Here is a 114,983-nt window from a genome sequence, read left to right on the forward strand (position 1 = left end):
GGACCGATCACACGGTGATCATCGACGCGATTGCGGCTAGCGGCGGGCGGTATCGCGGAATCGGCGTGATCGATGCCACGACCACTGATGCGCAGCTCCAGCAGCTGCACGACGGCGGCATTCGCGGCATTCGCTTCAATCTGATGGGTCATCTGCCTGGCAGCCGCGATCCCGTGGCGCTGCGCCGGACAGCCGAGCGCGTTCACAGCCTCGGCTGGCACGTCCTGGTGCATGGCGAAATGCCGGTGCTGATCCCCGTGCTCGAGCAATGGACGACCCTGGCGACGCCGTTGGTGATCGACCACATGGCGCGGCCCGATCTGACCCGTCCGGTGGATCAGGCTCAGCTTGCCGCGCTGGTCGCGCAGCTGCGCCACCCCGGCCGCTGGATCAAGCTGTCGGGCGTCGATCGCGCGATGCAGGGTGCCGCCACGCCGTGGCCGCAGGCAATCGGGCACGCTCGGATGCTGCTGGAAGCTGCGCCAGATCGCGCGATATGGGGGACTGACTGGCCCCATCCGAACATCAAGGGTGCCGCACCGGACGACGCTGCCTTGCTCGCGTTCATCCTCGACGTCTGTGCGACCGACACACGGGCGCAGGCGGTCCTGGTCGATAATCCGGGCCGGTTGTACGCCTGATGTCGGCCGCCTTCGCCACAAGCATTGCCCCCCCCGTTCGCGTGCCCGACCCTGCGGTCCGGGTGATCGATCCGCGGTTCGAACGGTATCGACTGCCGCATGCGCGGGTCGAGCGGCTCGCGGGTGGGATGCGCTGGGCGGAGGGACCGGCGTGGATTGCCGACGGACGCTATCTGCTCGTCACCGATCTGCCTGAGGACCGCATTCTGCGCTGGGACGAGACGACGGGCACGATGTCGGTGTTTCGGCAGCCGGCGGGTCAGGCGAACGGCCTGACGCGCGATCGCAACGGGCGGCTGATCGCGTGCGAACATGCCGGTCGTCGCGTGACACGGACGAACCATGACGGCAGCGTCGACGTGATCGCTGAGCGCTTCAAAGGGCAGCTGCTCAACTCCCCTAACGATGTGGTGGTCGCGCGCGACGGCGGTGTCTGGTTTACGGATCCGCCGTTCGGTTTGGCAAGCGATTACATGGGGCGTCGGGGCGGGGCTGAGCTGCCCGCCAATGTCTACCGTATCGACCCGGTGAAGGGTGCGCTGACCTGCGTTGCCGAGGATTTGGCTGGGCCCAACGGACTGGCCTTCTCGCCCGACGAACGCGCGCTTTACATCGTTGAGTCCCGCGCACGACCACCGCGCATTGTCGCCTATGCGGTGGCATCCGACGCGACGCTTTCGGACCGCCGCGTTCTTATCGACGCCGGCGAGGGGACCCCCGACGGTCTGCGCGTCGATGTGGACGGCAATCTTTGGTGTGGCTGGGGTGCGGGGACCGCGGAGCTCGACGGGGTGCGCATCTTCGCGCCCGACGGCACCGCGATTGGCCACATCGACCTGCCCGAACGCTGCGCCAACCTCTGCTTCGGCGGAGCGCGGCGCAACCGGCTTTTCATGGCCGCGACCGGGTCCCTTTACGCACTCTACGTCAACACCGCCGGGGCCGCTTAAGAGCCCCAAGGAGAGGAATAATGAAACCATTCTCGACACTGCGCGGTCTCGCGATCGTCTCTGCACTTGCGCTGCCGCCCACCGCAGCCTCCGCCGAAGTCATCGACATCGTCGCCACCGGTGCATTGCAGGGCGCGATGCAGAAGCTGAAGCCTGCCTATGAGAAGGCGTCCGGCAACACCTTGCGCATCGTCTGGGGGCCATCGTTCGGCCCGTCGCCGGAATCGATTCCGAGCAGGCTGAAGGCGAAGGCGCCGATGGACCTAACGATCGGCAGCGTCGAGATGATCGAGACGCTATCGGCCGATGGCTATTTTGCAGTGGCATCGCAGCGGCCGATTGCGGAATCTCGGATCGGCGTTGGCGTCCCTGCCGGCAAGCCCAAGCCCGATATCCGGACGGTAGAGGCAGTGAAGCAGGCGCTCCTGAAGGCCAACAAGATCGCGTATTCTCAAGGGGCAAGCGGGGTCTTCATCGGCGGTACGCTGCTACCCAAGCTCGGAATCGCCGATGCGGTCAAGGCCAAGACCGTCATTGCAGAGGGCAAGCAATTGGTCGGTACGCTGCTCGCCCGTGGCGATGCCGATCTGGGGATGCAGCAGGTCAGCGAACTGCGTGTGACGCCCGGCGTCGACTATGTCGGTCCGCTGCCCGAAGCGATCCAGAAGGTAAGCACGTTTTCGGCGGTCCTCGCCGCCCAGGCGCCGCATGAAGCCGCAGCGCGATCATTCCTAACCTTTCTAACGAGCGCGGAAGCCAGGCCGTTGCTGACGGCGAGCGGGCTCGAACCCGTCAAACCGCAACGCAAATAACAAGAAAATCGGAGAGAGATCATGAAAAGCATCACCCGTCATTTCGCCCCGATCGCGATCGTCGCGATGGCCGTTGCGCAGCCGGCCGCGGCACAGCGCCTTGGTCACGAACTCGTTCGACACGATGACGTCCAGATCGATGTCACCACCCAGGGCAAGGGGCCGGTGATCGTCATGCTGCCATCGCTCGGTCGGTCCGGCCGCGACTATGACAAGGTTGCGGCGCGGCTCCAGCAATCGGGCTTCCGGGTCCTTCGGCCGGAGCCGCGTGGCATTGGCCGCAGCAAGGGGCCGATGGAGAAGCTGACGGTCCACGACTTTGCGCGCGACGTCGCAGCTGTGGTCGGACATGAGAAGGCGGGCCCGGTCGTTGTCGTAGGCCACGCCTGGGGGAACTTCCCCGCGCGCCAGCTCGCGACCGATCGTCCCGATCTGGTGCGCGGCGTGGTGCTCGTGGCTGCGTCCGCGGGCAAGGTACCGCCGGGGTCAGGCGAGAAGCCCATCAATGCGGAAATGCGCGAGGCGATCGACGGACCGAGCCATACCGAACTTCCGGAAGCCAAGAGGCTGGAATATCTTCGAAAAGCATTCTTTGCTCCAGGCAACGATCCGCGCGTCTGGCTCGGCGGATGGCACAAGGAAACCCACGACGCACAGGGGTACGCGCGCAACAACACGCCCGTGGATGACTATTTCGCCGCTGGCACCGCGCCGATCCTCGATCTCCAGGCGCAATATGACACGGTCGCACCACGGCGGTTCTCGGGCGTGTTGAAGAGCATGCTCGGCGACCGGGTCACGGTGCAGGTCATCCCCAATGCGGGGCATGCCATGGCGCCTGAACAGCCCAAGGCCATGGCCGACGCGATCGCCGGGTTCGCCCGCAAGGTCTACGCCAAGTAGCGTTCCTGCTGCCCCGGCCTGACCAGCAGGCGGGGGCAGCTCCTCAGCTGAAAGTTTCGGTCATGATCGACCATCGCGTCCTCAAGCGGGCGGCGATTACCCTGCCGCTTGTCTTTTTCCCATCCGTCAGCGCTGCTCAGACTAGCGCCGTGCCTCCCGCCAGATCGGTTCCCCAAGGCGACCTCGAGGCTCTCGTTCGAGCGCAGGCCGCCAAGATCGAAGGTTTGGAAACTCGCCTCCGTCTTCTCGAAACAGCTTCGAGCCAGGGCTCGGCCGCGGCAGTGGCGACGACGCCGATCACCGCGCCCCCTCTGGGAATACAGCCGCCACCCGCAGTCTTGGCGTCATCGCAATCGGCAGAGACCGATCAGACGACAGCGAAGCCTTCGGGCCGCACCTACCGCTTCGCACATGCCGACGCAGCGCCTCCCGCAGCGGATCCGAGCAAAACTGCCGTCAAGTTCGTCAACGGTCTTCCACGGATCGCATCTGCAGATGGGAAGGTATGGTTTCGCCCCAGGGGGCGACTGTTCTTCGATGGATCGGCCACCGACGGATCTGATCAGGGCCGCGACATCAGTGGTACGAGCCTGAGTTCGGTACGTCTCGGCTTTGAAGGTGCCGTCAGTAAAATGTCTTGGGCCCTGGAGGGCGATTTCGCACGCAACCGCGTGGTATGGAAATCTGCGTTCGTGACCTTCCGCCACTCGCTCCTCGGGCTCGACGCCGAGACGAGCCTCGGCAACCGGTTCAATGACCGGACGATGGACGGCTCGGCTGGCGTCGGTGCCGCGCAGTTCCGCAACTTTAACGCGGTGGCGGGGCAGATCCTGCCGCAGCGCGGCTATTGGGGTGTGGGTGTGCAGGAGCGCGTCTACGGATCGAACTGGCATGCTTCGCTGCAGGCAACTGGCGAGGATCCGAACAATATCGGCGATAACAATGACAGCTTCACGATCCTCAGTCGTGCACACTGGAATCCGGTCAAATCAGAGGCAGCTACGCTCCATTTGGGGGCGTGGGGCTTCCGTGAAGGCCTGCCCGCTGGAGCCACCGGTGTCGTTCGCAACGCATCGATCGCAGGGGACTTCAACACGCTCGTCCGGGTCCTTCCCGGGACTCCGGGGGCAGTCCGGAGCGACGTCGGGTACGGTCTCGAACTCGCATTGGTCGCAGGCCGATTCTGGACGCAAAACGAATGGGGTCGTCGCGTGCTATACCGGGACGCGGGCAATCTCAGTCACAGCGCGTACAGTATCGATGTCGGCGCATTCCTGTTTGGCGGCAGGCCACCGTATGATGCCAGGCGGGGCGTGTGGGGCCGTACCGTCGTTGATCGGCCAGTCCTGGAAGGTGGACCAGGCGCGGTTTCGCTGCAGGCGCGCTATGAGAATATCGACTATAGCAATTTGCCCTTGGGAGGGCGTGGCCAGGCTCTCACGCTCGGCGGAAATTGGTATCTTAGCAGCATCGCGCGCATCATGCTCGACGTAACCAACTGGGATCTCGACAACCGGGCGGGGACCACGCCTGGCAAGGATGACGGCCACACATTGAATGCCCGGTTCCAGCTTCAATTCTAGCAAGACTGCTTGGGCGCCGGTTTCGTTCTTCACGGCGTAGCGATAGGCTGGCGGGCATGACCATACCGCCAGCCGATCCTCGCTATATGCTCTCGCTCGCGCGCGGCCTTGCCGTCTTCGAGGCGCTGGCCGAACTCGGGCCAGGACAAAGTGTCGCCCGGATTGCGGAGGCCACCGGCCTCGCACGCGCGGTCTGTACGCGGTGCCTCTTCACGCTGGAGGAGGAGGGGTATGTGGAAAGCCGCGACCGGCGCTATGCCCTGCGGCCCAGCGTGTTGCGTTTAGCGGCGGGATATATGGGAGAACACTCCCTGCCGGCATTGGCGCAGCCCTTACTGGATCGGCTGCGCGACGCGGTGGGCGAGAGTGCGTCGCTCGGGGTGATTGATCGTAGCGAGGTCCTCTATCTGGCACGGGCTTCGCGTGACCGTATCATGGCGGTTGGCCTACACGTCGGTAGCCGATTGCCTCTCGCCAATAGCTCCATGGGGCGTGTCTTGCTCGCCCAGCTTCCAGATGAAGACCGCACCAGGATGCTGAGCGATCGGCCGCCGGTTGCGCATACGCCGCGCACGCTGACTAACACCAATGCGGTGATGGAGGAGCTGACCCGCGTGAAGCACGACGGATATGCACTGGTCGACCAGGAGCTGGACCTTGGCCTCCGCTCGATCGCGGTACCGGTTCGTGCGCGCGATGGTCGGGTCGTAGCGGCAATGAACGTCGGGGCACATGCGCTGCGGGTCTCCATGGCCGACATGACCGGCACGATCCTTCCCCAACTCACCGCAACTGCGCGCGAGCTGGGCGCGCAGCTTTCTTAAAGCGCTTGCCGACATCCCCCGCTTAACGTATTTTGATAATCGAACATAAGGTTCGTTAATCGAACAACGGAGAGGGTATGGCCCGCAAGATCTTTGATACGCCAGCCGCGGCGCTGGACGGATTACTCTTCGATGGCATGACGATCATGTCGGGCGGTTTCGGCTTGTCGGGCAATCCGGAAAGCCTGATCCCCGAAATTCGCGTGAGCGGCGTGACCGGGCTGACGGTGATCTCGAACAACGCCGGCGCCGATGGGTTCGGGCTATGGATGCTGCTGGAAAGCCGTCAGATCTCCAAGATGATCTCTAGCTACGTCGGCGAGAACAAACTGTTCGAGCAGCAGTATCTGTCAGGCGAATTGGCGCTCGAACTGACCCCGCAGGGCACGCTGGCGGAACGGATCAGGGCTGGCGGTGCAGGCATCCCCGCCTTTTTCACCAAGACGGGCGTCGGCACCGTCGTTGCCGACGGCAAGCCCGTCGAGACTTTCGACGGCGAAGAGTATGTTCGCGAAACCTGGCTGCGTGCCGATGTCTCGATCATCAAGGCTTGGCGCGCCGATCCAGCGGGCAACCTCATGTTCCGCAAGACCGCACGCAACTTCAACCCGAACATGGCGACCGCGGGAACGGTCACGGTCGTTGAGGTCGAGGAGATCGTCCCGGCAGGCACGTTCGACCCCGACTGCATCCACACGCCCGGCATCTATGTCGATCGGGTCGTGCTCAGCACCATCAATGAAAAGCGGATCGAAAAGCTGACGACCCGCGCGAGGGAGACCGTCTGATGGCATGGACACGTGACCAAATGGCCGCGCGGGCGGCAGCTGAACTCAAGGACGGCTATTACGTCAATCTGGGGATCGGCATTCCAACGCTCGTCGCGAACCATATCCCCAACGGGATCGACGTGACGCTCCAGTCGGAAAACGGCATGCTCGGGATGGGCCCGTTCCCGTTCGACGGCGAAGCGGATCCCGACCTGATCAACGCCGGCAAGCAGACGATCACGCAGCTGCCCACGTCGAGCTTCTTCTCGTCCGCCGACAGCTTCGCAATGATCCGCGGGGGCCATATCGATCTCACCGTACTCGGCGCGATGGAGGTGTCCGCCAATGGCGACATCGCCAACTGGACGATTCCCGGCAAGATGGTGAAGGGCATGGGCGGCGCGATGGATCTGGTTGCCGGGGTGAAACGCGTCGTGGTGGTTATGGATCACGTCAGCAAGAACGGCACGCCTAAGATCCTGCCCGAATGCAGTTTGCCACTCACCGGCAAGGCGTGCGTCGATCTGATCATCACTGATCTCGCGGTGATCGCCTGCGACCGGCCTGGCCTTCGGCTGATCGAATGCGCACCCGGAACGAGCGTCGATGAAGTCCGTGCAAAAACCGGCGCGCTCCTCACGGTCGCGCAAGGGTTCGCGGCATGACGGACGCATTTATCTGCGACGCGATCCGTACCCCGATCGGGCGGCTCAACGGTGCCTTGTCGAGCGTGCGGGCAGACGATCTTGCCGCGATCCCTATCCGGGCTCTGATGGCGCGCAATCCGCACGTCGACTGGCAAGCGGTCGATGACACGATCCTCGGCTGTGCCAACCAGGCGGGCGAAGACAACCGCAACGTCGCGCGGATGGCGGTGTTGCTCGCGGGGCTTCCCGAACAGGTTTCGGCCTCGACGATCAACCGGCTGTGTGGCTCCGGTCTCGATGCGGTCGGGTCCGCCGCTCGGGCCATCCGCAGCGGGGATGCCGACCTCATGATCGCGGGCGGTGTCGAGAGCATGACGAGAGCACCGTACGTGCTGGGCAAGGCGGGCAGCGCGTTCGATCGATCGCAAAAGATCGAAGACACCACGCTCGGCTGGCGCTTCGTCAACCCGGCAATGCAGGCCGCCTATGGCGTGGATACGATGCCGCAGACCGCTGAAAACGTCGCCGACGACTGGCGCGTGAGCCGAGAGGATCAGGATGCCTTCGCCCTCGCCAGCCAGCAGAAGACCGCTGCTGCTCAGCAGAACGGCCGCCTCGCTGCCGAGATCGTCCCGGTCGCGATCCCCCAGCGCAAGGGGGACCCGATCGTGTTCGATGCTGACGAACATCCCCGCGCCACGAGTCTGGAAGCACTGGCCAAACTGCGGCCTGTCGTCCGCCCCGACGGTACCGTCACCGCAGGAAACGCGTCGGGTCTAAACGATGGAGCCGCAGCGATGTTGGTTGCATCGGCTGCGGCAGCAGAGCGGCACGGTCTCACGCCGCGCGCGCGCGTGATCGGCATGGCGGCCCACGGTGTTGCACCTCGGGTGATGGGCGTAGGCCCGATCGAGGCAGCACGCCGGCTATTGGCCCGTACAGGTATCGAGCTCGATCAGATCGACGTTATCGAACTGAACGAGGCCTTTGCCGCGCAGGCGATTGCGACGTTGCGCGACCTCGGCGTCGATCCGGCGGATCCACGCGTCAATCCGAACGGTGGGGCGATAGCGCTTGGTCATCCTCTGGGTATGTCGGGGGCGCGCATTACGATGTCGGCAGTCGAGGAATTGCACCGTACGGGAGGGCGTTACGCGCTTGCATTCATGTGTATTGGGGTCGGGCAGGGGATCGCATTGCTCGTCGAACGCGTCTGAGCCCTGGTCGTATCGCTGAAAGGCATAGGACAATATGCCAATATAGTATTTGTTTCGATCCTACTGATCCGTACTCTCTTTTCCGAGAATAAGAATAGAAAATTGGAACGGAGAGTATGGCCATGAACAACAATTACAGATTTGCTGCATTGGCGGTTGTTGCGTGCTTCTCTGCAAACGCGAGTGCGGCGCGTACGTCGGACGTGACGCGAGGCATCGTCAAGAAGGGTCCTGTTCAAATAGAGGTTCTTGAACAGGGAAAAGGGAAAGCCGTTGTTATTCTGCCGTCGCTTGGGCGATCGGCCGAGGATTACGACATGGTGGCCCAACATCTCGCCAAGGATGGTTTCAGGGTGATCCGGCCCGAGCCGCGCGGCATAAAGAATAGCAAGGGTCCTATGGCGGATCTTACGCTGCATGATTTCGCAGCGGATGTCGCAATGGTGTTGGACGACCGCAAAACGGGACCCGCCATCATCGTAGGGCACGCATGGGGAAGCCAGCCAGCGCGGATGCTGGCTGTCGATAGGCCGGATCTGGTGCGCGGCGTCGTCATGGCTGCGGCCTCGGTTGGCAAGCTACCGCCAGGTTCGACCGAAAAGCCATATGGGCGGCTACGCGAAGCGATCGACGGATCGGGCAACCCCAAGCTACCACGTGAGCAACGGCTGACGTACCTGAAGCAGGCCTTTTTCGCTCCGGGCAACGACCCAAGCCCCTGGCTGGGCGGCTGGTATCATGAGACGCACGATGCCCAGGCCCACGCCCGTAATGTGACTCCGATCGATACGTATTTTTCTGCGGGCAAGACGGTGCCAATCCTCGACTTGCAGGGGGAGCATGATGCCGTCGTCGTGAAAAACGTGTTGCAAGCCCTTGTCGGAGACAGGGTTGAGACGAAGGTTATTACGGCTAGCGGCCATGCAATGGCCCCCGAACAACCGAAGCAGATGGCGGACGCCATCGCGGCATTCGCCAACCGCATTTACGCAAAGCCGGCCAAGCTAGCGGTTCGCTGAATCGGGAGGTGAGCGGCGCCCGTCCGTTTAGCGGCGGGCGCCTAATTCTAGTACATGCTCCGGAACCTACTGGTCGAAGTCATTTTTCGCAGGGTCGGTGCCATTAAGACGTGCCCAAGAGGCCTGCGTTCCGTGTTGCTGTGCCCTGTTCACAAATTGGGACGCTACCAGCCACCCTTTGATAGGTCGAAGTGGAAGCAGGGTACCAAGTACCATCACGGGGAGGGAGGTCAACAGGTGTACCCACCATGGCGGATCGAAGGTGACCTGTATCCACACAACGAAAAAGGCCAGCGGGAAGGCGGCAATGCAAAGCGAAAAAAACGCGGGGCCATCATCAGGCGCCGCAAACCTGTAATCGAGATCACAAGAGTCGCATTTATCCGAAACCTCAAGCCACGACTTAAACATCTGGCCTTGTCCACAGCGAGGGCATAGGCCTTTCCACCCGCATTTCATTATCCAACGAAATGCTCCATCGCTTGGTGGTGGCAATTGCATTTTTTGTTGATGCGTCATGATAAATATATGGCGTTCTGTGAGACATGTTAACACTGGACTAATTGTCCCACATGCAAGTCGCCCCGATCGTCAGGCCGACGACTATTCGGTTTCGGGCAAAGCAGCGCTCGAAATGCCGTCCTGACCAGCATGACGACCGAGAGCACAAGGCTTTCCCGCAAAGGATAAGGAACCCTCAAAATGCAGGCACATACTTGGTATTGAGATTTAGCTGAGTTGCTCTTCCAAGCAACGGGTCCGTGAGGTCACCTCGTCACCGGTATGTTTGGTCTCGGCGGGCTCGATCAGCAACACCCAGCATTCTTCCCGCGCCACAGGGTTATGGCGAACGCCGCTTGGCACCGTCAGAAATTCTCCCTTTTCAAGATCAACAACATGATCCTCAAACTCCATTCGTAGTGAGCCTTTGACAATGTAGAATAGCTCATCTTGACCATCATGCGCGTGCCAGACGAGTTCTCCCTTTAGCTTCGCGGCCTTAAGTAGTTGATCATTGACCTGGCCGATCACCTTTGGCGACCAATGATCGGTTACCCGATCAAACGCGGTCAAAAGCGTTGTAGGGGACAGCATTAATACCTCCAGCAGGTGCGACGTAACACGATAAGTTCGAGATAGCCGAAGCCGTGAGCGATGGCGACTATCGCGGGGCATTCGCTTCTTGAACCGTGTTCCAGATTTCTCTTTCCAGAAATTGTCGCTGGCAGAACGGGAAACGGGAGTGATCGGGCTGAACGAATGGCTGTTTTCGGGAGGGCGGGTGGCGATAGCCGACCTTGGGCGGCTGCCGCCCTTCCCACAAAGGATGGTGAATCGGGAATCTGAGATAAAAGGGGAAAACCAGCCTAGCGCCATCCTCTGCCACCTTCGACATTGTGCATCACTGAGTGGGCTTCTAGACGCATCCAATGAAACGCCGGGCTCGCCCACTCTCCAAGATATTGCATTCCATGGCGTTTTTCGTCCTGGCGGTGATGTTGCTGGTCCGGCTTGGCCCGCTCTGCGAGACGATGGCGATGGCCGCGCCTCCGGCTGCGTCCGCTATGATGGACTGCGCCAGCAAATCAGCAGGCGCTCCCATCAAAAAGGCCCCTGCGTCGGCCTGCGCCATACCGTGCGTTGCGGTTGCCGGCGAAACCGTAGAGCATGTCGGGCTGGTTCCGTCCTCCCGTCTATCGCCTTGGCCGGCTCCACAGACCGGCCTTTTGGGCATGGCATACGCTCCGGCCACACCCCCTCCGCAAACCGTGTGACGTCGAACACCATCACACGTAAATTTCGGAGAATATCATGACCAAGTTCAAGCTCATCAGCGCTGCCTTCGCCCTCACCCTGTCGACTGGCGCATTCGCCGCTGTCGCCAATTGCTGCGCCGACATGGCGTGCTGCAAGGACGGTGCGGACTGCTGCAAGGATGGCGCAAAAGCCAAGGCTGCTGACTGCTGCGATCATGCCAAGGGCGGCATGAAGCACGGCTAAAAGCTAGATAGGGGCGGGCAACCGCCCCTATCTATTAGACGGCTGCGATACGCCGCCACGCCACGGCTACTGATCGACTACATAGCTATCCAAGAATGGAACGGGCCGCTTACCAGCGCGTCCGTAAACGATTAAAAAATGGGAACACCCAAGCATCCCAAGCCGCGTCGCACGCGTCATGAGAGAAATATTTATCCTCGTTCAACCGTGGCATTAGTTGGGCACGGCAGTAATCGCTTCCATTACCCGGCAGTCGGCGATGCGTCCGCCATCGCAGGATCGTGTTGCAGCACTCAATGCGTCGCGAAGCGCGACAAGGCGTGTGATACGATCCTCCACGCTGGCGAGATGCCGACGGGCGATGGCGCCGGCCTGGTTGCAGTCCTGATCGGGATCGGCAGACAGGGCAATAAGCGATCGGATTTCATCTACTGAAAATCCTAGTTCCCGGGCATGGCGGATGAAGCCAAGCTGGCGAACCTGCCCCTCTCCATAGGTGCGACGGCCTCCAGACGTGCGGAGCGCTTCGGGCATGAGGCCGATTTCCTCATAGAATCGGATGGTGTTGATTTTGGTCCCTGTCCGCTTTGCCAAATCGCCGATCATCAACACGTTGCCACTCCACTAGAAACCGCTTGCTCCTACAGTGACTGTAGATCGTAGAGGCACGATATGAGTGCAAGTGAATCCTCTTCATGCGGTTGTTCCGGTGATACCAAACGAGCGGAGCGCGATCCCGCATATCGGCGCGCATTGTGGATCGTCGTTCTGCTTAATCTGGGCTTTGGTCTGGCTGAAATCGTCGGGGGGTTCCTTGCCGACAGCCAGGCATTGAAGGCCGATGCCCTCGATTTCATCGGGGACGGCAGCATCTCGCTCCTCGGATTGATTGCGCTGGGATGGACCGCTCGTGCCCGTTCTCAGGTTGCGCTTACACAGGGCATATTCCTTGGCGCGCTCGGGATAGGTGTCATCGCCTTCGCCCTTTGGCGTGCGATGAATGCAATTGCGCCAGAAGCCGAATTGATGGGCGCTATCGGGATCGTTGCGCTCATAGTGAACGTGACGGCTGCACTAGTTCTATCGCGATTTCGCGAAGGGGATGCGAACGTCACCGCTATTTGGTTGTTCAGCCGTAACGACGCGATTGCCAATGTTGCGGTGATCATCGCAGCCGCCCTTGTTGGCTGGACCGGTGCGGCTTGGCCCGATCTGGTCGTTGCCGGCGTCATCGCGCTCCTGTTCCTGCATTCGGCCTACGAAATTATCCGCAATGCGCGGCGCGAACTCCAATCAACGGCAAGGCCGTCGTCATAATGACTTACCCTATGAAGCTCCGGCACCGGTTGCCCTTCGTCCTGATCGCGGTCGTCGCCGTCGTTCCGTGCGTAGCGCACGCCCAATCGCAAACCGGTTTCGAAGCGACGGTCACCCCGGTACTGACGCTAGAAAAAATACTGGCGTTGGCGGAAGCGTCAGCACCGTCGCTAGAAGCAGCGCAGGCCGGCGTTCGGGCAACAGGTGCGGCGCGCGATGTAGCGGGGCTGCGCCCTAACCCTACGCTGAATGGCGGTCTGGAATATTTTGGGGGTTCGGGGGCATATCGCGGTCTTCGTAGCGCGGAAGCTACAGTCGGTGTTGCTCTACCTATCGAGCTTGGCGGCAAGCGTTCCGCGCGGGTCGGTGTTGCCAACGCACAAGGGGAGCAAGCTCGGCTCGCCCTGGTTATTGCTACGGCCGATATTCGGCTCGCTGTAACACAGGCGTATATCGAAGCCGTAGCAGCCGAGCGTCGCATCACGACTGCGCGCGAGCAAGCCGGCATTGCCGGGGAGGCGGCCCGCGCGGCGGGCATTCGGGTACGCGCGGGCAGGGCATCGCCGCTAGAGCAACAGCGTGCCGACGTGTTGCGCATCAATGCCGAAGCTGCGGTTGAACGTGCGCAGCGCCTGACGGAAGTCGCGCGGGGCAATCTCGCCCGGCGTATTGGTCAGCCCGTAACCGGCCCGCTCGACGTTGCCTGGTTCGATCGCGTGCAAGGTTACGGCCCCTCGATCGCGGCCAGTCCGGGCGGCACGCTGGCATTGTCTGCGGCGCGAGCCGCAGTGACGACGGCAGATGCGCAAGTGCGGCTTGCTCGCTCCCAACGCATCCCCGACGTGACCGTCAATGCCGGCGCACGCCGGCTCGATGCGTCGAACGATATGGCTGCGGTCGTCGGCCTCTCGATACCGCTTCCACTGTTCAACAACGGCCGGGCGTCGGTCGTTCAGGCGCGGGCGCAACGCGATCAGGCGGACGCGATGCGACGCGCGGCTGAGCTGGATGCGGGGCAGTCGATAGCCAGCGCGGAAGCGGAAGTGGCAAATGCCGCGACGACCGCTAGAACCACGGGTGGGCCGGTCCTGGCAGCAGCGACGGAAGCCGCGCGCATTGCCCGCATCGGCTACCGTGAAGGCAAGTTCGGCCAACTCGATCTTCTCGACGCCGAACGCACCCTGTCTGAAACCCGCACGGCCGCGATCGATGCGCTGGCGACCTACCATGATGCAAAGGCCCGGCTTGAGCGGCTGACCGCTGCCGCTCCCGAACTGGCGAAGGACCAATGATGACGAAGACCGGCGCGCGGGTCGTACTATCCGCTCTGCTTCCCCTGACGCTGCTTGCCTGTGGCGGGGGCGGGGAAAAGAAGGCCGACAACATGGCCGGCATGGAAGGGATGGAAAAGGGCGAAGGCGAGAAAGGCGAAGCCGGCAAACCTGCCGATAAAGACGCCGTAAGCCTTTCGGCCCAGCAAATCGCGGATGCCGGGATCGAAGTTGGTCGGCCTGCGATTGGCGGCGTTGCCGGCGCAATCGAGCTGCCGGCCTTGGTTCAGGGTGATCCGCAAGGGGTGCAGGTCGTATCCGCGACGATCGGCGGTCGTGTCGTCTCCCTTACCCGTAACCTCGGGCAATCGGTGCGCCGTGGCGATGCGCTTGCGATCATTGAAAGTCGCGAGGCCGCCTCATTAAACGCCGAGATTGAAGCCGCGCGCGCGCGCTCTGCGCTCGCACAATCGAACCTGCGCCGTGAGCAACGTCTGTTTGCTGAACGCGTCTCGCCGGAACAGGATCTCATCGCCGCTCGAACTGCTGCCACCGAAGCCAACATTGCGGTCCGCCTCGCCCAACAGCAGCTCTCGGCCACAGGCGGGAGCGGGGGTGCGCTGAACCGTGTGGCGATCCGCTCGCCCCTTTCCGGTCAGATCATCGCTCGATCGGCGACGCTCGGTCAGACGGTTGCGGCAGACGGCGAGCTGTACCGGGTCGCCAACCTCTCGCGCGTGACCATCGCTGCGTCACTCTCACCGGCTGACGCCGGCAAGGTAAAGCCTGGAACACGCGTTGAAGTCACCTCGGCCGGCCGCAGGCAGGAAGGTCGCGTGACCTTCGTGTCGCCCGCTCTCGATGAAACCACGCGGCTTGTTCAGGTTATCGCTTCCCTCGATAATGCGGGCGGCACTTGGCGGGTAGGGGAGCCCGTCACGGCCTCGATCCTGCTGCCCTCGATCGGGGATCACAGTATCACTGTGCCGTCCACGGCGGTCCAATCGGTAGAGAATAAGATGGTCGTGTTCGTGCGCACGCCTAGCGGCTTCAAGGCCGTTCCGGTGCAGGCAGGGCGTCGCAACGGCGATCAGGTCGTCATCACCTCTGGCCTGACCGGCAGCGAGCGTATCGCAACCACCAATAGCTTCACGCTCAAAGCCGAACTCGGCAAGGGCGGCGAAATGGACATGGATTGATCCAATGATCGGCCGTCTTGTAACTTTCGCGGTCGAGCGCCGCTGGCTCGTCCTGCTTTTCACCGGGATCGCGGCCCTGGTGGGTGCTCTGGCGCTGCAACGCCTTCCGATCGATGCCGTCCCTGACATCACGAACAATCAGGTTCAGGTCAACGTGATGGCCCCCTCTCTGTCGCCCGATCAGATCGAGCGGCAAGTATCATTTACGATCGAAACCTCGCTCGCTGGCATACCGGGTCTGGAATATACGCGCTCGCTCAACCGGAACGGCTTTGCGCAAATTACCGCCGTATTTTCCGATGCCACTGATATCTATTTTGCCCGCCAACAGGTGGCCGAACGGCTGCGTTCAGCGGAGGAACGCCTACCCCAAGGCATCATGCCGGAAATGGGGCCTATCGCTACCGGCCTTGGCGATATTTTCATGTGGACGGTCGAGCTTCGCGAGTTGGACAAGGTCCGGCATCGCGACGGGGAACCGGGGCTGCAACGTGATGGCAGCTATATCACGCCGGAAGGCGAGCACTTGGTCAGCGAAGATGACAAGGCCACTTACCTGCATACGGTTCAGGAATGGATCGTTGCTCCCCAACTTCGGGGTACGGCCGGCGTCGCCGGCATCGACTCCCTTGGGGGGTTCGATCGCCAGTATCTCGTCATGCCCGACCTTCAACGCCTAGCCGCGCTGCGCCTCACGATACAGGACCTCGCGACCGCATTGGAGCGCAGCAATAGCAGCATCGGCGCGGGCATCGTGGACAGTAACGGCGCGGGCCTTTTCGTCCGCTCCGACGCGCGCGTGCGAACCGCGAACGAACTGGCGCGGACGGTCGTGGCGACCCGCGAAAACGTCCCCATCACGCTCGATCAGGTCGCGACCGTCAAAGCAGGCCACGGCATTCGCACCGGCTCCGCTTCCGAAAACGGTCACGAGGTCGTGGTCGGCACAGCTGTCATGCGCATCGGCGAGAATAGCCGCACCGTCGCCACGGCTGTGTCCGATCGCCTGAAAACAATCAGCCGCTCGCTTCCGGCCGATATCATCGTGAAGCCGGTGCTGGATCGCACCAACCTCGTGAACTCCACGATCGCGACTGTCGGCCGCAACCTTGCGGAGGGCGCGGTGCTGGTCATCGTCGTGCTGTTCCTGCTGCTCGGCAATATCCGGGCGGCATTGATCGCGGCCCTGGTTATTCCTGTCACGGTGCTGCTGACCAGCGCCGGCATGCTACGTGCCGGGGTGTCGGCCAATCTAATGAGCCTCGGCGCGCTCGATTTCGGCCTGATTGTCGATGGCGCAGTCATCATTGTAGAAAATGCCCTGCGCCGCTTAGCGGAACGCCAACACGAGCTGGGCGAACGCCTTTCGCTAGAGGAGCGGCTTGCGATCGTCGCCGCGTCCGCGCGCGAAATGATCCGCCCATCGGTGTACGGGCAGGCGATCATCATCCTTGTCTATGCCCCGCTGCTCACCTTCTCGGGCGTCGAAGGCAAGATGTTCGAGCCGATGGCGCTTACCGTCATCATCGCGCTCGTGTTCGCCTTCATCCTGTCCCTGACATTCGTCCCTGCCGCCATCGCGGCATGGATTGGCGGACGCGTGGATGAGAAGGAAAGCCGGGTCATCGCAGTGCTGAAACAGCGCTACGAACCCGGCCTGGATGCCGCCATGCGACGCCCGAGCATAACGATCGGCGCTGCGGTTGTGGCTGTGGTAGCAGCTGTCCTGGCCTTCTCGACGCTGGGCCAAGAGTTTTTGCCTCAGCTTGATGAAGGCAACATCCTTGTTCAGGCGTGGCGGCCTGCGGGCACCTCTGTCAATCAGAGCCAGAAGATGCAGTTTGCAGTCGAGAAGATGATCGCTCGCGAGCCGGAAATTCGCTTCGCGTTCTCGCGTACCGGCACGTCCGAAATCGCCTCCGATCCGATGCCGCCCAATGCGACGGACACGTTCGTGATCCTCAAGCCACGCGACGAATGGCCTGATTCCAGCCTGCCTAAGACTGAGCTGGTCGAGCGCCTTGAAAAGAAGCTCAAGACCATTCCCGGCAATGGCTACGAGATCACGCAGCCTATCCAGATGCGCTTCAACGAGCTGATCGCGGGCGTCCGTGGAGACTTGGCGGTCAAGGTGTTTGGGGATGACTTCGGGCAGATGAACGCGACCGCCAATCAAATTGCGGCAGTCCTCCGCAAGATCCGTGGTGCGGCTGATGTGCAAGTTGAGCAAACCGAGGGCCTGCCGCTGCTCGATATTCGGCCGAACCGCGATGCGATGGCGCGTGTTGGTGTCACTGCCGGCGACGTGCAAGATACCGTTGCCGCGACGATTGGCGGTCGTGAGGCGGGCATGATCTTCGAGGGCGATCGGCGCTTCCCGGTCGTGATCCGCCTGGCGGAAACCGCACGGGCTGACCTACAGGCGATCGGGCAGATACCTATTCCTACGCCCAACGGCTCCTACGTCCCTCTGGGGAGCGTCGCGGACGTTGCTGTCGGGGATGGTCCAAACCAAATCAGCCGCGAGAACGGCAAGCGCCGCGTCGTGGTGCAGGCCAATGTCCGCGGTCGCGACGTTGCTGGCGTGGTGGCTGACGCGCAGGCCGCGATCGACGCGCAAGTCACGCTCCCTCCCGGCACCTACCTCCAGTGGGGTGGTCAGTTTCAGAATCTGGCTGCGGCGCGCGAGCGGCTGACGATCGTCGTCCCGATCTGCTTCGCGGTCATCATGTTGCTGCTCTATGGTGCTCTCGGCAGCGTCCGCGACGCGGCCCTGGTGTTTACCGGCGTTCCTCTGGCGCTGGTGGGCGGCATTCTCGCGCTCGTGTTACGCGGCATGCCGTTCTCAATCTCGGCCGCTGTCGGGTTCATTGCGCTGTCGGGTGTGGCTGTGCTGAACGGGCTGGTGATGGTTAGCTCGATTCAGGAGTTGATGCGGCAGGGTATGGCGCGGGCGCAGGCGGCGAGGGAGGGTGCTCTGACCCGTTTCCGCCCCGTCGCCATGACAGCGCTCGTTGCATCCTTGGGGTTCGTCCCAATGGCGCTCGGGCACGGCGCGGGGGCGGAAGTGCAAAAGCCGCTTGCTACGGTCGTGATAGGCGGCTTGATCTCCGCAACGTTGCTGACTCTATTCGTGCTGCCAACACTCTATGCGCGCTTTGGACAGGCACGGGCTGATCCGGTCCCACAAACCACCTGACGGACGTATTGCTTTTACGGATCGTCTCCCAACGGCTTTTCTAAGACGATGGTATTTCGGGATTATGGAAGTAGATCGGTTAGCCTGTTCCACCTGAGACACCGGGAGCCGCCTTGGGGTCGGGATCCTGCGCCTTGCCTGTCGCGGGTGCCGCCTTCTGGCTCGGCATAGCGATGAGATAGGCGACGATCGCGTCGACGTCCTTCTCGGCCACCGGGGCCTTGTACACCTTGCGCATCTTGGTGACGGTCGCCTTCCACTGATCCGCCGATAGCGATGGCTGGGTCAGCGCCATGCTGGCCGAGTGGCACGAAGTGCAGTTGGCGTTGATGACGTTGGCGTGCGGACCATCGGGATAGGTCGCTTCGTCGACCGGCAGGTCGACGCTGGTCGAGGCGAGCGAAAAGCCGCGGGCTGAGACGCTGGTGGGCGGTGCCGGCTCGGATGTCTCGGAGATCGGGGCAGGCGCCTTGCGGCTGCTCGGCGCCCCGATCGAGACGAGGATAATGCCGGTCAGGCCGATCAGGCCAGCGGCCATGATACCGGGAGACGGGGTCTTCATGCTACTCGCTCCTCAGGCCGCGATGATGGTGGTGGTCTCGATATTGCCGCGCATGAACCCGCCTGGGTTCCAGATCGGCTTCATCGGCTGAGCGACACCGTTGGCGTTCCAGCAGCGCACCATGATGGGGTTGGGACCGCGCCTAAGCGGCACGCGACCATCCCAGCGCCGGAAGCTATACTTGCCCTCGTCCGCTCCGAGCGTCGTCCTGTACCAGGTGCGGCCACCATCGGATGAGACATCGACCTTGGCGACGCCGCAGTCGCCGCCCATCGCGATCCCGCCAACCGGGATGGACGCTTCATAGGCGATCGCCTGGCCATCCGGCAGGCTGGTCATCCAGCTGCGCGGGATCATGCGATTGATCGGCACGGTCGGGAAGTCCTTGGCACCGGGCGCGACATTCGCGCCGGGTGTCGCCGGTATCTTGTAGGCCTTGGCCATCCAATACTGGTCGTCAGGGCCGGGCAGCACCTCGATCGCGTTCAGCATCTTGACCCAGTAGGTCGAATACCAGCCCGGGACGATCAGCCGGCAGGGAAAGCCGTTGAGGAGCGGCAGCTGCTCGCCGTTCATGCCGAAGGCGATCATCACTTCGCCGTCGCGGGCATGGTCGATGTCGAGCGCCTTCTCGAAGTCAGGGGCGCCCGCCACAACCGGCTGATCGAGCGCGCCGAAGCGCACCTGTACCGCGCCTGCCTTGACCCCCGCGAGGTTCAGCACGTCGCGCAGGCGCACGCCGAGCCATTTGGCATTGCCCATCGCGCCGTTGCCCCATTGCGCGCCGGCGACCCGGGGCTGGAACAGCCCACGGCTGTTGCCCGAACACTGGTTGATCGCCGCCATCTCGACCCGCGGCAGGCGCAGCAGTTGGGCAAGGCTGATCGACAGCGGTCGGTTGACGTGGCCGAAGACGTTGAGGCGGAAGCTCTCGACGTCGATCGAGGTTGGAATGTCGGCCCAGTGCCAGCGAACGAAGAACTGGTCGTTGGGCGTGAACACCGACTTGTCGAACACGTCCATCGGCGTCTCCAACAGCGGAGGATGGATGCGTTGAAGGATCATGCTGCCCTTGCCAGGAAAGGCGCTGGTCATCGGCCGCTCGGCATTGCCGCCAGGCAGCTTCAGGTCGACGAGCTGCTGCGCCAGCGCAGGTGCTGCGGCAAGGCCGGCGGTGCCGAGCGCCGTACGCCTGAGAAAGCGGCGACGGCTGGTTTTACTCGCCAGCGCGGCGTCAAAATTGTCCATGACAAGGCTCTCCTGTGGCCAGCCACGCTGGCGGATCGAAGCGGCGTTCTGCAAGTGATCGGACCGACTGATCCGATCATCAGGGTGGATCAGTTCGGGGTAGCGATGCAGGGCGAGACGAACAGGTTGCCGCGCCATGCTCCGGCGAGCGTCTTGGCACCGACCAGCAGCCACATCGCCGCGAGCGCGATCGTCAGCACCGTGCCGACGATACCGAAGAAGCCGAGGTTCAGCGTCGTACCGAGGCGGAAGGTGGCGACGGTGTAGACGCCGAGCGGGAAGGTATAGCCCCACCAGCCAAGGTTGAATGGGACGCCGGCGCGCCAGTAGCGGATGGTGATGAGCGTCGCGAGCGCCAGCCACCACAGGCCGAAACCCCACAGGCAGAGCCCGACGACGACGCCGATCCCTTGCGCGACGGTACCGACATCGACCAGCCCGTGCGCCGCGAGGATCGCCGGCGCATCCGCCCCAAGCACCAGCATACCCAGCGCCCCGGTGCCGATCGGCCCCAGCGCGAGCCAGGATGATGCCGCCATGCTCTCGTGCGGGAGCTTGTGGAGCGCCATGCGCAGGATCAGGATAGCGAGGATGCCAAACGCGACCGGCACCGAATAGGCCCACAGCACATACGAGGTCGCGAGCGTCACGATCTGCGCGTGGGGATCGACCAGATGCGGCGCGAGCAGCCCGCCGCTGGCACCCGCCACTTCCGCTGCGACGACCGGCAGCAGCCATACCGCGGTCATGCCGTCCAGGCTGTGCTCGTGGCGGGTAAACATCAGGTAGGGGATCAACACGCCGCAGGCGAGCGACATGGCGACGTCGATCCACCACAGGACGTGTGCGACCGGCACGATGCCGTTACCGAACCGCACGATCCCGAAGGCGAGGCATCCGTTGATGATCGTCGCCAAGCCCATCGGAATGGTCCCGATGAACATCGACACGGTGTTGTGGCCGAAGATGCGCCGTGCCTCATGCCCGAACATCGCCCAGCGCGCGCCATAGAGACCGGCGAACAGGATGAAGAGCGCGATGTTGAAGAACCACAACACCTCGCCAATCGGTTTGAGCGCGGGGCCGATGCCGGGCACCTGCGGCAGCGCGAGAGCGAGGATGCCGGTGCCCATGGTCGCGGCGAACCAGTTGGGCGTGAACTGGCGGATCATCTCGCGCGGATGGTCGAGCCGGCTGAGCGGCTTGAGGCCGGTCAGGACCGGAGGTGTTTTGGCAGTCATGCGACCTGCTCCTTGATAAGGTCCGTCAGCGCGTCCGCCGCGCGGGTGCGATAGCGTTCCTTGTGGCGCAGCGCGTGGAAGGCGCGATCGGGCAGCCCCAGCGGCAGCTCGACCAGATCGCCCGCCTTCAACGCACGAGCGACGACCAATCGCGACAATACGGCGACGCCGGCACCGGCCTCGACCGCGGTACGCACCGCCTCGTTGGACGGCAGCGTCATCGCTACCGTCAGCTGGGCCGGATCAAACCCGCGCGTTCGCAGCACGTCCTCGAAGGTCGAGCGCGTGCCCGAACCCTGCTCGCGGACGATCCAGCGTTCAGCGCGAAGCCAGTCCTCGTCGACGCGCCCGGCGTCCTCACGGCCGACCAGCACCATCGGGTCACGCCCGACATTCCAGAGGGCGAGCGCCGGTTCGTCCACCTCGCCCTCGACGAAACCGAGCTCCGCCGCGCCGCTCAGGATCTGCGCTGCCGCACCTTCGGTGTTGTCGATCGCCAGTTCGACCGCGATCTGCGGGTGGCGTTCGTGGAAGGCGGCGAGCTTTGCCGGCAACCAGTAGCTCGCGATCGTCTGGCTTGCGACGATCCGCAACGAACCACGGGCAAGCCCGGCATAGTCCGCCAGCATCGTCTCGGCATGCGCTGCCCGCCCCAGCACCGCGCGCGCTTCCTCCAGAAAGCCGCGGCCTGCTTCGGTCAGCTGGATGCCACGCCCGACACGGTGAAACAGAGGAACCCCGTAGCGCGCCTCCAGAGCCGCGACCGCGCCGGACGCAGCAGACTGCGTGACGTTCAGCGCCTCCGCTGCCTTGGTGACGTGTTCGCGCTCGGCGACACCGACAAAGATTCTGAGCTGCTCCAAGGTCATGCAGCTTATATCGCGCACTCTGATCGATACGACCAACCGTTTGATCTGTTTATTTCAATCTGGATACCGGAACGATCGGTAATCCTTCGTCTGCGATAGTCTTGAAGACTTGAAGCGATCCGCGCGCTTGCGGCGTTGGTTCGTCCATGACTGATATGATCGAGCGCAAATCCGAGCCCTACAACGCCGAGCCGACGCCCGGCGCGCTGATCGAGCGGTTCCTGACGCCGCAGGCGCTGTTCTACGTGCGCAGCCATGGTGCGGTGCCTGATCTGCCTGCCGATCACCGGATCGAGGTCAGCGGGATGAGCATGGAAAGACGCTCCTTCTCGGTGGAGGAATTGAAGAGCGCGTTGGCCACGCGGACGGTGACGGCAGTTCTCCAGTGCGCCGGCAACCGGCGCACGGATCTCCAGCCGGTCGCAAAAACGTCCGGCGACCCCTGGGACGTGGGAGCGATCGGCAATGCGGAATGGACCGGCGTACGACTGTCCGACCTACTGGATGCCGTCGGTGCGCCGGATGCGTCCGACCTGTTTGTGGCGTTCACCGGCGCGGACGAGGTGGACGTCGAAGGCGAGGAAGCATTGTTCGGGGTCTCGATCGCCATGGACAAGGCGCGGCAACCCGACGTCCTCATTGCCTGGGCGATGAACGGCGAGCCGCTGACGCCCGAACACGGCGCACCGCTCCGCATGGTGGTGCCGGGCTATGCCGGGGTGCGGAGCGCCAAATGGCTGACACGGATCGAGGTGCGCGACACGCCATCCGACGCACCGATCCAGGCGCACGACTACAAGCTCTTTCCTGCCGATGTGACGAGCGACACCGTCGACTGGAGCCAGGGTCTGACCATCAATGCCATGCCGCTCAACGCCGCGATCTGCGTGCCCGGCTCTGGCGAAAGCCTGCCGGCCGGGGAGGTGCGGATCGAGGGCTATGCCATCGCCTATGATCGCCGCGTCTCTCGGGTCGAAGTGTCGATAAACGGTGGTCGCGACTGGCAACAGGCGACGTTCACCGATGATCCGGAGGCGCACTGGGGTTGGCGGCGCTGGACCCTCGACGCCACGCTCGTCAAGGGGCGCCAGCACCTTGTCGTGCGCGCCTTCGACGAGACTGGACAGGGTCAGCCCGAGCGGCCGGATACGATGTGGAACTTCGCCGGCTATCTGTGCACCGCCTGGCATCATGTGCACGTGCTGGTCGAATGATCGAAGCATCAGCGGCATCGGACCTCGGCTTTTGGATCGACGCGATCGGGCGGCTGGTGGTGGCGACCGCGGCTGGGATGGTGCTCGGCTGGGAACGCTCGCGCGAGAACCGGCAGATCATGGGCTTGCGGACGCTGGGCCTCGTCGGTCTGGCGAGCTGCATCGCCGTGCAGGCGATCGTGCACAGTGGCTTGCCGAATGTGAACGCCGATGCCGCAGGGCGGGCGATGCAGGGCATTTTGTCTGGCGTCGGTTTCATCGGTGCCGGTGCGGTGCTGCGGGTCGGCCAAGGTCAGGAAGTGCATGGACTGGCGACCGCCGCGTGCATCTGGGTGACAGCCACGATCGGCGCGGCAGCAGGGTTGGCGGTGTGGCCGCTCATCATCGGCGGGTTGAGCCTTGCGATGCTCGTACTGTTCGTCGGCGCTCCGCTCGAACGTCGCATTCGCGAGCGGGCCAGGCTGACTCCGGCAGAGGCCGACCGGAAGGATGCCGAGCGCAAGCCGTGATCCCGCTGGTCCGCCCAGTGCCTGTCGCGCTGAGAACCGGCCACGCGCTATCAGGACACAAGCGCCGCATCGGCCTGGCGCCGGACCTCGTTGGCGATCGGATGCAGCTCGGCAGCGGGGCGCTCCCCCACCACACTATAGCCGATCCCGTCGACCGCCCATGTGACCCGGCCCATGGTCCCGCTGGACGTGCTGGTCATGCTTGCGCTCTTGTCGATTTGCATGGGCCTCGTCAGCACCGCGAGCTTCGACGCTTGCGGTCCATCATAGAGGAGCAGCGCCGCAGGGCCGTGGGGCGTCGCGACCAATCGCCCCCCGCCATAGCGGTAACCCGCTGTGCTAAGGTCCGGGATGGTCACGCGCTCACCCAATCGGCTGGAGGTCCACCGGATCAGCATGGCGCGCTGGTCGGGGCCGATTTCCGCCGGTCGGATCCGGTCGGCGGCATAGACACGGAAATTGTCGCTCGCCTCATTGGCCAGCGCCGCGATGCCCGCGTGGGGTTCGCCGCTCCACCGCGCGCTCGACCAACCACCGCCAAATCCGACCGCCAGCAGAAGCGACGCGGCGATGGCGAGTTGCCAAGGCGGTTGGCGTTGCCGTCCCCTGATGGCTGCGACGCGCATCGTCGCCGGGATCGGTTCCTCCGCGATGGGAGCGAACAGGGACGCAAGGGCTCGCGCCTGCTCCGCCTGCTCCCGCAAACGGGCATGCACGTCCGGCTGGCCTTCAAGGTAAGCGTCGACCAGACGCTGCCGCTCGGGCGACAGCCTGCCATCGATCCACGCGGCCAGATCGTCTTCTCCGATCGGGCTGGTCATCGAATACTCCTTAATCGTGGCCGTTCATCCTCCTGGAGGAGCGTCGCCAGACGGTCGCGCCCCCGCGATATGCGCGACATCACCGTTCCCAGCGGCACGCCGACGACGGCAGCGACTTCCCCATATGACAGACCTTCGACGGAAATGAGGAGCAGCACCGTCCGCTGCTCCTCGGGCAACGCATCAAGTGCGCGCAACAGGTCTCGGTGGTGCAGGCCTGCGTCCTGATCGGCCGGGTGGCCGAGCGCAGCGTCGTCCACGAGGTGGAGCGGAACCGCCGTACCTCGCCGGCTATGCTGCCGCTGATGGTCGACCAACAGATTGTGCAGGATCGCATAGATCCAGGGGCGAACCTCCGTCCCGCGTCGTTGCCGCCAGCGCCCGACCGCGCGCTCAAGGCAATCCTGCACCACGTCATCCGCCATCGCCCGATCGCGCAACCACGACCGGGCATAACGGCGCAGACCGGGGACCAGGGGCTCGATCGCGGCGGCAAGCGGGTCCATCTCAGTCGCGCTGCACCTGCACGATGCGGCCCGGTGCGCCATTCACTACCTCGGCGACCGCCAGAAAGCGCCGGGGGGCCGCTGCACTGCCCTGAACGATCTGCCGGATCGGACCCGATGCGTTGACGATCGCCGCACCTGCCGGATTGCTCATGAAGTTCGCAAGCGGCTCTACCGCACCGCTGCCGTCCGCGTTGGCGGTGAGCACGAGCATATAAGGCTTCTTGGGCTGCAAACCGGTAACGGCACTCTGCACGACCTGAATGATGCCCTGGTCGAAGAGGGTAATGCTGCTTGCCGCACCATTGCCTCCAACTGGCCCCATGTTCAGATGCACCGCCTTGCCTGCCGTACCGAGCGGTTGGAGATTGTCGGTGCCGGGGCCTGTCGGAATAGCGTTCGGCACATAGGCGATCGCCTGCGGTGCCTGTCCGACCGGCACGGTGGCAACGACCTTGTTGCCGGCGGTGTCGATCGCGGCAAGTTCATCGGCATTCTCCAGCCCGACATAGATGCGCCGGCCGTCGCCCGATGGCCAGACGCCGTGCGGCATCTTGCCGACCGGGATGGTAGCGACAAGCGCGAAGTCGGACGTGCGGAACACCTTCACCGCGTTTTCCCCGCCCACCGTGACATAGGCGAACTGTCCCCTGACCGTGCGGGCGAAGTTGACGTGATTGGTGATCGGTCCGGTATCCAGCACCTTGAGGATCGCGAAAGGCGGCCTGGCATCGAATGCGACCGTCTTGCCGATGTCCTTCAGCGTGAACCACACCTGCTTGCCGTCCGGCGTCGCGGCGATGTTGGGACAGAACGGACTCGGCTGCGCCACCTGTCCGACCTGCGCGTGGGTCGAGACATCGAACACGGCCAGCACCGGATTGAACGAGGAACAGACATAGCCGTATCGGCCATCGGGAGAGAAGATCGTCATGCCCGGACCACCGGGCGTCTTGATGCGACCGGTCTCCTTGTACGTCGTGGGGTCGAGCACGGCGATGTAATCCTCGCCGCGTACCGTAACCCACACCTCCTTGCCGTCCGGCGTGAAGAACGCCTCATGCGGGCTGCGCCCGACATAGGTCGTGTGCTTGACGGTGTTGGTGGCGGTGTCGATCCACGACACGGCGTTGGATCCGATCGACACGACCGCCAGTGTTTTCCCGTCCGGCGAGAAGCCGAGGCCGTGAACCAGCACCTGCCCCTTGTAGAGCGGGGAAAAATTCATCGGCTGCGGATCGCCGAGCTTGATGACGCCGAGCAACCTGTTGTCGGCCGGGTCCGTCACCGACACCGTGTTGGAGAATTGTTCGGATGCATAGACGCGGTCGCGGTGGCTGACAGGCACGTCCTTGGCGTTCCACGGCGCCTGCTGGGCCATGGCAATGCCCGGTGCGGCGCTCATCAGCAAGGCGGCCGAGCGCAGGAAGGTCGGGATCATGTCAGTGCTCCATATGGCTGTGGTGGTCGCCGCCCTGCGTCGGGGCTGGCGTCGAAGGGGGTAGCGGCTGACCGATCGCCAACTTCATGGCGGCGATCTCCTGCTGCTGATCGATGATGATCTCCTGCGCAATGCGCTTGAGCTGCTCGTTATGGCCGTAGCGCAGCTCTGCCACCGCCATATCAATGGCGCCCTGGTGATGCGGAAGCATCATTGCGACGAAGTCGCGGTCGACGTCGCCGGACGGCTTGACCATCATGCCCGCCATCATCCGGTCCATCGCGGCAGATACCATGCTGGCGTAGCCATCGGCGGGGGCGGCCGCGACTGCGCCGGTGAGCATGGCCGAAGCAGTCAGACCCAGCATCCAATTTCGTCTACGCATAAGCCTCCGGCGCATCAGTCTCGAAAGCGTAGACGACGCCCGTCGGGGTTTATTCCATGGGTGCAGTCATTTTATCGATCTTCACCAAGACATATGGTCCCTTCGCAACCCTGCGGTTGGTTGACCAGGTCGCCGTCGGACATCATATGCTCGGGCACGGCGATGGATTTCCGCCGGGCCATTCGGCCGAACCGCCCTCGCAAGGGCCGATGATTCCTACCAAGCGCCGCAAGGCAGCAAGGAGGAATCGTGCGCGCGACATTTCGCAATCTCTACGACCAGTTCAACATGGCAGCGTTCATTCGCGATCGCCGCACCCATGCCATGTCGGTGCTGCGGTGGGCTTTGATCCTGGTCCCGATGGCCGCAACGGTGGGAACGCTCTGCGCGGCCTTCTTGTGGAGCCTCGATGCCGTGACCCGGCTTCGCTTTGCCTTTCCCTGGCTGCTCTACCTGCTGCCGATCGGCGGGTTCATGGTCGGACTGCTCTACCATCTGACAGGGCGCTCGGTCGAAGGCGGTAACAACCTCATCGTCGAGCAAATCCATGAACCGGGGGGCGGTGTGCCGCTGCGCATGGCCCCGCTCATCTTCTTCGGCACGGTCGTGACGCACCTGTTCGGGGGATCGGCGGGGCGTGAAGGCACCGCCGTGCAATTGGGCGGCAGCCTTTCCAGCGGCTTCGGCCGCGCACTCAAGCTGGATGCGGAAGCGACACGCATCCTGCTGATGACCGGAATCGCGGCGGGCTTTGGCGCGGTCTTCGGGACGCCGATCGCGGGCGCGGTCTTCGCGCTGGAGGTCCTGGCGATCGGCCGGGTCGAGTATCGTGCGCTAGTACCATGCTTGGTCGCGGCACTGGTGGGTGACTGGACCTGTCTTTCCTGGGGCATTCATCACGGCGCCTACCATGTCGATGCGATGGTGCCGGTCGACGCGTCGCTCGTCTCAAAAGCCAGCCTCGCGGGCGTCGTATTCGGATTGGTCGGGCTGGCCTTTGCAGAGGCCAACCATGCGCTCGGCGGATGGCTGAAGCGCGTGATACCCTATGGCCCACTACGACCCGTTATCGGTGGTTTGGCCGTGATCGCGCTGGTCTGGCTATTTGGCACGCAAGATTATCTCGGCCTAGGCACGCTGGCGGCAACGCCGGGTGGCCTGACCATTGCCAGCTTCTTCGGCTCCAATACGTACCCGTGGAGCTGGGCGCTGAAGCTGCTTTTCACCGTCGTCACCCTAAGTGCCGGCTTCAAAGGCGGGGAGGTGACCCCGCTGTTCTTCATCGGCGCGGCGCTCGGCAATGCGCTCGCGCCCGTATTTGGAGTGCCGACGGGGGTGTTCGCGGCGATCGGCTTCGTCGCGCTGTTCGCGGGTGCAGCCAACACGCCGCTTGCCTGCACCTTCATGGGGATCGAATTGTTTGGCGCGACCTATGCCGTGCCGATCGCAGTCGCGTGCTTCGTCGCCTACCTCTGCTCAGGCCACAACGGCATCTACCTGTCGCAGCGCGTCGCTGTACCAAAGGTACCTGCCGCACACCTCACACCCGACGCGACCCTGCGCGATGCCCGCACGCACCGCGCTTCTCGCCGGCGCACGCGCGCCTGATCCTGTTTCCTGTCGAAAGCCCGTCATGCCCAACCGTTTCACTGTCCATCACCGCGAAGTCGGGATGCTGCGCATCTATCTAAAACCGTCCGACAAGATCGGCCCGCGTCGCTTCTGGGGGGCAAAGCCGCTCTATCGTGAGCTGATTCGCACCGCGAAGGCGGACTGCATCATCAACGCCGTCGCGCAAAATACCCATTACGGCTTCAGCAATCACGAATCGATCCGGGAGAACGGCTCGGAAATTGCCGATCCGCATCTGACGATCTGTGTCGAACTGGTCGGCGATCACGATCAGCTCGACCTTTTCTGTCGCCGGCATGGAGATCTGCTCGGCGACAAGGTGATCGTCTACAAACGACTGGAGCATTGGACTATCACGCGCAAAACTGAGCTAACCAGAGCCTGATTGGCGTTCCCGTAAAGGAAGTTCCAGCGGGAAAGGCTTGGAGCGGCAGTAGTTTCATCGTCGCTGAACGCGCCGCTTTCTCAAAATCTGTTCCCAATTGAGTTTTCCCGAAATTGCCTGCCGGACATGGAAAAACGGGAATCTGATGATGGCTCGAACGGCAGGTTTCAGGATCGTGCGACTACAGGCCGAACGACCGGGTTTGGGCGGAAGCGGAATGGCCGCTTTGGGCCGATCTCAATCGGTAGCCCGAATGTCGCGACGTGGTGGAGAGCAGAAATGACAAAGCCGCCAGCCTTCGGCTGACGGCTTCGTCTCACCCTTTGAGATTCGCAACCCGTCAGGCGTAGGTCGTTGTCGTGGTGCGACGACGGTAGCGAACTGCTCCGCCGACCATGCCTAGGCCGACGAGCATCATTGCCCAAGTGGCGGGCTCGGGGACTGCGGATGTGGAAAAGCTACCGCTGTACGCGCCTAAGATAGTGCCCCTCTGGCGAGTGTTGGGATCGAGAGTGGTATAACTAAAGCTGAGCCGGTCCGCGTTGCGTGGATCTTTAAGTTCGTCCAGCCCCAGACCGCTTTCGCCATTCTCCGCGCGGAAGAACGCATTGATCGCTAGTGCCCCGAAAGCGCCTGCCCCTGTCGCGAACGGCGTTTCGAGCGACGATCCTGTACTGCGCGCGCTAGCGAAGTTGAACGTCGTAACCAGCACCGGTTCGCTGAACGGTTGACCAAAAAAGGTGAAACCGCGGCTAATCGATAGCAGGGGTTCAAAACCCGGCGCTCCCGACAGGGTAAAGGCGTAATTCCCAATCGTTGCCGAAAAATCCGTCACTGGCAGGTCGTAGAACGCGTCCTGGTCGCCACCTTCTAAGAAAGTAAGAGCGGTCGTATCAAGCGTGAAGGTAAAACGGAACGGAGACCCGTTCGAGGCCGCAGCGTTCCTGACCAAAGCTCCCTGGGAAGCGTCTACGCTGCCTTGTCCAGAAAATACGATTTTTGCGGCCTCTGCGGGAACGCCAAGCCCAAGCCCAACTCCTACAAGACCCACTGCCGTTAACGCACGTAGCATAGTTGCCCTCCCTATTTTTCGTCGAAGTGGCAACAGGGATAGCGTTCTGTCAAGGAACCCCTTTCATTGAGAATGCTCGAGAAAACCACGAATGAACGCCTAATGGATGATAGCGAAATGGCGGATTTTGGTGGAATGTAGGCGGTCCGCTTCCGGTGAGGTAGCAGCGATAGCCGACACGGGACGACTGCCGCCTTTCCCCAAAACAATCCGAAGATGGGACGATTGGTCTGCTGGCAGGCGACGCCGTTAAGGGATCTGCCGGTGCAGCGTTCTTGCGATGAGCCAAAAGTGCAGAAGCTGCACCGCGACAAGCACCGCGCCCATCCCGATCGCCGTAGGAAGCACGAGGCCTTCTTGCCCGGGTCGGGCCGGGACGTTGAGCGCCATGATCGTAATGAAGCCAAGTGAGACAATTGCCAATGCCGGCATGAAGGCAAGGGCGAGGCGCCGAGGTGCCGACCAGGTTACTTCACCTGTGACCCACCATTGCATCGGCAGCCGGTCTTCGCTGTGGAACGAGGCATCGGCTCGGTAAGCTAAAGCACAAATCACCAGAACGGAGATCACCGAAACGACCACGATGCTCATGAGAGGACTCCTTCGGGCGATAAGATAGCACCTCATTTGGTCGTCCGCATCGTTTTCTCGATTGGGAACCCATTGGCAGGACAGTCGCGCGGGCGGTCACGCCGAGAGCCGTCCGCCCCCCTTTTCGCAAAACCTGTTCCCGATTGCTCATTCCCGAAATGGCCAGTCGGGGAACGGAAAAGCAGTTAGAGATTGCGCTTAACGAGTGGCCGTTATTGGGAGCCCGGATCACCGGCCTGAACGTCCGAGTGTGGGCGTAAGCGGAAGGGCTCGAATGGAGAAGATCAGCGGACGTTCCGCAAAGCGCGCCGGGACAGGAACTTCACGGTAAAGCGACTAGCGAGCAGCGCGATTGGTGTGACCACCGCAAGCGCCGTCAGACTACCCATCAACACGGCACCCGGCGGAGCGTCGTCCACCTCCATCGTAAGCACCCAATGTCCAAACGATATACATAGCAAAGCCGGTATGGTCAGCGTTCCTATCGCCATCGAAAGAGGGTCGCTCTTCGTAGCGGCGCGGCTAACGGCCGCTATCGTGCCCGCGATCAGGAAAACACCTAAGACGATGCCAATGAGGACTAGTAGGCTAAAAAGCATCTGACCTCCATGCAGGCGCTGTCGAATGCCTTCAAGTGGGGGGCAAGCGGAATGACCGAGATTGGCGGAGAGCGGAAGGGCGGCTTTCGTGCTCGATGCGGGGAAAGTGGACAAGCACAAGCCGCGGGCGTCACATTTCTTGACTGGTCTGAACGCCAGCAAAAAAGGCCTTAGAGGCCGCGCAAAGATCGGCGCTGTTCCCGCCGCCAAACCACGCGAAAGGAGATACCTCCAGCCCGGTTTGCCCAGGCCATTTAATCATTCCGAGAGCGTGTAGATGATAACCTCTGCCACCATGTTCGTACCAAACAATCTGTTTATCACCATGTTGATACGCTCGTAAAAAACGTCGCTGTGGAACAGCATGGTCGCGGATCACATCTGTTGAATTGAACGGCGCCCCAGCGTCAGCGAACCCTTGTTTGAAAAATCTGTTAAGTCGTGCGACTGCTTCAGGCTGTAAATCGCTCAAGTGATACACCGCCTTTGCACCGACCGATGTGCAGGCAGCTAACTTTGGCATCGGCGCGCTGGGCTCGGGATATTCTCTTTGCATTGGTCCGACTAAGCCTATTAGGAGCGCCAATTCAAAAAGCATTGTTATTCCTTCGCTAGAAGCCAGACGTGGCTGAGCGGCGCTCCGCTACCCCGTCAATATAAATGTTAGTCTAGCATTTGGCGCGAGCAAACGGTGAGAAGCGGCCGCATGTGGGCGTAAGCGGTATGACCGAGATTGGTGGATTGCGGCCCGACTGCTTTTAGGTGAGGTTCGATCAAGGCAGACGTTGACGGGCTACGATTGCCGCCGTCAATTTGCCTCAACGATGTAGCCGGGAGATAGCAGATGATTGCTTTAGTGGTCGGCCTCATGATGACAGCCGCCTCTCCAAGCTCGGCAGAGCTAACAGTCGTCTGTGAAATTGGAAGCATCGCCCTGCGCGATCTGCCAACCATCAACCGCAACAAAGGATTTGATTCCTACTACGTCGCTCCCGACCCAAGTCGCCCTGATCTGCTGATGACTTGCCCTAGGCTTAAAGGTGAAATCCCCAAAGGCTATCCCATTGCAGACGACGATGCGCGATCGCGAGCAGCGGTGCACGCGCCTATTCCCGGCCAACACATCCGAGAAGCCTTCATCTATTCTGTCGGAGTTCCACAGATTAGTAGCGACGTTAAAAGCGCCGTCGTTCGTTTCGCCTATTCGTGCACTGGCCTCTGCGGTGGAGAATTAGAGGCTCGCTATATTCGCACATCAAAGGGATGGCAGCGCGAGGGTCAGATCCGCATGCTCTCCGTCTCTTAAGCGCACTAGCAGCTGAACAATCGGTAGATTGCGGGCAAGCCAACGCACAACCGAGATGACCGATTATGAGCGGAAGCGAATGGCGGGGATTTGTGGATTGCGGAAGGTCCGCTTTGGAGCAAAGGTGACGGTAAAGCTGCCGTCGTTGTATCCTAATGGCAGGGAGGAAACACGATTTTACCCTTTTCGACGATTAGCTTACGGCACATCTGATCGCGTGGTTGCGCGGTGACGGCGCACACGCCACGAACTCGTTTCGAAGTAAGCCGCTTGCCTCTTGGCAACTCGCAGAGCCCGGACTGACATTGTGCGCCGCTGCTGCAACTGCGGCCTGCCAATTCGACTCTGGCTGCGGGTTTGAGTTGTAGAGAAGAGATTAATAGGAGTGCAGCTGCAAACATTGTCGAGCTCCATGTTACATCGTGAAAGTCAGGCCACAGTTCAAACTGAATGCACCTAGCAATCCAGAGTAAATGCCCCTCCGGAAAAGCCATGCCACCCCGTGCCCGTTCTCTCCTTGGCCATGATGGCCACGGAGAGAAAGCTATGGGTACGTCAGAGTTCGACCCAATCGCAGGCAAACGCTCCCCCTGGAACGGCGGGCGCAAGGTGGGTGCCAAGCGTGCGCTCAAGCCGCGACAGGTCTGGGCCATTCGCTTCTTCCTCGATCAGCACCAGCGACTACGGGATCGAGCGTTGTTTGACCTGGCGATCGACAGCAAGCTGCGTGGTTGCGATGTGGTGAGGATGAGGATCGGCGATATCGTCCTTGGTGGCCATGTCCGAACCCGTGCGATCGTCGTCCAGGCGAAAACAGGTAGGCCGGTGCAGTTCGAGTTGATGGCGGACGCCCGAGCAAGCTTGCTGGCATGGCTGGAGAGGCGAGGTGGTTCGCTTGCCGACTATGTCTTTCCTAGCCGAACCGATCACGCCCGCCCGCTCAGTACCCGCCAGTACGCCCGGCTGGTAGCCGAATGGGTGAACGGGATAGGGCTGCGCCGCGAAGAGTATGGGACGCACTCGCTTCGGCGGACCAAGGCTTCCATCATCTACAAGGCGTCGGGCAATCTTCGCGCGGTGCAGATCCTGCTCGGCCACGCCAAGATTGAGAATACCGTCCGCTACCTTGGCGTCGATGTCGAAGACGCTTTGACCTTGTCAGAGGGCATCGAGGTGTAACCTATACCGGCTTCTCGCCACTGTGAGAAGCCGGACCGGACGGACGAGCGGCAGAAGCAGCCCTTCCCCTGCCGCCCAAAGGCTGGCCCCCAATGGAAGCCAGCTTTTACTTACTCGGCCGTTTCAACTTTTGGCTTTTTGGATTTTGCTGGGGCCTTCGATGCCGTGCCATCGCCGCTGCGGCTGCTACCCAAGCCAATCCTATGGGCCATCGCACGGCGCGCTTCCGAATAGGTCGTTGCAACCATCGGATAATCAGCCTTCAGATTGTACCGCTCGCGATATTCTTCTGGCGTCAGGCCGTGCGTCGTGAGGTGTCGGCGAAGTGTCTTGTATGGCTTGCCATCGATCATGCTGACGATGAAGTCCGGGTTGGCCAGCGACTTACGGGCCGACACTGCCGGGGTATATTGCTCGGCATCAGCGACAGGGGCGTTCGCCTCGTTGGCACCGCCGATTAAAGATTGAACGCTGGAGTGCATCTGGGCGAGAAACGCTGGAACGTCATCTGCTGATGTTCGCGTGTTTGGGTTCGACAACCATGCAATCGTCAGCTCGGTTGCAAGCTCGACGGCGTCTAGCTGAATAGTTTCGTCAGACATCATTCACTCCACGTATGTCACCGCCATCTGGGGTCGCCTTTTTACAAAAACAACCGCGGCTACATGCGACTGAAGCAATCAACCAAGTCTCCGCATGAATAAATAGCGATGCAAGTGGTGCCAATATGTAAGTGATTGTGCCATTTTGGCCGTGAGGGAAGCAGGGTAAGAACGACACATTATTGAAGACATTTGCACCCAATATGCGCACCTTCGTGCGAGCATGAGCCAAATGATCTTCAAGGTTGGCGGGGTGCAGTCCGGCAATCTTTGGCTCTGCTGCTACTGCCGATGACACCTATGGTCAGGCCATGGACGGCAGCGAAATGGCCGGAATTGGTGGAAAGCGGTCCGACTGCTTTCAGCGGTAATGCCCGGTTAGCGGACGATCTGCTTACGACAGAAAGCCGACACCTACTTGCGGGAGCCACGGAATATCAGCCAATTTCCAGCAATTAAGATGGCAAATCCGAACGCCAGGCCAATCAGCATCGCCTGACTTTTAGCCGCGTGACACGGGTTGCCCGGCACAGGACCGATTACGTCTTCGGCACAGTCGCCCAGGGCGCTGAAGCCCACAAGCACTAGGGTGACGGCCGAGGCAATGACGGTCCACGCTTCTGCAGCAAGAGTTCGCATCAAGCTAGCTCGCCTCCAGCCGAACAACGCTACCGGCAAGCATGGCGCAAGCCAGATTAACAAGACCCAAACTCCACTTTGCATGTGTCCCTACTCGCTTGGGGTCATCGCAAGACGCGTGAACCACATAGTGAGTAAGCTAACGAACGACGGCTATCGGGCAAGCGCTCCGCGACAAGAATGACGACATGTGGGCGTGAGTGCAGTTGCTTGGATAGAGAGGAAAGCGGACGCTGGCAGTTAGTGTGAGCCGAACCACATGCCCGCAACGTAGGCTATGCGCGCCCCCCCAAGTGAGCGCTGTGAAAACTCCGCATACAACCAACGCCGCGTTTCCCAAATCCGCCAGCTTGCGGCTCATTCTTCTACGCTCCATCATTGACGGTGTGATAGCGTATTTACCCATTCGAATGTCTGCAAGTGGGTGAAGGCGGAATGGTCGGAATGGAGAGGAAAGCAGACGGGGGGCTTTTGGGGCCGCACTCCGAGAAATTTGCCATCGAATGCGCCCGTCAAATGCATCAAATCTTGCACCGGCGGATACCCAGCTTTCCTGCCGCTCTCTGTCCAATGCGAAATCCGTGAGTTTCGCATTGCGGAACCTGTAACGGTAGCTATCAGCTAGGCGGAAGTCAGTGGTAAGCCTGTGTCCTGCTACATAATCGCAGAAGGCCGAAGGCATAGCCGTCCGGCTGTGATGCGCTGGGCCATCTCTTAGGAGTTTTGCAAATGAGAGTTGTTCTTGAGCTCCTTGGTGTCTGTTCCGCCGCGCTGATGTTATCCGGTGCGGCGCCGGCTCAGACGGCGGACGAGGAATTCGTGCATCAACGTCTGGCGCGGGCCGGCTTTACCCCGCTCGATGAAATGACCTTCGGCGGCCGTGACGTACGTCGGGTGTTGCCCGTCGATCCCTACGGCATGCTCCCAATCCCCGGTATCGAACTGGAACGTCACGCTGATGGGCGCCTGACCCTCCGCGCACAATACCGTGGCTGGACCGGGCAGGTCTACGACGTGTCCCCTGGAGAATGGCAGCAGGTATTAGGCTTAGAGGCCGCGACGTATGCGCAGCCAGCTAAGAGCAGCACGCGATCGGACCCAAATGTTATGGTGCACTGCTGGAGCGGGTTTTTAGAAGCCAGCCCCGACAAAGCGGCAAGTTGGTGGGGTTGCAACGACGGAACGCGCCCCGCTCAAGCCTATACCGAAGCCGTTCTCACGCTCACCATGCGGAAGATGGATTGCCAGCCGAGCGAGAAGGAGACGCTCTGGCGCTTTTCCGAGTGTCTAGCCAGACCGCGCAAGCTTGATGACCCGGCACTCGCAGCAAAGCTAACCGAACTTCAAGCGCGGTGGGAGAAAGAACGTGAACCGGGCTCGGAAATACTGGCTAGGGCGCGCCTTGCTTTGAGAGCGGCGCGCGCGACCCGGACAGAAACCCTCGTCACCACTGCTCATGACGCGGTATTCGCCTTCGGGCGCCAGCAGGAGGCGCTCCGTACGATCCTCCAGACGGGTTTCTACCCTCTCCAAGCCGCTGAAGGCCGCGGCGGAGGAGACGCTGTCATTGTGGACGACATGCGGCGGAATTGGCTCAAAGACATCAACTCACAAGAACAGAACTACATCGGGTTGCTTGAGGAATTAGCGCGCATTCAGGCGCATGGCTAAGACACCCAACGGTGAGCCAGCGATCAACCGGAAGGCACGGCTGATGGGGACTGCCAATCGGCGGCTTTGTGCGGCTGCCCTGATGCAGAACTTTTGATGTTTGCACTAGAAATGACCACAATAGAACGATAGATCTGAATGAATGTCCGCTTTCGGACGCGCCAATTTGTAACCCGAGTGTCCGGTATTGGGCGTGAGCGGCCGGGCAGCTTTTACCCCACGCCCTGTCGGAAAACACACGATTTTCGCTGGCATTGCCCAGGCAAAGGACGCCGTCATTAATCAGGGCTCAGCGTGTGCGACAAACCCTGTCGCTTTGCCCAAGTAGGCGGAAACTCGATTTTGAAGGTTTCCCGTCACTCCCGATCGTTAGCGCAGAACTCGGTCTCTTTTATCCAAAACTCCTTATGAACGAATCGAGCTTGCGTATCGTGGCGGTATCTCGCTGAGCGCGGCCGGAGCAATGCTGGCGGTTGCGCTGCTTCTCGTTTGGTCTTGGCTCCGCCGAAAAGCTCCTCGGGGCTTGGGCGGTCTCTTGCCTGAATACCCATGGACGTAAGAGACGGTCTGTTCGATACGACCGGCAAGGAACGGCACGGCGCGTGCTAGCTGCTCGCATACTCGCTCGACAGCGGCCCTCGGAGCTCGAACCCTGTCGTTTACCGAATGGGCACTACCTTGGCGCCGGCCGCGACGGCAACGTCCTTCCACGCGCGGTCCGCAGTATAGGCCGGTACGCCCAAGCGCTTTGCAAGCGCCAGGCAGAACCGGTCGCCCAAGGAGAGCCCTGCCGAACTGGTGACAGCCCGAAGTACGCCGGCGTCCCAGCCAAGCGCATCGTCCGCGGCCACGACGGCGTAGGGCAGCGCTCCAAGCATCGCCCGGACTTCCTCGATCGGAGCGCCCAGATGGACGAAATGGCTCACCACCTCTGCCTGGTTGAACACACCGACCGCCGCGTCTGCCACAACCCCAGCCACCTTACTTGCTCCACGCTCCCCCTTAAGCAGAGCGATGACCGCAGAGGCGTCGAGCACCGCGCTAGTCATTCGCCGCTGTCCGCGCGCCGGTTGGCGAGAAAGGCGTCGACCGACGCATCGGGATGGCTCGCATATTTCTTCGCGATCGCCTGCGCGCGCGCCACGGCTTGGGTAACGGTACGCAGCACGACGCCTTCGTCCGTTTCCTCGAGTAGGACCGCTCCGCCGCCTTCAAGTCCCAAGCGTTTGCGAATGGCTGCCGGCAGGCTCATGCGTCCGTTGGCAGTGATGTTCACTTGTAGCGTCATCGGGCAGGTAATCTCACTTTTGGCACAGAAGGCCGTCTTTACCACACCTTTTTCAAACGACACAGCAGGGTCGATGGTTCCCACCCGGCGTCAGCTGGTACATGTCCTAATTAGCGATAACGCTGATTCCCGCTAATTACAGGGTGGCGCAGATTTGGGTGATCGGTTAGCCCGTTTCGAGAATACCAGGCGGTCTGTCTTAACGGCCGCTTGGATGAACACGCGGCGCAGGAGGTCGGCTTGGCCGATGATGACATCGATGACACCGCTCGCGTCGACCGCGCGGATCTGGACGCGATCGTGGCTGACGCGTTGGTCGTCGTTGATCAAGTCCAGTCGCTCGAACCCTATCTCCCGCAGCTCGCCCCCCAGGATCGCGAGCGCGTCGACGACTATGTCCGCCGGGCCTCGTCCGATGCGACACTCCGCGCCTACAAATCGGATTGGCGGCTATTTTGCGCATGGTGCCAAGAAAATGGCTATCGCCCGCTTCCCGCGACGCCGGCGACGGTCGCCGCGTTCCTGACACTGCTCGCAGAGAGCGGGTTCAGTCCCCAAGACCTTCGCCGGACGAAGCGCGGTACGGTGCTGCCGCGCAAGGAACCGGTGCCTCTCGGCCGCGCGACGATTGGTAGGCGACTTGCTGCCATTGTGTTCGCGCACCGCGCGGCGGATCTCGAACCGCCAACCTCGCAACCCGACGCGTCCCGCCTCGAGCGTGCCATGCGCGGCATTCGGAAAGACAAGCGCGGCGAACTGCCCGGCAAGAAGCGGCCGGCAGACGGCGACGTGCTGCGTGACATGGTGCGCGCGATCACGGGTGAGGATCTGCGCAGCTACCGCGACCGCGCGCTACTCGCGATCGGGATGGCCGGAGCGTTCCGCCGTTCCGAGCTCGTGGCAATCACCGTTGCGCGTGTGAGCGAGGATAGCCGCGGGCTGCTAGTGCGCATCGCGGCATCGAAGACTGACCAGGAGGGCAAGGGTCACACCGTCGCGATCCCCGACGGCCGCAGGCTTGAACCAGTGAGGCATTACCGCGCCTGGCTCGAGCAGGCAGGCATCACCGGCGGGCCGGTATTCCGCAAACTGACGCCTCAGGGCCGGCTAACCGACAAGCCAATGAGCGCCCAAGGCGTAGCGTTGGTAGTAAAGGCGGCCGCGGTCGCCGCGGGCTACCCGCCCGAATTGTTTTCGGGCCACTCGCTTCGCGCGGGATTCCTTACCGAGGCAGGTCGGCAGAACGCCAATTTGTTTAAAATGAAGGAGCATAGTCGGCATTCATCTTTGGAGATGGTAGCGGAATATGTGCGGGACCATGAACGGTTCCGCGAGCATGCGGGCGAAGGCTTCTTGTAATTACGACCCAGTTGCGGACGTTCGCGGCCGCTTTCGACCGTCCGAACTTCGGACATTCATTCATGTCCATCCGAAGTCCGGCGTATTTGAGTGATCTGCCACTATCTCAGCAGGCGAGCAGGATTTCCCGCCACGGTCGCACCAGCGCGAACATCGCGCGTCACGACACTGCCTGCGCCGACGATCGCATTGTCGCCGACGGTGATGCCCGGCAGGATCAGCGCACCACCGCCTATCCAGACATTGCGTCCGATGATGACCGGCCGACCGAACTCAAGCATCCGGTCACGCTGGACCGGATCGCGCGGATGATCGGCCGTTAGAATTTGCACACCCGGACCGACTTGCGTGCCCGCACCGATCCGCACTGACACGACATCGAGTACCGTGCATCCGTAATTGAGGAACGCGCCCTCGCCCAGATCGATGTTGAAGCCATAGTCGCAGTGGAAGGGCGGCCGGATCGTCGCACCGCATCCGGCGTGCCCGAGACCTTCTACCAAAAGTGCATGGCGCTCCTGCGCGGTGGCGGTCGCGGCGCGGTTGTAGCGATCGCACCACGCAGCGGCGCGCGCCGCATCCTCGACGAGTTCCGGGTCGTCGGCGATGTAGAGCTCGCCCGCCAGCATCCGTTCCTTCTGGGTCATCATGATCAACTCAAGTCGTGAAGGTCCTTACCGAGCGGCGCGGTGATGCTGAGGTCGGAGAACAGTACTTCCAGTCCGGCGCGTTCGGGCGTGCAGGCCATCGGCCCGACCTGATAGGAGGACGCGATCGGAAAAGGCGCGAGCCTGACCAGCGGCCAGGTCTTGCCGTCCGCCGAGACCTGCAAACGCAGGACGCCCTTGGCGACGGTCGCGCGCATCCAGAAATCCTGCGCGTCATGCTCGTAGGGGCCGGTTGCCCAATCGGACTTTCCATCGGTCAGCACGCTGCTCAGCATGGCGCGCCCGTCGGACAATTCGATCCCCGCCTTGACCCAGCGTCGTTCGTCGACCCGCACCATGATGCCGGCCTGATCGTAGAGTTTCTGATACTGGCCGCGAATGCGCAGTTGGGCGGTAAACGCGGCAGGCGCGGTGAAGCCGAGGAAATGACCGCTGTCCCGGGTGAAGCCGTAATGCGTCTCGCGCCAGAAATCGCTGCCCTTGTCGGTGACGAGCGTCAGGTCTCCGCCGGGTGCGGCCTTCCAGGCCTTGGGCGCATTCAGCCAGCGACCGTCACGGCGCCCAAGCGCCGAGATAGCCGGGCGCTGCGCGGTCGCGGCGCCGGCATTTCCCGCGATCGCAAGCGCCGTAGCACCACCGATCACCGCCCGCCTGCTCACCCGATCGTCCGTCATAGCCGCTGCCTTCCAATTACCTTCGATGTTGTGTACATATGTACATATGCCGAGATCGAGGTAAAGAGGCGATGACCCAACAGTCCCGGCGCAACGATCCGACACGGCGGCAGCGCATCGTCGATGCGACGCTAGGAGTTATTGCCGATCTTGGAACCGCGGCAACGACTCATCGCCGCATCGCCGAGGCGGCGCAGGTGCCGCTCGGCTCGGTCACCTATTATTTTGCGACGCTGGAGGACCTGCTCACGGCCGCCTTCCTGCAACTGGCGGCGGACTCCTCCACTGCCTTCCGCGCGCGCCTGGAGTCCGCGACGGACCGCGCAGAGGCGTGTACGGCAGTCATCGACATCATCGCCAACCAGGTCTGGGCGGAACCGCGCACCCTGTTGTTGAGCTACGAACTCTACGCCTTCGCGGCCCGGCACCCACCGGTCAGCGCGGTCATGCAACATTGGATGGACAGCAGCCGAGGCGCCCTGGGCCGCTTCTTCGACCCGCTCACGGCGCGCGCGCTCGACGCGCTGATCGAGGGTATCGGCATCCACAATTCGATCGATCGCGCCCCCCTAGAGCGCGATGCGATCAGGACCATCGTCGAGCGGATTGCCGGGTGTTAGCCGGTCCGATCGATCAGGGTACCCCAGCGCAAATGGCGCGACGGTCAGGGTCAAGCCCATGCGTAAGGTATTACTGCCGCATGACCGCAATCGATGCCCCTTTCATGCGCGCGCCGCTTCGAGCTAAGGCGCGGCGCGCAGGAGAGTATTTATGAAAACAGCGCCGGTCGCCCTTCTCTACCAAGCGCTTCCACCACCGCTGATCGACGGACTGCGAAAGGACGCGAAGCCGGGCGGATATTCAGATGGCGGCGCCGACATTGCTTTCGCCTTGCGGAGTGCGGGCGTGAACGTTGTCACACCCGCCCCCGCGCCAGACGCTTCAGAGGCACTCGACTGGGTATTCCCGGACACGGCCGAGGGCATCCGTAGCGCAGGCGCTGCCGGCGCATCGGTCCTGTGGGCGAACACGGTCTTGTTCGAAGGGCATCCGCTCGAGACGGCGATGGTCGACTTCGACATCGTCGGGCAGCTTCCTGCGGCGATGCAGGCGTTCGACGACAAGTTCGAGACCAACCACCTTCTTGCCAAAGCTGGCCTGCCGGTAGCACGATCGTTTCTGCTGTCTGGCACGGCGAAGGAGAACGTCTGCGCGCTCGCCGATGTCGAGCACGCGTGCGCGTCCCGCGGCATGTCCTTTCCGATGATCGTCAAGCCGGTGCGTGGCCGTGGCAGCCAAGGCGTGACCCTGGTGGAGAGCCTCGATGCCCTGCGCGATGCCGCGACTGCGTTGATCGCAGCCGCCACCTTCGGCGACATGCTGATGGTGGAGGAGTTTCTCGGCGGTGACGAGATGACCGTCACCCTCATGCCGCCCGCGTCCCCGTGCCCGGATGGTTCGCGGGCACCGACGCACTGGGCGTTGCCGCCCGTGTACCGCTTCGATCAGCGCGGGGGGGTAGCACCGTACAACGGCGACGTTCCGGTCACCGCCAACAGCATCGCAATCGCCCCGGAGCGACTACTCGATCCGGCCATCCTGGCGATGATCGAAAGCTGCGTCTCGGCGGCCGCGCTGGTCGACGCCCGCACCGCGATCCGGATCGATTGCCGCGCCGATCGTCATGGTCTGTTCAAATTGTTCGACCTCAACATGAAACCCAACATGACGGGGCCAGGCCGCCCGGGGCGCGACGATCAGGATTGTCTCTCAGCGATCGCCGCCCGCGGCAAGGGTTGGAGCTACGTCGATCTTTTGCAGTCGATGCTTGCTGCCAAATGGAGGCTCGAGCCGCTGGAGGGAGCTTAGCTAAGAACGTCAGCTACGGGGCAGGAGTACCTGCCCATGCTGCCGGTCCGACCCACAACTAGACGATCAGGCCGATCTGCGCGCTTCCTAGCTTCGGTCGTTCATTCATGTAGACTGATCCGCACACCGTAAGCGACAAGTCGAGGACGCGAAACGGCAAAATGTAGGATTTAGCCGCCGTTCCAGAGAAGTGCCGTGAAAGGCGCGTTTCTGACGGACCGGCCATTCGGGGCACTTCGGGGATCGGCCGAGCGGCGAGCGATCCTGACCGATAGCGAACTGTTGGGTTTGGTGAGACCGTGCAAAAATTGCGGCCGTTGCTACGAGTGGCACGAAGTGAACGCGCAGCATGCATTCATGAGGGACGAGGGGCCACGCTACGACCCAGCGCTGTTCCCGCAGTCGGTAAGACTAGCATTAGATTTCTATAGTAGCGCTATGTCAGGGCGTAGCGGTCCGTAGCATGGCGTCAGCTAAGGTTCTTCATAAGAGCGGCGTGAGACGGCAGCGTATGGGCAATGAACGGCAGGATGGCCGCACCGATCGCGACGGCGTCCTCGTCATGACTCGCTCGTTGGATCAAAGCCATGTTCGGGACCGAGCTGCCGAGCGCGGCGATGTTACGATTCAGTTCGAGTATAAGGCTGTCCAGCAGACACGACGGCAGTCGTGCGCCGATGAAGATCGCCGTCGGGTTGAGAAGGGCGTTCACCGTCATGATGGGGAGCGTAAGAGTCTTTGCCGCTTCCAGGGACCAAGCGCGGACAACCGGGTTGTGGCGTTCGACGTCTGCGCGAAGTTCCGCCACGCTACCCGTATATCCCGCTTTCTCCAGCCTGAGTCTAAGTTCAGACAGGGACACGCAGTCCTGGACGGTCGGCCCCGCGGGATGGTTGAAGTTGGCAGGAAGCAGTCCGAGTTCACCTGCTCGCCCGTTTCCGCCGCGCACATACTCGTTGTCCACTACGACAGCACCGCCCAGTCCGGCGCTGATCAACACGTAGAAGAAGTCGGTGAATTGCCGTCCGTTGCCGAACTGCGCTTCCCCGATCGCCGCCGCTGCGGCGTCGTTGTCGCGGAGGACGGGCAGGCTCAGTCCGTCTTGAAGCATGAGTGAGACGTTCGTCGTTGCCCAGACGCCGTATGCGTCCGGCATCTTCGGCAGCGCGATTGTTCCGATATCGTCAGGTATCGCAAGACCGATACCGATGAAGCGTTCTCGGTCCAGTTTCAATGCGTCAGTCGTCTCGGCGTACCACTCCTGAACGAAGTCGACGACCATTTCAGGACTAGGGAAATCCACCTCCTTGACGGATCTCGCGCGAACGCCCCCCGCGAGGTCGAGGATCACGACGGCGACATGATCCCGATCGATGTTGACCCCTAGAGAAAAGCAGCCATCGGGATCGATCGCGAGCCGCGAAGCGGGGCTACCTCTGGGGCCTTTGATGCGGGCGGTCTCGTGGATGAGGCCCTCGTCGATAAGACGACGGGTGATGTTGGCTATGGTGGGAAACGTGAGGCCGGTCGCCGCGGCGAGTTCGGACCTTGAAACCTCGCCTCCTGCGACACGGATAGCCTGCAGGACCACCCGCTGGTTGAAGTCGCTGACGCGGACAAGATTGCTGCCAGACAGGCCGACGGTCAGTCGTGGCTGCCGGTCGTTGCCACGCATGCCGTCGTCCTTGGACACCGTCGCCACCATCTTACCGTTACCGCTATCATTCATCCCCTCCATATTGCATCAAATACGGCTGGTGACGCGAACAAAAATATGGCCGCAGCGAAATGTCGCTGCGGCCTGAGTGAACCCCGTGAGTGGCTGGTCAAGGGGAGGAGAACCAGCCTAGGGTATCGCGTGAAGCTCAGTTGCGGATGCGGACGCCAAAGGTCACTCGGCGTTCGAAGATGCTGGAGCCATACCAGAAGTTTTTGAACTGGGCGTATTGCTCCTCGTTCTCCTTGGTCAGGTTCGACCCTTGCACGAACATCGTGAACTTCGGTGTCACATCATAACTCGCGGACGCGTCCAGATAGCCTGTCGCGCGGTTCCAGACGGCCAGATTGTCATCAGCCGCGGCGACGAACCCACCGAAGCGCTTGCTGCGATAGTTGTAGGCCACGCGACCCTGCACTGGGCCCTTCTGATAGAACAGCACTGCGTTGGCTTGGTGCTTCGAGTTGTCCGGAACGGGCAGCGACTTGCCGAAGAGATCGACGTTGGAACTGCCGCTGTCGGAGTAGGTGTAGTTCAGCTGGCCGCCGAACCCGCTGAGCACACCAGGCAGCCAATCGAAAACCGTCTGGAAACCGACTTCGACGCCCTTGATCGAGCCGCCCTTGCCGTTGACCGGTCGCGTGACCGGTCCGCCTTCACGGACGACGCCGTCGGCGTCGGGCTGGGCTTCGATCAGGGTGTTTGTCTGGAGGAAGCTCTTAACGTCGAACCAGAAGGCGGCGACGGAAAGAAGGCTGCTCTGGTTGAAGTACCACTCGTAGGAGACGTTGTAGTTGGCCGATCGCGGTAGCTCGAGATTGGGGTTGCCTGCCGACCCCGAACTGTAGCGCTGGAGGTTCGGATCGAGCGCCACCCCCTGATAGGTCCGCGTTCCGTTAACCGCGAACGACGATGCCAGACCGCGCCCGAACTGCGAGAGGTCGAGCTGGCCGAGCGTTTTGGCGTAGGCGAAGCGGAGATACATGTCCTGCCGCACGTGCAGGCTGAGGTTGGCGTCAGGCAGGAAGTCGTCGCTGTCGTTGTTGGACTTGGACGTTCCCGTCGCGATCGCCACGCCGTTGAACGACAGATCGCCGATGAACTGGTTGCCCGTGGGGAACGAGTAGATGCCGAGTTTGGTCTTCACGTAGCGCACGCCGGCATTCCCGGTGAAGTCCAGCGAACCGAGTGAGCCGTCGAAATTGGCCTCGGCATACGCGCTGATCTGTCGCTGGGTTACGCGATAGCTGTTCTGCGGGTCGAGGTAGGCCTTCGTGCCTGGGAAGAGCAGCGCGTTGTAGGCGTTCACATCGTTCAAGGCGTTGGGCGAGATGGCAGGAACGTTGGGGATGCCGCTGATGGGCCCGAAACCGCCCGCGGACGTGATTAGTCCTGGGAGATCGTTGAACTTGCGGATCGGCACGACGCTGTAGCCCACCGTATCGACGATGAGGGGATCCTTGTAAAAATAGAGATGTCCGGCCGGACCGATAGGCGACAGATATCGGAATGCGTTGTTGCTGGCGTCGCGATTACCATACCTGCCACCGATACGGATGTTTTTGAGAGGTCCGAGGTCCGTATCGTATTGCGCGTCTGCACGGTATACGTCGAGCGTCGCCTTCTGCTTGGAGCCCTGCGACCAGGTGGAGGTCAGGGAGTAGTTCGCCGGGTTCGTTACGTCCGTGAGGAAGTTCACCGATGGCTCCGATCCGCGCCAGTCCACCGTCGCGCGAACCGCGGCTAGACCACCTGGGTTGGCGTAGCTGCAGTTGGCGGGAATCGTTGCTCCGGCGCAGCTGGTCGGAAGCGAACGGGGAACAACGCCTGCCCTGGTGGCCCAGGAGTCGATGTCGGTCTGGGTAGAGTTGTTTCGCGAATCGCCATGGACGTAGCGCAGGGTCGCGCTGAATGGTCCGTCGTTCTTGAAACGAGCCTCGAGGTTCGTATTGAGCGATCGAGCCTTGTTGTACGCGTTCAGCGTGTGAACCTGAAACCGCGACAGGTTCAGGTCAGCGAACTGGACGACGCCATTGCTATCGATGATCGACGACGGGAGGTAGCTGTCGTTGGAGAAGTTCCCGTGCAGCACAGCCGTGTTGCCCGAGTTCCTGTTGCGGAACCGGGTGTAGGCGACGTCGCCGATGAGCTGGATCGAATCCGTGACGTCGTACTGCACCGAAGCGTTCGCCCCGATACGCTCGCGCTGCGTCTGCCCATTGTCGAACTCGAGAGCGACGGGGTTGTAGAAGTAGTCCTTGTCGGCGAGCTTTGTGCTGTTCGTGATGTCGCCGTCCTTGCGGACGTCGAAGCCGGCCTGGGCATCGGTCGTCTTCAGGATGCCGTTGGTCACGCGCGGGTTCTTGTTGCTCAATATCTCGTTGTCATACGAGCCCGCGACGAGGAAGCCGATGCGGCTGCCGTTGTAGGCGACCAAGGCAGAGGCGTTCTGGCTCCAGTCCTTTGTCCCGCTGCCATAGGTGTCCTGCACCGCGCCAGTGGCGGTTAGTCCCTTGTGAAGGTCGAAGGGCCGGCGGGTCTTGAGCGCGATGATGCCCGAGTTGCCGCCGGTCAGATCGCCGGCCGTCGGCGACTTGATCACGTCCACGCCCGCGAAGAGGGTTGACGGAATGTCGGTAAGGTTCGGCTGCGCACCGGTGATGTTCGAGGCACCGAGGAACTGCTCGCCGTTCAATGTCGTGAGGACGTTCGCGAGACCGCGGATGTTGACGGACGCACCCTGCCCTGCGGAACGCGTGATCTGCACGCCGGTGACGCGCTGAAGCGAGTCCGCGATTGTCACGTCCGGCAGCTTGCCGATGTCTTCGGCGGCAATCGAGTCGACGATCTGCGACGCCTCGCGCTTGACATTGATTGCCTTCTGCTGGGCGCCACGGACGCCGGTGACGACAATGTCCTGCTCGTTAGAAACGGCTTCCTGGACCGGTGGCGTGCCTGCATCCGGGGCCGCTGCTGCCGGACCGTCCGACGTGGTCTGCTGCGCCGTCGCGGACTGTGCGCCCAGAAGCGCTACGACCGAGCTGGCCGTGAACAGAACCGATCGGAGTGCTGTGAGTTTACGCATTGCCTTCATCCCCTCATCCTGACCGGGAGGGAACTCGAACGTGCACGGCGCTTCGGCGCAGTGTCATGTTCCCTCCCCCACTGGGCTCTTTCCAAGCCCTCTTGGTTTTGCCTGAAAAGCAGCTTTTATTTGCGTTTGCAATACTTATTCAATTTGATTGAATAAAAGGTGCTATGCTACTTTCCGCCGAGAGCTCTGGTGGGGGCTGCTCGGTCACTTCTAACTGGACGGCTATGTTCGGACATGAAGCGCCACATAAGCCGCGTGTCTGCGACGCCCCACTGGTGTGTGCCACTCCTCGTCACATAGGAGACTACGTCCGCCCCCGGCTTGCAGCCGAGATAACGACGCTTCATTCTTCCGGACCTACCGAGTTCAGTTTCGGCTACACCTCGGCATCCATCAATGTCCGCCCAACGGCGCTCGGCTGCCAGCAACCCATACTGCCAATACCTCGCTCCACCGCCATCGATGGGATTTGTGGTGTCGGCGCCACCCGAAAAGGCGACGACTGGCATAGGCCTTGTCGGCTGGCAGGTCTTCACGTCGGGTTTCGAAGGCGTCGAGCGATCTGGCGCCCCCGCTCTCAGCCCTACCACCGGCGCGATCGCCGCCAGGCGATCAGACAGAACGCAGCCAAGCAGTGAGACCATCCGGCCGCCTCCGGATAGACCGGTTGCGTAAACGCGTTCTGGGTCGGTGCAGCCCTTGGCGATCAACATGTCGATCAACGCCAAGATGCGCGCGACGTCATCCAGCGCATTGGCGGGGGGCAAGGTCCCGGCCGTGGTCGGCACGCCTGGTATGTTCCAGGCCAGGCCACCGGAGGGAAGAGTCAGCCCCCCATCCGGCGAAGCCACGATCACGTGGTGGCGATCCGCGAGCTCCATCAATCCCGAACGGTCGAGCTGCTGTGCGCCATTCGAGCCGCTACCATGCAGGTTGAGAATGAGCGGCAGGGCCTTCCAGGACCGGGTCGCGTGAGGCACGTAGAGCAATACCGGACGCGCCATGCCCACCGTCCCGATCTCGATGACCTGTCGCCCGGATGGCGTCAGTTCGCAGCGGGGACGTGCCGCGGATGCTGCGGCGCCGCCCGAAAGCGCGACAATCGCGATCACGCTCCGGACGATCCAACTGGCAAGCTGTGCAGACGCGTTCGTGCGTTTCATAGCCGTATCCGAACCCCGCCCAAGACGCGGCATTCGAAGATGGCCTGATCGAGATAGAAGTTCTTGAACTGGGCGTAGCGCTCCTCGTTCTCCTGCGTGAGGTTGGTGCCCTGCACGTATACAGTGAAGCGCGGCGTGACGTCGTAGCTGAGTGACGCGTCCAGATAGTTCGTCGGTTTCGTGAAGACGGCCAGATTGTCACTTCCGGCGGGGGTCAGGCCGTTGAACCGCTTGCTGCGGTAGTTCATCGCGACCCGCCCCTGGAATGGCCCCTTCTGATAGAAGACGACAGCGTTGACCTGGTGTCGGGAGTTGTCTGGAACGGGCAGCGTCCTTCCAAAGAGATCGACGTTCGAGCTGCTGCTGTCGGACAACGTGTAGTTCAGCTGCGTGCCGAAGCCGCTGAGCAGACCAGGCAGATAGTCGAAGGTCGTCTGGAGCCCAATCTCCACACCTTTGATGATTCCGCCCTTCCCATTACCAGGGCGCGTCACTGGTCCCCCCTCGCGAATGACGTCGTCTTCGTCTGGCTGCGCTTCTATGGCCGTGTTCGTTTGTAGGAACGATTTAACGTCGAACAGGAAGGCAGCCACCGACAGGATGCTGTTGCGCGAGAAATACCACTCATAGGAAACATTGTAGTTCGTCGACTGCGGAAGCTTCAGAGATGGGTTTCCGGCGGATCCCGAGTTGAACCGTTTCAGATCCGACGGGAGGGGCTGCCCGTTGAACGTCCGCGAACCGTTGATGACGTAACTGAACGCGAAGCCCTGCCCGAGCGTGGCCAGATCGTAGGTCCCGACGACCTTGGCGAACGCGAACCGCAGTCGCATGTCGCTCGCCAGCTCAAAATTGAGATTGGCATTCGGTAGCCAGAAGTCGCTGTCGTTATTGTATTTTACGGTGGGCAGCGCGAGCTGGACGCCGTTGTTGGCGTTCAACCCGACGAAGGCGATCCCGTTCGCTGGGTTGGTGAAGATGTCGAGCGAGTTGCGCGCGTAGCGCAATCCTACGTTCCCAGTGAACGGAACGATCAGCTGCCCGCCGACGTCCGCCTGAAGGTAGGCGGCGACGTCACGACTGTTGACGCGATACGACTGGGTCGGGTTTGCGAATTCCCGCGTACCAGGAAACAATGCCTCATTGAACTGCTGGACATCGTTGAGCGCGGTCGGATTGATCGCTGGTAGGGCTGGAATGCCCGTAATGGGACCAAAGCCGGTGGCCATCGTGGTCAGGCCGGGAATGTCGGCGAACTTGCGCACCGGCACGAGGGAGCGGTTGAGCCCGTTGACCCGGTTAATGCCAGTCGCGTCCTTGAAGTAGTAGAGATAAGGCGTCCCGCCGAACGAGATCGGAGACAAGAGCCGGAAAGCGTCGTTGCTGACGTCACGCGTTCCGTATCGGCCGCCGAACTGTAGCTTTCGCAGAAGGCCGTCGTCGCTGACCTGGTAGGCCCCATCAATCCGATACGCGTCGAGCTGTGCTTCGGAGCGGTTTCCGAAGGCCCATGTGGACGTCAGCGAGTAAAGCGCAGGGTTCGTCACGTCGCTCGCGAACGACACCGCAGGGTAGTGGTTGCGGAAGTCGATGCTAGCGAGGACGCTGGGAAGACCGCCCGGATTGCCGTAGACGCAGGACGCCGGCGTCGCCGTGCAGTCGGCGACGCTCGAGCTCCTCGGAACGAGAATGCTTCTGGTGGCCCATGCATCGACGTTGCCGGAGATGTAGCTCGATTTCGAATCCGCCTGCACCCAGCGCGCCGACGCTGTGAACGGGCCTCCATCGTCGAAGCGCAGTTCAACGTTCGTGTTAAGCGAACGAGCCTTGGTATAGTTGTTGATGGTCGATGTGTGGAAACGGAACAGGTTCGCGTTTCCGACCTCCAGCACGCCGTTTCCGTCGATGATCGAACTGGACTGGTAGGCGTTGTCGGAAAAATTGTTGTGCAGCACGGCCGAAACGCCGGAGTCTCGGTTTCGCAGGCGCGTGTAGGCCAGATCTCCAATGAGCTGGAGCGAGTCCGTGATCTGATACTGCGCCGACGCGTTCGCGCCCAGCCTCTGTCGATCAGTGATCGAGTTGCTCATTTCGAAGGCGACGGGATTGTAGAAGTAGTCGCCATCGGCGCGCAGGGTGCTGTTCGTGATGTCGCCATCGCCTCTCGTGTCAAAACCCGCCGCCCTGTCCGTCGTCTTGCGAATGCCGTTGGTGATCGATGGGCGCTGATTTGACAGCGTCAGGTCGTCGTATGCTACCGCAAGCAGTCCGCCGAACCGGCCGTTGTTCCATCCGACTAGCGCCGAATACTGCTGGCTCCAGTCCTTGGTGCGGTTTCCGTAGACGTGCTGACCCGACACCGATGCGGTCAACCCCTTGGGTAGGTCGAAGGGACGGCGCGTCTTGAGATCGACGATCCCGGAGACACCGCCGGACAGGTTGCGCGCCGTTGGCGACTTTATCACGTCGACGCCGGCGAAGAGTTCCGATGGGACGTCGGTGAGGTTTGGCTGCGCTCCCGTTATGTTCGAGGCACCTAGAAACTGCTCCCCGTTCAATGTCGTGAGCACCTGACCCAGACCACGGATGTTTAGGGAAGCCCCCTCCCCTGCGGATCGCGTGATCTGGACGCCGGGCACCCGCTGCAGAGAGTCCGCGATGGTCGCATCCGGCAGCTTGCCGATGTCTTCCGCCGCGATCGAGTCCACGATTTGTGCTGCATCGCGCTTGACGTTGATCGCCTTCTGCTGCGCGCCGCGGACGCCCGTGACGACGATATCCTGCGACACGTCCTCCTGTGCGGCAGACGATACCTCTTGCTGCGCCAATGCAGCGTCAGGATGCATCAGAATAGCTGCCGAGCCTGCAAGCAGGCGCATTGCGATGAGCTGTCTGCCCGTGCGCATGGTATCGTCCCCTGTGTTGATCGCGCAAGCGGGGACGAGCGCCGCGGTTGCCGCAGCGTCGAGTCCTCTCCTGTGACGACCGGTGTCTAAGCCCTGTCTTAGAGTTGCAGAGAAACACACCGAGAAGTCGAGATCAAGACTTATTCAATTTGATTGAATAAATTTAGGGCGGTGCTATCCCAGTCATCGACGATCGATCATGGCTGCCCCGAACTGGTAGGCAGCAAATGGTTTTGACGCCTGAGGGAGGAAGCATGAAGTATTTGGCGGTAGCGCTTGCGGCAACGGCGCTTAGCGGGTGGCAGGCCTCGGCTAGCGAGCCATCAGCCGTCGTGGGCAGTCCCATCAACGTCGACATCGCGCGTGGCGGCGACAGCGTTAAGGTCCCAATCGCGGCGCGGTCAGCGAACGCTACGGCTCGAACCGGTGACTTCGCACTGAGCGGGTGGGTATTGCCCAAGGACGCTTCGGCAGCGGATGCGCCGCTGATGGCGCAAGCTGATCAGGGGAAGGTCGCGTTCGCGCTGAACCTGGTCAAGGGGCGTCCTACCTTCATTGCGGGCTCGACCAGAATCACCGCCAATGCGACGATGCCGGTCGGGCGTTGGACCCATTTTGCGGTGATCAACGATGCCAACGGCCTCATCCTGTACGTCAATGGCAGAACCGCGGGGCGGGCTCGACACCTAGAAGGGTTCGCTTCCCAGGGATCGATGACGGTCGCGCCACGCCAGTCCGGCTACCAGACGTTCGCAGGCCGCTTGGCGGACGTTCGCCTGGACCAGTCCGGGACCCCGTCAGCAACGATCGAATCTGAGGCGGGCCGGCTTCCAAATCCGGATCTCATCGGCTTCGCGACGAACAGCCCGAAGTGGCCGGTGCAGAAGAAGCAGCAGATCGGTATGGAGGCACCTCAGTCCGCCGATACGCTCCCGAAGTCAGGTGCGCCCTTTTCGGCTCCGATCGCCAAGCCGATTCCGGATCTGCCGGTTCTGGCGAGCAGCGCGGATGGGCGCTGGACGCTGAACGGCTGGCGCCTCGTTGCCGCACCGGACATCCACGACGCAGGAGCGGTCGTGTCCAAGGCTGGATACGACGTCAGCCGCTGGCACGTCGCCACGGTGCCGGGAACCGTCCTGACGACTCTGGTAGATCGGGGCGTCTATCCTGATCCTGGTTACGGCCTCAACAACATGGCCATTCCGGAGAAGCTCAGCCGGCAGGCCTACTGGTATCGCACACAATTCCGCGTGCCAGCGGGAAAAGCCGCGACGAACACGTTCCTCACGTTCAAGGGGATCAACTATGCCGCGGAGATCTGGGTCAATGGGCAGCTCGTCGGTGATGTGAAGGGCGCATTCGTTCGCGGCCGCTTCGACATCTCGAAGGTGGCCGCGCCTGGCACCATTGCCGCAATCGCCGTGAAGATCCTTCCCCCGCCCCATCCCGGCATCGCCCAGGAGGAGTCCTTGAAGGCCGGTGCCGGCGAGAACGGTGGCATGCTCGTTCTTGACGGCCCCACCTTTGTCGCAGCCGAAGGCTGGGACTGGATACCGTCCATCCGCGATCGGAACATGGGGATCTGGCAGCCCGTGCTGATCGAACAGGTCAGCGCGGCGCGGATAGGCGATCCGCAGATCGTCACGACGCTTCCAAAGCCTGACAACAGCCTCGCGAACGTCGAGGTTCGCGTCCCGGTCGAGAACCTTACGGATCAGGCTGTCGAAACCGTCGTGCGCGCGAGCTTCGACGACGTCGCCGTCAGCCGTTCCGTTCAACTCGCCCCGCGGCAGAAGACCGTCGTCGCGTTCATGCCCGGCGAGTTTCCGCAACTCACCGTCCGGAACCCGCTACTCTGGTGGCCTAACGGCTACGGCAAGCCGAACCTCCACGATCTGCGCATCGAGACGTCGATCGCAGGGAGGAAGTCCGACGAGCGCACGACGCGCTTCGGGATTCGGCAGGTGACCTACGACATGTCGTTGATGGACGATGCGGGAGAGCTGCGTCGGGTCGGCATCGATCTTTCTCGCGCCAGATCGATGGGACAGCATATCGTCGATGGCACTCACGACGGAATCCGCAAGGTCAAGGGCGGCTGGGCCGCATCCCTGGCGCCAGGTGCGCTCAAGTCGGCCGCTGTAACGCGGATCGATGGCGAGGAGGAGCTCGCGCCGCATCTCGTCATCCGCGTGAACGGCGTCCGCATCGCCGCTCGGGGCGGGAACATCGGCATGGACGATTTCATGAAGCGCATCGAGCGCGACCGACTGGAGCCTTTCTTCCGCCTGCACCGCGACGGCAACATGAACATCATCCGCAACTGGGTCGGCCAGAACACCGAGGACGTGTTCTTCGATCTGGCGGACGAATATGGCCTGATGGTTCTCAACGATTTCTGGGAATCGACACAAGATTACAACCAGCAGGTCGACGATGTGCCCCTGTTCATGAACAATGCGCAGGACGTCGTGGCCCGGTATCGGAATCACCCATCGATCGTTGCGTGGATCGGCCGGAACGAGGGTGTTCCGCAGCCGTCGCTCAACGTTGCTTTGCAGTCGTTGATCGAAAAGGAGGATGGAACCCGGCTTTACATGGGCTCCTCCAATAACGTGAATCTTGCCGGAAGCGGGCCCTATGACTGGCGGGAACCCGAAACCTACTTCACCGAGCATGCCAAGGGTTTTGCGGTGGAACTCGGCACGCCGTCATTCCCTACTCTGGAAAGCTGGAAGCGCGCGATCCCGAAGGAGGATCTCTGGCCGATCAGCGACGCATGGGCCTACCACGACTGGCATCAGGATCGGGGCGGATCGGTCAAGACCTACATGGACGCCATGCGCGTTCGTTTCGGTGAACCGACCAGCCTAGAGGACTTCAGCGGCAAGGCGCAGCTTCTGCAGTATGACTCGCACCGGGCCATCTTCGAAGGGTTCAACGCCGGCATCTGGAAGACGAACAGCGCTCGGATGCTGTGGATGACCCAACCTTCCTGGCCGTCCAGCGCATGGAACATCTTCAGCTCGGATTACGATACGCAGGCGTCCTACTACGCGGTCCAGAAGTCGTCGGAACCGGTCCACGTGCAGATGAACCTGCCGGATCACAAGATCGTGGTGGTCAACAACACGCGCGAACCGCTGCGCGGGCTGAAAGTTCGAGTGAGGATGACCGATCTGCAAGGCAAGGTCATCGCGGATCGTTCCGTGCAGTTGGATGCGGCTGGCGAAGGCGTTTCAGACGCCATGACGATCGCTCCTGCAACATTGAGTTCGAATCCGGTGACGCTGGTCAGTCTCGAAGCCATGGATGCAAAGGGCACGAGCCTCTCGCGAAACTTCTATTGGGAGGGCCGCCAGCCATCAGACCTGAAGGGTATGACGGCGATGCCTAAGGTCGGCCTGACGGCGTCCACGACGGCACGGATCGACGGAACGGAGACAGCCGCTACCATCACGCTTCGCAATGCCGCTCAGACGCCGATCATCGAGGCGAAGGCCACGCTTTTCGACGCAGCCGGAAAACAGGTTCTGCCAGCCTACTTCACCGACAACTACGTCTCTCTTCTTCCAGGAGAAGAACGGGTGATCGCCGTGCGATACCCGACGAGCCGCGCGACCGGGTCGGTGAGCGTTCGCTTGAGCGGATGGAACGTGACGCCTTCGACGGTGGTGGTGCGATGATGGAGATGCACACTCAGGACATCCGTGCTGGGGCGAAGCCGACGGCTAAGACGGTTCGCGGAGACTGCATCGTCGGGATAGAGCTCGGCGGCACCAAGATCATCTGCACACTGGCCCGTGGCCATGACGACATCGTCGAGACAAGAAGACTTGCGACGCGCGACCCTGTCTCGACGCTCGCCGACATCGAGAGGATACTTGATGGCTGGATGCGGACCCACGATCTGCGGGCGCTCGGCATAGGCAGCTTCGGGCCGATTGAACTGAACCGGTCGTCCGACGACTTCGGCCGCATCGGGAAGACGACTAAACCCGGATGGCATGGTGCGGACGTGGTCCAGCGGCTGATGCGACGCTACGATGTCCCGACCGGGGCCGATACAGACGTGAACGCGGCAGCGCTGGCCGAAGGTCGATGGGGTGCAGCCCGAGGCCTTTCGAGCTGGACTTACATTACCGTTGGCACGGGGGTGGGTGCAGGCATCGTGGTTGGAAGGCAGACCGTTCATGGGCTTGGCCATCCCGAGGCGGGACACATGCTCGTGAGGCGCGAGCCTAGTGATGAGTGGGAAGGCGCATGCCCGTTCCACGGGGACTGCGTCGAAGGTCTGGTTTCCGGTCCAGCGATAGAAAGGCGGACCGGCATGTCAGGTGACGCCATCGCGGACGATCACCCGGTATGGGAGCACGTCGCGGATGCGTTGGCGACCATGATGCACAACATGCTCTTCACTGTCGTGCCGGAGCGCATTCTGTTGGGAGGTGGCGTCCCATCTCGGCGGCCGTTCCTTATCCCCATGATCCGCAGCCGGCTGGAACCGCGGATGGGCGGCTATGCCGGTTCGGATGTGATCACGGCGCAGCTCGAGACGCTGCTGGTAGCGCCGGGTCTTGGCGACGAAGCTGGTCCGCTGGGCTCGCTCGCTCTGGCCTTGGACGCCTTGGATGCAACGGTAACACCGAACGCTGCCACCCACGCCTGATCCTCGAAGGTCGCCCACGACCAACGCGGACAGCCTCGAGATTGAGAGGAAAATCGATGAACCTCCACCAAAGACGCCTTCGGCTAGCTTCGTTGTGCGGCATCGCCATCCTGGCGTTCAGTGCTGCACAAGGCAGCGCGCAGGACCCGTCCGAAGTTGTGGATCGAGGAGAGTCTGCCGCAACGGGGCCGCACAGCGCTACCATTCTTGCGGATGGTATCGGCCTCGAACGCGAACTGCCGGCAACCGCTCCCGGGCTCAAGCCCAGCGACCCATGGACGATATCGGCCTGGATCCGGCCCAACGTAGAACGATCTGGCCGGAGCATTGTCGCGCAGGTTGGACGCGGCGATGCAGTTAGGGCCATCGTGATCGACGGCGGCCATCTCGCCTTCTGGAACGGGCATGGCGCGCCGACGCGGTCGAGAGCGTCGGTGCCGGTCGGACGCTGGACGTTCGTGACGGCGTCGAGCGACGGTCGATCCGTTCGACTGTTTGCCGACGGCGTCATGGTCGGAACGTCTGCGCCGAATTCGTCGCCATTGACGCCGGTGCTGGCTCTGGCTCCGGCGTCTGGTACCGGCGTGCTTGCCGACGTTCAGCATTTCGGCGGGGACATCTTCGAACTCCGAATGCTGTCGAGGGTTGCGTCTCCGTCGGAGCTGAAGGCGCTGGCCAAGACGAGGCCCGAGGTCATGCCCGCGCAACTCGCCAAGCCCGGCGTTGGCTGGGAGTGGCAGGAGAAGCAGTGGCGGGGCTATTTCCAGCCACAGGACTACTGGACCCTTCCGAAAGGCGCGACACCTCCCGCCAAGCCTGTTGCCAAACCACTCGGCCCGAGGCCGTCCATGACGCGTCTCGCGGAGAACCGTTGGCAGATCGGTAACTGGGACCTCGCGTTTGCCGAAAAGACTTTGGCGACCGGTGCGCAGTTGTCGGCCACCGGCTTCGAACAGGGCCAATGGTACAAGGCCACCGTGCCCGGCACCGTTCTGACCACGCTGGTCGATCGCGGCATGTATCCCGATCCCGCGTACGGCCTGAACAACATGGCCATTCCGGAAAGTCTTGCTCGACAGGACTATTGGTATCGCACCGAATTCGACATGCCGTCGGAAGCTGGCGGAAAGCGGTTCCTCGTCTTCAAGGGCATCAACTACGCAGCGGAAATCTGGGTCAACGGCACTCGCGTCGGCGACGTGCGCGGGGCATTCATCCGGGGGCAGTTCGATGTCTCGCGGTTGTTCCGAGCAGGTCGCAATGCGATCGCCGTCAAAATCATTCGACCGCCGCATCCGGGCATCCCGCACGAGGAGTCCGTCGCAGCCGGGCCGGGTATGAACGGGGGAAACCTAACCATCGACGGCCCCACTTTCGTCGCGGCCGAAGGATGGGACTGGATCCCTGGCGTTCGCGATCGCAACATGGGCATCTGGCAGCCCGTGGAACTGCAAACGAGCGGAGAGCTCCGTGTCGGCGACGCGCAGGTGATCACCGACCTCCCATTGCCACGGACAGATAGCGCCGCGGTCACCGTGCGCGTCCCCGTTACGAACCTCGATGCCGTACCCGTCACCTCGCGGATCACCGCGAGTTTCGACGGCGTCGACGTCTCGAAGGACGTCGTCCTGGCTCCTGGAAGCACGACCGTCGAGTTCACACCGGCGGAATTCTCGGCACTGAACGTGCGCGACCCCCGCCTGTGGTGGCCGAATGGATACGGGCCACAGAACCTCTACACCTTGAAGGTCTCGGCGTCGCAAGGTGGCCACTCCTCCGACAGCAGGACCCTGCGGTTCGGCATGCGCGAGCTGAGCTACGGGTTGTCCCTTTTCGATCGAACGGGATCCCTACGCCGGGTGGCGGTCTCTCCGACGGACTCGAAGGAAAGTCTCGTCGATTCACGGCATGAGGCCATCAAGGAGACGCCGGACGGTTGGGTCGAATCGCTGACCCCCGCGGGAGAGACGTCGCCAGCAGTGCGGCCGATTGAGAAGACGATGGCGCTCCCGCACCTCACCGTGTTCGTGAACGGCGTGAAGATCGCCGCACGCGGCGGGAACTGGGGCATGGACGACTTCATGAAGCGCGTACCGCGCGAGCGCATGGAACCGTTCTTCAAGTTGCACAAGAATGCCAACGTGAACATCATCCGGAACTGGGTCGGTCAGAACACCGAAGACGTGTTCTATGACCTCGCCGATGAATACGGCATGCTGATCACGAACGACTTCTTCATGTCGACCCAGAACTTTCAGGTAGAACCCGAAGATCCGCAGCTCTTTATAGCCAATGCCCGCGACGTCATCAGCCGCTATCGCAATCACCCATCTGTGCTTTTGTGGTTCGGACGCAACGAGGGGGTTCCGCCGCCCCTGATGAACGAGGGGATGGATGCTCTGGTCCACGAATTGGACGGCACCCGGCTCTACATGCCGAGTTCGAACGTCGTGGGCCTGCAGGGTTCCGGTCCATACAACTACCGGCCTCCCGTCGGTTACTTCACGAATCTGGCGTCGGGGTTCTCGGTCGAGACCGGCACTCCGTCGCTCAACACCCTGGAAGCGTTGAAGGCGATGATGCCGAAGTCGGAACTCTGGCCGATCAGCGACACCCTTGCGTATCATGACTGGCACTTCGGCGGAAACGGAGACGTAAAGTCGTTCATGGATACGATGGACGTGCAACTGGGCAAGGCCACCAGTCTCGAGGATTTCGAACGCAAGGCACAGCTTATGAATGTCGCTGACTATAAGGCGATCTTCGAAGGCATGTCGGCCCATCTCTGGACCAAGAACAGCGGGCGCATGCTTTGGATGACCCATCCCGCGTGGCCCTCGAACCATTGGCAGATGTACAGCTACGACTATGACACGCCCGGTGCCTATTTCGGAACGAAGTCGGCGCTGGAACCCGTGCACGCGCAGATGAACCTGCCTGACTATTCGCTGGCAGTGGTCAACACGACTTTGGAGCCTCGAGCCGGTCTGAAACTTGTTACGAAAGTAGTTACGACGGATAACAAGGTACTGCTCGAGGACGAACGGGCCGTTGATGCTCCGGCCAATGCGACCACCACGCTCCCCGCTCTCCGTCTTCAGCCCCTTCTGGATCAGGAGAAGCTCGTCTTCGTCTCCCTGACCCTAACCGACGGAAACGGGACGGAACTGAGCAGAAACTTTTACTGGCAGGGCGCCGATGACGCTGCCTATCGCAAGCTGAACGCCTTGGTGCCCCAGAAGATCGACGTGCAGGCGACGGTCGGCGCGAAGTCCACGATCGGCGTGAGGGTGACCAACCGCGGCGCTCAGCCCGTTCTTGGCATCAAGATGACTGTGTTGGATGAACGAGGCGAGCGCGTGCTGCCGGCCTATTACGGGGACAACTATCTCAACCTCCTTCCCGGCGAGACGCGTACCGTTGAAATTCAATGCGACGATGCGCCGAACAAGGCGTCCTCCGTGTCGGTACGGGGATGGAACGTGGTCAACTCCGTCATCAAGCTTCGTTGAAAAGGGCCGCCGCTTGCGATGGCCGATTTAGGTCATGGCTCGCGATGGAAGTCGGAGCCCGCGACATTCTTTTAGCAGTGGAGACGGTGCGTCATGCTGCACGGAATGAATCTGGAAGTCGCAGCCGAGTGGAACCGGCGGATGTTACTGCAAATCCTTCGAACGTCCGGTCAGAAGACCCGGCGCCAGCTTGCAGCGGTCACCGGCCTGTCCATGCCAGCGATCGCGAACATCGCGGGTCTTCTGATCAAGGACGGCTTCGTGCGGGAATTCGGTCGGACGAGTGGCAATAGGGGCCAGCCGGCGATCCGACTGCAAATCGTGAAGGATCGAGCGATCTGCATCGCCGTCGATGTCGGTTCCTCCAGCATGCGCCTCGTTGTCGTCAATCTGGCCGGACAGGTCGTCCACCGACGGACACAGGCGCTAGGTGTCGCCGACGAGACGGTGGTTTGCGCTACGACTGTCGACGCCGTCGCTAAACTCACTGCCAGCAGGATCGTCAACGCGCGGAAGGTCATCGGCGTCGCCGTGGCGCGGTGGGGTTCTTGGATCGACCATGCAGATCGGGGTGAAGCCGCCACCAACACGATCGTTAGGCTCGGTGGGCGCGCGGATCAGCCTGCCTCGAAAAATGAGCTGACTTTCGTCTCAAGCTACGACGCATTGGCGGCGATGGAGCCATTTCAAAGGACCGATCATGAGGCAGAGCGCTTCGGGCACCCGTTCGCGTCCGCCGCCCTTTTCAGTCAGCAGCCAAAGACGCTTACGACCCGTCACCTCTTCGGCGCATACGTACCAATCCCAGTATAGCGATATGCCATCCCTGCGACCGACCTTATGGCAGCTTCCGGAGTTGCCGTATAACACCTTGAACGGCGGCAACTGGGGCGCATTGCTGCCAAGCGGTTTGGTGCCAACCGATCCGCAGCTTCTGGCCGAAGCTACCGTTGAAAGCCCGTTAGGCGACCGACGCAATCTGGTCGAAACTTGCCGAAGATAGGACCCAGTTGCGGTCATTCAGGGAACTAGGAGCATTATCCAGAAGCGGACGTTCGTTCATCGGCCATGCGAGCGGTTTTAAGGTCCACAGTGCCGTTCAATTTCGTCCAGCCGAAGTGTGATCGCCCTGCTAGGCAGATGGATGGTTAGCCTCTGCCGTTCCTGTTCGTTGAAACGAGCGGCCTTGATCAGCAGGTCACGGATGGCTGCGCGACCGACGACCCTGTCACCCCCGAGCCATCCAGTACCTAGGGCGATCTCAGGTGCTAGAATGAGGAGGCCATAAGCGTCAGGGGAAAAATGCTCGATTATGACGGTGGTGCCCTCTTTCGCACTGATCTTAGCTTCCTTTTAAACTGAGGATCTTGGTTTGGCGACCGGCGGCCATGTGGACCCACAAGTGGACATTCAATTGCCCTTCCCTGCCCCCCACTTTCGGACATTCGTTCATCGGGTTGGACGGCAGTTTTTGAGAGTTTAGTCCATCCGCTTGTATAACCGAAACTGGTGGCTAGCTGCCTTTCCGATCTAATCCTCGGCGTCCATGATCGGCTGTCGTTTTAGCAGGCGGCGAACGATGTGCATGCCGATAGAACTGAACAGTACGATCCCATAACTCCCCCCAAGAAGCACGGCTGCCACGATCAGCGCTGTGGACCAGAATCGAGTCAGTTCTACGCCGACCAAGCGGACGATGAAGGCAGCAACCAGTATGAAGAGAAGCGCCAGTATGATGCCGCTACCGAAGTAGTAGCCCCGCAGGCGTCGGCGAGCGCGTTTCAAGCGTGCAGCTTCCATTATCTTCATGAGGATGCCAGCACGTTGCGATGTTCGCTAGTGGGCGCTAGCTGCTGGCCCGCTTTACGGCTGGCAATTCCCAGAATCAGCCATTCAGACGCACAAAGCAGCTCCGCAGGAACGGACATCTGTTCATTTAGTCGGGCATTCACCAGCGGCTGCGTCCTGGCTGCGAATGAAGTCGACGAACGCGCGCAGCGGCGGCGGCACCAGGCGGCGGCCCGAATAATAGAGGAACGGTCCTGAGAATGCCTGCCACCAGTCCGGCAGTACCGGTTCCAACGCTCCGCTTTCCATCGCCGGCCGAAGCCAGTCTTCGAACAGGGAGACGATCCCGCCGCTTCCAATTGCTACGTCGACCAGCAGATCCGCCGCGCCGGCGACGCTGGCGATCAACGGACCCTGCGGCTCAACTCGTACGATCTCGCCTTTGCGCTCGAACTCCCATGGACTGGTCAGCGCGCCGCTGGTGAACCTGCCACGCAAACAGGCATGCGTGAGCAGGTCGCGCGGATGGCTCGGGCGACCATGCGCGTCCAGATACGCCGGTGACGCGGCGGTCGCGAAGCGTTGCACCCGCGGTCCGATCGGTACTGCGATCATGTCCTGCTCAAGCCGCTCGTCATAGCGGATGCCTGCGTCGCAGCCCGATGCCACCATGTCCACGAAGCCGTCCTCGGCGATGATCTCGACCTGGATGTCAGGATAGGCAGCGAGGAAGCCGGACAGGATTGCTGGCAGCACCAGCCGCGCCGCGCTCACCGGCACGTTGAGGCGCAGTGTCCCCGCCGGGCGCTCGCGGAACAGGTTTACCACCTCTAGCGCCGCTTCCACCTCGCCCAAAGCAGGCGTCAAACGCTCGATTAGCCGCGTGCCTACCTCCGTCGGCGTGACGCTGCGCGTAGTGCGATGGAGCAGGCGGACGCCCAGTTGTGCTTCCAGGCGCCGGACAGCTTCGCTGAGCGTCGAAGCGCTTGATCCGACCGCACGGGCGGCTTCGCGGAACCCGCGCGCCCGCGCAACTGTGAGGAACGCGTTGAGATCGGCAAGCTCGGCTTTCATCGTTCGATTTTCCGTACAACCCGTGCGGATCCCTCTGGCTTATCCGCACGATCCGCAAGCCGTATCTCCGTTCCAGCACAGGAGATGACGATGATTGACGAAGCAGGTACCTATTCGCTGGCCGGGCGCAGCGTGAAGCGGCTCGGCTATGGCGCGATGCAGTTGGCCGGACCCGGCGTGTTCGGTCCGCCGCACGATCCCGACCAAGCGCTGGCGGTGCTGCGCGCCGCGATCGCGGCAGGCGTGAACCATATCGACACGAGCGACTTCTACGGCCCGCACGTCACCAATCGGCTGCTTCGAGAGGCGCTGTCGCCCTACCCGGACGACCTGTTGATCGTCACCAAGATCGGCGCGCGCCGCGGCGAGGATGCATCGTGGCTGCCGGCGTTCGAACCGGACGAGCTCGCGCGCGCGGTCGAGGACAATCTCGCGAACCTTGGGCTGGAGACGCTCGACGTCGTAAACCTTCGCCTGATGTTCGACGTGCACGGCCCGGCGGAAGGATCGCTGGCCGCGCCGCTGAAGGCAATCGCGGATCTGCAACGCCAGGGGCTAGTGCGGCATATCGGCCTCAGCAACATCACGCTCGCCCAGTTCGAGGAAGCCCGCGACATTGCGGAGATCGTCGGGGTCCAGAACCAGTACAACCTCGCCCATCGCGGAGACGATGCCCTCATCGACATGCTGGCAACTAAGGGCGTCGCCTATGTCCCCTTCTTTCCACTCGGCGGGTTCAACCCACTCCAGTCGTCGGCGCTTTCCCATGTTGCGGAACGGCTGAGCGCGACGCCGATGCAGGTGGCGCTTGCCTGGCTCTTGCAACGCGCGCCCAACATCCTGCTGATCCCCGGCACCTCGTCGGTGGCGCACCTGCACGAGAACCTTGCCGCAGCATCGCTGACGCTGCCCGACGAGGCCGTCTCCGAACTGGACGCTATCGGCTGATACAGGAGGGCGTAGTAGCACACTGCTGCGCCCTGCACCGCCTTGACCCAGAAGTTGACGTTAAGCCCACCCTTCCTACTTTCCAAATGCAGACGCTCGTTCATCAACGCGAATGACCAGCTTGCAACTCCAGACATTCACTGACCAATGTCGCCGTTTCAGGCGATAGCGGCCGGCCGGCTTTTCAGACGCTGTCCAACAAAGGCCACCGTCACGAACGTCACCGCCGTGTTCTACCTAGTGACGTTCACCGTGATTGTATCCGATACTACTTGGGCATAGCGGACTGGCTCGGACGGGAAATTGAAGAGAAATATCCAGGCTCTCACCTTGTATCGGCCTGCTCCTGGGAAGATCGTTTTTGCGCTTTCGTGAGTGCGGACACGGTAAGGCGATGCGACTGATATCTTCGTCAGCTCCTTTGTCTCTAAAGGAGGCGGTGGCGGTGAGCCTGCCATCGGCTCTGCAGGCGCGACTGGTTGACCGTCTTCCGAGATGACCTCAAACGCGATGCCCCGCGTGGGTTGTAGAAACGGTGATACGGCAAAGGTGTTGTCTTTGGCGGTAAGATCGACCTCAATGGGCGCCTCCCCCCGCATGGACAAGGTAGGCGCATGCAAGCGGACTTCGATAGGAGGTTTTTCCCCTAACCATGCCGCCTGAGCGGGAGGACTCCACGTTGCCGCAGCCTGAAGGCCTATGAGCCAGAGCAATGGAATACCAATATTCCTCCATCCATCAGCATCATCATGGCGCCTATGATCGAGTGACTGGTTTTGGGTATGCCGCACTACCCGTCAAGCGGTAACAATCGAGCGAGAATGGCCGACCTACCCCTTTGCTGAGAAGACCCACAAGCGGACACTCATGAGCCGTTTTCGCTTTCCCTACTTCTGCCATTCGTTCAGCTTCCAGCCTGCAAGACGGGGCGCCGATTCTCGATCTCAAGAGGCTTTGTACGCGCATGCCGCCCAATAGCCATGCCTTAGTGAGACGAACTCGATCTCTCAGCGGAACGGAAGCCGATCAAAACGATTTAGTCCCGGCACGGAGTTCGGCTGGTCGGCACGCTCCACGGAGGCGTGATGAAGCAGCGGGACGATTGGCATCTGACGGAAGCGCTCGATTACGAGCACGGGCGAGCGGACCCTTTTGCCGCGGCTGTTCGGGCTACCCGAATGCCTATGGTCATCACGGACCCCGCGCAGACCGATAACCCGATCGTCTTCTGCAACGAAGCCTTTCAAACGCTGTCGGGCTATGATCGAAGTGAAATCATCGGCCGTAACTGCCGCTTCCTGCAAGGTCCCGACACCGACCGGGAGCAGGTGGCTAAAGTGCGTCGGGCAATCGACGCCCAGACCGACATTGCCGTGGACCTCCTAAACTATCGAAAGGATGGATCTGCGTTCTGGAACGCGTTGTATCTGAGCCCTGTACGCAATGACGCCGGTAAGGTTGTATTCTTCTTCGCCTCCCAGCTTGATGTTACTGACCGCGTCAAAGCGCAGACTATCATTTCAAAGCAGAAGTTATTGGTCGAACAGGAAGTCGAGGCGCGCACGTCAGACCTCGAGGCCGCGTTAGATGCGAAAACTCTGCTGCTTCACGAAGTCGACCATCGCGTAAAGAACAATCTTACGATGATCGGTTCACTTCTGCGTTTGCAGGCGCGTAGCATATCAGACCCGGCCGTTTCATCAAAACTTGAAACTATGCTTGAACGGGTTGATGCGCTGGCGACAGTGCATCGCCGCCTTTATCAGTCGGACGACGTCACCCGCTTCGACGTCGGGGCGTTTACCGAAAATCTAATCAGCGACGTCGTTGGTGCCAGCCGACGCGACGACATCAAGCTGGTTTCGAATATTTCGCAAATAGAGGTGCCGTCTAGTAAGGCGGCATCGCTTGGGTTGATCCTCAACGAGATAACGACCAACGCCATCAAGCATGCATTTGCCAACGGGCGAGCCGGTACGATTTCCGTCCGCACCGCCCTAGAAGGCAATAATGCCCTGATCGAAATCACCGATGATGGCCATGGGCTAGCCAGCAATGACGTTCAGCCGGACGGCATTGGCAAGATGCTTATCTCCCGCCTCGCCAAGCAAGTCAGGGCCGACGTCATGTGGTCCGACGCCGCCCCCGGGGTTCATGTATCTCTCTCATTCCCGGTGGACGGTTAATGAGTGTACGTGCCCAACCGCCGTTGAACGTGCTGATCGTCGAGGACGAAGCTCTTTTGGCCATGGATATCGAAGCGATGATCGAAGACGCCGGTCACCGTGTCGTCGGCGAGGCCGTGTCTCTCTATGAAGTTGAAGACTTGGCAGGCGATCTCCACCCGGACCTGGCTTTTGTCGACCTACAGCTTGCGAAAGGCACCAGCGGTCTGGATGTCTGTGCACTAATCCGGAAGCGATGGGCGGACGCGATAGTCGTCTTCGTCACTGCAAACCCACTTAAGATCCCAGCCGACTTTGCCGGTGGCCATGGCGTCATACCCAAGCCCTTCTCCCGGAATGGTCTGATGTCCGCAATGCGCTACATTGAAGAGGGTGTCTGCGATCCGCCGCCCGTATCCCCGCAGCCGGCGAGCTTCATTGCAGCACCCGCGTTCGCCGCAGAGTGGTCCCAGACTAGCCGCTGATTTCCGGTGATAACCGACAATCGCATGGCCTCACGAGTTGGGACGACAGATGACAGAAGTTCTACATAAATTCGATTACGTTGATCCATCAACGTCTTACCGCTAGGACGTTCCTGCTTTGGACCGTCAGCCCCTCCCGCCTTCGCCTATTCGACCGCACGATACCTCAGGTGTCGTACGCGAGGCTATCGACGCATTTGCGTCCCGCCTAAACGAGCATGACCCCTTCGTTGCGGCGTTCGATCACTGCATTACGCCGATGGTCGTCAGCGATCCAACGCTACCGGATAACCCGCTGGTTTACGTCAATCGTGCGTTCGAGGCTCTGACGGGGTTCTCGGCGGTCGAGGTTGTTGGCCGGAACTGCCGTTTCATGCAGGGACCGTTGACCGATCAGGCCGACGTCCGACGTATGAAGGATGCGGTCGCTAGCCGCGAGCCGATCGATATCGACCTTCTGAATCACCGTCGTGACGGCACGCCGTTCTGGAACCGCCTCATGGTCGCGCCCGTGCATGGCGCGACCGGCAGCCTACGCTACTTCGTTGCATCCCAGCTCGATGTCACGCTCGAGCGGCACGGGCTGTTACAGTTGGAACGCGACCGCGACACGCTAAGTGCCGAGCTGGCGAAGCGTGAAGTCGCTTTGGCCGAACGAGAAGCGCGCTTGGCGCTTGCGCTCGATGCTGGCGGACTGGGCACTTGGACCATCGACCTGCCAGAATGGCGGCTCAGCTACTCGCCAAGTTGCCTGACGAACTTTGGAAGGCCGACCGGAGAGATATTATCGGCGGAAGGCTTGTTGGCTTGCGTGCACCCAGAGGATCGCGAACTCGTCAGATCTTCGCTGAACAGCGCTATCGAGCATGGCACGCGTTATAACGTCGAATACCGCATATTGACGCCTGAAGGTGAGCAACGTTGGATCCATTCCCAAGGCGCGCTGCAGCGCCGTGCGGATGGCACGCCGTTGGCGGTTTCGGGCTTTTCGAGCAATGTTTCAGCTCGCAAATTCGCCGAGGAGCAACGTTCGGTTCTGGCCCATGAACTGACACACCGCGTGAAGAACACACTTGCGACGGTCAGTGCCGTAGTCAGTCAGACGCTACGCGATGCTGGGTCCCTTGCTGAGGCTCGGGATGCGGTGTCGGGCCGCATCGCTAGCCTCGCGTCTGCGCACGAACTGCTGCTCAAGGACGAGATCGAAGGCGCGGCAATCGGTGAGATTGTCGAGCGGGTGCTGGCGCCGTTCATGGACAGCAACGGTCGACGGTTTTCCGCTATCGGCCCGACGATACGGCTGACCCCGGAAGTGACACTTGCGTTGTCTATGGCACTGCACGAGCTGGCGACCAATGCGATCAAATATGGAGCGCTCTCGGTACCGGAGGGTGAGGTGAGCATACGCTGGGACCTGAACGGCAATGCAACCGAACGCCGACTTACCTTCTCCTGGGCGGAGCAGGATGGACCTATCGTTGCTATGCCAACACGTGTTGGATTTGGTACGAGAATGATTGAGCGCGTCCTATCACGCCACATCCGCGGCAAGGCGGAAATTCAATATTTGCCGGAAGGTGTTCGCTTCGCAATCGAAGCGCCGATCTGAGCTCTCGACCTTGTCTGACATTTATTAACGCCGTGGCGGGCCCGTTGCGTGACCACATTGGTTAAGAGCTCAGCTTATCGGGATCCGTCATATGTGCCATGTGCTCGTCATCGAGGATGATTTCCTCATCGCCGACCACATCATCCAGCTGATCGCGAGGGCTGGCGGCACATCCTTTGATCAGGCTGCCTCGCAAGATGAGGCAATCGATGCTGCGAGATTGAGGCCTCCCTCCATCATCATGTCCGACGTCAATCTCTCAGCCGGGACCGGCCCTGCCGCGGTGGAAGCCATCATCTTGGAGCATGGGCCGACGCCCGTGATCTTCGTGACCGGCACGCGCGAAGCATGCCATGTAAGTCGGCCATCGATGATCGTTCTCGACAAACCGATCAACGAACAGGCTCTTATCGCGGCGTTCCAAAGTCTGGCGCCCGCCTGAGTCAGCAATCGCCGACGGTCAGTGAGGCAGTCGCCCCATCGGCCTTACCGGTAAGACCGGGTACTTCATCAAGTTGTCTCAGGTCACTGAACCCGCCACGTTCCTCACGATAGCGGACGATCTCGAACCCGTGCCCCGCTAGCGCCGGGATGGTGTCCAACTCCGCCGCACTCGCCGCGTTGACGTTGATCGGCATCTCGTTCCTCATAGCTCTTCCTCTTTCGTACCCTTGGTGACGGAATGTTGGAAAGGGCTTTGCTATCGATGAGCGCCCTAGCCAGCTAGGCGGAAGGTTTGATCCATGTCCGCCTTCGGCGGATAACTGCTTGTTTGATAAAGAAGATCAACCATCGTGGAGGGGCTTTCCAGTATCCGTGCGTTCCACCCATTCGATCAGGAGAGGGTTCGGCATGGATCAGAAGAGTGCGCCGTTGGCCGATGCGTTGGCGGCGATCGAGAAGAGGCCGGTCATCGGATTTGGAGCGCCGGGCCACAACCAGGGTGCAGTCATTCCTGGCGGGATGAAGGCACTGCTCGGCAAGCGCGTTTTCCACGCCGACGTGCTGACGCCGAAGGGGCTCGACGACCGTACCGAAGGCAAGCTGGCCCTTCAACGTGCGCACGAGATCGCGGCGGAGGCCTGGAATGCCGACTTCTGCCGGTTTGTAACCGGCGGATCTACCCAGAGTCTTCACACGGTTATGGCCTCGGTCGCCGGACCAGGTGACACCATTCTGGTCGCGGCGAATGCCCACAAGGCTGAGCGTGCCTACGCGCTCGCGACGGGGCTCAATGCCGCCATCGTGCCGGTCCAGATCGACGGGGAATGGGACATTGAGCATGGTGTTGAGCCGCAGGCGCTGAACGCCGCCTTGGCGGCCAATCCAACCGCCAAGGCGTTCATCGTCGTCAGCCCAACCTATTACGGCGTGACGAGCGATATCGCGGCACTCGCCACTGTCTGTCACGATCACGGTATTCCCATGATCGTCGATGCCGCTTGGGGTGGTGCGTTCGCATTTTGTGAAGGACTGCCTGACGATCCGCTGACCAAGGGGGCGGATGCCGCCGTCTACAGCGCCCATAAGACGATGGGGGCTCTCGCGCAGGGATCGGTGATCGTCGCCAAGGGCGACCTGATCGATCGCCAGCGATTGTGGATGGCCTATGAGCTGTTCGAGACCACCAGCCCATCGGTACCGATCCTAGCAACGCTTGACGCGACCCGGCGAGATCACGCGTTGAACGGGGAGCAGATGTGGAACGGCGTCATTGCGCTGGCGGAGAAGGTCCGCAGAAAGATTGCCGGTATTGCCCCGTTGCGAGTGTTAGGTTGCGATCATCTGCCGCCCGATGCCGATCTGGACGTCACCAAGGTGCTGATCGACGTCTCGGTGCTGGGCGTATCGGGGTATGCTATCGATGACTGGCTCTACAAGCATCACCGGATCAGTATGGGGCTATCCGACGCCCGGCATATCCTGGCCGTTCTGTCGCTGGGCACAACCAGGTCCGATCTCCGCAAGCTCGTCCGCGGCTTGCAGGATCTCGTGAATCAGCTCGGTTCCGATCCCTCCATCCTGCCGGTAATTTCGCCTATGCCCGGGATCGGTACCCTGTCCGTCGACATGGCGATGCCCGGGCCTGCGGCACTCTACGGCCCAGCCGAAATGGTGGCCTACGAGGCGGCTGAGGGAAGGATCGCAGCAGAGATGATCGCGCCCGCACCGCCGGGCGTCCCTCGACTGGTGCCGGGTGAGCGCATCTCTGCCGCGCACGTCGCATGGCTTGTCGCGAACCGTGATGCGGGGGTTTTCGTGATGGATCCGGTCGATCCCACGGAAGCGACCGTCAGGGTGGTTCAAAGCTGACGCCGCAACCGGATCGACACGCCAAATCTTACAGCAACTGCAATTAGATGGATACGCGATGCAGACCGATACCGACGAACATTGGATGCAAATGGCGATAGACGTCGCACGCTCCAAAGGGTCCGATCCCTCAACCTCCCCGCTTGGATGCGTCATCGTGCTAGACGGGAAGGTGATTGCAGCCGAACGTAATCAGACCAAGGAGTTGCCTGACGCAACGGCCCATGCCGAGATGATGGCTATCCGTCGGGCTTGTGAGCAAACCGGAGAACTGGAGCTGCGCGGGGCGACGTTATACTCGACACTCCAGCCCTGCGGCATGTGCACGATGGCATCGATCTGGTCGAAAGTCGGCCGCGTCGTTTACGGTGCTGGTCGCAACGATGTGCATCCGATGTATTTCGAGGCAAAGCACGTCGACACTCTCGGCTTCATCGGGGACGCCTATCGGGACGATATCGAGATCGAGGGTGGCTGCCTGCGCGACGCGTGCGCTGAACTCTATTACGGTCCCGATGCTGACTTAAACAAAGAGGAACAGGCCAACCTATAAGCACCCAGCATGTCATAGGCGACGACTGTTTGCGGCTGTGAGCGCGAGGGTAACGCAAAGCCTCCTCGAGCAGCCCCGACGACCCAGAATCGGCCATACACGTGCTCCTTCTCTCCTCCCAACATCGGACACCTGTTCATGTTCAACACGGCTAGTTTCAAAAGCTGGCTTCCACCTCAGAAAGTCGCGTTTTGGAATAAGCGGCTCAGCTGCCGTGACCGCTAGATATTGCGAACAGGCCGCCCACGCCGAGGGCATAAAGGGTAAGCACCGCGAAGGAATCGATGCCCATGCGCCAAATTCGACGTTTGGGTCGGAAAATCAGGCCTGCGGCGTAAACGCAGGTCAGCAACACTCCAAGGCCCGCAAGATAGATGTCGCTTGCCTGAGCATCAGGCAGCACTGCCTTGCCTGAGACGACGACGGCTAGGAGGAAGAGCACTGGCAGAAAGGCGTTTCCACCAAAGATGTCGCTGACGGCCAGCTGATAGTCCTTCATGCGTACCGAGGTGATACCGGTCGAAAGCTCGGGCAGCGACGTGGCGGCCGCAAGCACCGTTGCCCCGAAGATGACCCCGCTGAGGCCGATGTGTTCCGCTATGGCATCGCCGCTTCGCTCTAAGAGTACACCGGCTGCCAATGTTGCAAGCGCCGCAGCGCCGAAGACCAATGCGACGTGAATCGTACTCTCGCCGCGCTGTCCAGAGGCGTCATCCTTCTTCGCCTGCGAGTGGCCCTTGGGTTCTTTTTGCGCGTCGGGAGCCGTGCCGCTCGTATCTTGCCAAGGCAGCCCCTTACTGGCTTTGCTGGAAAGCCACACGCCAATGATCCACAAGACGCCGATCAACACCGCCCCGGGAGTCAGGCGAGCCGCAATCAGCGTGCCCGGCAACTGCGTCGCCATGATCGACACGATCAAGACCACCACGACCAGCACCGCCTCCACGACCAGCGTGAGGCTGGCGGCGCGGTAGGTCAGAGGCACCTGCTCCTTCATGGCGATGTCCATCGCCACGAGCACAACCGTCTGGATGGCGATGCCGCCTAGTATATTGCCGACCGCCACCCCCAGATTGCCTGCCAGCGCCGCACTGACGGTGATCGCGACCTCGGGCAGGTTGGTGGCTATTGCGAGTACGATGATACCGCCGAGCGCCTTGCCTAGGTGAAGGCGCGAGGACAGAATGTCCGTCGTATCAGCTAGCTTCACGCCCGCTACCCAGATTACGCCTGCGCAGGCGGCAAAGATGGCGAGCAAAACCGGCAGGCCGAGTCCGTTGAACATGCGGAACTTTCAGTTTGTGGGTGAGCGATAGGCGGTCCATCTTAGCGATCCAGGCGACCGCGCGTTCCACAATCAGCCAAGCTTCAGTATCGTGATACCAAAGCCGCGCAATCCAGTTCGCCGGGGCTGCAGAGGACAACGGCTAGTCGATACGATGCTCATGAAGGCATCCGGTACCAGTGATTACTTACGCAGCGTCGCGCAGGGTAGTCCGCCGGCTTAATTCACTGACGAAGTGTCCGTTCGTCTCCTATCGACCGCGCTTCGTGACAAGCCGATGAACTTTGCTCCGGCGTGGACACAAAACGATACAATCCATGTTATGCGATTTGGGTCGGCATCGGGTCGCCCCCTTGTGCTGGGGATCCCGCATGGATCAGACTGCCTTCCTACTTGGGTTCACAATCATGTCGCTGGGTTCGCTGGCGATCTATGCGACGGGGAAGAAAAGTCACCCGTCCGGCCACCATACGCTGCTGCATGCCAGCGTGCCGTTCATTGCAGCTACGGCGTATCTGGCAATGGCCTTCGGCATCGGTACGCTGTTCAAGCTCGACGGCTCGGTCACCTATCTCGCAAGATACCTCGATTGGTCGGTGACAACGCCGATCCTGCTATCGAGCCTCGTTCTTCTGGCCTTCCATGAGCATGGTAGAACCGGCGAGGTTGGCGGCCACCTCACCGCCATCATCGTCCTTGACGTGCTAATGATAGCTACGGGACTGGTGTCGTCGCTAACCGGCCCATCGTTCGCAAAATGGGTCTGGTATGCGTGGTCATGCGTCGCCTTTCTCGGCGTTCTGTACCTCTTGTGGGGGCCGCTACGCATGCTGGCGAAAAGCCGGGGCATGGCCTTGGGCACGGCATACAATAAGAACGTCGCCTTCCTGACGGTTATCTGGTTCCTCTATCCAATCGTCTTCCTGATCGGTCCTGAAGGAATGAAGATCATCATGGATCCGACATCAGTCTGGGCAATTCTGATCATGGATGTCGTCGCCAAGGTTGTTTACGCCTTCTATGCGGCAAGCAATCTGGACAAGGCGCTGGAGCAGCATAGCACCGAACGCGGTCATCAGTCATGATCGCCCGCGCTCCAGCCTGGGGCTGGAGCCTGCTTCTAGGGGCGGCAGCCGCCGCCTCCATTAGCGCGTTGACCGTACAATTAGCTTTTGCGGTTGTGGCGATAGGTTTCATCGGCATGGCACATGGCGCCAGCGACTTGGCAATCGTCGAGCCGCGGCAACGCCCTTTGTTCGTCGCCTTATACGTCTTTGTTGGTGCAGTTTGCCTCTGTTGGTGGGTCATTGATCCAGCGGTCGCACTTCCGGCTTTTCTCGTCGCGTCGGCAGTTCATTTCGGCGTGGAAGATGCACCAGCGGATCGGCCGTTGGAGAGGGTGGCGAGAGGAACGAGCCTTGTCGCCACCCCCGCCACTCTCCATGCCACGAACCTGACCGATATTCTTCGTCTTGGGGGCACCTCGACAAACGTGCTGCCCGCAATGGTGTCGACAATGGCGTTGATCGGCGCAATAGCCGCAGCGTATTTGGTCGTAAAAGCATGTCAGCGCAAAGACCTGCGCCTCCTGGTCGGGACGGTGGCCCTTGTCGTTCTGCCGCCACTCGTGGGGTTTTCGGTGGGCTTTCTCGTTCTGCATGCCGCACCCCAAACGTTCGAACGTCGTACGCAGATCGGTTGTGCAACGATGGGCAGCTACCTCCGAGCAACTGCTCCGATACTGGTCGCCGCGATACTGCTCGCTACCATAACAGGCGTTCTCTTGTTACACTCTGACCCTTCCGGCGTTCGCCCCCTATTCGCGGGCATTGCGGCTCTCGCTGTACCGCATCTAATCGTGACGCCATTATTCGGGCATATGCAGTGGCGCCCGTTTCAACGAGCAGTCCGCTCCGACGCTTAGACCGACTGCCGGGTGGCTTCCTTCAACGAATGGCCTGTTGGCGTTACGACCCACAAGCGGTCGTTCAGTGCCCGAAAGCGGCATCCCAGAATCGGCCGTTCATTCACGTAACCGGCCGAGACCATGGTGTGATCCTCAGGCTATAGTCACGCCGCTGCACGCCAGCGGAACTACTCTCATCAGCGTGCAACGGCGATCTGTTATCCGATCATGGGCTCGTAATGATTCATCGCGGCGAGATCGGTGAGTAGATCGGGACCTGTAGGCTCCCATCCCAGCCGCTCCTGCGTCAAGACGCTCGACGCGGTCATGTCGAGAGCGGCGAAGGGAGCCATCCAGCCGAAGAAGCGCTCGGTGTCTTCGGTTGCGATCGAACGTACCGGCAATCCGGTTCCCTCGCCGATGGCCTCTGCGATCGTGCGTGCATCGACGCCCTCCTCGACCGACGCATGGTATCGCGCGCCCGGCTCGCCGCGCTCGAGAGCCAGCACGTATAGCTTGGCGACATCGCTGATATGCGCGGCAGCCCAGCGCGTCTTCCCTTCGCCGAGATACGCCACCGCCCCGGCACGGCGGGCCTCGGCGATCAGCGGCGTGATCAGACCGGCCTTGGTAGTATTGTGCACCTGCGGCAGGCGAATGGTGCGGACATCGATGCGGCGGGCGATCAGCGCTGCGGCGGCCAGCTCCGTCACGATGCGCGGATTGGCGTGGAGCGGGTTGAGCACATCCTCGGTAGCAGGACCGCCGTTGCGCGGCGTTCCAATACCGATGCCCGAGGTTATCAGGATCGGCTTGTTGGTTCCCGCCAGCGCATCGCCCATCGCGGCGATGTTGCGTTCATCCTTTCGAGTATTCTCGACGAAGTTGGCAAAGTCGTGATCGAATGCGCAGTGAATGACCGCGTCAGCCGCAGCGACACCACTCGCAAGGGTCTCCGGTCGTTCCAGGTCGCCCCGATGAACATCGGCGCCAGCCGCTTCGAGCTGCTGCGCGCCCGCGTCGGAGCGAGTGAGCCCGAGCACATTGTGACCGCGGCGGAGTAGTTCGGGAATGACATGGGAGCCGATAAAGCCGGTCGCACCGGTCAAGAACACGCGCATGGAAATCTCCTCGTTGACGAGGGATGTATCGCCTTGCGCCCGACCCTGTTAAAGTAGTGAGCTTATCGTGGTATAAGCTGCAACAGGATACATCTTGTCTACTGAAGCACCAAATTCGCTGGGCACGTACCTGCGCGACCGCCGCACTCGCTTGGACCCGGCGACATTCGGGCTCAGCGGCAGTCGCCGCCGGACGCCCGGTTTGCGCCGTGAAGAGGTTGCGAGCCGCGCGAATATCAGTCCCACCTGGTACACCTGGCTCGAGCAGGGCCGTGGCGGCGCGCCATCTGCGGATGTCCTCGATCGCATCGCGAAGGGGCTGATGCTGACCGAGCCGGAGCGCGAGCACATCTACATGCTCGGACTGGGTCGTCTGCCAGAGGCCCGATATCAGCCGGTCGACGGCATCACCCCTCGCCTGCAACGGGTACTAGATGGGATGGTGCTCAGCCCAGCGATCATCAAGACCGCAATGTGGGACGTTGTCGGCTGGAACCGTGCCGCTGCGGTCTTACTGACCGACTATTCCAAGCTGCCGCGCGAGGGACGCAACATTCTGCGCCTGATGTTCGGCAGCGATCATGTACGCGCCCGCAATGCCGATTTCGACAGCATCGCCCGCTTCGTCGTCGGCGCCTTCCGCGCCGACGTGGCGCGCGCCGGCGCTAGCACCAGCGCCGAGGTGATAAAGCTCGTCATGGAGTTGTCTCGGCTCAGCCCTGAGTTCGAAGCGCTGTGGCAGGATAACGACGTGGTCGCTCACGGCGAAGGAGTAAAGCGTATCCACCATCCCGACGCGGGGCTGCTGGCGATGGAGTTTTCGTCGTTCGCCGTCGAAGGAAGGCCGGAACTGGGGATGATTATCTACAACCCCGCCACGCCTGACGATGCCGAGCGGCTGCAAATGCTTCTGGATGAGTGCAGGAGCTGATCTCGGGTGAAGACGCCGAGGTACATTTACCCAATCTCGGTCATTCACAGCCAGGTTCTGGCTCACCAGCTTCGGACATTCATTAAGCTTTAGAAAAGTGGGGCGAGTAACATTGGCAACGGCAGATGCGGTTCAGTTTGGATTGCGGTCGAACACGGGATTTTCCCGCGACCAGAAATATCAGAAACGCCATTTCAATGTCACGGCCGCTGCCGGGGTCGTAGCAATGGGGCTCTTTTGCTGAATGACGTGAATGGTCGTCTCGGCGTTCAGCGGCCCTTTGAATTCGGCATTCAGTTGCTTTGCGGCAAATCCGCTTACGTCACCCAGCCAGATGTCCATTCCCTTTGGAGCGCACACGATGATCTCGTCTGACTGCCCTCGATCCAAGCACGTCGGTTTTCTGGGGCGCACCTTGGCAAGGTCGAAATCCACGACCTTTGGAACGACCGTCATAGGTCCGGTCTGCGATGCGACCGCTGCGACGATTAGGACGATTCCCATCCGTGTCTCCCTGTTCCGGCCTGGCTATTGTCGTAGTTAGTGGCAGCTCGCTCGCGACGATGCTGCATCCAGTGCGGTCCGTATCGCCTGACGGGGGTCCACCACCCGGGCAAGCTCAGGCGCTTCGACCCGGACATGTTCGTGGCCGCTCTGCCATTGCTGACGCCACCAAGCATTCCCAGTGCTTGCATCGATCGTCGGCAACCAGATCCGAGCACGTCGCAGCAAAGCGCTCGGAGCGATCAGCTCCCTGTCTGCGGCGATGGCGTGAGATAGATCCTTTGCCAGTTCGACGTTCTTGGCGTGGCCCATGTCTCCAGTAATCTGCTCGAGCTCCTGGATCAGGTCACGCCTCGCCCTGTCCCATTCGTCTGCAGAGAGGCCCGCCGTACCTAGTCGGCATGTGGTACGTTTGAGGTCGACCAGTGCAGGCTGCCATGCGTCGCCCGTAAAGTTGTCCCACAGCATGATAAGCCGGTGGCCTTGCTCGCCATTCTCGATGAACATTCCGACCTTTCCGGACGGACTGCCTGGCTGCGCTCTTGCCAGTCGATTGTTGACCGCGCGGATCGCCAGCCTGTCCATGAGCTCTGCGTCCATCTGCGATCTTTTGGAGCCGGGTGACGAAAGTGTCGGCATTGCCACGGTGATCAGCGCTGTCCTGCGCCCCTGCGGCAGAGCTGAGAAACTGATCGGCGCGATGCGATCGTAACGCAAGCGCGGAACAGGGACATGGCCGACCGGCGACCCGATGCTTTTCCAACTCCCGAAACGCTGGGTGATAAGAGCCTTCGCGGTGGTCGGATCGACGTTTCCGACGATCACGACCATCATGTTCTCGGGTCGGTATAGGCGGTGGTATAGAGCGCGGATCGTTTCAACGCTCGCTGTCGGTACGTCGTCGGAATTTTGCCCGTCGATGACGTCCGTCGGAGAGCCTGGTGCTATGCCCGCGATATAGTCGGCGTAGATCACGTTGCCGGGCTTCCTGCCGGCCATCTCGCGCATCACGTCCGCACGCTGATCGTCGACTGCATCGGATCTGAACGTGAGGTCGGTCGCGACCTCGCGGAATAGACGCAGCAGTGTGTCGAGGTCTGCCGTGCGCGTCGTTCTGGTCGACACGAAGTAATTGGTCTCTCGCCAGCTTGTGGTACCGGCGGAAGGGGCGGCGAAAGTTAGCGGCAAACCGATCTTCACAAGATGATGCAAATCGTTCGGCGCGTTTATCGTCGGACTGACGAATACGAGATGCTCGATAAGGTGTGTCAACCCGCGCTCGCCCGGCCGTTGCTCCTCGATGAAGCCACCTTCGTTTCGCATGAGCAGACTTATGCCAGGCTCGTCTGACTGCCTTGCGAGGATCGCATAGCGCACACCGTTCGGAAGACGCCCATTAACTACAGGCCTCCAATCGACTTTCTGTGCTGGGTTCGATTTTTCAGCAATTATCGCGGTACGGTGAACGTCGCCCGCATGTATGGCGGACCCGCTGGAGAATAAGGCGACGACGCCTATTCGGAGAAGCCAGCTCGCGAATACTCTGAAGCGCAACTTCCAGCCTCCGATCGACGTCCAGCCTGCCTTCCTTCGCCGGTCCGGAACGAAACTTGGCAGATCATGCGAGGTCTTTAAGGCGATAAGGTGGCAGATCGCGTGAGGCTTCCGGTCAGGACCTTGCGTCAGCGGAGACCCAGTTGCGGTCATTTCCGGCCGCTCCCTCGCTCCTCGACTCCGGTCGTTCATTCACCTCGCCGGGAAGCCCATTCTACAATCTGCGTGTCGCGTGATGGATAGCTGACGCGGACGTAGCAGCAGGTTAGATCGCCGGCACGGCAACGACACTCCCGTTGCACCAAGCCCTCACTATTATATATTATCGATCCAATTAGTTTGCGGGGTAACTATGCCGGCAGCTCATTGTGTATCAACGCTCGATGGAGTCATCCTGCAGGCAGATCAGGGCTTTCTCGATTTATTGCAGCGCCGTGAAAGCGACTTGATTGGGATCTCATATAGGCAGATCACCGACCCCCGGGATTTGCAGCGAAGCGGCAATATGCTAGCGGTACTAGAAGCGGCTGCCGCCCCAGTCCGATTGCAGAAGCGATATCTGCGCCCTGACGGTACTTCAATCGCAGCGAACCTTCTGGTCACTCGCTTCTCTGACCCTGACCGCCTGATTAGTACTCTGTTCTGGCACGAGGGCGGCCGTGATCTGCCGCCAGCTAGGCTATGGGAGGCGGCGCTTCGTATACGCCATGTCCACGATGCACGAGTCAAGCTCTTCGGCGCTGACCTCAGCACCGACCCAATTGGATCGCTCCTCATCGGCATTTATTTGGCCGAAGCAGAAGGCCGCGCGGTAGGCTTGAACCAGATCGCGACCTATGCGGACGTAGCAATCTCAACTGCTACCAGGTGGGTGGCCGTACTGCGCCAGCGCAATATCATTGACGCCCAAGCGGACGCTACATTCAATCTTCAACTAACTCGAGCGGGATTGGATCGGGTCGAGGCTATGCTTACAACCGTCTACGAAGCGCCCGATGCATCCATCATGCTGATGTGAGACTAGGAGACCATCGGGCAGAGGTGACCCAGTTGCGGTCATTCGCGTCCACTCTCCGGCTTCTCACCTTCAGACACTCATTCATCTCGGCGCTGACCGTTTTTTTGCGACCGATGACCCGTCATCAACGTCGTAATCTCAGAAAAATCGGACTGGCAGCTTTCAGTGACGACAGAGCCAGTAGCACCCTGAAACTGCGACAGGGTTGGTTATCGTGATTGGGTGGTAGCGGGGACTTACTCGCCCCATCCACGCACGTCTTGGCCGCCGAAGATCATCCTCCGGATGGCGGGCGATGCCAGCGCGGCGCTGAAGCTCGGGGCGGGGACGCTCACCTCATTCAGGCGCTCCATTTTGCGATCGTCCAGCGTGAGCGACGCAGCAGCCAGATTGCTCTTCAGTTGCTCGACCGAGCGGGCACCGATCAGCGTCGATGACACCCCCGACTTCGCCATCGTCCATGCGAGCGCAACTTGTGCGGGGCTGCAGTCCATCTCGGAGGCGATCGCCTTCACCACGTCGAGCACGTCCCAGTTGCGATCGACGAACTTGCTGTCGCCGAAGGGGTTGGCGCCGCTCAGTCGACCGGTCTCGGCGGTGTCGTCGCGCCGATATTTGCCTGACAGGAAACCGCCCGCGAGCGGACTCCATGGCTGTACGCCCATGCCGGCGTCGCGCGCGGCGGGAATGTGCTCGGCCTCCACATCGCGCGCCACCAGCGAATATTCGACCTGCATCGCGACTGGGCCGGGGACGCCGCGCTCCGATGCGACTGTCGCCGCCTTAGTAGCCAGCCATGCTGGCATGTCGGAGAAGGCGTAGTAGCGAATCTTGCCGGAGCGAACGAGCGCGCCGAGCGTCTCGACCAACTCCTCGGCGGGCGTCACCCCGTCCCAAATGTGCATCCAGTAGAGATCGACATAGTCGGTACCGAGCCGCTGGAGGGAGGCGTCGAGCGCGCGGTGGATGTTCTTGGCTCCCGCCCCGCCCGCATTGGGGTTGCCGCCGCCGGACTGCGAAGCGGTCAGCGGGCTGGCAGATCCATTGAAACCGAACTTGGTTGCCAGCACCACCTCGTCGCGTGAACCCGTCTCTTTTATGAAGCGACCAACTAGATCCTCGCTGCCACCGCCAGAATAAATGTCGGCGGTGTCGATGAAGTTGCCGCCCGCCTCGCGATAGGCGTCGAAGATTTTGCGCGCGCTGGCATCGTCAGCGTTCCACTGGCCAAGGCCAAAGGTCATAGTGCCCAACGCAAGCGGGCTGACGACGAGGCCCGAACGGCCAAGAGTGCGATAGTGACTAAGGCTCATGGACTGTCTCCTTGCTTCATCCGGAAAATAAGGAGCGCGCGCGACCACGATTAGTCATTGTTAGGTGCAAGGCCTTGTGAGCATGATGCATCAATGCGGCGCGGCGAGCTTGACGATTTGGCGACATTCGCGACCGTGGCGCGGTTGCGCAGCTTCACGCGCGCAGCTGCAGAACTCGGCCTGTCTCCGTCGGCCCTAAGTCATGCAATGAAGGCACTGGAGCTGCGGCTTGGCGTTCGCCTCCTAGCCAGGACCACGCGCTCGGTCGCGCCGACTTTGGCGGGCGAGCAACTGCTGCGGTCGCTTGGGCCAGCTCTGAGCGAAGTTGCGCGCGGCCTGTCGCGCTTGGCTGACTGGCGGGACACGCCGACGGGAGCGGTGCGGCTGACGACGTTCGGTTGGGCCGCGCGCACGATTCTAGCGCCGCGCCTGCCTGCATTCCTGATCGATCATCCTGACATCTCAGTCGAGGTGATTGTCGATGACCGATTGATCGACCTTGTCGCTGGCGGGTTTGACGCAGGAATCCGGCTCGCGGGCGCGATCGACAGCGACATGGTGACGGTGCCGGTGGGCCCCGACCTGCGCACGGTCGTGGTCGGCACACCGGGCTACTTCTCCCGCCGCAAACTCCCGATAAGTCCGGCCGATCTCGAAGACCACATCTGTGTAAATTACCGACAGCTGGGCGGCGGCGGCTTGCTGCCTTGGGAGTTCGAGGAGGGCGGACGCGACATCAGGATGCGCGTTGCGGGGCAACTGATCGTCAACGACGAAGTGTTATCATCGGCAGCGGTGCGGGCGGGTGCAGGCCTCGGCTACATGATGGAGCACGACGTGGCCGCCGAAATTGCGGACGGGCGTCTGATCCAGGTTCTCGGTGCTTGGTGCTCGCCCTATCCCGGGTGCAGGCTCTATTATCCGGACCGGCGGGTCAGTCCTGCGATGCGCGCGCTGATCGATGCGATCCGCTGGCAATCCAGTTGAGCGTTAGAGGAATGGGTTTACGCACGAGCTCCATGAGAACACCTGACCAACAAACGGTCATTCAGGTCCCCATAGGCTAACCCAAACTCCGGCCGTTCGTTCATTTAGCGATACGCCATTTTTTCGGAGCCTCGTACGAGAGCTTCGGGCGGGTGGAACGTAGATAGTTGGTCTTGACGACGCGATCGTGATCAGCCGTCACTCGAACTCAAGGTCTTTGATACGCACGGCATATGGTGGACAGTAAAGTCCATGTGCTTCGGTAGATTTCGCGATCACCGATCCTGCATTAATGACGCACCCCTCTCGCACGGTGACGCCCGGATAAATGGTGACGTTGGCGCCTACCCAGCAACCGCGCTCGATCAGGACAGGCCGAAGTCGATCCCCGTCCACGCCCCGTCGCCAGACCGAGCGTGTGATGTGGTGGGTCAGCGAGATGATCGTGCACCGGTAGCTGATCCGCACCGCTTCGCCGATCTCGACGCCACCGCCGGCGTCGATCAGTCCCTCGGGGCCGACGAACGCGCCTTTGCGCAGTGTCAGGCGGTGCGGATCGACGACTGTGCAACTGGGATCGATGAAGGCCCCTTCCTCCATCGTGATAAGGCTCAGCATGTCTTTGGTTAGCACGGCGTCTTTTTTCTCGTTTTGGCGATCAGGCGTCCGTCGTCGAGGCATCGTCCAACGTCAACGCCCGAGCGGCTCAATACCGAACCTTCGCGCCGGCATAGAAGTACCTGCCGACTGGCGAGATCGGCACGTTGGTTTCGAAACCGATATCGGGCTTCTGGTCGGCGAGGTTGTTGACCCCGCCATAGAACGAGAATCTCTCGTCGACCGCGACCTCGGTCTGCACGTCGTGCTGCCACAGCTCCTTGTACCGGAGATAGCGCGGATCGACGAGGCTTGGGTTCGCATCAGTATCAACCTTGGCGAACCGGCGGACGCCGTCCTGCCAGCGCAGGTTGTAGCTCAGCGTCAGCGCCCCCGCGGTCCAGCTCGGCGAGAAGGTGAGGGTATATTTCGGACGGAACGGCTGATCGACATTGTCCTCGGTTATGGCGCCCGGCGTGGCGACCTGTTCGAGCTTGTCGAGATAGCCGCCGACCAGCCGGATATCGAACGCGCCTGCTCGCGCCGTCCGGAAGCGATAGGCAATGTTGAGTTCGGCACCGGCAGTGCGGAACGCCGCGACGTTCTGCGGCTGGACGACATAGCCGTTGATGAACCCGGTGCCGCGCTCGCGGCTGATCGCGTTGCAATAGGCGTTGTCGAGCGTCGGCTGATCGACGCACAGCGACGCGATCGTGTTCGCATCGGGCGTATTGATCGCGTCGCGCAGACGGATGTCGTACCAGTCGAGCCCGATCGACAACCCGGAGATCGGCCGCACCACAACGCCCGCTGTCCAGGTGCGGGCGACTTCGGCGCGCAGGTCCGGATTGCCCTGCTGCGTGCCAGGAATGAAGATCGTCGCGTTCGGGTTGTTCTGCGCGGTGAAGGTGGCGGGATTGCCTCCGGCGCCGGTGATTAGCGCCTGGCAGTTCGCGGTGCGGAACTGCGTCCCGAGCGTGCGGTTGCCGATGTAGCAGGGATCGGAGAAGAAGTTGCTGCTGCCGGTCTGCGGACGGAATATCTCACCGATGTTGGGCGCGCGGACCGAGCGGCCGTAGGAGCCGCGGAAGCTGATCTCGCGGATCGGCGCGTAGATGCCGTTGAACTGGTACGCACGGGTCGAGCCGACCGTCGAATAATCCGAATAGCGTCCCGCGGCACCGACCGAGAGCAGGTTGGCGAACGGTACGTCCTTCAGGATCGGCGCGTTCAATTCGCCGAACGCTTCCCAGACATCGAAATGGCCGCTCGACGGGGTCGGCAGGATGTACTCGTCATACTGGTAGAACAGATTGTCGGTGATCGCCTGCGCCGGACGGAAGCTGCTTGATTCGCGACGATATTCGCCACCGACCGCGAACGCGACCGGGCCGCCGGGCAGCGCCGAGAACTGCCCGAAGTCACCGTTCAGCGAGGCGTTGGCGACATGCTGCGTGAGCCGTGCATCACTCGCCGGGTTGCTCAGGAAATATCCGAACGAGGCCGGATCCACAGTGTTGCCGCCGAACGTGTTGACGGGAATGCAGCCGGCCGCGCGGGCCTCGGCCGAACGGCAGACGATCGTTCCGCCCGGCCCGCGCACCGCATCGAGCGCGTGCAGGAAGCGAACGCTGAGGCGGTCGTTGAGCTTGGTCGCGCGGACGTCGGTCTGGCCATAGGTATAGGACACGTCGTAGCTGGCATGCTCCGAGATCCGGCCGGTGACGTCGACGACGCCGCGATAGGTGCGCCGGCGGTCTTCCTCGCCACGCCGCGGGATGTCGAAGTTGTTGCGGTTGACGTCGACCGAGCCGAGCCCGGCTGCGGTCGCCGCTGCGAGGATGCTTGCCGGGATGTACGGATTGTCGAGCGCGACTGTCGCGGGATAATTGCCGCCATAACCACCAAAGCTGGTCACGGTCGACTGGACGAACTTGCCCTCCAGGCTGACCTTGAACGCGTCCGACGCGTCGTAATGCGTCAGCGCGTTGACCGCGTGGCGGCGGGTACGCGGGAAGATATCGCCGATATAGCCCGCGACGGGCGTATCGTCACCGCCGATCGAATACCCGTCGTTCTGCAGGAACCGGCCGGGCGTGTAGAGCGCGCCGTCGCCGCGGAAAACCTGGTCGCCGATATACACGATGCCCTGGTTCGAACTGTACGGGTAGCGCAGGTCGCCGACCGGTCCGACCTTGTAGCTGCCAGGGCGCGTCGGGTCGTAATTGTCGAGGTTGACGAAATACTGGCGGTCGCCCTGTGCGAGATACCGACGATCGTCGTTCGCGAGCGGCTGGTCGGCGTTATACTCGTAGGCGAGCGTTAGATTGCCACGGCCGTCGGCGAAGTTGCGGCCCGCGATCAGCGAGGCGAAGCGGTTGGCGGCGTCGCCACGCTCGGAGATGCCAAACTGGCTGCGGGCCGCGACGCCATCGAAATCGCGCTTCAGCACGAAGTTGACGACGCCGGAGACGCCGTCCGCGCCGTAAACAGCCGACGCCGCGCCTGTGAGCACATCGACGCGCTCGATCAAATCAGTGGGGATCGCGTTGATGTCCACAGCAGCGGTGTCGGGCTGGCCGGCGACATGGCGGCGGCCGTTGACGAGCACCAGCGTCCGGTTGGGGCCAAGCCCGCGCAAATCGAGCAGGTTGAGCCCGACCTGCCCGAAGCTGCCGTCGGCCTGCGCGTTGCCCGCCGTCCGCGTGCTGTCGCGCGAATTAGTGAGCGCCGGCACGCGCTGGAGAAAGGTCGTGACGTTGGTGTTGCCCGACTGCTGGAGGTCGGCCGCGCTGAACGAGACGATCGGGTTGGGCCCCGCGTAATCGGGGCGGGCGATGCGCGAACCGGTCACGACGATCTCACCTGCTGCGTCGGGGGCCGGGTCCGCGGGTGCATCGGTGGCCAGTGAAGCGACCTGTGCCTGTACCGACGTTGCGGCAAGCAGCGCGACGCCAGACAGCAGATGACGGCGGCAAAGGATACGCATGACTTCTCTCCCTGTTCGCCGGCATTGCCCCCCCACCGGCGTTCGTTGCGTCCGGCTTAAGCGCATCGTCGGCAGGGGAGCAAGCCGATCGCCCGCGCAAACTCGGCCAAGGCCTTAACCTGGCGGAATTTTTCCGGCTGTTACCGTGTCGCGATGGGGGTAGCGCCGGACGCTGCGATGCGCCACGATCCGGTGATGGGGGAGCAGGCGCAGGACTGGACGCGGAGAGCCGCATTGGGACTCCTGCCGACGCTAGGTTTGGCGGCCTGTACCGGCACGCGCGGCCCCGAACCGCTGAAATTCTGGGCGATGAGCTATGAAGGCGATTATTCGCCGATGCTGATGCCTGCCTTTACTGCAACAACGGGGATACCGGTAGACGTGCAATCCCTCCCGGCGACCGCAGCGCACGAGAAGCTGCTTACCGCGCAGGCGGGCGGCGCGATGCCCGACGTGCTGATGCTGTATAATGGCTGGGTCCAAGAGTTCGCCACGATCGGTGCAATCGCCCCCGTCCCATCCGCCGCGCTAGTCGCCGACATGTTCCCTGGCGTGCTCGACGCCACGAGAGTCGGCGGTCGGGACTTCGCGGCGCCGTGGTCGGTCGCGCCTCAGGTCCAGTTCTACCGTCGGGATATTCTCGCCAAGGCAGGCTACAACGAGCCGGCAAAGGACTGGGACGGCTGGCTCCACATGGGCCGCGCGATCAAGCGACAACGGCCCGACGACTTCGTGTTCATGCTGCTGCTCAACTGGCCGGACACGCTCATCACGATGCTCGGCCAGACCGGCGCGACGATGCTGCGCGAACACAATACGCGTGGCAACTTCCAGACGCCGGAGGCACAGGCTGCGTTCGCCTATTATGCGCGGATCTTCGCCGAACGGCTAGCGCCCAAGGCACTCTCGACCGAGATCCAGGATCCGGTTGCGGCCTTCGCACAGGGGTATTTCGCGATCTGGCCGACCGGGCCGACGACGTTGCTCGACCTGCATCGGCGTGCCGCGGAGATCCCCGCCGCGCGTTGGGGAACCGCACGGCTCGCCGGTCCGCGCGGTGTCGGCGCGGTGTCAGGGTTGAGCACCAGCCTCTGCGTCTCCGCCGCGACGCCGCGTCCGGCGGAAGCTTGGGCACTGGTCCGCCACCTCAGTTCCCCGACCAGCGAACTCCGCTACCAGACCATGATCGGCAATCTCCCGGCTCGCCTGAGCGCCTGGTCGTCGCCACAACTCCGCGCGCCGATACTCGCGCCGTTTAAGGAACAGATGCGCTTCCCAGCCACCATGCCGAAGGTGATCGAGTGGGAGCGGATCAAACTCGAGATCCAGTTCGCCGCCGAACGCGTCGTGCGGGGCGTTCAGACCATAGCTGAGGCGCTCGCCGGTCTCGACACGCGCATCGACCAGTTGCTGGCCAAGCGCCGCGCGTTAGTTGAAGCGGGCACGCTCGCATGACGCGCCAGGAGCGCGCCGCCTGGATATTCTCTGCGCCGGTCCTCGCGATTATCGCGCTGGTCTTCGTTGTGCCGACTGCGCTAGCGATGGCGTTGTCAGTCACCGATTATTCGATCTACGCGCTCGCCGACTGGTCGAACCTGCGCTTCGTCGGGCTTGGCAATTTCGTCGACCTATTCTCGACCCCGCTATTCTGGCGCGCGATCGGCAACACCGCCCTGTTCGCGGTACTCGGCGTGCCGATGGCGATCGGTGCGTCGCTCGCCGTCGCTCTGCTGCTCAACGACGCGACGGTGCGGTGGAAGCCGCTGTGGCGCGTGCTGCTATTCGCGCCCTACGTCACCAGTATCGTTGCGACCGCGGTGGTGTGGCGGTTCCTGTTCAACGAACGCTCGGGGCTGATTAACCGCGCACTTGCGGCGGTCGGAGCAGCCCCGGTCGACTGGCTGGGCAACCCCCACACCTCGATCCCGGCGATCCTGATCTTCGTCACCTGGAAGATCTTCGGCTACAACATGATCGTCTTCACCGCCGCGCTGTCCGCGGTGCCGCAGGACCTGATGGAGGCCGCACGGCTCGACGGCGCGGGCCGCTGGAGCCGCTTCCGCCACGTCACCCTCCCCGCGATCGGCCCGACGTTGCTGCTCGCCGCTGTGATGAGCGTCGCGGGCTTCCTCCAGATCTTCGCCGAGCCCTATGTCATGACACTCGGCGGCCCTGCCCAGAGCACCACGACGATCCTGTATTTCATGTTCGATGAGGGCTTCAAATGGTGGAACCTGGGCCAGGCCAGCGCGGTCGCTTTCGTGCTCTTCCTGATGATCCTGGCGCTGACGACGGTCCAGACGCGGATTGGGAGGCGCTACGAATGGCTTTGAAACTTCGCGCGATCCTCGCCAATGCGACAGCGGTTACCCTGACCGCGCTGACGATCGCGCCATTGCTTTACATGGTGATCGTATCGTTCATGCCGCGCGGGGAATCGAGCAAACTCCCGACGCCGCTCTGGCCATCGCATTGGTCGCTGGAGAACTACCACGAGCTGCTCGTCCGGCGGCTGATTGACGGCGCGTGGTTTGATTACCGGATCGTCCCCGCTCTGTTCAACAGCGTCGCCATCGCAGCGATTTCGACGCTGCTCGGCCTGCTGCTCACGGTGCCGGCCGGCTACGCCTTCGCCAAACTGCGCTTCCGCGGGCGCGAGCGGCTGCTCAAGATCCTGATCGCGTCGCTGGTCGTACCCGGCCAGGTCGCGATGCTGCCGCTCTTCCTGATCTTCAAGCAGCTCGAGCTCGTCAACAGCTATGCCGGCGTCATCCTGCCATCGCTCGCTGGCATCTTCGCGATCCTGTTCGTACGGCAGGCGACGCTCGCGATCCCCGATGAAATAATCGACGCGGCCCGGATCGACGGCGCGAGCGAGACGCGGATTTTCGTGACGATCGTCCGGCCCCTCCTCACCCCGATCGTCGTCACGCTGGCGTTGTTCATGTTCCTCGGCTCGTGGAATGACTTCCTCTGGCCGCTGATCGTGCTGGCCGACCAGCATCTCTACACGCTGCCGGTCGCGGTCGCCGCGATCGCGCGCGAGCATTCGGCGGACGGCGAACTGATGATGGCGGCGGCGGTCGTCACGACGATGCCAGTCCTACTGCTGTTCCTCGCAATGCAGCGTTATTATCTGACTGGGCTGCTCGGCGGCAGTGTGAAGGGATAGGCGCGGCCATCGGCGCCGAACACATGCGCGTCGTTGGTCGCGACGCCGACGCGCAAGGTCTCGCCGAGCGTCACCGACCGATCGCCCGGTAACTGAGCGACGATCGTATCTGCCGCGCCGCGTGCACCGAGATGCGCGAACGACAGCGGCCCGAGCCGCTCGAACAGCTCGACTGCGCCAACGAACGGTCCCCCGTTGTCGACATACAGATGTTCGGGGCGAACGCCGAGCGTGACCGGCGAACCGACTGCAGCCGCCGGGACGATCGCGCCGGTCCTCACCCTCTCGCCGCCTGCCAGGCTTACCGTGGTGCCGTCGGCGTCGACCGACGCGATCGTCGCGGCGAGCAGGTTCATGCCCGGCGACCCGATCGCCGCGGCGACCGTCAGGCTCGCCGGTCGCCGATACACGTCTATCGGCGGCCCGACCTGCTCAATGCGCCCCTCGCTCATCACGACGATACGATTGGCGAGCGTCATCGCCTCGAGCTGGTCGTGCGTGACGTAGATCATCGTCGCACCGAGCTGTTGATGCAGTCGCGCGAACTCGTGCCGCATCCGCGCACGCAGGTTGGCATCGAGGTTCGACAACGGCTCGTCGAGCAACAATACCTTCGGTCGACGCACGACTGCGCGCGCGATCGATACCCGCTGACGCTGCCCACCCGACAAGGCCCGCGGCCGCCGGTCGAGCAGATCCGACAGATCGAGCATCGCCGCGACCTCCGCGACGCGCTCGGTAATCTCGCGCTTGGCGACTTTTGCGACCTTCAACGGAAACGCGATGTTCTCCGCGACTGTGAGATGCGGGTACAGCGCGTAGGACTGGAACACCATCGCCAGCCCGCGATCCGACGGCGCCGCATCGGTCACGTCGCGTCCATCGATCGCCACCCTTCCGGTGCTTGGCACCTCAAGCCCAGCGATCATCCGCAACAGTGTCGACTTGCCGCAACCCGACGGCCCGACGAGGACGATGAACTCGCCTTCCTCGATCGTCAGGTCGGTCGGCAAGAGCACTGTGGTGTCGCCGAAGCTCTTAGAAAGTCCGCTGATTTTGACGCTCGCCACCGCATGTCCTCTACTTATCACACGTTGGGTAGCGGCTGACACGACAGCGGGCAAAGCCATCGTACCTTGCAACCAAGCCGCTACGCGCTGACGAGGACCCACTTCCGGCCGCACAAAGACTGCGCGGCGCCGCCCAGAACCGACAGCTCGATCAGCATCATCGACGGCTGATCAACCACATTTCTAAACCGGCGGTTTACTGCGCATGCGTATACTCGATCAACCGATCTGGGCCGATGGAGATGATCGATGGGTCACTCGTCAATGGACCCCGCCTTTCACGAACTTCGGCCTTGGAACGAAGGCCGGCTGATTGGTGCGAAGCGGGCGCTGAAACAGCAACAGGTCTGGGCCATTCGCTTTTGGCTCGACTAGCAGAGGAGACTGCGCGACCGAGCGCTGTTCGACTTCGCCATCGACAGCAAGCTGCGCGGCTGTGACGTGGTCAGGGTGCGGATTGGCGATGTAGTTTCCGGGGGGCGCGTCCGTGACCGCGCCGTCGTTGTTCGGCAGAAAACCAAACGACCGATTCAGTTCGAGATCATGGACACGGCGCGAAAGACGATGCGGGCATGGTTGGAGCGACGTGGGGGGACACTGAACGACTTCGTTTTCCCGAGCCGCAACGACGACATGGACCACATGAGCATGCGGCAATATGCCCGCCTTGTGCGCGAATGGATGGTCGGCATCGGCCTTCCGGCGCAGGATTATGGGACGCACTCGCTACGGCGCACGAAAGCATCGATCATCTACAAGGCGGCTGGCAACCTCCGCGCCGTTCAGATCCTTCTCGGCCATGCCAAGATGGACAGCACGGCGCTACTTGGGCGTTGACGTGGAGGACGCTTTGGAATTGGCCGAACGCACCGAGGTCTGAGAGACCCATAAGTCGCCGTTCGGGTGCCCTTCCCCGCCTCCCAACTTCCGCCGTTCATTCATCGGGTTCCACGGCAGCGCTTGCCTTCCGTTTAAGCGGTCGTTCGAAATGACTGCCTAGAAATCGATGGCTTCCGAAAGTCATCCCGAACGATGCAAGATTGGCCGCCTTGCCTACACCCGCGCCCGGTACGACAATACGCAGCCTTATATCGGTGTCCGCGCCTACCCTCCATCCGATGACGAACGACAGCTTCGAATTGATCGCGGCGGCCAGGCGAGCGGCTGAGAAGGCGTGGCGGGATGGTTACGCGTACACGAAGGCCGGCATCATGCTCAACGATCTGCTGCCTGAGGACGAGCGGCCGCGCACGCTGTTCGAAGAGGATACGGCCAAGCGAGACCGGCTGATGGGCGCACTCGACGCAATCAATGGCAAATTCGTGACGTGGACTGCGGTGACGGCGTCGCAGGGCTTCAACCGCGAGTGGAAGATGCGGTCGGAGATGCGATCGCCGGCGTGGACGACGGACATTGTTGAAGCGCCAATTGTCTCTGCGCGATAGAGGATCAGATGGAGACTGCCGCGTGGCGTCGCTCGGCATTGCGGCTTCTGAAAGCTCAACCCTTCGGGGATGCGGACACGAGCTTGAACATCGCTTCCCCAATATATGCCCTTAGCGCGCGCCGCGTTAAGCTGATCGTCTTGCCCTCACCGAGACATGACGCAATTGCCGGCTTCAATTGCTCAGTGGCACTAGTATCTTGCAAGCTCCATGGACGTGAAATTAGCAGAACGTGAGCAGCAACCGGTGACGATCGAGCGACGCAATCGCCGAGCGCACGTTCCGGGCGGTAACTGGCCGGCAGTGCTGCAACAGGACCATCAAATTCATCAGCTAACTTGAGGGGGGGAAGGTCTTTTATAAGGCCCAGATCTGGCGCCTTACGGAATTGAAGGCGGTATAGTGCAGGATACAGGGCACCCCGAAAAACGTCCGGCTGGATTATCATCATCGTAACAGATCCCGGTCTGCTAGCGTCAACCAAAAGGCATTTAGAATTTGACGCCTTTGACGCCAAATCAACATATTCTGCCGTATTGGGTATTGATCTGACAAATTGGCTAGCTACCGATCTTGTGTTTTTGTCCCGTATAATACAATCTGCATACCTCGCCACGAATATGTCAGCTTTGTCATGCCGTAAGTCGGTTCCCGACTGCGCGGCAACGGAAGAAGCTGAGAAGGTGATCGCGCATGCCGCTGAAAATCTAGCTACGCTCAACCGATTCATGACAATCCCCACCATCTATTATCTCATTCTGTGATCAGTCTATTTGACCCTACTAATAATGGCATCAACTTCGCACGTTGGAAACACCGGCTACCTCACTGTCATGCAGTCTGCCGGGTCCGGCCAATCACACCTCCGGGTGTATTGGCGCCACCAGTTCGTTCGTGTCACAGGCGGCCAGCACGCAGTGGCTTATGGTCAACTTTTCGCCCGAAACCAGCAATTGCGAACACAGCCTACTAGCTATTTCGTATCGCCTCTGGCTGGCGCATTGGTGACATAAGCTGTGAGTCTGAAGAGCATCAGACCCCGCTCGTTCGTCACGTCGACGACAAAATCTCGACCGTCCCATAAGACAGCTGGTTCGCCGTGCATGATCTAACCGGCGCAAATTAGAGCATGCTTCCTCGCTGCCGCGTGATCAGCCAACTCGGTCCCCTCACTATCAGGCTCATGCCGGTTGTCAGCCGTATTGAAGAAGTATCGTACCATCGTGATGTTCCTCTGGGCTCGCAAACGGGCACAGGACGTAAAGTCGCTACCTTTCACATGAGATGTGCTGCCGTGGATCAGCATGCAGCTTATCGTGCATCGTCCCGCTCCGCGTCCGGCGGTGCATTAATCAACGATCCCATTCTCACGTAGATATGGTCCGTGGCATTTGGGGTTGAATTGCAGGGCATTGCGACACTATGCTCGCGACGCGGTCCGCGAATTGCTTGAGCGTCGGTACCATGTCCGCCCGCGCCAGCTTGCGCGGATGGGGATCGATCGCGCACAGCGTTCCAAAAACCGTGCCGTCCGAAAGGATGATCGGCAGCGACACATAGCTCTTGAAGCCATAGAGCGCGGGCGCCGGGTTGCTGTTCCAACGCGGATCGGCGGAGACGTCGTCGATCACTACCGCATTGCCGGACTTCCGGATGTCGTTGCAGATCGTCGTTGAGATGCGCAACTCATCTCCCGGCGACATACCGAAGTCGATCTGGTCGAGTACCTGGCACGCAATCCAACGCGCCTTCGTTACGCGCGCGACCGCGACAAATCCCATTCTCGTAAGTGCCGCCACTTCCTCTAGAATGCGACGTATTTCGTCATCGTCGCCAAAGCGCGCAGCATCCGCAGCCAGTTCGTCGATCATATGTGATCCCCCAACCCAGTCGTATTCACATATGATAGGCCTGCCGAGTCCTACTTAGTCGCAAGCGTACGTAGCCGTTCTAACCACGGCGAATTTTCATGTTTTGAGCTAGAAAGTAGAAGATAGACCACAGTTCTAACATGCCATCATTCGCAAGAATTACTCAGATCCGCGGTACCCCCGGCGGCCTGATCGGTCACGTGATCGGCGTGAACCCGCGAATCGTATAAATCAAGATTAAGAGAGGGGCGGGATGTCGATCGATAAGGGAACACTATGATCGACTGATCCCTTATCAACTTACGCAAATACAAGGCGTAGGAGAAGATTATGAAGCGGCTTATTCTCACGGCAGCGCTGATCGCTACCCCCACACTGGTAGCGGCACAAAGCGTGCCATCCCCTGCTACCTATGTCATGAAAGCCGGCGCGTCGGACCAATATGAGATCCAATCGAGCAATCTCGTGATGGCCACTACGAAGAACGCCGAGCTTAAGCAGTTCGCCACGATGATGGTAAGCGACCACAACAAGAGCACTGCTGATGTGAAGGCCGCAGCTACGCAGTCCGGCCTGACGCCAAAGCCCCCGATGCTCGACGCGATGGGCCGCAAGAATATTGCTGCGCTCAAGGCGTCCAAGGGACCAGCCCGTGATGCACTTTATATCAAGCAGCAGAAGACTGCTCACCAGCAGGCACTCGCCCTTCACCAGGGTTTTGCCACTTCCGGTTTGGCTCCCGCGCTAAAGCAGGTCGCGTCGACCATCGCGCCAGCCGTTCAGCATCACATTGAGATGCTGGCGTCAATGTAAAGACAAACCTCGACCCGTTTCGGCGGGTCGAGATCATTGGTGATGCCTAACTGCAAAATTGCGCGACGGAGCGCTGAGCGCTCCGTCGCTAGTCCCTAAGATACTGTCGGATAGCTATTCCTCAGGCCCGCTTCGCGACGTGTCGAGGTCAATGTCCTCACCCGGATTACCGCCACCTGCGCTGGCCCCACTGCCGTGAACTTCACCCGTTTTGTTGTCGATATATGCTCGCTTACCAGCCTCGCGAGGAATATCCCTGCCGTCATCCCTTTCGACCGACTCGACACCAGGCGCACGGTCCCGGTTCTGTAGGTGACGCTCCGCGGCATGGTCCATGCTATCGTACTCGTCGCCCGAGTAGCCATCACCTTTACCGAAACCGTCGTCGGCGGGGTTTGCGTCCTTGGATTTTACCCGGACATTTTCGTTAGGCTTCGGCGTGCTCTCGTCAGTCATGGCAACCTCTCAGTGTTGTTGGTGACCAACGCACAACCGGCAGAAAGCTCCGCGAATGTGATGAAGGCTTTGTTAGTTGACCGATACCGCGGTCGGCATAGCATCGCCTTGCCCATCAAGGGCTTGGAGATTTGCCACATGCGCACCCTGCTCGTCGCTGCCGCGTCTTTGTCGTTAATTGCCGGTGGGGCGCCTGCATTCGCCGCACCGTGCAAAGACGCCAAGGGACGCTTCACGAAATGCCCGCCCAAAGCACCGGCCAAGCCGGCCCGTTGCAAGAGCGCGAATGGCAAGTTTGCAAAATGCGGCACGGCTGGCGCCAAGCCTGTCTGAGGTGAGACGAGCGCGGGTGATCACACCCGCGCTCGCAAGGTCAGTTTTTCGCCGGTACTGTGACAACCATTGTCCGCGTGGTGGCGACATCAACGATCGGCAGTTCTCAGGATTGAGAATGTCGGCGGCGAACGACTGAAATTAGTGTGCGTTGCAGCCCGGAAGGGTGATGTCCGCCTAACGGCGGATCTTGGCACAAGCCGATGTTCCCGCACCTCCCAACGAACGGCGTATGTTGGTCGGGAGCCGACGCCAGCAGCCCGGCGGGGCTGACCCATATTGACGACCCACAAGCCGACATTCGTAGGCTCTTGTCGGCTGCCCAATATCGGCCATTCATTCATCAGATCGATGCGCCGCACCTGCACGCCAATCCATTACACAGGCGGTTGGAAGCGCTTACTGATGAGACCCCTGGTTTGGCGGTCTGACCGCAATTGGTCAGAGGTTTTGATCTGGAAAACACTGCCCGCTAGTTGCGCAACAGCGTCACCACTTAAATGGGCGACATACGAGGTCGTCGTGATGCGATGCATGGTCTGTGCAACGCCGTCCGGAAGTGAAATCGTGCCATTTTCCTTGGCGGTCGCGACCTGGGGCTGTACGACTGCAGGGATGTAGAGGATGACTGCTGCGCAAGGGAAAACCCCTGAGCTACGGTTTTTTAGGATCGCCCGTTGGCGCGAGCGGGAACGAAGTTTAGCGCGAGGAAGGCGATCCCGGCGCCGGCCATGATTGCGCCTGCCCAAAGGATCGGTCCAAAGATCCATCCTTGAGCAAGAAGCGCGGGCGCGACGCTCACGACCAGCGAAAGCCAGCCGCCGGTCCGCAACATTTTACACCGCGCTGCCTGCGGACATGCCCCGAACCGACGGCGATGATGCGCCTCGGTCGCCAGGCCAAGCAGGAAGAACGCGGCGCTGGCGAGCAGGAGTGACAGGATGCTCATTCGGCGGGCTCCGGAACCGTGGAGGCGGTGGCGGCTTCAGCCCTGCGAACGCGCTTTGCAGCGGGGCGATGGTGCGCGACGCGGCGGGCAAGCAGCAAAAACCCTATTCCGAAGACCGAGATCGCCGCATCGATGCCAGCGATCATCAGGTCGCCTATCGCCAGCGACGCGAACAACCCGCGATCGGTCGCGACGACGTCGTACATTGGCAACGCAACGAGCAGCACCCCGGTCACCGCGAATAGCGAAGGCCAAACGCGCGCCGGCCTGACGACGAAGGCCGTCAGCGCCGCGGCAGCCCAAGCGATGAACAGCATGTGCATCTCCCAATCGGCGCGTCCGCGAAGTGCTACCGGGAGTAGGCGGTTGGCCCAGAAAAAGCACGTGATCCCGAGCGGGAAACCGCCGATCACCGCGACGTTGAGCCGCTCGACGAGGCGGAACCCGAGATGCGGCCGGGTCGGATCGAGCAGGCGCTCGCGACGCTTGACTGTCCATAGCACGAGACCGCTCGCGACCATCAGCGTGCCCGCGATCCCGCACAGGAAGTAGAGCCAGCGGCCGCCGTCGCCTGCAAACCGTCCGGCGTGGAGCCCGATCATCGCGCCCGCGGTCTCGGCAGCGGCGCCCGGTGGCGGCGAACGCCAGACGAGGCGCCCGGTCACGCCATCATAGGTCAGTCGCGGCGTCCGCGAGGACAGCATCGAATTGGCGCTCTGGCTGATCGTGACCCGTGCAGCGGCGTCGCCGGGATCGCTGACCTCGATGAAACTGGCGGGCGCGCCGAGTCGGCGTTCGGCGTCGGTCGCGATCCGTCGCAGATCGATCAACGGCGTGGGACGGCCGGTCCGCTCGACCACGTTGGCGGCCGGGAACAGCGCGGCGAACAGGGTATTCTGATCATTATAATTGGCGACGACCGCCCACGGCATCAAAAGCGTCATCAACGTGACCAGCCCGGTATAAGTGATCATCAGGTGGAACGGCAGCGCCAGCACCGCGGTCGCATTGTGACCGTCGAGCCAGGATCGCTGGCCCTTTGCGCGTCGCAGCGTGAAGAAGTCCTTGAAGATCTTCTTGTGCGTGACGATCCCGCTGACGATCGCCACCAGCATCATCATGGTCGCGAACCCGACCAGCCACCGCGCCCAGATCACCGGCATGTAGTGGAGATCGAAGTGGAAGCGGTAGAAGAACTCCCCGCCCCGCGTCTCGCGCGCCTGCGCGACCTGTCCGTCGGCACCGATCAGTGCCTGCGTGTCGCCGCGCCCTCGCCTGCCCCGCCTGCCACGCTCTTCGCCGGGCTTCGGCTGCGGCACCCAGAAGACCTGCGCACCGGGCGATCGTTCCGTCGCTACCGGGATAATCCAGCTCTTCGCATCGGGCGCTTTGCGAGCAAGGAACGCTTGCGACCCTGCCAGCACGCGCATCGGCTGTTCGACGCGCGCGATCTCGGGCCGCATCCAGCGGTTAAGCCCCTCGCGCCAGAACGCGATCGTGCCGGCGACAAAGACGAGGAACAGGATCCAGCCAAGCAGCAATCCGGACCAGGTGTGCAAGAACGCCTGCGACTGACGGAAGCCCTTGCTCATACCCGCCCCGTCGCGCCGATCGATATCCACGTGATTGCGGCCGCAACCGCCGCTGCGAGGCCGAGTGTCCAGATCGCGCGCCAACCGCTACGGGCCGCGAACGCCCACATCGCCGCAAGCGAGCACAAGGCGAGCGCGATCAGCGCGGCGGTGACGGTCGCCTCGGCACGATCCCCCGGCAGCAGCCGCGCAAGCGCCATCGCCCACAGGCTCGCAGTTGCATAAGCGAGCGGCACGGAGGCGACGACGCGCAGCGCGATGTCGCCGCGCCGCGCCCAGCGCGCACGGGCATGCGCATCGCCCGCCGTCATTCGAAGCTGTACCGAAGCGTCGCGAACGCGGTGCGCGGGCTGCCGTAGTAGTTGCCGCGGCCGGTGGCGGCGATGCGCGCGTAATAGGTCTTGTCGAGTACGTTCGCGACGTTGACCGAGACACCCACCCTCTCGTTGAACTTATAGCCTGCGCGCAGGTCGAGCACCGCATAGCTTGGCTGGCGGACGATGGTGGACCGGGTGCGCAGCGTACCGTCGGCGTTGAACACCGCCGCATTGCCGCCATAGGTCGAACTGAACCACGTCACGCTGCCGCCAAGGCTCGCGCCTGCCAGTGGCCCATCGACCGGGGCGTAGTTGGTGAACGCCTTAACCATGTGCTTCGGCACGATCGGCACCAGTGGCAGCCCCTCGAACGCAGTGGTCTGGTCCTCCAGATACTTAGTCTTGGTGTAGGTATAGCCGCCATTGATCCGCCAGCCGGGTAGGATCTCGCCGGTCGCCTCGGCCTCGATACCGCGCGAGCGGACCTTGCCGGTCTGAAGCACGACGGTCTGAATGTCGGGATCGTTGAACAACCTGTTGGTCTGTATGATCTGATACGCTGCCGCAGACAGCAACAGGCGATCGTTCATCAGCGAAAGCTTGGTGCCCGCCTCATATTGCGCACCGACCAGCGGCTCGATCTGCTGCCCGTCGGGACGTGCCCGGCCGACCGGTGCCGCCTGCGGTGTGAAGCTGTCGGCATAGCTCGCATAGAGGTTGAGCTGCGACGTCAAGTCCCAGACGATTCCGGCATAGGGCGTGAAGCGGTTGTCGATCCCGTAGCGGGTCGACGGTGGCAAGACACCGCTTGGTGTCAGCAACGTGGTCGTCGTGGTATCCCACCATGTCACGCGGCCGCCACCGATGAGCGTCAGGCCGGCGAGCGGGCTCATTCGCATCTGCCCATAGATGCCGTACTGCTCGACGTCGGTCGAGGAACCGCCGTAGGCCTGCAGCACGCAATTGGCGGGCGCGGGTGTGATCGTGGTGCTGGAACTGGGACAGGTCGCTCCCGTCCCCTGCACCGGATAATAGGGCAAGACGCCATACGGGTTCAGGGGCGGCTCGAACGGCGACACCGGGTTGTACACGTCGATCCGCGCATAATTGGACAGCCGGGTGAAATAGGACGTGCCCGAACTCGCCTGATAATCTGTGCCGAGGATCAGCGTCTGGTCGCGCCCGAACAGCGGGAAAGTGCCTATGCCGTTGAAGTCGAACGATCGCGTCTGCTGGTTACTGTCGCCGCGATAGGCGATGTGGCTGGTCGAGCCGTTGGTCGCGGTTACCGGCTGGTTGCCGATATAGCTGTAGATGTCGACGCGATCGACGTCGGTGAACAGGCCGGTCGCGCGCAACGTCCAGCGATCGCTGATCTTGTGCGCGAGTTCGGCGAACCCGGTCCAGGTCTCGGCGTTGAACCGGTTCCAGTCGGCGCCGAGATAGGTCGATCGCTTCACGTCGAGCAACTTGCCGTCGCTGCCGTCCGCGCCACCGATGATGCCGGGCAGGCCCGACTGCACCGCGGGACGGAAACGGTCGTAATAGCCGCCGACCGTCAGCGTTGTGCGCTCGCCGATCTCAAGCGAACCGACTGCGAACCCGCCAATGCGGTTGCGGTGCGCGTTTGCGAAGAACTGATCCTGGTCCTGTGCCATTGCACCGAACCGTAAGCCTGCCTTGGTGCTGATTGGCGTCGAGACGTCGAGCTCGAAGCGTAGATTGTCGTAGCTGCCGGCACCGGCGCTAGCCTGCATCTTGAACGCGTCGAGCGGTCGCTTACGCACCATGTTGATGCTGCCCGCCGGATTGCCCGATCCGCTAAACAGACCTGCCGGGCCGCGCAGCACTTCCAACCGGTCGTAGAAGAACAGGTCCGGCACGGCGGATGGGAAGTTGAACGCAAAACTCGGGACGCCGTCGATCAGGTAATTGGTGATCGCGAACCCGCGCGAGAAGAACGACGGATCCTCGCTGCCGACGCCATTGACTGTGATGCCATTGGTCGCGGTCAGCGCGTCTTCCAGCGTAAACAAGTTCTGACCCTCGATCTGATCGCGATCGATCACGGTAATGGTGTTCGGCGTGTCCTTGAGCGGCGTCACAGTCTTGCCGACCGCACGACCATAGCTTTTGCCGATCACCATGATTTCGTCGGACTTCTGCGCATCGTCCGATCCGGAGGCCGTTTCCACGGTCCTTGGCTCCTCAGCCGGAGCTGGCAAAGGTGCTCCGACAAACGCTGCACTCGCCAGCAATATACTCGAAAAACTCATACTGAACCCCCGTTATCGGGAGGCCTCTATGTCATATGCTGTTGCGAGTCACTAGCAATATAACGGTTTTGTCATGATCGTTGAGGCGAGCGCGAGCAGGCGCAAGTTTAACCTATTGAGATTCGCAAAAATATTATGTCTAACGAGGCTTATAGATCGCCGGCCGCGCCTGTTGATTTCAGCGCGCGATGGATAGCAATTCTGACCCACAAAGCGACATTCACGCCCCCGTCCCCGCCACCCAACTTCGGACGCTCATTCAACTCTGCGATATGGTCGCTCATGTGGGCGTTTGCCTGGCCAAGAACGTTAGCTTTTTAACGGCTTGGCCTGGTAGCGCCGACGCAAATCCAATCGTCAATTAACTGTTTGACGATATTATGTCAGACATGATCGATCGGAACGAGACCGGGGCAAGTCAGGAACACGCCCGGCTGACAAGCCTGCTGAACATGGGAATCCTGGACACGCCGCCACAGCGCGACTTCGATGAGGTCACCCGTCTCGCGGCGTTGGCGTGCAACACCAATAGCGCAGCGGTCACTCTGATCGACGCCAACCGCGGCTGGTTCAAATCACGGGTAAGTGTGCATGCAGCCGAGGTACCACGCGAACATGCCTTGTGCAGCCTCGACATCGATCAGCCTGATCTGCTGGTCATCCCGGATACCCACCTTGATGCCCGGTGCACCGGCAACCCCCTGACAGAAGGGCAGGATGCCATTCGCTTCTATGCGGGCGCCCCCCTGATCGCGACATCGGGTTATTGCATCGGCCGGCTATGCGTCCTCGACCCGAACCCGCGATACGGATTAACCGCTGGACAGCGTCAGGCGCTCATTGACCTCGCCCGCATCGTCATCGGCCTCATCGAGGCCAGCCACAGCCGCCAGATCGGCCTCATTGCAACACAGGTCGCCGATGTGACCTCGGATGCGATCCTGTGTGCCGATGACATCGGACGGATCACTTTCTGGAACGCAGCTGCCGAAGCCATGTTCGGCCGCTCCGCAGCCGATACGATCGGCGCGGAACTCAGCATCATCGTGCCCCCTGCCCTGCGTGCTGCCCACCGGGCAGGTTTCGCCAGCGCTGCACAAGGTGGCTACATGAAGCTGGCTGGGAAATCGGTAGAACTGACCGCCATCAAAGCGGACGGTTCCGAGTTCCCGATCGAACTGTCGCTCGGTCGATGGCAGGATGAGAAAGGCTTTCATGCCTTTGCTGCGATCATCAGGGACGTGTCGGCGCGCAAACTGCTCCAGTATGAACGTGAACAGGCCTGGGCGTTCCTCAACACCGTGATCGAGCACCTGCCCGCGATGCTGTTCGTCAAAGAGGCGGACACGCAGCGATATTTGTTGATGAACAAGGCTGGTGCCGCGATCGCCGAACGACCACAGTCAGACTTCCTTGGTCGAACTGATAGCGAACTGTTTCCTGGCCGGGGCGAAGGCTATGAGGCCCGGGACCGCGCTGCCTGCGCCACCCCGGGCGTTCATGTCTACGAGAGCGAACACCTTCGTGCCGACGGTCAACTGGTCCATCTGCGAACTCAGCGCTTGAGGATCGACACGCCCCAAGGAGATGCCCGCTATTTACTCGGCATGACCGAGGACGTCACGGAAGCACGACGGGCCCAAGCGGAGGTTGCCCGCCTGGGTGCGTATGACGCGCTTACCAGCCTGCGTAACAGGGCCAGCTACGTACGACGCCTCGACATGCTGGCTGCTGCTGCTGCACCCTTTGCGTTGCTCAGCATCGATCTCGATCGCTTCAAGGCGGTGAACGACCAGTTCGGCCACCTTGTCGGCGACGAGGTGCTGATCCAGGTCGCTCAGCGACTGAGTGAGCTTACTGCCCCAGGCGATCTGATTGCCCGAGTAGGCGGCGACGAATTCGTGATGGTTCTAACTGGTGATGAGGCGGCAGAGCGGTCGCATGGCATCGCCGATGCTATTGTGACGGCACTGGAAGAGCCGATCAAAACCGAGCGGGTTCGCACCCACGTCGGCGCAAGCGTCGGGGTAGCGCTGTATCCACGTGACGGTTCCACACCGGAAGCCGTGCGGCAGGCGTCAGACCTTGCCCTGTACCGCGCCAAGGATCATGGCCGCGGCACGGCCTGCTTCTACAACGAGGCGATGGATGCAGCCGCGCGCAATCGTCAATTCCTCGAGATCGCCCTGCGCGACGCGATCAGGAACGACGAGATGACGCTCGCATTCCAGCCGGTGATATTGATCGAAACCGGTGTCATCACCAGCTTCGAGGCACTGGCACGCTGGACCCATGCCGATCGTGGCGCGATCGCCCCTTGCGACTTCATCCAGGCGGCCGAGCGATGTGGCCTGATCGAGGAACTGGGCACGAACCTACTCCGCAAGGCTTGCGTCGAAGCCGCACGGTGGCCCGGTGATGTTCAGATCGCCGTGAACCTCTCGCCTCTCCAGTTTCAAAGCGGCCACCTTTGCGAGCGCGTACGGCAGATTCTGGAGGAAACCGGTTTGGCGGCGCAGCGTCTACAGCTGGAGGTAACCGAGAGCCTGTTGATGCGTGATGTTGATCAAACATTCGAACAGCTCAGCCAGTTGCGTTTGCTTGGCATTCAGATTCTCATGGATGATTTTGGCGTCGGCTATTCCTCGCTCGGCTATTTCGAGCGGTTTCCGTTCGATAAGGTGAAGGTTGACCGATCATTCATTAACGCGGCTCCGACCTCTCGAGCTTCGCAAGCGATCATCAAGGCGGTGGTGCAGCTTGGGACGTCGCTGAATATGGGGGTAGTGGCCGAGGGAGTCGAAACCAATGAGCAGATGGAAATGCTCACCGCGCTCGGCTGCAGCCATGTTCAAGGATATCTATTGGGCAAGCCAATGCAAGGCAGCGACGTTCTTTACCATCTGCATACAAATAGTAGCAATTGTTAGTATTATGATGACATTCAGTATAGCTTTATTAACCACCTATTGCTAATAAATTGGCAAATTCCCTAAGTTCGGTCACTTATTGGCATCGCAGATCCCTCTTTGAAGCCAAAGTTCTTTCACCATGGCTGGTACAATTTCGGTCGTAACCCGGATGATCGACTTCGTAATCGCCTGTAGACCCCGGAGATGGCGATACGGCAGCTCTCGGGGTATACATCCGCTTAATCTACTACTATTTCCCTCGTGAGGCGATTGCGCAGCGCCGAGACCGCCTTATTTTCCATTGAGTGGATTTAGGCAGTTAGGTGACGATGCCGGCAGCTCATTGTGTCTCAACCTCTGAGGGTATCATCCTCAAAGCCGATCAGGGCTTTCTTGATCTGCTAAAGCGCCAGGAAGACGAAGTCATTGGTTTTTCGTATCGGCAGATTACCGATCCAAGAGACCTCGGGCGGAGCGCAGAGATGTTGGCATTGCTGGAGGACGGCGCAGCTCCCGTTCGACTTCAGAAACGCTATTTGAGGCCAGATGGCACTTCGATAGCAGCCAATCTACTTGTTACTCGCTTCTCTGATCCCGACCGTCTGATCAGCACGCTCTTCTGGCAGGAGAGTGGTCGAGCCCTACCACCGGCAAGGCTATGGGAAGCAGCGCTGCGGATACGCCACGTCCATAGTGCACGGATCAGACTATTCGGCAATGATCTCAGCACCGATCCAGTCGGCTCACTATTCATCGGCATCTATCTTGCTGAGGCAGAAGGCCGTAACGTGGGGCTAGAAGAGATCTCCATTTACGCAGGTATTGCGACGTCGACCACGGCACGATGGGTCAAAGCCTTGCAGCAGTGTGGCGTATTGGAAGAATCGCTTGATTCAAACATCAACCTTCAGCTGACGCAAACCGGCCTGAAGAAGGTCGAAGCCATGCTAGCGACGGTCTACGAGGCTCCTGATGCAGCAGCTATGCTGACTTGAATTTGGTGGATCAGGTGATCGAGCTGTGCTGCGGCAGCGTGCTGCCCCTCGGCGTCAAGGAGCACCAACGCCGCACGAAGGTGCTCAAGAGCCTCTCGCATGGTGATATGCTCCATCATGTGGATCATATCACCTAAATCGACGCTGTCGAAGGGGCGTGACAGAACCGTCATCAACCGCAAGGCGCCCTTCTGGTTTTACGCTGTAGCGTCGCACACCCCCTTGATCACTAATTAGCGACGGCTTACCGCATGACCCAGCTCTGGACGTTCAGCGCGCCTTGGCTGCTTGCCGAAACCGGACTTTTGTTCAGGTCCCATGATTGCCCGGTATGGTCGCCAGCCTCACTGTCGTTCGGAGTAACTTCGTCGGCAGAAGAGATCGGCATTATGACCGACTTGCTGCACTGGTTCTGCACATTTTCTCCCTCAGGACTCCCGATAGCCGCGATCATCCTTCCATACCGTCCGCTTAGATCAACCGCTTCAAACGGCAGGAGCGGATCGTGCGTTTTAGTTTTCTCTGCAAGATTGCGATCGTCATCGCCCTAGTGGTGCTGTTCGATCGGCTGTTCCCTGATAGCTTCTCGGGCGCCCGCATCGGTGGGTTCGCGGGCGTCTGGCTGATGGGCCTCGTTCTGGGCAGGGGCGATGTCAGGCGGAACAAGCGTGCATGGATCGCACTTGCGGTCGCGGCGCTCTTCGCGGGGTCGCTGTTCGACGATCCAGGGCCGCTTGCCTGGGCCCTGTTCTGGTGTGCGCTCTCCGTCGCCGTGCTGCTACCAAAGGTCAGTGGCTTCGACGATGCCTGGCATTGGGGTGCGCGCCTAATGATCCATACAGTTGGGGGGATCGGCAAGCCGTTCGCCGATCTTCGGCGGTTCGGGCGGTCCAGGCAACGCAAGCGCGCCAACGCCGGCTCCGTCATGGCAATGCTAGGGTTGCCGCTGGTGGGCGGTGCCTTGTTCGTCACACTGTTCGCCGCCGCTAATCCACTGATCGCGGAGACCCTTGCTGCGATTCGACTGCCGTCGGTGTGGCAAATCCTGCTGTGGATTTTTGTAGCGGTTTGCGTCTGGCCGAGCCTGCGGCCGCAGGCGGCGGTGATGCGCTTGGCGGGTCGTCTGCCCGACCCCGAGCCGGTGCTGCCCGGCACGTCGCTGCCGTCGGTTCTGATCGCGCTCGCCTTATTCAACGCGATCTTCGCCGTTCAGAACGGGCTGGACATTGCGTTCCTGTGGAGTGGCGGAGCGTTGCCTGCCGGCATGACCCAGACCGAATACGTGCATCGCGGCGCCTATCCGCTGATCGGCACCGCGCTGATCGCCAGCGTGATGGCGCTGGCGATGCTTCGCCCGGGCAGCGCGAGCGCGCACCACCCCTGGGCGCGGCGACTTGTGACCTTGTGGGTGGTGCAGAACCTGGTTCTGGTCGCCTCCAGCATACTGCGGACGATCGACTATATCGAAGCCTCGATGCTGACGGCGTGGCGCATCGCCGCGCTTGCATGGATGGCGCTGGTGGCGCTTGGGCTGGTGCTGATCTGCTGGCGCATCCTGCGCGGGCGCAGCGCGCGGTGGCTGATCAACTGGAACGCGTTCGCCGCTGCAGTCGTGCTGACCCTGTGCAGCTTCGTCGACCTGGGCTCGCTCGCGGCATCGTGGAACGTTCGCCAGCAGGCACCGGCAGCGATCGACCTCTGCTATATCGGTCAGGTCGGCGATGGGGCGCTGCTGCCGCTGATCGTGCTGGAGCACCGTCGAATGGATGCGGTGACACGCGACCGCGTGCGCTACGCTCGCGATCTGATCTTCACCGACCTGTCGGCACGGCAGGACAGCTGGACGGAGTGGACGCCCCGTGGCGCGCGTCGCCTGGCCCGGGCAACGGCCATGCTCGGGCCCAACCCTGCTCGGCCGCTGGCGGTGGACCAGCCTGCATGGCGCAACTGCGACGGCTCGATCGAACATCCGGCACCGCCGGCCCAGCCTTGACCGCGCGAGCGCCAGCCATGATCCAGTGTCCCATGCCCCGCACGATCCTGATCGCCGACGACGATCCCCACATCCGACAGCTTCTCGCCTTCGCGCTCGCCAAGGCCGGGCTTGACACGATCGAGGCTGAGGATGGCGAGGCGGCGCTGGCCGCGGTGGAGAGCCATGCGCCCGATCTCGTCGTGCTCGACATCAACATGCCGCGGATGGACGGGATCGAGACGTGCCGCCGCTTACGCGCGCGGAGCGACCTTCCAATCCTGTTCCTCTCCAGCCGCGACGACGAGCTCGACCGCGTGCTCGGCATCGAGCTCGGCGCGGATGATTATGTGACCAAGCCGTTCAGCCCACGCGAGGTCGTTGCACGGGTGATGGCGATCCTGCGCCGCACGGCGGGGCGTCCGCCGGCGGTCGCCGATGCCGCCCCGCCGCTCCGCCATGGCCGCCTGCATCTCGACCCGGATGGCTGGCAGGCGAGCTGGGCGGATCAGCCGGTGCCGCTGACCGCCACCGAATTTGGCATCCTTCGCACGCTCGTGACGATGCCATCCAAGGTGTTCAGCCGCGATGCGCTCATCGACCGGCTGCATGGCCCTGGTTTTGCCATCACCGATCGCACCATCGACAGCCACGTGCGCAATTTGCGCGCCAAGTTCGCAGCCGTCGGTGCCCAGGACGTGATCGAGACGCGCGCCGGCATTGGCTATCGTCTCGGGGTGTGCGGCGCCGGATGATCGAGCGGGTTAAAAGCGTCGTCCGCCACCACTGGCCACGGCTGCGTCTGCGGACGATCCTGCTGCTTACCTTCCTGTTCGTGGCCGCGCTGCCGGGCGTCGGCGCGCTGTTCCTGCGGGTCTACGAGAACTCGCTCGTTCGCCAGACGGAAGCGGAGTTGGTCGGCCAGAGCGCGGCACTGGCGGCCGCGGCGATCGTCGAATGGCCGGGCGTTCACGCGCGCGCGCTGCCGCAGCAGATTGTCCCACAGCCGCCGTCGGTCGATCTGCGTATGACGCGCATCCTGCCGGAGCGACCCGAGCCCCGGCCCTCGGCAGGACCGGAGGGGCGCGCAACGCTCGTCTGGGGCCATCATATGCGGCCAGTCCTGCAGCTGACCTCGCGCACCACGCTGGCATCGATCCTGCTGCTCGACGCGAACGGCCGCATCCTCGTTGGTTCACAGACGGGAGCCTCCTACGCCGATCTGCCCGAGGTGCGATCGGCGCTGGACGGCCAGCGGGCGACGACGCTCCGCCGCAATGGCGCCTACCGGCAGCACTACGCGCTCGAATGGTTGAGCCGGGCGTCGGACCTGCGCATCCACCACGCCCACCCGATCGTCGCCGACGGGCGGGTCATCGGCGTGCTGTTGCTGTCACGCTCCCCGCGCGTGCTGCTTGCTGGGATCTACGAGGATCGGGGCAAGATCGCGCTCGGCATCGTGCTGATCTTCGCGACGTTGGTCGTTCTGAGCGGGCTGCTTTCGCGCGGCATCGTCCGGCCAGTCGAGGCGCTGGGCGACGCGACGCGGGCGGTCGCGAGCGGCGGGGGTTCGGTGCCGCCTGCCCCGACCACCGCCGCCGTCGAGATCCAGGCGCTCTACCGAGACTTCGGCGTAATGGCCGAGGCGATCGAACGGCGCTCCCGCTACCTGCGCGATTTCGCGCACGCGGTCAGCCATGAGTTCAAGACTCCCCTTGCCGGGATCGGCGGTGCGGTCGAGTTGCTCCAGGACCATCCCGACATGGGCGCAGCGGATCGCGAACGCTTTCTCGCCAACATCGGCGCGGACGCGGCGCGCCTGAACCGGCTCGTCAGTCGCCTGCTCGACCTCGCCCGCGCCGACATGGCCGAGATGGTTGAGGGTGCCGCCACCGACCTGTCCGACGTCATGCGCCGTGTGGCGGATGCCTTCACGGGTGCCAACTTCGACGTCGTGCCGGAACCGGCCGCGGGGCTGCCGAGCGTCGCTGTGCCGCCAGCGGTGATCGAAACGGTGATGACCGGCCTCATCGAGAACAGCCGACAGGCCGCAGCATTCCGCGTCTCGATCGCAGCGCGGGCGTCAGGCGAGTGTGTAGAACTGGCGTTCCGGGATGACGGTCCAGGCATCCCCCTGGGTGATCGCGACCGCATCTTCGAGCCCTTCTTCACCAGCCGCCGCACATCGGGCGGCACCGGACTTGGGCTGCCAATCATCCGCTCGCTTCTCCAGGCGCACCACAGCACGATATCCCTAGACCAGGACAACGGTAGGGGCGCGGTCTTCCTCGTCACGCTGCCTGCATGCGCCGTCGCACCGACGCTGAAGGCATAGATGGTGCGGAGAAGGCCACTCGCATTGTCGGCGCTACTGATCGTCGCCACCATAGCGACTGGTCTTACGATCAGACTAGCGCCGCTCGGGCTGCCGAACGCCTTCGTCAAATATGGCGGATCGCTAATGTGGGCGCTAATGATCTACTGGATCGTTTCGTCCGTTCGCCCACTTTGGCAGCTCATGCGCGGCGCTCTCGTATCGAGCGCGATCGCGTTCTGCGTCGAACTGTTCAAGCTCTATCACACGCCCCTGCTCGACGCCTTTCGGCTGACCTTGCCCGGCAAGCTTCTCCTTGGGCGCGTGTTCTCGCTATGGGACCTGGTCGCCTACGCGGTTGCAATCATCGTTGGCGTTATTGCGGACCATATGATCTGGTCCAGTATGCAGCGCCTGCCTTCTGCTGAGCGCCAGGATGAGCCGCGATTGGGAGCAATCGGGCCAGCCGACCAACAGCCTCGCCAGATCGGAAACACCACGGCTCTGTCGGCCTCGACCCATCAACCGCCGTCTACGGCGGACGGTACGCTTCCCAGCTTCGAACACCGGCTCATGTGTTTCGCGTCAATTAAGCCAGCCCCCGTGTCCTAAGGGAAGCGTTCAGATAGAATGCCTTCACCTTTTGCGTTTAATTAGAAACGTGTGAAAGCCACTGAGAGCCCAATCGTTCGCGATATTCCTGACGGAACGTACGTCGAGCTTGTTGCCAGTTTGTGCGGCACGCGCATGCCCGCAGCGATCATGACGTTGCTGTTCCTGGTGGTTGGTGTGCTCAGCGTTCACGCCTCACGGGATATCGCTCTAGCGAGCTTGGTCGCTATAGGAACGATCGCGAGCGTAGCCCGCCTTGCCGTTTTGATCCGCGGTAGACGGCTGTGCGATAACCCCGAAATGCCCTTACTCAGTGCCAAGCGCTTTGAGCGCCGGTTTGCACTCACCTATTGGGCCTTCGCGGCTGTATTCGGTCTATTTGCCGCACGATCGTACATGCTGCCGCTTGCAGAATGGCAGATGCCCATCGGCATTCTCGTCGTGGGATACGCCGCAGGAGCAGCATCTACGATCGCGATGCGCCCTTACATCGTGATTACGAGCCTGATTGTCGCGGTAATCCCGCCAGCTTTAGTTCTTCTACTGCGGGGAGATCCGAATGCGATCGTTTCGGCTCTTTGCCTATTTGCGCTGCTCACAGGCGGCCTTCGTAGCGCTAGCCAACGATATCGCTCGCAGCTGGCAAAGACGACAACGCGACACGCCTTTGCTCGTCAGGTCAAAACGGATCACCTCACTGGGCTTGGCAACCGGCTGGCTCTCGCCGAGGCATTTGAGACAAACGCCCGGCCAGAGCGACACGGACGTATCGCATTTCACTATGTCGACCTCGACGACTTCAAGCCGGTCAACGACCGGCTTGGTCATCAGGTAGGCGATAGCTTGCTGTGCTTGGTCGCCGATAGGTTGCGGACATCTATAAATCCTGAAGACATGGTTGTTAGGCTTGGAGGCGACGAATTTGTCGTCGTGCAAATCGACTCCGAGTCTGACTTTGACGTTGAGCAACAAGGATTACGCATCGAACAGGTCTTGAACCGCTCTTACGTGTTGGATGGCCATTCGGTTAACTGTGCCGCCAGCGTCGGATCAAGCCGCTCTACTGGTAAAAGTCAGAGCATGAATTGCCTTCTGGTGGCTGCCGACGAAGTGCTGAGGCGGAGAAAGGCAGAGCGGAAAAGCCGCCTTGGAAGTCCGCCTGTCGATACCGGCAGTCCCAAACAACGTGATGCGATTGATTACGTCTCGGTCGCGGAAGGACGCACAGACAGCCATTCGGTCGCGCACGACATGCTCAGTGATGGCGAAGCGTATGAACGATTAGCCGCTACCGGCATCGCCGCAACAACTTGGGAGAGTGCGCCGGATGGTCTTATTGAGACCGACAGCCCCAGCTGGCGGGCCTATACCGGTCAAAGCTATGACGATTGGAAAGGATATGGTTGGCTAACCGCCATCCATCCCGACGACCGAATAGCTACGATGCAGAAGTGGCGTGAGACCGTACACGATCGGCAAGCGGTTGACGCGGAGTACCGGCTAAGAGGGAAGGACGGGCAGTACCGTTGGATGAGTGTGCATGCCGTTCCGTTGCGCGCCAAGGACGGACAGATCGTCAGGTGGTTGGGTATCAACATTGATATTGATGATCGAAAGCAGAAGCAGCTTTTACAACATAGCACCGGTCTTTCGGTTTGAATTAAAAAGACCCACAACCGGCCATTCAGCCCCGTTTGTTGCGTATCCAACTCTCGCCGTTCGTTTATCTGCCAGATGCGCTAACCTGGGGGCCTTCCGCTGGCTGCGATCCATAGTTGTGGTCAAACGGTCCATCGGCCAGCGTAGCGTTCAGGTACGACGGGAGAACAAGCTTGGCGGGAGTGGCGCGATTGGCAGTGGCGGATACATCAACATCGCCGCCCGGCGTTCCAGATGCGGCACCGGACCAGACAGCGACGGGCAAGGAGCATTTCGAGGTGCTCGACGGTCTACGCGGCACCGCTGCCATGCTCGTTGTGCTGTTCCACATTCAGGGCATCACGGTGATGTGGGATGCCTCCAAGGTCATTCTTCACCACGCGGTTCTGGCCGTCGACTTCTTTTTCCTGCTATCGGGTTTCGTGATCGGTTACGCGTATGACGATCGCCGGGACCGTATGTCGGTCCGCCATTTTCTGACCTTGCGACTGATTCGGCTGCACCCGCTCGTGCTCTTCGGCGTCGTGCTGGGCTTCGTAAGCTATCTGTTCGACCCATTTGCCGGGAGCGCGCAAGCCGTACCGCTGGGCAAGTTGCTTGGCGCATTTGCTCTTGGGCTGTTGCTGCTGCCTGCCGGACCGCTCCCTAATCGTTGGAGCGACACGCACCCGTTCAACGGGCCGTGCTGGAGTCTGCTTCAGGAATATATCGGCAATGTCGCCTACGCGCTGCTGCTTCGTCGCTTGTCCGTGCGCGCGCTGCTTGCGATCGCGATCGCAAGCGGGCTCGGCCTCGTCGCCTGCGGGCTCCGACTTGGCAGTATGGATCAGGGCTCGGCCTGGGATAGCTTATGGATGGCACCCGTCCGGCTGTGCTTCCCGTTCGTCATGGGGCTTTGGCTTTTTCGTATACGAGGCCGACTGCCGTTCTTCCGCCTTGGCTATCTGTCGCTGACGGTCGTCCTGATCGCGGTGGCCGCGTTCCCGACGCTCTCGAACGTAGGCCCGGTCAAGCTCAACGGTCTATACGAGACGGGGTGCATCGTCGTCGTATTCCCGCTCGTCATTTTGGCCGGCAGCCACTCAGAAGCGGGCCGCGGCATGATGGGGCTGTGCAAGTTCGCTGGACGCATGTCCTACCCGATCTACATGACGCATTTCCCATTCCTGTATGTCTGGATGAACTTCGTAGCGAACGACCATCCGACCCAAGAGATGCTGGCAGTCATCGGGCTGGCGCTCGTTCCCTTCCTTATCTCAGTTGCATGGGCGTCGTATACATTCTGGGACGAGCCGATCCGTGCTCGGCTCCGTATCGCACTTGGCGGTCATCGTTAATTCGTGCTGGACAACAGATTCGATTCCGGTCTGTCGCCCGGTTTCCCACCAGTACGATAAACGACCCAGTTGTGGACATCATCGAGCGACTTAGCGCTTCTCCGAAGCGGTCATCCGTTCACATGAGTGTCGCATCCATCGAGCACCGACTGCTTGTCGCTGAGGATGACAGGGTCGTAGGGGGTAGGGTCGAGCTTGCGCGCATCGGACTCGTCTGGTCTCCGTTGATACCGTTGGTAAGGGCGGCTCGGATCGCGCTTTCCCTTGCAGCGACATCAAAGAACCTAGGGACCCGCAGCAATCCACTTCTCAGGGATCAGGAAGTCCCGATCGTCGCGCCAGTTCTGGACCTCCCTCACGTCGTCCTCGCCGCTCCACGCGTTGTGGTCAGCATGATCGACGACGATGATCTGAAGCTGCCCGTCGAAGCTGTTGTAGGCCCGCGACAGCGCGGCGAAGATGCGTCGGGTGCGCGCCATGTCGTCCGCCGGGGGAACGCCGGTCCGCCCCGGCCTCACGCGCTCACGTCCCCGAAGCGCATCCTCGTAGGAGTCGTTCGGAAAGTAGACCTGCGTCGGCTGATCGATAACGAGGAACGTCGGGACCGGGCTCTGTTCACCTCGCTGCATAACGACCCCGTGGATCGCGAGCAGCGCCGCGAGATGGTAGGCCATCCAGTTCTCGCCTCCTCCGATCTCCCACAGCGAGTCCGCCCGACCTCCATCCTCCCGCTGGAACCTTAACGTGAGCTCGTTGAAGTCGAGGAAGGGATAACCGTCAGCGCCCTGCACGCCCATACCTTCGACGAAGCGGGACACGTAGCTAGAGACCTTGCGCGACACCTCCTCGCGTCTGCGATCAAGCGCGTCCTGGTCCAGCTCCTCACGCAGCTCCGCGATCCTGTCGAGAAGGAGGCGGCGCCGCGCGTCCAAACCGCCCTCGCCGTCCACCGCCTCCAGCATGGTGAGCGCCTGCTCGGTTCCTCCCAAAAAACGATAGACCGCCTCGAGCGTCTGGTCGCGCCCCTGTTCAACGCCCACCGCCGCCTCGGCCGCCTGCATAGTCTGCTGGACGGCGGTGATCTCCCGTTCGTCGTCGGCTAGGCTGCGCTCCAAGCCGGCGATTTCCGCGTCGACCATGGGAAGGGCGTCGCGCGTACCGCCCACCAGCGACTCGACGTCGAGCGCGCTCTCCTCCAGCTTGTCCAGCATGCCGCGGCTTTGATCGCTCGAGGAGCCGCACAGGATGCAGTCGTCCGACACAATCGCCTCTCGAAACCAGCCCCTGCCAGCGACATGCTCCCGTTGCTGGTCCAGCGCCGATCTGTAGTCGCGCGCGGAGCGCCTCAGGCCTCTCAGCCGACGCAAACGGCGACGCCTCTCCGCCATCCGTGACGCAATCGTCCGCTCCTGCGCCGATAGGGCCTCGAGCCTGCCAGTCGCGGCGCTGACGCGGCCCGAGGCGCTCGAGACCAAGCGGCCGGGCCCAGTTAGCTCGCGGAGCACTGAGAGGAGAAGGGGAAGACTTGTAGGCGGTTCGCCTTCGGGCAGTAGGCCGAGTTCTTGCGCTCGCAGAAAGGTGCCGGTGGCGTTAGCCCGCCAAGTCTCGATGCCCCTCCGCCTGGCCGCGAGTTCGGCGGCGACCCGGCGCTCCTCTTGGCCGAGAAGGTTCAAGGCGTGGGTCCGGGCCAAGTCCTTGTTGGTGACGATGCCGAGCGCGAGCGGCAGGACCCGGCGCAGCTTATCCCGGTGGGCGGAGGAATCGGCCTTGTAGAAGAGCGTGTACGGGTTGGCGACGACGTGCTGCGGCAAGAAGTTCAGGGAAATTATGTCACGGAAGCTCGCGCGAGCGGCGTTGGCGTCTTCGGGATCGATGGTCAGGTCGGAAAGGCCCGACAGACGATTGAGCAGCCGTTTCACGTCGTCCGTGGTGGCCTTCGGATAGGGCAGCTCGAGTCCCGGCCGCTCGCCCTCGGCGGTCCAGTAGACGTCCGACACCTGCCTGCCGTCGGGTCTTCGCCGGGCGAGGTGTAGCGGCCCGTTCGCGGTCTCGAGTTCGAGCTCATACCACGACGCGAGATCACGGATGACGCCGACGGGGATCGCGCAGCGACCCGAGCCGAGAACGTAGTCAATGATCGCAGCGACGGCCGACTTGCCCGTCGAACTCCACCCTGAGATGACGCTAATCCCGTCCGAGCTGAACTCGATCGAACGCGGGTCGAGGCTCGGGTCGTTGGGCCAGACGACTAGGCGGCGGATGTGCAGTCTCATGTCAGAAGGCAACCCCCAAGCGGCCGGCGACGACGGGTAGATCGTCGACCGCGAACCAAGCGCCGAGACGCTTGCCAGCGGCCAGCACGAGGCGAGCCTCGCCGTTCATCGCCCTGATCTCCCTGGGCAGGTCCGCACCGAGCGCCCGGCATCGCAAACCCGGCTCCATGACAAGAAGCCGCGTGGACGCACCCAGCTGGACGGCACGGAGCACGTATGGAAGGTGCTCCTCGACCCGCGCCTGCAGCCCAGCCACCATTTCGGGTCTGTCAGCGATTGCCTTCAACATCCCGCTGTCGAACTTCATGCGTCCGATCCTGTCGGCAGTCGACCTGTTGAGGAGCATGCCTCCAGCCAAGGCAAGATGGTGGAGCAGCGGGGGCTGGTCCGCCTTAACGCGAGTGTACGAGTTAGCCACGTGCCAAAGAGCGCGTGCGACCAGCGCCGGGTTGCGGAGGACCGTCTCCTCATGGTCAGGCCGCATCCTGTCCCTTTCGTGGCGACGCTGAGGGCAGCCACCATACGCGGTCGTCGTCGGCCAGGCGATGGTAGTGCCCCGACGTCATGTAGAGTTCTCCGCAGGGCTCATCCGCCAGCGGCTCCAAGTGCGAGAAGGTCGTTCTGGCAAGGATGAGCATGCCCAAGTCCCGGCCCCGCAGCTCGGGCCTGTCGATGGCGGCCATGCGTGCGGTGTTGGTCCAGCGATCACTCAGGCGGTCAGACCTGCCGTCCCACTCGCGGTCGGGCACCTCGCCCTCACCGACGAGGCGGTGGCGCTCATCCGCGAACTGTAGGAAGTGCTGCACGGCGTCCAGCACAACGTCCTCGTCGGCACCCACGTCGGAGAGGTGAGACACGAAGCGCCTGGTCATGGCTGAGGCCGCTTCAGCGGGATCTACCGCAACGTCGCGTGAGGCGCGTGGAAGAAGACGTCGGCGGCCAACGCTGCGCTGGATCTGGGCGGCGTGGACGAGGCAGGCCGTCCGGGTGACGATCCCCGGCAGGCCTCGACGCCACCTGCCCATCAGTTCGGATGTCACCCAGCCCAGCATATTTTCCACAACCAAGTCGCGATCAACGCGGGGATCCAAGCCGAGGCCGTTGGCCACGGACGCCCTGAGCGCGGTCCAGTCGCCCGTCCGGTCCACGATCTCCATGCGGCCGACGAGGTCCGCCAGTTCGTCGTTGGTCGACGCCAGCACGTCGTCGACCATGGTCTGCGTCTTCGAACGCCGCGTGGAGGCGCCCGCGGTGCGCAATCGGGCGACTGCCTCGTCCGCGCCGATGGAGCCGGCGGCGACGCCGCGCACGGCGTCCGCGACCGATCCCGCCGCCACTGAGTTTGTGACCAGTAGATAACGCCCGCTGCGGATACCGGCAGCTCTCTGCCGCTTCCATATCTGTAGAGTGCGCCAGAGGCCTGGACTGCGGTCACCGAAGGCAGCCGCGCCGGCACCGAGGGAGTGCTTGTCCTGCTCCTGCGTCAGAATCATGCCGTTGCGGTGGACGGAGACGTCGTCAGCCCATTCGACCGCGACCGAGTCATCGGCGTCTGCGACGCTGAGGTGATACAGCGCCCGTTCGATCTGGTAAATGTAGCCCGCCGACTGCGGCGCGGCTGTGGCTGACGCCTTCAATCGATTCTCCCCGTTGAGCGACAGTCTGCGCGACTACGTAGTATTTGCAAGAGCCCGCCCATGATTGAGTAAAAGGCTAGCGTCCCGTGTGCGC

Annotated in this window: 98 protein-coding genes, 1 pseudogene and 1 riboswitch (1 of these 100 cut by a window edge); of the genes and pseudogenes, 56 read left to right on the forward strand and 43 right to left on the reverse strand. The window is 61.8% G+C overall.

Features of this window, described 5'->3' with window-relative positions; translation table 11 throughout:
• The 10 genes from J3A66_RS18630 to J3A66_RS18675 form a co-directional block, all read left to right on the forward strand.
• Positions 1–641, forward strand: the 3' portion of a protein-coding gene (locus J3A66_RS18630) for an amidohydrolase family protein (RefSeq protein WP_245337154.1). 187 nt of this gene lie to the left of the window's left edge; the window shows 641 of its 828 coding nt (coding positions 188–828); its start codon lies beyond the left edge, outside the window; it ends in the stop codon at positions 639–641.
• Positions 641–1,591, forward strand: a complete 951-nt coding sequence (locus J3A66_RS18635; RefSeq protein WP_209570664.1) for an SMP-30/gluconolactonase/LRE family protein — start codon at positions 641–643, stop codon at positions 1,589–1,591. Before J3A66_RS18630 ends, J3A66_RS18635 begins: the two co-directional genes overlap by 1 nt.
• Before the next feature lie 20 nt (positions 1,592–1,611).
• The gene (locus J3A66_RS18640) at positions 1,612–2,403 is read left to right on the forward strand and encodes a substrate-binding domain-containing protein (RefSeq protein ID WP_209570665.1); all 792 of its coding nucleotides are present in this window, start codon (positions 1,612–1,614) and stop codon (positions 2,401–2,403) included.
• A gap of 21 nt (positions 2,404–2,424) precedes the next feature.
• Entirely contained in the window at positions 2,425–3,306 is an 882-nt protein-coding gene (locus tag J3A66_RS18645) for an alpha/beta hydrolase (RefSeq protein ID WP_209570666.1), read from the forward strand.
• Positions 3,307–3,368: 62 nt separating this feature from the next.
• Positions 3,369–4,889 carry a porin gene (locus tag J3A66_RS18650; protein WP_209570667.1) on the forward strand — a complete coding sequence of 507 codons (1,521 nt, stop codon included), beginning with the start codon at positions 3,369–3,371 and terminating at the stop codon, positions 4,887–4,889.
• 56 nt (positions 4,890–4,945) lie between these two features.
• On the forward strand, positions 4,946–5,713 hold the full coding sequence (locus tag J3A66_RS18655; protein ID WP_209570668.1) for an IclR family transcriptional regulator C-terminal domain-containing protein: 768 nt from the start codon (positions 4,946–4,948) through the stop codon (positions 5,711–5,713).
• A gap of 77 nt (positions 5,714–5,790) precedes the next feature.
• Positions 5,791–6,501, forward strand: coding sequence for a CoA transferase subunit A (locus J3A66_RS18660; protein WP_209570669.1), 711 nt, complete (start codon positions 5,791–5,793; stop codon positions 6,499–6,501).
• On the forward strand, positions 6,501–7,148 hold the full coding sequence (locus J3A66_RS18665) for a 3-oxoacid CoA-transferase subunit B (protein ID WP_209570670.1): 648 nt from the start codon (positions 6,501–6,503) through the stop codon (positions 7,146–7,148). The genes J3A66_RS18660 and J3A66_RS18665 overlap by 1 nt, the downstream gene beginning before the upstream one ends.
• Positions 7,145–8,347 (forward strand): 3-oxoadipyl-CoA thiolase, encoded by a 1,203-nt coding sequence (gene pcaF / locus J3A66_RS18670; RefSeq protein ID WP_209570671.1) that lies wholly within the window; start codon positions 7,145–7,147, stop codon positions 8,345–8,347. The genes J3A66_RS18665 and pcaF overlap by 4 nt, the downstream gene beginning before the upstream one ends.
• A 122-nt stretch (positions 8,348–8,469) precedes the next feature.
• On the forward strand, positions 8,470–9,366 hold the full coding sequence (locus J3A66_RS18675; RefSeq protein WP_209570672.1) for an alpha/beta hydrolase: 897 nt from the start codon (positions 8,470–8,472) through the stop codon (positions 9,364–9,366).
• A 66-nt stretch (positions 9,367–9,432) separates the two neighbouring features.
• On the opposite strand, the gene J3A66_RS18680 is transcribed toward J3A66_RS18675, so the two are convergent.
• Both J3A66_RS18680 and J3A66_RS18685 read right to left on the reverse strand, forming a co-directional pair.
• Positions 9,433–9,867, reverse strand: a complete 435-nt coding sequence (locus J3A66_RS18680; protein ID WP_209570733.1) for a DUF983 domain-containing protein — start codon at positions 9,865–9,867, stop codon at positions 9,433–9,435.
• A gap of 228 nt (positions 9,868–10,095) precedes the next feature.
• Positions 10,096–10,461 (reverse strand): cupin domain-containing protein, encoded by a 366-nt coding sequence (locus J3A66_RS18685; protein ID WP_209570673.1) that lies wholly within the window; start codon positions 10,459–10,461, stop codon positions 10,096–10,098.
• A 717-nt stretch (positions 10,462–11,178) separates the two neighbouring features.
• Between J3A66_RS18685 and J3A66_RS18690 the strand changes: the two genes are divergently transcribed.
• On the forward strand, positions 11,179–11,367 hold the full coding sequence (locus J3A66_RS18690; RefSeq protein WP_041394287.1) for a hypothetical protein: 189 nt from the start codon (positions 11,179–11,181) through the stop codon (positions 11,365–11,367).
• A gap of 213 nt (positions 11,368–11,580) precedes the next feature.
• Here the strand turns inward: J3A66_RS18690 and J3A66_RS18695 are convergent, their stop codons facing one another.
• The gene (locus J3A66_RS18695; RefSeq protein WP_081974598.1) at positions 11,581–11,973 is read right to left on the reverse strand and encodes a helix-turn-helix domain-containing protein; all 393 of its coding nucleotides are present in this window, start codon (positions 11,971–11,973) and stop codon (positions 11,581–11,583) included.
• A 66-nt stretch (positions 11,974–12,039) separates the two neighbouring features.
• Here J3A66_RS18695 and J3A66_RS18700 point away from each other — a divergent pair, with 66 nt between their 5' ends.
• From J3A66_RS18700 to J3A66_RS18715, 4 genes are read left to right on the forward strand one after another with little or no spacing between them, the layout of a single operon-like run.
• Positions 12,040–12,684 (forward strand): cation diffusion facilitator family transporter, encoded by a 645-nt coding sequence (locus J3A66_RS18700; RefSeq protein WP_041394289.1) that lies wholly within the window; start codon positions 12,040–12,042, stop codon positions 12,682–12,684.
• 11 nt (positions 12,685–12,695) lie between these two features.
• A complete protein-coding gene (locus tag J3A66_RS18705; RefSeq protein ID WP_209570674.1) occupies positions 12,696–13,976 on the forward strand; it encodes a TolC family protein in 1,281 nt (426 codons plus the stop codon).
• Positions 13,973–15,154, forward strand: coding sequence for an efflux RND transporter periplasmic adaptor subunit (locus J3A66_RS18710; protein WP_156340141.1), 1,182 nt, complete (start codon positions 13,973–13,975; stop codon positions 15,152–15,154). Before J3A66_RS18705 ends, J3A66_RS18710 begins: the two co-directional genes overlap by 4 nt.
• A gap of 4 nt (positions 15,155–15,158) precedes the next feature.
• Positions 15,159–18,353, forward strand: a complete 3,195-nt coding sequence (locus J3A66_RS18715) for a CusA/CzcA family heavy metal efflux RND transporter (protein ID WP_209570675.1) — start codon at positions 15,159–15,161, stop codon at positions 18,351–18,353.
• A gap of 79 nt (positions 18,354–18,432) precedes the next feature.
• On the opposite strand, the gene J3A66_RS18720 is transcribed toward J3A66_RS18715, so the two are convergent.
• From J3A66_RS18720 to J3A66_RS18735, 4 genes are all read right to left on the reverse strand, one after another.
• Positions 18,433–18,915, reverse strand: a complete 483-nt coding sequence (locus J3A66_RS18720) for a cytochrome c (RefSeq protein ID WP_041394294.1) — start codon at positions 18,913–18,915, stop codon at positions 18,433–18,435.
• A gap of 12 nt (positions 18,916–18,927) precedes the next feature.
• Complete coding sequence (locus J3A66_RS18725) at positions 18,928–20,163, reverse strand: molybdopterin-dependent oxidoreductase (RefSeq protein WP_041394295.1); 1,236 nt, start codon at positions 20,161–20,163, stop codon at positions 18,928–18,930.
• An 89-nt stretch (positions 20,164–20,252) separates the two neighbouring features.
• Positions 20,253–21,404, reverse strand: a complete 1,152-nt coding sequence (locus J3A66_RS18730) for a TDT family transporter (protein ID WP_041394297.1) — start codon at positions 21,402–21,404, stop codon at positions 20,253–20,255.
• A complete protein-coding gene (locus J3A66_RS18735; RefSeq protein ID WP_041394299.1) occupies positions 21,401–22,273 on the reverse strand; it encodes a LysR family transcriptional regulator in 873 nt (290 codons plus the stop codon). The genes J3A66_RS18730 and J3A66_RS18735 overlap by 4 nt, the downstream gene beginning before the upstream one ends.
• 146 nt (positions 22,274–22,419) lie before the next feature.
• Between J3A66_RS18735 and J3A66_RS18740 the strand changes: the two genes are divergently transcribed.
• Both J3A66_RS18740 and J3A66_RS18745 read left to right on the forward strand, forming a co-directional pair.
• Entirely contained in the window at positions 22,420–23,487 is a 1,068-nt protein-coding gene (locus tag J3A66_RS18740; RefSeq protein ID WP_041394301.1) for a sulfite oxidase, read from the forward strand.
• Positions 23,484–23,996, forward strand: a complete 513-nt coding sequence (locus tag J3A66_RS18745; protein ID WP_052075880.1) for an MgtC/SapB family protein — start codon at positions 23,484–23,486, stop codon at positions 23,994–23,996. The genes J3A66_RS18740 and J3A66_RS18745 overlap by 4 nt, the downstream gene beginning before the upstream one ends.
• A 50-nt stretch (positions 23,997–24,046) precedes the next feature.
• Here J3A66_RS18745 and J3A66_RS18750 read toward each other — a convergent pair whose 3' ends face one another.
• From J3A66_RS18750 to J3A66_RS18765, 4 genes are read right to left on the reverse strand one after another with little or no spacing between them, the layout of a single operon-like run.
• Complete coding sequence (locus J3A66_RS18750; RefSeq protein ID WP_052075881.1) at positions 24,047–24,817, reverse strand: anti-sigma factor; 771 nt, start codon at positions 24,815–24,817, stop codon at positions 24,047–24,049.
• On the reverse strand, positions 24,814–25,323 hold the full coding sequence (locus tag J3A66_RS18755) for an RNA polymerase sigma factor (protein WP_041394245.1): 510 nt from the start codon (positions 25,321–25,323) through the stop codon (positions 24,814–24,816). The genes J3A66_RS18750 and J3A66_RS18755 overlap by 4 nt, the downstream gene beginning before the upstream one ends.
• 1 nt (position 25,324) lies before the next feature.
• Entirely contained in the window at positions 25,325–26,764 is a 1,440-nt protein-coding gene (locus J3A66_RS18760; RefSeq protein WP_041394247.1) for a YncE family protein, read from the reverse strand.
• A 1-nt stretch (position 26,765) separates the two neighbouring features.
• Positions 26,766–27,131, reverse strand: coding sequence for a DUF305 domain-containing protein (locus J3A66_RS18765; protein WP_229668351.1), 366 nt, complete (start codon positions 27,129–27,131; stop codon positions 26,766–26,768).
• Between the two features lie 167 nt (positions 27,132–27,298).
• A riboswitch (Fluoride riboswitch) is annotated at positions 27,299–27,375 on the forward strand.
• A gap of 23 nt (positions 27,376–27,398) precedes the next feature.
• On the opposite strand from J3A66_RS18765, the gene J3A66_RS18770 reads away from it, so the two are divergent.
• Both J3A66_RS18770 and J3A66_RS18775 read left to right on the forward strand, forming a co-directional pair.
• Positions 27,399–28,757: a voltage-gated chloride channel family protein gene (locus tag J3A66_RS18770; RefSeq protein WP_041394249.1), complete on the forward strand. Its 1,359-nt coding sequence runs from the start codon at positions 27,399–27,401 to the stop codon at positions 28,755–28,757.
• Between the two features lie 25 nt (positions 28,758–28,782).
• Positions 28,783–29,166 (forward strand): DUF190 domain-containing protein, encoded by a 384-nt coding sequence (locus J3A66_RS18775; protein ID WP_055756328.1) that lies wholly within the window; start codon positions 28,783–28,785, stop codon positions 29,164–29,166.
• Between the two features lie 340 nt (positions 29,167–29,506).
• Here J3A66_RS18775 and J3A66_RS18780 read toward each other — a convergent pair whose 3' ends face one another.
• The 3 genes from J3A66_RS18780 to J3A66_RS18790 form a co-directional block, all read right to left on the reverse strand.
• The gene (locus J3A66_RS18780) at positions 29,507–30,238 is read right to left on the reverse strand and encodes a PEPxxWA-CTERM sorting domain-containing protein (RefSeq protein WP_209570676.1); all 732 of its coding nucleotides are present in this window, start codon (positions 30,236–30,238) and stop codon (positions 29,507–29,509) included.
• Between the two features lie 249 nt (positions 30,239–30,487).
• Entirely contained in the window at positions 30,488–30,829 is a 342-nt protein-coding gene (locus J3A66_RS18785; RefSeq protein ID WP_209570677.1) for a hypothetical protein, read from the reverse strand.
• Between the two features lie 729 nt (positions 30,830–31,558).
• Positions 31,559–32,026: a hypothetical protein gene (locus J3A66_RS18790; protein WP_209570678.1), complete on the reverse strand. Its 468-nt coding sequence runs from the start codon at positions 32,024–32,026 to the stop codon at positions 31,559–31,561.
• A gap of 246 nt (positions 32,027–32,272) precedes the next feature.
• Here J3A66_RS18790 and J3A66_RS18795 point away from each other — a divergent pair, with 246 nt between their 5' ends.
• Together J3A66_RS18795 and J3A66_RS18800 are read left to right on the forward strand one after the other, a co-directional pair.
• Positions 32,273–32,734: a hypothetical protein gene (locus tag J3A66_RS18795; protein ID WP_209570679.1), complete on the forward strand. Its 462-nt coding sequence runs from the start codon at positions 32,273–32,275 to the stop codon at positions 32,732–32,734.
• 546 nt (positions 32,735–33,280) lie between these two features.
• Positions 33,281–33,913: a tyrosine-type recombinase/integrase gene (locus tag J3A66_RS18800; protein ID WP_192100115.1), complete on the forward strand. Its 633-nt coding sequence runs from the start codon at positions 33,281–33,283 to the stop codon at positions 33,911–33,913.
• A gap of 110 nt (positions 33,914–34,023) precedes the next feature.
• On the opposite strand, the gene J3A66_RS18805 is transcribed toward J3A66_RS18800, so the two are convergent.
• Positions 34,024–34,515: a MucR family transcriptional regulator gene (locus J3A66_RS18805; RefSeq protein ID WP_031439578.1), complete on the reverse strand. Its 492-nt coding sequence runs from the start codon at positions 34,513–34,515 to the stop codon at positions 34,024–34,026.
• 1,368 nt (positions 34,516–35,883) lie between these two features.
• Here J3A66_RS18805 and J3A66_RS18810 point away from each other — a divergent pair.
• The gene (locus J3A66_RS18810; protein WP_209570680.1) at positions 35,884–36,825 is read left to right on the forward strand and encodes a hypothetical protein; all 942 of its coding nucleotides are present in this window, start codon (positions 35,884–35,886) and stop codon (positions 36,823–36,825) included.
• Between the two features lie 659 nt (positions 36,826–37,484).
• Here the strand turns inward: J3A66_RS18810 and J3A66_RS18815 are convergent.
• Both J3A66_RS18815 and J3A66_RS18820 read right to left on the reverse strand, forming a co-directional pair.
• Positions 37,485–37,874: a type II toxin-antitoxin system VapC family toxin gene (locus J3A66_RS18815; RefSeq protein ID WP_209570681.1), complete on the reverse strand. Its 390-nt coding sequence runs from the start codon at positions 37,872–37,874 to the stop codon at positions 37,485–37,487.
• Positions 37,871–38,113, reverse strand: coding sequence for an AbrB/MazE/SpoVT family DNA-binding domain-containing protein (locus J3A66_RS18820; RefSeq protein WP_209570734.1), 243 nt, complete (start codon positions 38,111–38,113; stop codon positions 37,871–37,873). Before J3A66_RS18820 ends, J3A66_RS18815 begins: the two co-directional genes overlap by 4 nt.
• Before the next feature lie 240 nt (positions 38,114–38,353).
• Between J3A66_RS18820 and J3A66_RS18825 the strand changes: the two genes are divergently transcribed.
• Positions 38,354–39,472 carry a tyrosine-type recombinase/integrase gene (locus J3A66_RS18825; protein WP_209570682.1) on the forward strand — a complete coding sequence of 373 codons (1,119 nt, stop codon included), beginning with the start codon at positions 38,354–38,356 and terminating at the stop codon, positions 39,470–39,472.
• 101 nt (positions 39,473–39,573) lie between these two features.
• Here the strand turns inward: J3A66_RS18825 and J3A66_RS18830 are convergent, their stop codons facing one another.
• Both J3A66_RS18830 and J3A66_RS18835 read right to left on the reverse strand, forming a co-directional pair.
• Positions 39,574–40,122 (reverse strand): sugar O-acetyltransferase, encoded by a 549-nt coding sequence (locus tag J3A66_RS18830; protein WP_281064249.1) that lies wholly within the window; start codon positions 40,120–40,122, stop codon positions 39,574–39,576.
• Positions 40,123–40,124: 2 nt separating this feature from the next.
• On the reverse strand, positions 40,125–40,814 hold the full coding sequence (locus J3A66_RS18835) for a DUF1349 domain-containing protein (RefSeq protein WP_209570683.1): 690 nt from the start codon (positions 40,812–40,814) through the stop codon (positions 40,125–40,127).
• A gap of 71 nt (positions 40,815–40,885) precedes the next feature.
• On the opposite strand from J3A66_RS18835, the gene J3A66_RS18840 reads away from it, so the two are divergent.
• Together J3A66_RS18840 and J3A66_RS18845 are read left to right on the forward strand one after the other, a co-directional pair.
• Positions 40,886–41,434: a TetR family transcriptional regulator gene (locus J3A66_RS18840; RefSeq protein WP_192099468.1), complete on the forward strand. Its 549-nt coding sequence runs from the start codon at positions 40,886–40,888 to the stop codon at positions 41,432–41,434.
• Positions 41,435–41,585: 151 nt separating this feature from the next.
• Positions 41,586–42,683, forward strand: coding sequence for a biotin carboxylase (locus J3A66_RS18845; protein WP_209570684.1), 1,098 nt, complete (start codon positions 41,586–41,588; stop codon positions 42,681–42,683).
• A gap of 469 nt (positions 42,684–43,152) precedes the next feature.
• Here J3A66_RS18845 and J3A66_RS18850 read toward each other — a convergent pair whose 3' ends face one another.
• The 4 genes from J3A66_RS18850 to J3A66_RS18865 all read right to left on the reverse strand — a co-directional run bounded on the left by J3A66_RS18850 (position 43,153) and on the right by J3A66_RS18865 (position 51,563).
• The gene (locus J3A66_RS18850; protein ID WP_209570685.1) at positions 43,153–44,412 is read right to left on the reverse strand and encodes an ROK family transcriptional regulator; all 1,260 of its coding nucleotides are present in this window, start codon (positions 44,410–44,412) and stop codon (positions 43,153–43,155) included.
• Between the two features lie 136 nt (positions 44,413–44,548).
• Entirely contained in the window at positions 44,549–47,494 is a 2,946-nt protein-coding gene (locus tag J3A66_RS18855) for a TonB-dependent receptor (protein ID WP_209570686.1), read from the reverse strand.
• 167 nt (positions 47,495–47,661) lie between these two features.
• Positions 47,662–48,657, reverse strand: a complete 996-nt coding sequence (locus J3A66_RS18860; protein ID WP_209570687.1) for a PHB depolymerase family esterase — start codon at positions 48,655–48,657, stop codon at positions 47,662–47,664.
• Positions 48,654–51,563 carry a TonB-dependent receptor gene (locus J3A66_RS18865; protein ID WP_209570688.1) on the reverse strand — a complete coding sequence of 970 codons (2,910 nt, stop codon included), beginning with the start codon at positions 51,561–51,563 and terminating at the stop codon, positions 48,654–48,656. Before J3A66_RS18865 ends, J3A66_RS18860 begins: the two co-directional genes overlap by 4 nt.
• A 254-nt stretch (positions 51,564–51,817) precedes the next feature.
• Here J3A66_RS18865 and J3A66_RS18870 point away from each other — a divergent pair, with 254 nt between their 5' ends.
• From J3A66_RS18870 to J3A66_RS18885, 4 genes are all read left to right on the forward strand, one after another.
• Entirely contained in the window at positions 51,818–55,249 is a 3,432-nt protein-coding gene (locus J3A66_RS18870; protein WP_209570689.1) for a LamG-like jellyroll fold domain-containing protein, read from the forward strand.
• A complete protein-coding gene (locus J3A66_RS18875) occupies positions 55,213–56,232 on the forward strand; it encodes an ROK family protein (protein WP_245337155.1) in 1,020 nt (339 codons plus the stop codon). The genes J3A66_RS18870 and J3A66_RS18875 overlap by 37 nt, the downstream gene beginning before the upstream one ends.
• Before the next feature lie 56 nt (positions 56,233–56,288).
• Positions 56,289–59,744, forward strand: a complete 3,456-nt coding sequence (locus tag J3A66_RS18880) for a LamG-like jellyroll fold domain-containing protein (protein ID WP_209570690.1) — start codon at positions 56,289–56,291, stop codon at positions 59,742–59,744.
• Between the two features lie 93 nt (positions 59,745–59,837).
• Positions 59,838–60,557 (forward strand): ROK family protein, encoded by a 720-nt coding sequence (locus J3A66_RS18885; RefSeq protein ID WP_209570691.1) that lies wholly within the window; start codon positions 59,838–59,840, stop codon positions 60,555–60,557.
• Positions 60,558–61,274: 717 nt separating this feature from the next.
• Here the strand turns inward: J3A66_RS18885 and J3A66_RS18890 are convergent.
• Positions 61,275–61,553, reverse strand: a complete 279-nt coding sequence (locus J3A66_RS18890) for a hypothetical protein (RefSeq protein ID WP_209570692.1) — start codon at positions 61,551–61,553, stop codon at positions 61,275–61,277.
• Between the two features lie 123 nt (positions 61,554–61,676).
• The gene (locus J3A66_RS18895; RefSeq protein ID WP_209570693.1) at positions 61,677–62,606 is read right to left on the reverse strand and encodes a LysR family transcriptional regulator; all 930 of its coding nucleotides are present in this window, start codon (positions 62,604–62,606) and stop codon (positions 61,677–61,679) included.
• Between the two features lie 84 nt (positions 62,607–62,690).
• On the opposite strand from J3A66_RS18895, the gene J3A66_RS18900 reads away from it, so the two are divergent.
• From J3A66_RS18900 to J3A66_RS18920, 5 genes are all read left to right on the forward strand, one after another.
• Positions 62,691–63,554 (forward strand): aldo/keto reductase family oxidoreductase, encoded by an 864-nt coding sequence (locus tag J3A66_RS18900; RefSeq protein ID WP_209570694.1) that lies wholly within the window; start codon positions 62,691–62,693, stop codon positions 63,552–63,554.
• Positions 63,555–64,639: 1,085 nt separating this feature from the next.
• Positions 64,640–65,740 (forward strand): histidine kinase dimerization/phosphoacceptor domain -containing protein, encoded by a 1,101-nt coding sequence (locus J3A66_RS18905; protein ID WP_192071686.1) that lies wholly within the window; start codon positions 64,640–64,642, stop codon positions 65,738–65,740.
• The gene (locus J3A66_RS18910; RefSeq protein WP_192071685.1) at positions 65,740–66,204 is read left to right on the forward strand and encodes a response regulator; all 465 of its coding nucleotides are present in this window, start codon (positions 65,740–65,742) and stop codon (positions 66,202–66,204) included. The genes J3A66_RS18905 and J3A66_RS18910 overlap by 1 nt, the downstream gene beginning before the upstream one ends.
• 118 nt (positions 66,205–66,322) lie before the next feature.
• On the forward strand, positions 66,323–67,813 hold the full coding sequence (locus J3A66_RS18915; RefSeq protein ID WP_209570695.1) for an HWE histidine kinase domain-containing protein: 1,491 nt from the start codon (positions 66,323–66,325) through the stop codon (positions 67,811–67,813).
• A 91-nt stretch (positions 67,814–67,904) separates the two neighbouring features.
• Entirely contained in the window at positions 67,905–68,255 is a 351-nt protein-coding gene (locus tag J3A66_RS18920; protein ID WP_209570696.1) for a response regulator, read from the forward strand.
• 1 nt (position 68,256) lies between these two features.
• Here J3A66_RS18920 and J3A66_RS18925 read toward each other — a convergent pair whose 3' ends face one another.
• Positions 68,257–68,451, reverse strand: coding sequence for a helix-hairpin-helix domain-containing protein (locus tag J3A66_RS18925; RefSeq protein WP_192191641.1), 195 nt, complete (start codon positions 68,449–68,451; stop codon positions 68,257–68,259).
• A 214-nt stretch (positions 68,452–68,665) separates the two neighbouring features.
• Between J3A66_RS18925 and J3A66_RS18930 the strand changes: the two genes are divergently transcribed.
• Complete coding sequence (locus J3A66_RS18930) at positions 68,666–70,126, forward strand: aminotransferase class V-fold PLP-dependent enzyme (protein ID WP_209570697.1); 1,461 nt, start codon at positions 68,666–68,668, stop codon at positions 70,124–70,126.
• A gap of 58 nt (positions 70,127–70,184) precedes the next feature.
• On the forward strand, positions 70,185–70,679 hold the full coding sequence (locus J3A66_RS18935; protein WP_209570698.1) for a nucleoside deaminase: 495 nt from the start codon (positions 70,185–70,187) through the stop codon (positions 70,677–70,679).
• Between the two features lie 205 nt (positions 70,680–70,884).
• On the opposite strand, the gene J3A66_RS18940 is transcribed toward J3A66_RS18935, so the two are convergent.
• Positions 70,885–71,964, reverse strand: coding sequence for a sodium:calcium antiporter (locus J3A66_RS18940; protein WP_209570699.1), 1,080 nt, complete (start codon positions 71,962–71,964; stop codon positions 70,885–70,887).
• 371 nt (positions 71,965–72,335) lie between these two features.
• Between J3A66_RS18940 and J3A66_RS18945 the strand changes: the two genes are divergently transcribed.
• Positions 72,336–73,049 (forward strand): bacteriorhodopsin, encoded by a 714-nt coding sequence (locus J3A66_RS18945; RefSeq protein WP_209570700.1) that lies wholly within the window; start codon positions 72,336–72,338, stop codon positions 73,047–73,049.
• On the forward strand, positions 73,046–73,888 hold the full coding sequence (locus J3A66_RS18950) for a Brp/Blh family beta-carotene 15,15'-dioxygenase (protein WP_192071678.1): 843 nt from the start codon (positions 73,046–73,048) through the stop codon (positions 73,886–73,888). Before J3A66_RS18945 ends, J3A66_RS18950 begins: the two co-directional genes overlap by 4 nt.
• A gap of 200 nt (positions 73,889–74,088) precedes the next feature.
• Here the strand turns inward: J3A66_RS18950 and J3A66_RS18955 are convergent, their stop codons facing one another.
• Complete coding sequence (locus J3A66_RS18955; RefSeq protein ID WP_192071677.1) at positions 74,089–74,991, reverse strand: SDR family oxidoreductase; 903 nt, start codon at positions 74,989–74,991, stop codon at positions 74,089–74,091.
• A gap of 94 nt (positions 74,992–75,085) precedes the next feature.
• Between J3A66_RS18955 and J3A66_RS18960 the strand changes: the two genes are divergently transcribed.
• The gene (locus J3A66_RS18960; RefSeq protein WP_209570701.1) at positions 75,086–75,922 is read left to right on the forward strand and encodes a helix-turn-helix transcriptional regulator; all 837 of its coding nucleotides are present in this window, start codon (positions 75,086–75,088) and stop codon (positions 75,920–75,922) included.
• Positions 75,923–76,102: 180 nt separating this feature from the next.
• Here J3A66_RS18960 and J3A66_RS18965 read toward each other — a convergent pair whose 3' ends face one another.
• Together J3A66_RS18965 and J3A66_RS18970 are read right to left on the reverse strand one after the other, a co-directional pair.
• Positions 76,103–76,426 carry a hypothetical protein gene (locus tag J3A66_RS18965; RefSeq protein WP_209570702.1) on the reverse strand — a complete coding sequence of 108 codons (324 nt, stop codon included), beginning with the start codon at positions 76,424–76,426 and terminating at the stop codon, positions 76,103–76,105.
• A gap of 36 nt (positions 76,427–76,462) precedes the next feature.
• Positions 76,463–77,749, reverse strand: coding sequence for an insulinase family protein (locus tag J3A66_RS18970; RefSeq protein WP_192142732.1), 1,287 nt, complete (start codon positions 77,747–77,749; stop codon positions 76,463–76,465).
• A 583-nt stretch (positions 77,750–78,332) separates the two neighbouring features.
• Between J3A66_RS18970 and J3A66_RS18975 the strand changes: the two genes are divergently transcribed.
• Positions 78,333–78,998 carry a PAS domain-containing protein gene (locus J3A66_RS18975; protein ID WP_192071672.1) on the forward strand — a complete coding sequence of 222 codons (666 nt, stop codon included), beginning with the start codon at positions 78,333–78,335 and terminating at the stop codon, positions 78,996–78,998.
• Positions 78,999–79,234: 236 nt separating this feature from the next.
• Here the strand turns inward: J3A66_RS18975 and J3A66_RS18980 are convergent, their stop codons facing one another.
• Positions 79,235–80,359 carry an aldo/keto reductase gene (locus tag J3A66_RS18980; RefSeq protein WP_341786169.1) on the reverse strand — a complete coding sequence of 375 codons (1,125 nt, stop codon included), beginning with the start codon at positions 80,357–80,359 and terminating at the stop codon, positions 79,235–79,237.
• A 45-nt stretch (positions 80,360–80,404) separates the two neighbouring features.
• Here J3A66_RS18980 and J3A66_RS18985 point away from each other — a divergent pair, with 45 nt between their 5' ends.
• Positions 80,405–81,298 (forward strand): LysR family transcriptional regulator, encoded by an 894-nt coding sequence (locus J3A66_RS18985; protein ID WP_192071671.1) that lies wholly within the window; start codon positions 80,405–80,407, stop codon positions 81,296–81,298.
• Positions 81,299–81,496: 198 nt separating this feature from the next.
• Here J3A66_RS18985 and J3A66_RS18990 read toward each other — a convergent pair whose 3' ends face one another.
• Positions 81,497–81,931: an acyltransferase gene (locus tag J3A66_RS18990; protein WP_056681094.1), complete on the reverse strand. Its 435-nt coding sequence runs from the start codon at positions 81,929–81,931 to the stop codon at positions 81,497–81,499.
• A gap of 73 nt (positions 81,932–82,004) precedes the next feature.
• Positions 82,005–84,884, reverse strand: coding sequence for a TonB-dependent receptor (locus J3A66_RS18995; protein WP_208403710.1), 2,880 nt, complete (start codon positions 84,882–84,884; stop codon positions 82,005–82,007).
• 177 nt (positions 84,885–85,061) lie between these two features.
• Between J3A66_RS18995 and J3A66_RS19000 the strand changes: the two genes are divergently transcribed.
• From J3A66_RS19000 to J3A66_RS19010, 3 genes are read left to right on the forward strand one after another with little or no spacing between them, the layout of a single operon-like run.
• A complete protein-coding gene (locus tag J3A66_RS19000) occupies positions 85,062–86,339 on the forward strand; it encodes an extracellular solute-binding protein (protein ID WP_192071670.1) in 1,278 nt (425 codons plus the stop codon).
• Positions 86,336–87,217: a sugar ABC transporter permease gene (locus tag J3A66_RS19005; protein WP_192142729.1), complete on the forward strand. Its 882-nt coding sequence runs from the start codon at positions 86,336–86,338 to the stop codon at positions 87,215–87,217. Before J3A66_RS19000 ends, J3A66_RS19005 begins: the two co-directional genes overlap by 4 nt.
• Positions 87,208–88,056 carry a carbohydrate ABC transporter permease gene (locus J3A66_RS19010; RefSeq protein ID WP_244649225.1) on the forward strand — a complete coding sequence of 283 codons (849 nt, stop codon included), beginning with the start codon at positions 87,208–87,210 and terminating at the stop codon, positions 88,054–88,056. Before J3A66_RS19005 ends, J3A66_RS19010 begins: the two co-directional genes overlap by 10 nt.
• Here J3A66_RS19010 and J3A66_RS19015 read toward each other — a convergent pair.
• Positions 88,017–89,126 carry an ABC transporter ATP-binding protein gene (locus J3A66_RS19015; RefSeq protein WP_348634099.1) on the reverse strand — a complete coding sequence of 370 codons (1,110 nt, stop codon included), beginning with the start codon at positions 89,124–89,126 and terminating at the stop codon, positions 88,017–88,019. The genes J3A66_RS19010 and J3A66_RS19015 overlap by 40 nt on opposite strands.
• 249 nt (positions 89,127–89,375) lie before the next feature.
• Here J3A66_RS19015 and J3A66_RS19020 point away from each other — a divergent pair.
• Together J3A66_RS19020 and J3A66_RS19025 are read left to right on the forward strand one after the other, a co-directional pair.
• A pseudogene (locus J3A66_RS19020) lies at positions 89,376–90,006 on the forward strand (tyrosine-type recombinase/integrase).
• Positions 90,007–90,244: 238 nt separating this feature from the next.
• The gene (locus J3A66_RS19025) at positions 90,245–90,571 is read left to right on the forward strand and encodes a DUF4113 domain-containing protein (RefSeq protein ID WP_192071667.1); all 327 of its coding nucleotides are present in this window, start codon (positions 90,245–90,247) and stop codon (positions 90,569–90,571) included.
• 1,367 nt (positions 90,572–91,938) lie between these two features.
• Here J3A66_RS19025 and J3A66_RS19030 read toward each other — a convergent pair.
• Complete coding sequence (locus J3A66_RS19030) at positions 91,939–92,442, reverse strand: GAF domain-containing protein (protein WP_209570704.1); 504 nt, start codon at positions 92,440–92,442, stop codon at positions 91,939–91,941.
• Positions 92,443–92,772: 330 nt separating this feature from the next.
• Between J3A66_RS19030 and J3A66_RS19035 the strand changes: the two genes are divergently transcribed.
• Entirely contained in the window at positions 92,773–93,255 is a 483-nt protein-coding gene (locus tag J3A66_RS19035) for a DUF4142 domain-containing protein (RefSeq protein ID WP_209570705.1), read from the forward strand.
• Positions 93,256–93,369: 114 nt separating this feature from the next.
• Here the strand turns inward: J3A66_RS19035 and J3A66_RS19040 are convergent, their stop codons facing one another.
• The gene (locus J3A66_RS19040; RefSeq protein ID WP_192071664.1) at positions 93,370–93,711 is read right to left on the reverse strand and encodes a hypothetical protein; all 342 of its coding nucleotides are present in this window, start codon (positions 93,709–93,711) and stop codon (positions 93,370–93,372) included.
• A gap of 138 nt (positions 93,712–93,849) precedes the next feature.
• On the opposite strand from J3A66_RS19040, the gene J3A66_RS19045 reads away from it, so the two are divergent.
• On the forward strand, positions 93,850–94,044 hold the full coding sequence (locus tag J3A66_RS19045) for a hypothetical protein (protein ID WP_082446655.1): 195 nt from the start codon (positions 93,850–93,852) through the stop codon (positions 94,042–94,044).
• Between the two features lie 664 nt (positions 94,045–94,708).
• Here the strand turns inward: J3A66_RS19045 and J3A66_RS19050 are convergent.
• Genes J3A66_RS19050 through J3A66_RS19065 form a run of 4 tightly spaced genes read right to left on the reverse strand, consistent with a single transcriptional unit; the run spans position 94,709 to position 99,097 of the window.
• Positions 94,709–94,993, reverse strand: coding sequence for a DUF3325 domain-containing protein (locus J3A66_RS19050; RefSeq protein ID WP_166747224.1), 285 nt, complete (start codon positions 94,991–94,993; stop codon positions 94,709–94,711).
• Positions 94,990–96,585 (reverse strand): PepSY-associated TM helix domain-containing protein, encoded by a 1,596-nt coding sequence (locus J3A66_RS19055; RefSeq protein ID WP_209570706.1) that lies wholly within the window; start codon positions 96,583–96,585, stop codon positions 94,990–94,992. The genes J3A66_RS19050 and J3A66_RS19055 overlap by 4 nt, the downstream gene beginning before the upstream one ends.
• Positions 96,582–96,896: a hypothetical protein gene (locus tag J3A66_RS19060; RefSeq protein WP_037531268.1), complete on the reverse strand. Its 315-nt coding sequence runs from the start codon at positions 96,894–96,896 to the stop codon at positions 96,582–96,584. Before J3A66_RS19060 ends, J3A66_RS19055 begins: the two co-directional genes overlap by 4 nt.
• The gene (locus tag J3A66_RS19065) at positions 96,893–99,097 is read right to left on the reverse strand and encodes a TonB-dependent siderophore receptor (protein ID WP_348634100.1); all 2,205 of its coding nucleotides are present in this window, start codon (positions 99,095–99,097) and stop codon (positions 96,893–96,895) included. The genes J3A66_RS19060 and J3A66_RS19065 overlap by 4 nt, the downstream gene beginning before the upstream one ends.
• Positions 99,098–99,567: 470 nt before the next feature.
• On the opposite strand from J3A66_RS19065, the gene J3A66_RS19070 reads away from it, so the two are divergent.
• The 8 genes from J3A66_RS19070 to J3A66_RS19105 all read left to right on the forward strand — a co-directional run bounded on the left by J3A66_RS19070 (position 99,568) and on the right by J3A66_RS19105 (position 110,979).
• On the forward strand, positions 99,568–102,108 hold the full coding sequence (locus tag J3A66_RS19070) for an EAL domain-containing protein (RefSeq protein ID WP_209570707.1): 2,541 nt from the start codon (positions 99,568–99,570) through the stop codon (positions 102,106–102,108).
• Between the two features lie 311 nt (positions 102,109–102,419).
• Positions 102,420–103,085 carry a PAS domain-containing protein gene (locus tag J3A66_RS19075; RefSeq protein WP_166747499.1) on the forward strand — a complete coding sequence of 222 codons (666 nt, stop codon included), beginning with the start codon at positions 102,420–102,422 and terminating at the stop codon, positions 103,083–103,085.
• 505 nt (positions 103,086–103,590) lie between these two features.
• Complete coding sequence (locus J3A66_RS19570; RefSeq protein ID WP_209570708.1) at positions 103,591–105,078, forward strand: DUF4173 domain-containing protein; 1,488 nt, start codon at positions 103,591–103,593, stop codon at positions 105,076–105,078.
• Positions 105,079–105,095: 17 nt separating this feature from the next.
• Positions 105,096–105,812: a response regulator transcription factor gene (locus tag J3A66_RS19085; RefSeq protein WP_245337158.1), complete on the forward strand. Its 717-nt coding sequence runs from the start codon at positions 105,096–105,098 to the stop codon at positions 105,810–105,812.
• The gene (locus J3A66_RS19090) at positions 105,809–107,392 is read left to right on the forward strand and encodes a HAMP domain-containing sensor histidine kinase (protein ID WP_209570709.1); all 1,584 of its coding nucleotides are present in this window, start codon (positions 105,809–105,811) and stop codon (positions 107,390–107,392) included. The genes J3A66_RS19085 and J3A66_RS19090 overlap by 4 nt, the downstream gene beginning before the upstream one ends.
• 24 nt (positions 107,393–107,416) lie before the next feature.
• Positions 107,417–107,983: a DUF2809 domain-containing protein gene (locus tag J3A66_RS19095; protein ID WP_209570710.1), complete on the forward strand. Its 567-nt coding sequence runs from the start codon at positions 107,417–107,419 to the stop codon at positions 107,981–107,983.
• Between the two features lie 135 nt (positions 107,984–108,118).
• Entirely contained in the window at positions 108,119–109,642 is a 1,524-nt protein-coding gene (locus J3A66_RS19100) for a diguanylate cyclase (RefSeq protein ID WP_209570711.1), read from the forward strand.
• A gap of 182 nt (positions 109,643–109,824) precedes the next feature.
• Positions 109,825–110,979 carry an acyltransferase gene (locus J3A66_RS19105; protein WP_348634101.1) on the forward strand — a complete coding sequence of 385 codons (1,155 nt, stop codon included), beginning with the start codon at positions 109,825–109,827 and terminating at the stop codon, positions 110,977–110,979.
• 284 nt (positions 110,980–111,263) lie between these two features.
• On the opposite strand, the gene J3A66_RS19110 is transcribed toward J3A66_RS19105, so the two are convergent.
• The 3 genes from J3A66_RS19110 to J3A66_RS19120 are packed head-to-tail and all read right to left on the reverse strand — an operon-like array spanning position 111,264 to position 114,889.
• Positions 111,264–113,252 carry a DUF3732 domain-containing protein gene (locus J3A66_RS19110; RefSeq protein ID WP_209570713.1) on the reverse strand — a complete coding sequence of 663 codons (1,989 nt, stop codon included), beginning with the start codon at positions 113,250–113,252 and terminating at the stop codon, positions 111,264–111,266.
• 1 nt (position 113,253) lies between these two features.
• On the reverse strand, positions 113,254–113,736 hold the full coding sequence (locus J3A66_RS19390; RefSeq protein WP_245337159.1) for a three component ABC system middle component: 483 nt from the start codon (positions 113,734–113,736) through the stop codon (positions 113,254–113,256).
• Positions 113,726–114,889: an ABC-three component system protein gene (locus J3A66_RS19120; RefSeq protein WP_209570714.1), complete on the reverse strand. Its 1,164-nt coding sequence runs from the start codon at positions 114,887–114,889 to the stop codon at positions 113,726–113,728. Before J3A66_RS19120 ends, J3A66_RS19390 begins: the two co-directional genes overlap by 11 nt.
• Between the last annotated feature and the right edge of the window lie 94 nt (positions 114,890–114,983).

Source organism: Sphingomonas sp. PvP018 (assembly GCF_017876865.1).
Classification (GTDB): Bacteria; Pseudomonadota; Alphaproteobacteria; order Sphingomonadales; family Sphingomonadaceae; genus Sphingomonas; species Sphingomonas aerolata.

What these genes read in the sequence shown, in the direction of transcription:
- J3A66_RS18635 (WP_209570664.1), top strand. Translation starts at nt 641, where the DNA reads ATGTCGGCCGCCTTCGCCACAAGCATTGCCCCCCCCGTTCGCGTGCCC.
- J3A66_RS18640 (WP_209570665.1), top strand. Translation starts at nt 1,612, where the DNA reads ATGAAACCATTCTCGACACTGCGCGGTCTCGCGATCGTCTCTGCACTT.
- J3A66_RS18645 (WP_209570666.1), top strand. Translation starts at nt 2,425, where the DNA reads ATGAAAAGCATCACCCGTCATTTCGCCCCGATCGCGATCGTCGCGATG.
- J3A66_RS18650 (WP_209570667.1), top strand. Translation starts at nt 3,369, where the DNA reads ATGATCGACCATCGCGTCCTCAAGCGGGCGGCGATTACCCTGCCGCTT.
- J3A66_RS18655 (WP_209570668.1), top strand. Translation starts at nt 4,946, where the DNA reads ATGACCATACCGCCAGCCGATCCTCGCTATATGCTCTCGCTCGCGCGC.
- J3A66_RS18660 (WP_209570669.1), top strand. Translation starts at nt 5,791, where the DNA reads ATGGCCCGCAAGATCTTTGATACGCCAGCCGCGGCGCTGGACGGATTA.
- J3A66_RS18665 (WP_209570670.1), top strand. Translation starts at nt 6,501, where the DNA reads ATGGCATGGACACGTGACCAAATGGCCGCGCGGGCGGCAGCTGAACTC.
- pcaF (WP_209570671.1), top strand. Translation starts at nt 7,145, where the DNA reads ATGACGGACGCATTTATCTGCGACGCGATCCGTACCCCGATCGGGCGG.
- J3A66_RS18675 (WP_209570672.1), top strand. Translation starts at nt 8,470, where the DNA reads ATGAACAACAATTACAGATTTGCTGCATTGGCGGTTGTTGCGTGCTTC.
- J3A66_RS18680 (WP_209570733.1), bottom strand. Translation starts at nt 9,867, where the DNA reads ATGCAATTGCCACCACCAAGCGATGGAGCATTTCGTTGGATAATGAAA.
- J3A66_RS18685 (WP_209570673.1), bottom strand. Translation starts at nt 10,461, where the DNA reads ATGCTGTCCCCTACAACGCTTTTGACCGCGTTTGATCGGGTAACCGAT.
- J3A66_RS18690 (WP_041394287.1), top strand. Translation starts at nt 11,179, where the DNA reads ATGACCAAGTTCAAGCTCATCAGCGCTGCCTTCGCCCTCACCCTGTCG.
- J3A66_RS18695 (WP_081974598.1), bottom strand. Translation starts at nt 11,973, where the DNA reads ATGATCGGCGATTTGGCAAAGCGGACAGGGACCAAAATCAACACCATC.
- J3A66_RS18700 (WP_041394289.1), top strand. Translation starts at nt 12,040, where the DNA reads ATGAGTGCAAGTGAATCCTCTTCATGCGGTTGTTCCGGTGATACCAAA.
- J3A66_RS18705 (WP_209570674.1), top strand. Translation starts at nt 12,696, where the DNA reads ATGAAGCTCCGGCACCGGTTGCCCTTCGTCCTGATCGCGGTCGTCGCC.
- J3A66_RS18710 (WP_156340141.1), top strand. Translation starts at nt 13,973, where the DNA reads ATGATGACGAAGACCGGCGCGCGGGTCGTACTATCCGCTCTGCTTCCC.
- J3A66_RS18715 (WP_209570675.1), top strand. Translation starts at nt 15,159, where the DNA reads ATGATCGGCCGTCTTGTAACTTTCGCGGTCGAGCGCCGCTGGCTCGTC.
- J3A66_RS18720 (WP_041394294.1), bottom strand. Translation starts at nt 18,915, where the DNA reads ATGAAGACCCCGTCTCCCGGTATCATGGCCGCTGGCCTGATCGGCCTG.
- J3A66_RS18725 (WP_041394295.1), bottom strand. Translation starts at nt 20,163, where the DNA reads ATGGACAATTTTGACGCCGCGCTGGCGAGTAAAACCAGCCGTCGCCGC.
- J3A66_RS18730 (WP_041394297.1), bottom strand. Translation starts at nt 21,404, where the DNA reads ATGACTGCCAAAACACCTCCGGTCCTGACCGGCCTCAAGCCGCTCAGC.
- J3A66_RS18735 (WP_041394299.1), bottom strand. Translation starts at nt 22,273, where the DNA reads ATGACCTTGGAGCAGCTCAGAATCTTTGTCGGTGTCGCCGAGCGCGAA.
- J3A66_RS18740 (WP_041394301.1), top strand. Translation starts at nt 22,420, where the DNA reads ATGACTGATATGATCGAGCGCAAATCCGAGCCCTACAACGCCGAGCCG.
- J3A66_RS18745 (WP_052075880.1), top strand. Translation starts at nt 23,484, where the DNA reads ATGATCGAAGCATCAGCGGCATCGGACCTCGGCTTTTGGATCGACGCG.
- J3A66_RS18750 (WP_052075881.1), bottom strand. Translation starts at nt 24,817, where the DNA reads ATGACCAGCCCGATCGGAGAAGACGATCTGGCCGCGTGGATCGATGGC.
- J3A66_RS18755 (WP_041394245.1), bottom strand. Translation starts at nt 25,323, where the DNA reads ATGGACCCGCTTGCCGCCGCGATCGAGCCCCTGGTCCCCGGTCTGCGC.
- J3A66_RS18760 (WP_041394247.1), bottom strand. Translation starts at nt 26,764, where the DNA reads ATGATCCCGACCTTCCTGCGCTCGGCCGCCTTGCTGATGAGCGCCGCA.
- J3A66_RS18765 (WP_229668351.1), bottom strand. Translation starts at nt 27,131, where the DNA reads ATGCTGGGTCTGACTGCTTCGGCCATGCTCACCGGCGCAGTCGCGGCC.
- J3A66_RS18775 (WP_055756328.1), top strand. Translation starts at nt 28,783, where the DNA reads ATGCCCAACCGTTTCACTGTCCATCACCGCGAAGTCGGGATGCTGCGC.
- J3A66_RS18780 (WP_209570676.1), bottom strand. Translation starts at nt 30,238, where the DNA reads ATGCTACGTGCGTTAACGGCAGTGGGTCTTGTAGGAGTTGGGCTTGGG.
- J3A66_RS18785 (WP_209570677.1), bottom strand. Translation starts at nt 30,829, where the DNA reads ATGAGCATCGTGGTCGTTTCGGTGATCTCCGTTCTGGTGATTTGTGCT.
- J3A66_RS18790 (WP_209570678.1), bottom strand. Translation starts at nt 32,026, where the DNA reads ATGCTTTTTGAATTGGCGCTCCTAATAGGCTTAGTCGGACCAATGCAA.
- J3A66_RS18795 (WP_209570679.1), top strand. Translation starts at nt 32,273, where the DNA reads ATGATTGCTTTAGTGGTCGGCCTCATGATGACAGCCGCCTCTCCAAGC.
- J3A66_RS18800 (WP_192100115.1), top strand. Translation starts at nt 33,281, where the DNA reads ATGGGTACGTCAGAGTTCGACCCAATCGCAGGCAAACGCTCCCCCTGG.
- J3A66_RS18805 (WP_031439578.1), bottom strand. Translation starts at nt 34,515, where the DNA reads ATGTCTGACGAAACTATTCAGCTAGACGCCGTCGAGCTTGCAACCGAG.
- J3A66_RS18810 (WP_209570680.1), top strand. Translation starts at nt 35,884, where the DNA reads ATGAGAGTTGTTCTTGAGCTCCTTGGTGTCTGTTCCGCCGCGCTGATG.
- J3A66_RS18815 (WP_209570681.1), bottom strand. Translation starts at nt 37,874, where the DNA reads ATGACTAGCGCGGTGCTCGACGCCTCTGCGGTCATCGCTCTGCTTAAG.
- J3A66_RS18820 (WP_209570734.1), bottom strand. Translation starts at nt 38,113, where the DNA reads ATGACGCTACAAGTGAACATCACTGCCAACGGACGCATGAGCCTGCCG.
- J3A66_RS18830 (WP_281064249.1), bottom strand. Translation starts at nt 40,122, where the DNA reads ATGATGACCCAGAAGGAACGGATGCTGGCGGGCGAGCTCTACATCGCC.
- J3A66_RS18835 (WP_209570683.1), bottom strand. Translation starts at nt 40,814, where the DNA reads ATGACGGACGATCGGGTGAGCAGGCGGGCGGTGATCGGTGGTGCTACG.
- J3A66_RS18840 (WP_192099468.1), top strand. Translation starts at nt 40,886, where the DNA reads ATGACCCAACAGTCCCGGCGCAACGATCCGACACGGCGGCAGCGCATC.
- J3A66_RS18845 (WP_209570684.1), top strand. Translation starts at nt 41,586, where the DNA reads ATGAAAACAGCGCCGGTCGCCCTTCTCTACCAAGCGCTTCCACCACCG.
- J3A66_RS18850 (WP_209570685.1), bottom strand. Translation starts at nt 44,412, where the DNA reads ATGAATGATAGCGGTAACGGTAAGATGGTGGCGACGGTGTCCAAGGAC.
- J3A66_RS18855 (WP_209570686.1), bottom strand. Translation starts at nt 47,494, where the DNA reads ATGAAGGCAATGCGTAAACTCACAGCACTCCGATCGGTTCTGTTCACG.
- J3A66_RS18860 (WP_209570687.1), bottom strand. Translation starts at nt 48,657, where the DNA reads ATGAAACGCACGAACGCGTCTGCACAGCTTGCCAGTTGGATCGTCCGG.
- J3A66_RS18865 (WP_209570688.1), bottom strand. Translation starts at nt 51,563, where the DNA reads ATGCGCACGGGCAGACAGCTCATCGCAATGCGCCTGCTTGCAGGCTCG.
- J3A66_RS18870 (WP_209570689.1), top strand. Translation starts at nt 51,818, where the DNA reads ATGAAGTATTTGGCGGTAGCGCTTGCGGCAACGGCGCTTAGCGGGTGG.
- J3A66_RS18875 (WP_245337155.1), top strand. Translation starts at nt 55,213, where the DNA reads ATGGAACGTGACGCCTTCGACGGTGGTGGTGCGATGATGGAGATGCAC.
- J3A66_RS18880 (WP_209570690.1), top strand. Translation starts at nt 56,289, where the DNA reads ATGAACCTCCACCAAAGACGCCTTCGGCTAGCTTCGTTGTGCGGCATC.
- J3A66_RS18885 (WP_209570691.1), top strand. Translation starts at nt 59,838, where the DNA reads ATGCTGCACGGAATGAATCTGGAAGTCGCAGCCGAGTGGAACCGGCGG.
- J3A66_RS18890 (WP_209570692.1), bottom strand. Translation starts at nt 61,553, where the DNA reads ATGAAGATAATGGAAGCTGCACGCTTGAAACGCGCTCGCCGACGCCTG.
- J3A66_RS18895 (WP_209570693.1), bottom strand. Translation starts at nt 62,606, where the DNA reads ATGAAAGCCGAGCTTGCCGATCTCAACGCGTTCCTCACAGTTGCGCGG.
- J3A66_RS18900 (WP_209570694.1), top strand. Translation starts at nt 62,691, where the DNA reads ATGACGATGATTGACGAAGCAGGTACCTATTCGCTGGCCGGGCGCAGC.
- J3A66_RS18905 (WP_192071686.1), top strand. Translation starts at nt 64,640, where the DNA reads ATGAAGCAGCGGGACGATTGGCATCTGACGGAAGCGCTCGATTACGAG.
- J3A66_RS18910 (WP_192071685.1), top strand. Translation starts at nt 65,740, where the DNA reads ATGAGTGTACGTGCCCAACCGCCGTTGAACGTGCTGATCGTCGAGGAC.
- J3A66_RS18920 (WP_209570696.1), top strand. Translation starts at nt 67,905, where the DNA reads ATGTGCCATGTGCTCGTCATCGAGGATGATTTCCTCATCGCCGACCAC.
- J3A66_RS18925 (WP_192191641.1), bottom strand. Translation starts at nt 68,451, where the DNA reads ATGCCGATCAACGTCAACGCGGCGAGTGCGGCGGAGTTGGACACCATC.
- J3A66_RS18930 (WP_209570697.1), top strand. Translation starts at nt 68,666, where the DNA reads ATGGATCAGAAGAGTGCGCCGTTGGCCGATGCGTTGGCGGCGATCGAG.
- J3A66_RS18935 (WP_209570698.1), top strand. Translation starts at nt 70,185, where the DNA reads ATGCAGACCGATACCGACGAACATTGGATGCAAATGGCGATAGACGTC.
- J3A66_RS18940 (WP_209570699.1), bottom strand. Translation starts at nt 71,964, where the DNA reads ATGTTCAACGGACTCGGCCTGCCGGTTTTGCTCGCCATCTTTGCCGCC.
- J3A66_RS18945 (WP_209570700.1), top strand. Translation starts at nt 72,336, where the DNA reads ATGGATCAGACTGCCTTCCTACTTGGGTTCACAATCATGTCGCTGGGT.
- J3A66_RS18950 (WP_192071678.1), top strand. Translation starts at nt 73,046, where the DNA reads ATGATCGCCCGCGCTCCAGCCTGGGGCTGGAGCCTGCTTCTAGGGGCG.
- J3A66_RS18955 (WP_192071677.1), bottom strand. Translation starts at nt 74,991, where the DNA reads ATGCGCGTGTTCTTGACCGGTGCGACCGGCTTTATCGGCTCCCATGTC.
- J3A66_RS18965 (WP_209570702.1), bottom strand. Translation starts at nt 76,426, where the DNA reads ATGGGAATCGTCCTAATCGTCGCAGCGGTCGCATCGCAGACCGGACCT.
- J3A66_RS18970 (WP_192142732.1), bottom strand. Translation starts at nt 77,749, where the DNA reads ATGCGAAACGAAGGTGGCTTCATCGAGGAGCAACGGCCGGGCGAGCGC.
- J3A66_RS18975 (WP_192071672.1), top strand. Translation starts at nt 78,333, where the DNA reads ATGCCGGCAGCTCATTGTGTATCAACGCTCGATGGAGTCATCCTGCAG.
- J3A66_RS18985 (WP_192071671.1), top strand. Translation starts at nt 80,405, where the DNA reads ATGCGGCGCGGCGAGCTTGACGATTTGGCGACATTCGCGACCGTGGCG.
- J3A66_RS18995 (WP_208403710.1), bottom strand. Translation starts at nt 84,884, where the DNA reads ATGCGTATCCTTTGCCGCCGTCATCTGCTGTCTGGCGTCGCGCTGCTT.
- J3A66_RS19000 (WP_192071670.1), top strand. Translation starts at nt 85,062, where the DNA reads ATGCGCCACGATCCGGTGATGGGGGAGCAGGCGCAGGACTGGACGCGG.
- J3A66_RS19005 (WP_192142729.1), top strand. Translation starts at nt 86,336, where the DNA reads ATGACGCGCCAGGAGCGCGCCGCCTGGATATTCTCTGCGCCGGTCCTC.
- J3A66_RS19010 (WP_244649225.1), top strand. Translation starts at nt 87,208, where the DNA reads ATGGCTTTGAAACTTCGCGCGATCCTCGCCAATGCGACAGCGGTTACC.
- J3A66_RS19025 (WP_192071667.1), top strand. Translation starts at nt 90,245, where the DNA reads ATGACGAACGACAGCTTCGAATTGATCGCGGCGGCCAGGCGAGCGGCT.
- J3A66_RS19030 (WP_209570704.1), bottom strand. Translation starts at nt 92,442, where the DNA reads ATGATCGACGAACTGGCTGCGGATGCTGCGCGCTTTGGCGACGATGAC.
- J3A66_RS19035 (WP_209570705.1), top strand. Translation starts at nt 92,773, where the DNA reads ATGAAGCGGCTTATTCTCACGGCAGCGCTGATCGCTACCCCCACACTG.
- J3A66_RS19040 (WP_192071664.1), bottom strand. Translation starts at nt 93,711, where the DNA reads ATGACTGACGAGAGCACGCCGAAGCCTAACGAAAATGTCCGGGTAAAA.
- J3A66_RS19045 (WP_082446655.1), top strand. Translation starts at nt 93,850, where the DNA reads ATGCGCACCCTGCTCGTCGCTGCCGCGTCTTTGTCGTTAATTGCCGGT.
- J3A66_RS19050 (WP_166747224.1), bottom strand. Translation starts at nt 94,993, where the DNA reads ATGAGCATCCTGTCACTCCTGCTCGCCAGCGCCGCGTTCTTCCTGCTT.
- J3A66_RS19055 (WP_209570706.1), bottom strand. Translation starts at nt 96,585, where the DNA reads ATGAGCAAGGGCTTCCGTCAGTCGCAGGCGTTCTTGCACACCTGGTCC.
- J3A66_RS19060 (WP_037531268.1), bottom strand. Translation starts at nt 96,896, where the DNA reads ATGACGGCGGGCGATGCGCATGCCCGTGCGCGCTGGGCGCGGCGCGGC.
- J3A66_RS19070 (WP_209570707.1), top strand. Translation starts at nt 99,568, where the DNA reads ATGATCGATCGGAACGAGACCGGGGCAAGTCAGGAACACGCCCGGCTG.
- J3A66_RS19075 (WP_166747499.1), top strand. Translation starts at nt 102,420, where the DNA reads ATGCCGGCAGCTCATTGTGTCTCAACCTCTGAGGGTATCATCCTCAAA.
- J3A66_RS19085 (WP_245337158.1), top strand. Translation starts at nt 105,096, where the DNA reads ATGATCCAGTGTCCCATGCCCCGCACGATCCTGATCGCCGACGACGAT.
- J3A66_RS19090 (WP_209570709.1), top strand. Translation starts at nt 105,809, where the DNA reads ATGATCGAGCGGGTTAAAAGCGTCGTCCGCCACCACTGGCCACGGCTG.
- J3A66_RS19100 (WP_209570711.1), top strand. Translation starts at nt 108,119, where the DNA reads ATGCCCGCAGCGATCATGACGTTGCTGTTCCTGGTGGTTGGTGTGCTC.
- J3A66_RS19110 (WP_209570713.1), bottom strand. Translation starts at nt 113,252, where the DNA reads ATGAGACTGCACATCCGCCGCCTAGTCGTCTGGCCCAACGACCCGAGC.
- J3A66_RS19390 (WP_245337159.1), bottom strand. Translation starts at nt 113,736, where the DNA reads ATGCGGCCTGACCATGAGGAGACGGTCCTCCGCAACCCGGCGCTGGTC.